Genomic DNA, 109,753 nt, shown 5'->3' on the forward strand with positions numbered 1-109,753 from the left:
GGCACGGTAGGACAGGTGGTCGAGTCCAAGCGGCCAGGATTTGCCAAAGGCGATCTCGTGCAAGGACTCTTCGGATGGGAGGACTACACGGTTAGCGGCGGCGAAGGGCTGATGGGTCTGCAAAAACTGCCGGCCGGCACCGACCCGATACTGGCGCTGTCGCTGCTCGGAACCACGGGACTGACGGCATACTTCGGCACGCTCGCGGTAGGTGCGGTCAAGTCGGGCGAGACGTTCGTCGTCTCGGGGGCGGCGGGCGCGACCGGATCGGTGGCCGGAATGATCGCCAAGATCAAAGGATGCCGCGTAGTTGGCATCGCGGGCGGACACGAGAAATGCAACTGGCTGTTGAAAGAGGCAGGCTTCGACGCCGCGATTGACTATAAGAATGAGGATGTCGGCGCCGCGCTGGCCAAGCATTGTCCGAAGGGCATCAACGTGTACTTCGACAACGTCGGCGGCGAGATCCTCGACTATGCGCTCGCGCGACTGACGTTCGGGTCGCGGGTCGTGCTGTGCGGAGCGATCTCGCAGTACAACAACCTTGGCGAGAGGAATCCGGTCGGGCCCAAGAATTATTTCAACCTGATCTTGAACGGCGCGCGGATGGAAGGATTCCTCGTGTTTCATTTCCTCCAGCGCTATCCAGAGGCGATTGCCGAGATGTCGAAGTGGTATGCCGAGGGCAAACTCAAGAACCAGATCGACTTGCAGCAAGGACTCGAGAAGGCGCCGAAGACGATCATCCGGCTATTCACTGGCGCCAATTTCGGCAAGCAGTTGCTGAAGCTGGGTGATCCTCAATAGCTCGGAGCAAGGACAATCGTCATCCTGAGCGCAGCGAAGGATCTCGAAATCAGCTACCGGGCGGCACGCATACACCATGGTTGGGGGTGCGTCGGCAGGCATCCAGAAAGATCCGGGATTCTTCGCTGCGCTCAGAATGACACAGGCTGCGCCCAGAATGACGGAAAGGGAAAGAAGGAGACCGCTCTACTTCTGGGCCGAGTCTGGAGGCTGAGGCTTCAGAAAGCTTCCTGATTCCTGGGTCTGCAGGTCGGGGCGGAAGCCGTTGCGAGCCAGGTCGGGGCGGACCACCTCGATTGGGTCGCGGGTGTCGTCGACGTAGCCGAGCGCGTAGGCGCCTAGCCGGTAGCCCATCAATCTAAGCAGGTCGACCGGGAGCGTGCGCGCGATTTCCAGCGGCACTGATAGGTATTGATTTTCTTCCTGGCGGAGCCACGAGACGTTGTAGGTGATGTTGATTCCGGTGCGGATAGCTTTCGAGCGGTTCGCGCCGCCGCCGTGATAGATGCTGCCGGTGTAGAAGAGGACAGAACCTTTGGTCATCTCGGCCGGCTCGGTGTCGGCTTCGGTGAAGCGTAGCTTGTCGTCGAAGCGATTGCTGCCGGGAATCACGCGCGTCGCGCCGTTTTCCTCGGCGAAGTCCGTCATCGCCCAGATCGTGTTGCACTGGACCTCGTAGCCGCGCGGGAACGGGAAGAAATCGAACGCCCATTGGTCGCGATGGATGGTCTGGGCCGGCTCGCCGGGGCCGATCGAGATTATCTGCGTGAGATGGAGTTGAAAGCTGGTCGCGTGTCCGAGCATCTTGCCGACCGCGCCGAGCACCACGGGATTCATCACGAGCTCGCGCGATTTCGGCGAGCGCGCGATCAGTCCGCCGGTCCTGCGCGTGCGGCGGCCGCTGAACTCGTCGGCGCCAAGCGGAGTTTTTTCAGTAAACGGCCGCAGCTCTTGCGCGACCTCGTCCATGAGTTCGGGTCGTACGACGCGATCGACAACGACGCATCCGTCCTCGTTAAGGGCCGCGCAAATCTCGTCGGCCGAAGCCGATACAGGTAGATGTATGATTCCCATTTCTTTCTTCTTTTTTTCAGTATTAAGAACGCGCTCCGTTGTCGCGCGCGGATTCCGCGTGAAACTTTATCTCGCATCATTCGCTAGATCGATGCAATGCGATAGGTTCTGAACGTCGAATGGAGGACCGCCCCAATGGCTGATCTACTCGTCGAAAAAACCAATCATATCGCAATTTTGAAGCTCAACCGCCCCGACCGGATGAACGCGATCAGCGTCGAGATGCTCAACGAACTCGGCGAAGCGCTGAAGGATTTCGACAACGATCCGAAGATTCGCGCGATCATTCTTACCGGCGAGGGACGCGGCTTTTGCAGCGGTCTCGATCTCAAGGACATCGCCGCCGGCAAAGGCATCGGGGCGGGACTGGCTGCCCCGGGCGCATCGCATGTCAGCACGCGCGAGCTGCCGACCGTGACGCTGAATCGAATCGACCTGCCCGTCATCTGCGCGATCAACGGTCCCGCTGCGGGCTACGGATTCGACCTCGCACTCGGATGCGACATGAGGCTGATCAGCGATCGCGCCAAGCTGATGCCCGCGTCCGCCAAGCGCGGCATCGTGCCCGAGAGCGGCGGCACCTGGTATCTGCCGCGGCTGGTGGGATGGGCGCGCGCGTGCGAAATCGGATTCATCGCCGACGATATCGCGCCCGCGCGTGCGGTGGAGCTCGGGCTCGCGAACAAGGTCGTGCCGCACGAAGAACTGATGGAAGAGGCGACGCGATGGGCCTCGAAGATAGCAGCCAACGCGCCGCTGGCGATTCGCGCGATGAAGCGGCTGTTCCGCCATGGGCTGAGCGAGAACTTCGAATCGCATACGCATCATGTGCTGATGCAGCTGCTGGTGCTGTTCCGCTCCGGCGATTTCAAGGAAGGCCTCGAGGCATTCATGGCCAAGCGCGACCCGAATTTCAGCGGGCGGTGATGTAACATCATCGCGGTAGGCCAGCCGGAGGAGGCGCTAAAACGGCACCAGCAAGGAGCGCTGCGCGATTTTCGGAAACCGGAACCGGCTTAACTGGCGCGAAGCTGTCCGGAGGCCAGAAGCCAAGTCCTGCCGCTCGCGTTGCTCGCTTCGTCAGGATGACAAAACTGCGCGCCACGGTTCAGTCAGGATAGCAGAGTTGGAAGACGCGGTTCCCTGATCAGTCGTCGCGGCGCGGGCCGGGTTGCATGAATGCGATCGCGACGCCGTCTAGCGGATCGACGATTCGTGCGATCTGGCCGCCTTGAATCGCCACCTTGGGCTCGGTCGCTTGCAGGCCGTTTGCACGCGACGTCGCGACAGCCTGCGCGATGTCCGAGCACATCAGCGCGAGGCCCCAGCACCCGGGACGTCCACGCGTCGCCGGTCCGACAATTTCGAGGACAGTCTGCTCGAGCTTGAAGAACGCCTGCCGAGCACCGTTGCCGACTTCACGGATTCGCTTGCATGGAACGCCGACCGCTTCGTTAGCGGTGATCGCATCGCTCAGCACCGGAGTCATCACGACGATATGCTCGAGATAGTCGACCGTGTTCAGGTTGGTCCCGCAAAGCCGGGCGAGCGACTGTCGGCGCGACTCGATGTCGAGATTGATGGGCACAGCAGCAGTGACGACGCCCGGCAATCCCGAGGTGAGCATCTCGGCCTTCACCGAGGGCTGCTCCAGACCGGGAAGCTGGATTGATTCGATAGATTTCGCGGAGCCCGGCTCACGCTCTTCCGAGATCAACACGCCCCTTACGCCCCAGACCCATCCAATGATGCCGCTGCCGCTGTCGTTCCCGGTCGCATCGCGCAGATGTCGAGCGAGAGGCGATTCGGATTTGGCGGATCGCGCGGAGCAGAGATCGATTTCAACCGCGCCCGCGGCCAGACGCGCGATGCGGATACCGTCGCCGTCGAACTCATCGGTCGCGATCGAGAACCCGGCACGTCGCCAATTTTCGCGCGACGCCGCCAGATCACGCACGGCGACAACGACTCTTTCGACGCAAATTATGCCCACGACCTGAACCCTTGGAGCGAGGCTATCGTCACTTAGTGCATGATGCCAACGTCACAAATTACGGTCGGCGAAGTCTGCGGGGTACTTTTAATGCGTCATTCTAATGACGATAATCGACGTTCAAACGTCTATACTCGCGTTGTGACAAGTTGTAGCATTCTATGACAATAGTGGACTCATTCGAAAGGGGAACTCGATGACCATATCCTGGCAGGCGTTTCAGAATGAAGCGATCGATGCTTTGCGCGCGCTGGTGCGGCTCGATACCACCAATCCGCCCGGCAACGAACGGATCGCGGCGGACTACATGGCGGAAGCGCTGGGAGCGCACGGCGTCGAGTCCGTGATCCGCGAAAGCGCTCCGACCCGCGCCAACCTCATCGCGCGCTTCAAGGGTACCGATTCGGCGGCGGGCGCGCTGCTGCTCTCGTCGCATACCGACGTGGTTCCGGTAGAGAGATCGGGATGGACTCGCGAGCCCTTCAGTGGCGAGACGGCCGACGGCTGCCTGTGGGGACGCGGCTCAATCGACATGAAATCCAAATGCGCGATGGACCTCGTGATGATGACCGCGATGAAGCGCGCGGGTGTGAAGCCGAATCGCGACGTGATACTCGCGGCGGTTGCGGACGAGGAAGCCGGATCGGATTTCGGCGCGAAGTTTCTGGTCGAGCGGCATCCCGAGCTGGTTCGCGCGGGCTACGTACTCAACGAAGTCGGCGGCTTCACGGTTCATCTGAGGAACGAGCGCTTCTACCCAATCCAGGTGGCGGAGAAGGGCTTCGTCACTATCAAGATGAAGGTCACCGCGCCGCCGGGGCATGGATCGATGCCGCGCTCAGACACCGCGATCTCGCGAATGTCCGAATTGATCACGCGAATCGTGCGGACGCCGATGCGCAAGAACGTTTCGCCGTTCATGCGTCAGACGCTTGAGGACATGGGAGTGCCGGTTGAATCGCCGGGGCCGCTGTTTGCGCCGATGCTTTCCAACACGGTATCGCCGACGATTCTGCGCGCCGGTTATAAGGACAACGTGATTCCCGGCGAGGCGACGATCGTGCTCGATGGGCGCACGCTGCCAGGCGAGGATCCCGAAAGCTTCATGGCCGAGCTGCGGCAAATCGTCGGGCCCGAGCCGACCTTCGAGCTGCTCAAGACTGCGCCGCCGGCCGAGACCAGTCCCGACACTCCGCTGTTCGAGTTGATCAAGAAGACCGTCGAGGCTGCCGATCCCGGCTCACTCGCGATACCCTGGATGATTCCGGGCGCGACCGACAGCAAGTTCTACTCGAAGCTCGGCGCCGCGTGCTACGGATTCTCGCCGGTCAAGCTCGATCCGCACATGCCGTTCGGCTCGCTCTATCACGGCAACGACGAGCGCCTGCCAATCGAGGGGTTCTACTGGGGATTGAAGGTGTACGCCGAAGTAGTGCTGAAATTTTTAGGCATCAAGTTCGAGGATGTGTTCGCGTAACGTTACTTCGCGGAGCTGGTCTTCAGGGTTCCGGCCTGCGGGGTGAACGTCATCAGCAGGCGCGGCGGGCCCTCCAGCGGCACGATCGCAAAGTGTGCGACCGGCTGCATGTTCAAGGTCACCGTCGTCCCCGACTTGGTGCTCGAGATGCTGCAATCCTTGAAGATCGATTTGTCGAACACCAGATGAGTCTGCAGCGCGACGTCGGGGGTGACGTCCTTGAGCATCACGGTCGCGGTCGAACCGTCGGATTTGTTCTCGAGATTTTTGTCGAAGCTGACAGGCCCGCTGAGCTCGAGAATCACCGACAGCGGCGGATCGTTCGATGACAACCGGATCGTCTTGAGCGTCGCGGGACCGGCCGTCGGCGGCTCGCTCAACGACAACGGTGGGGTATCAGCGCCCGCATTCATCTGATGAAGCGTCGGCTCCGGTGCGGGCGCTTGCGCTGGAGCGTCACCGCTCGCAGCCATCTGATTCGATGCCGGCTCGCCCGACGGAGCCGCATCGGCCATTCCCGTCATCGCACGCGCCTGCGCATCTGCCGCGCCCGCTATACTGCCTGTGGGCTTCGGCAGAATGGGGGCAGGCGCCCGCATCATGTCCGGTGCGCCGGACTTTCGGCTCGGCAGATCGGGCTGCGATGGATCAGGTGCATTCGCGACGGCTGGAACATCCTGCGATGACGCCTTCACCGCCGCGCCGGGCGGCGTCGAGGCGTCGAGCACCGGCAGTCCGTCGGCGCCGTAGCCCGAGCCTCCACCTGACGACGCTACATCGGTGCCGCCGCGCATGTCGGAGCGCTGGCGCACGACGACTCTGTCCGCATTCGAATCGTCCGGATTCCCACCGTAGCCCGTCTCGGCCAGCACCAGTGGCAGCGGATCTTCTTCAGTGTCGATCGGTTCGTGCAGCTTGGTCAGCTCCGCCTGCGCTCTCTTCGAGTAGTTGGAATCCGGGAAATGCTTCTTCACGGCGGCGAACGCCTGCGCCGCGGAGTATCGCTTGCCTTCCTTCTCGAGCGAAATTCCCAGCTCGAACAGCGCGTCGGGCGCGACCGGAGTCTCGGGATATTTCTGCAGCAGCTCGGCGAAGCGCGACTCGGCCGCGCGGAAGTTCGCGCGCTTGTAATAGTAGGTGCCGACGACCATCTGGTTGCGCGCGAGCATCTCGCGGCACACCACCACCTTGTCATGCGCCAGCTCGGCGAAGTCGCCTTCGGGAAAGCGCTGTTCCAATTCCTGGAAACGCTTGAGCGCCGCCACGGTCTTGCCCTGATCCTGGTCCTCGCGCCCGATCTGATCGTAGTAACTGAGCCCGATGTAGTAGCTGACCAGCTCGAGATTCTTGCTGGTCGGATGCATCCGCTCGAAATCGTCGAGTGAGCCGATCGCCTCGGCGTACTCCTTCTGCTGGTAGTAGGCGAGGCCGATTTTCATCTCGGCATCTTCGGCATACGGGCTGAACGGATACTTATCGATCACCTCCTGATAATTTTCGATCGCCGCCTTGTATTCTTTTGTCGCAAAATCAAGTTGGGCCTGCGCGTAATAGTCCTCGCCAGAGGGTTTCTTGCGCAGACTACAGGCGGTTGCCGGCAGCAGCACCAAAGCCACCAATATCAACAGCAGGCGTTTCATCGGAGAGTCGCGAAAAGGTTAGACAAGGCTCTTCGGCATTGCAATCCGGGCGCGATCGCCGATTCGGGGCCTGGGTCCATACAAGATGGCGGATTCAGCTATTTTTGGACTCACCCGGCCTCCGGAAAGAGGCTGAAAATACCGGCTTCCCGGCAGCAACATACTTGCGCGCGAACCCGGTCCGCTCGGCGCCCGGCGCAGCCTCGACTGCGCGGATGAATCCGGCCGCTGTCATCATCGGAAAAATTTCGCCGGCATAATCACGCACGTCAGTCGCAACGTAGGCAATCGCCCCCGGCTCGACTGTGCGAAAGAGGCTCGCGGCGAGAGTCGGCGTGAACAGTCGATGCTTGATGTGGCGTTCCTTCGGCCACGGATCGGGATAGTAGATATGGAATGCGCTGACGCTCGCGTCCGGCAGCATCAGGTTGACGAGAGTGCGCGCGTCCATCCGCACGACGCGGAGATTGTCGAGTCCCGCGCGGCCGCATCGCACGGCCAGCACGCGCGTGATGGTCGCGGAGAGTTCGACCGCAATAAAATTGCGATCGGGAAACTCCGCAGCGCGCTCGATAATAAATTCACCCTTGCCCGCCCCGATCTCGATTTCGATCGGCGCGCGCCGCCCAAACATCGCGGGAGGATCGATCGTGAAGACGTCGCCCTCAGGCGCGAACAACACGCGCTCGCCAATCTCGCGCGCCTTGGGATTCCCCCAGACGCGCGCCGCTTTTCGAAGTCTCGCCATGAATGGATGACGATACCGGGCCGCGCCCTACTCCGCCATCCGCGGCAGCCCTTCCGTCATTCTGAGCGAAAGTTGCTGTAGCGAAGAATCTCGACGGACGCTCTTGCGTACGGCGCTGTTGGACGCGCGGACGCGCGAGATCCTTCGCTACGCTCAGGATGACGGACGGGTGGCGGCGATGGCTGCGAGCCGAATGGGATTTGTGAGGATGCATGCAACCTAACCCCTAACCCCTTCCCGAGCGGGAAGGGGAACCGGAATTAAAAATCGTGACGGGAGTAGAAGAGGATTATTCAGTCGGGGCGTTTCAAAAACGCGCGCACTCGCTCTACCAGCGGCTTCAAATCGGTATTGTCGACCAGCGCGCTTGCCATCCTGACTGGGTCGCCGAAGAAGAAGCGCTCGTAGAGAACCTGGCGTCCGCCGAAGGCGCTGCATGCGACGTCCCACGCTAATCGATAGAGCGCGACGCGCTCCTTCGCAGGGGCGTCTGCGGCGCCGAAGTAGCGCTCGATATCAGGCAGCTCCGCGGGATTTGCGAAGTCGGCTGCGGACGGCGTCGCCATCAGCGAGCTCGAACTGTTGAGCTGGATAATTTCGACCAGGCGCGGATACAGCCGCGGGAAAAGATTGCGCGCGGTGTCCAGTGGCGCTCGCGCCGGCGTGAACACCCCCCACTTGTCCGGCGCGGCGTCAGCCTCGGCGGCGCGCAGGCACGCGCGCATCGTCTCGGTCGTCATGATCATCTCGGCGAGGCGATCGCGCACGTGCGGCAGGCTCATCGCGTCGCTGGCCTCTGCGATTCGCGCCGCCAATCCCAAAACGAATTCGCTCTTCGCGACGTTTTTCACCGCGACCTGATGCATCATGTGGACAACGGCGCCGGTCCCCGCATACAGCGCGTTGCATCGCGCGACGTCGCCGCAGAGGAACACCCGCTCCCACGGCACCAGCACGTTGTCGAACACGACCACCGCGTCCATCTCGTCGAAGCGCGATGCGAGCGGATGGTCGAAGCGCGGACGGCCGAGGTCGTAAGTATCGCGGCAAAGAAATTTGAGGCCCTTGGCGTTGCAATTGATCGCGAACGACAGCGCGAACGGCTCCGCCGCGGGCTCGGCCTTCAGCACCGTCGAAGGAAATACGAGCAGCTCTTCAGACAGCGGCGCGAGCGTCGCGAGCATCCGGCAGCCGCTAACGACGATGCCCTCATTCGTCTGCTCGACCAGCTTGAGCGCGAGGTCGGCGTCAGTATGTCCCGCCCATCCCGCAGCACGGCTCGCGCGCGGATTGACAAGAGTATGCGTCGCGCACCAATCGTGATGCCGCGCCTGTTCATAGTAATTCCAAATGTTTTCGCCAAAGCGCGGATCACTTTCACTGAAATAGGAGCGCGCGGCCGCCATCGCCGCGAGACTCACATTAAGATAATCCGGCGTGCGCCCGAGCATCCCGCACCCGTAGTCCGCCCACGTCTTCATCATGCGTGTGCGCTTGCGCAGGTCGTCGGCGGTTTTCGGGATGATGAACGACATGCCTGCGCGACCGCCGTCCTCAGTACGGAAGGTCATCGTCTCGGGATGCTCCATCTGCATGTCGTAGAGCGACGCGACCGATCGCGCGCAGTTAGCGAACGCCGGATGAGCGGTGACGTCACCGGCGCGAGCGCCAGCGATCCAGATTTCCGCGCCCAGCTTTTTCAGCGACGACAGGTAATTGTTGCCCGAGCGCGCGCCCATTTCAGATGACCTCGTTGAGCAGCGGCAAGCGCTTGCGGATTCGTTCGGCGGCGTCAGGCGGCGCCATGTACGGCGGGCGCGCCGGGCCCATCTCGATGCCGGTCGCGACCGACGCCGTCACCTTCGTCGTGCCAAGATGGCCGAGCGTTTCTTCGCCGCCGCGCGGGAAGCATCGATTGAGCCGGCGCTGAATTTCCTCGGCGCGCTGGTATTCGCCGGCCTTGTAGGCCTTGAGCAGCGCAACCGCGGCGGGCACCGCGAAAATATTGATAAAGCCGCCGGCCGCGCCGAGCATCAGCCCTGCCAGCATCGCGCGAAAGGTATTATAGATGTCCGCGCGGCCGCCGACCTCGTCGTACAACGCCTCGAGATGCTGCAAATCCGTCAGCACTTCCTTGAACGCCACAACGCCGGGAATCGTCGCGAGCTTGCCCGCGAACTTCGGCGTGATGTTGAACTTGCTGAGCGCGGGATTGTGGTAGATGACGACCGGCAGGTCGCCGGCCTCGGCAATCATGCGGTAATGGCGCTCGACTTCGGCCTCGCCGCATCGCCAGTAGTACGGCGGAATCACCTGCTGCGCGTCGTAGCCGAGGCGCGCCGCGATTTTTGCATAGCGCAGAGTCTCGAGCGTGGTCGCTCCCGAAGTCATCGCAACGGCAGAGAGATTTGCGCGATTGCTGGTCTCCTCGATCACAATTTCCAAAACTCGCGTGCGCTCGGCTTCATCCATATGGAGAAACTCGCCGATACTCGGCGCAGCAACCACGCCATCCGCGCCCGCGGCAATCGCCCACTGAACTTCGCGCCGCAGCGCATCTTCGTTGAGCCGGTAATCGTCGGTAAACGGCGTCACCAGCATCGCCAAAATTCCCTGGGCAAGTTTCAAAACGCACCTCCGGCCAAACCGCGCTAGGCGGCTTCGCGCTCGGCTCCACTGAACGACGGTTGAAAGAAAAAGATCGCCTGGCCGGTTCCGATTGCGGCCTCGTATTTTCCGAACTGCTCGCCGCGCCAGGTCCACGAGTCACCGCCCATCGCGCCCGCCATCGTGATGTAATGCGAGAAGCGGCCCTCGGGCGAGCAATGCGCCCGGTAGTCGTCGGCGGCGGCCAGCACAGCGTCATGCCGCCCCGTTTTGAACCATTCCATGATTCGTTCGTCGTAGAGGCGGTTGGCGGTTGACGCGATGTCCTCGGGCGACGCCGACGCGCGATCGAGAATATGATCGTAATCCCAGAACTTGTGCGACATCCCGCCTGACGCCACGATCACGACCCGGCGATTCGATTTCCAGATAGCCTGTCCGATCGCCATGCCATAAGCCAAATCATTTTTGACCGACGCCGTCTGGCATACGCTCGCCGAAAGCACGCGGCGACGCGCCTCGTGATTGAAATAGTGCATCACATTGAGCGTCGGATAGTGAATTGGCAAGTTACTATGTGCCGACGCGATCGCGCGAATCCCCCGCTCCCGCGCCTCCATTTCGACCGCGCGTGCGAGTTCACAGTCGCCGCGATAGTCGTATTCGAGGCCATGCAGCATCTCCGGCAGCTCTTCCGATGTATACACACCGGACAGCCGCTCGTGAGCATTGAGTACGTATTCCAAAGTAGAGAACCAGTGAGTATCGATTAGTAAGAAGGTGTCGAAGTCGAGATGACGCAGGCGCTCGCGCTCGAGCTTCGGCATCGCGTCGTAGAAGGTCGTCACGTTGCGGCCCATGTATGCGCGGCGCGCAATCGGATCGGTGATCATCAGGCGCGGCACATGCGTGGTGAATACGGTCGCGACGACCTTACCCATCGTGATCCTCCTCGCCGTATGCGACGCACACCAGTTTCGGCTCGGTCCAGAATTCCATGCTGAAGCGGCCTCCCTGCCTGCCAAGCCCGCTCATCTTCGCACCTCCAAAGGGGACGCGCAGATCGCGCAGAAAAAAACTGTTGACCCAAACCATCCCGGTCTTGATTTTTTCAGCGACCCGCAGCGCGCGATCGACGTTCGAGGTCCACACATAAGCCGCAAGTCCAAAGCGGGTCGCATTGGCGCTCGCGATTGCCTGTTCCTCATCGTCGAAGCGCTCGACCGTCAGCACCGGCCCGAAGATTTCCTCGGACACGGCGCGCGACTTCGCATCGACCCCGTCGAGCAGTGTCGGCAGATAGTAGAATCCGCGCGCAGGTTCGGCGGGATTTTTTCCGCCGGCCAGAATCTTTGCGCCGTTAGCCACCGCATCGGCAACGAACGAATGCACGCGCTCGCGATGTGCGCCCGAAATCAGCGGGCCGTACTCGGTGCCGTCAACGAGCGGGTCTCCAATCTTGAGGCGTGGTACCTCCGCGGCGAGCAGATCGAGAAATTCGGCGGAGATTTTCCTGTCCACCAGCAATCGCGATCCCGCGACGCACGACTGTCCCTGGCTGCGGTAAATTGATCGCGCGACGCCCGCCGCGGTGCGCTTCAGATTCGCGTCAGCAAAAACGAGATTCGGCGACTTACCGCCGAGCTCAAGTGTGACGCGCTTGAGCGACTCCGCCGCCGACGCCATCACGCGCCGACCAGTCGCGACGCCGCCGGTAAATGCGATCGCGTCGACGCCGGGATGCGAGACGAGCGCTGCGCCCGCGTCGCCGAGTCCCGGCACGACGTTCAGCACGCCCGGCGGCAGGCCAGCTTCGTTGGCGATCTCGCCGAGCGCGATCGACGTCAGCGGCGCCAGCTCCGACGGCTTGAGCACGCATGTGTTTCCGGCAGCGAGGCACGGCCCGAGGTTCCAGGTCGCGAGCATCAGGGGAGAGTTCCACGGAATCACGATCGCGCCGACGCCCACGGGAGGCCGTTGCGTGACGCTCATCAGTTTCAAATCGCGGCCGAGAAATTTCGCGTCGCTATCCGCGGCCTCGTGCGTCCATGTTTGCGCGACCGCCGCAAAGAATCGAATGTTGCGCGCGGCCCGCGCCACATCATGATTAACGCACTCTGACACTGGCTTGCCGACGTCACGCGCCTCGAGCATCCCGAGATCGCGCGCACGTTTCTCGATGCCCGCGGCCATCTTGTCGAGGATGCCGGCGCGCGCATCGGCGCTCATCCGCGGCCACGGGCCACGATCCGCAGCCTCGCGCGCCGCGATGACTGCGCGATCCACGTCGTCGGCGCTCGCACTCGCGACCTGTGCCAGTTCGCGTTCGGTGGCCGGCTCGACGTCGGGGAAACGCGCCGACCTGGCCGAGTCGAGGTAGCGGCCTGCTATGAACAATCTGGTTTCCATGTCGCTGTTAAAAGAAGTTTCGCGGATTCGCTGAAACATAGCAAAACCGCGCGCAAGTGGTATCTCGGCGTCGCCTTCCTTGACGACTCATCGCAACGGACCTAACCTGACTGATCTAACGTCCGCACAGACTGTAATCGTGGCTGCATTACCAACTATCATTCCGATCTTTCCGCTGCCGAACCTCGTGTTGTTCCCGGGGTTGAGCGTGCCGCTGCATATATTCGAGCCGCGCTATCGCGAGATGATCGCCGACGTCGCCAACGCGCACGCGATTGTTGGGATGACGCTGCTCAAGGGCGACTGGGAAGCCGACAACCGCGCCTTCCCCGATATTTTCGAGGTCGGATGCGCCGGCAAAATCGGTGGCCTGATGAAGCTGGCCGACGGCCGCTACAACCTAGTGCTCGAAGGTCTCGGCGAGTTCCGGATAATTCGTGAGATTCGCGATCGTTCGTATCGGCAGGCCGAAGTGAATTGGTGCCCGGTGCGGCCCGACGCGCTCGATTGCGACGCCGAGACGATGGATGCGCTGCGCGAGATGCTCTTCGGCTACCTGGGAGATGCCGCGCTCGAAGCCTGGCGCACAATAGTCGAACAGCGCGGGTTACGCGGCGCCGAGCTGATCAACTTTCTGTGCTTCCATCTCGACGTCACGCCGCTCGAAAAGCAGACCCTGCTCGAGGCGCTGGCTGACCGCGTCGACTGCCTGCTGGATGTGCTGACCTTCAAACTTGAGGAGCGCAAGCACGGTCCGGCCGGAACCAGCGGCGGCCCCGATACCGTTCAGTAGAGAGAAAGGTTCGGCCGAGCAGCCGATCTATGGCACCAGCGCGACACTTTGCAGGCGGTTAGTGGCCAAATCGTAACGCGTGTCGCAAATGAGCCATCTCGCGCACAAGCAGCACAGTTTCGCATAATGCGGAACGATTTGCGAAAAGTTAGCTGATCTTCTGGATTTTCCAATATCTAACCAGCCTAGTAATGGTTCATGACCGCTTAACATACTAGCTAAATTGTATTAGGGCAGTTGCCGATAAATTCGGCATGATCATTGCGTACCTGTGTTCTCGAACGACAAATAGTCGGAACCTAGCAATCGATCGCCTGACCTCGATAACTCGGGCGCAGGGACGGTCGCGGTGAGGACAAAGTACGATGGAATGGGAAAACAGCGCTCTGGGGAATCTCTTTGTGCCGGACGTTCTAACGCCCGAGCAGTTTTATGACAGCCGACGTGACGATAGCACGATTCGTCCTGTCAAAAAGCTGATGATGGCGATCCTGGAGGACGCGCTTCGTTGCTTCCAGAATAACGCCGATGCCAAGGGCGGACCGCGCAAGCGGCTGTTCAACGAAGCCGAGCAATGGCTGATTGGCGAAGGCGGAGAGGGACCGTTCTCGTTCGAGACAGTCTGCGAAACGCTCGGAATCGAGCCGCAATTTCTGCGTCGTGGACTGCGCGACTGGCGGACTCAGCAGCTTGCGGGCGTGTCGACGCGACGGCTGGCGAGGCGCTCGCCAGTAGTCCGCAGCGGACGAATCAGCGCTCCTGCGCGTCGCGATGGAAAACGCACAGCGACGGCGGTCGCGCGCTAGGCTCTCTCCGGCGCGACTCGCGCCGTGCTTAACTCTGCATAATCGAACAACGGCGCGGAATCTCTGACGAGATGCCGCGCCGTTTAATTTTTCTCAGGCCAGCGCGCCGAGGATTCTACCCTCCGCGCGTACTGGCCCTAAGCCCTCACACGTATTATTGGGGGGCTGGAGCGGGAGCGCCGCCGCCAGCCGGAGCGGTCGGACCTTTCGCTGCCATCGCTCCGCCGGGAGGAGGAGGCACGTAGCCCTTGGGCTGCGCCTGAACCCACTGCTCGCATGCAGGAATATCCTCTGCTTCGACCGACTCCTGCTGCATGATCTGCTGATCAGACCAGCCGTGCTTCTTCTCCCAGTGCACGCCAGGACATTTAACGGCGAGGTTGAAATTTCTAGCAGTTGTCGCCGCTGCGCCTGTCGGAGGCGCTGCCGTGGCACCGCCGCCGCCGCCGCTGTTGCCGCCGCTGGTACTTTCAGTCGAGCAACCGGCGATCAACAATGCCAGCCCTGTTGCCAGCACTAATCCTATGGTCCGTTTCATGGCATCCTCCTTCAATCTAGAAAACCCCTCCCACTGCCCAGCTAACATGCCTAGCCGCCGTTCGTTTAAGCAGGGCCAAAATACACCGTTGGGGAAAATTAGCAAACCCCCCGTAATTCATTTATAACGCCTGGAACACAGTTTGTTCACCCCTCTCGGAGCGCCGCGCGCGGCCTTCAAAACAGGCAAGTTCCAGGTGCGCGAGGGTTTCAAAAGTGGCCGCCATCACGTGGAATATCGGTCTTTCTTCGCCGCCAAAAACCTGTCGCGCAATTTCGAACGCTGTCTGCGGCGCTTTGCGCGTCAAATCGAGCATTTCCGCCTCTCGATACCGGTGATGCTCTATCAACTGATTCGCGCGATGACGATGGTCGTGATAGACGCCGCCATGTGCCGGCAAAACCAGCTCGACGTCGAACTTCTGCACCTTCAGCTGCGATGCGATGAAGTCGCCGAGCGGGTTGGTGCCCGCCGCATCCGGATAAATTCCGACGTGTGGCGTAATTTTGGGCAACAGGTGATCGCCGACAATCATCACCTTCTCTTTGCGTAAATAGATCACATTGTGACCCGGTGAATGCCCCGGCGTCCAGATCACCTCGAGCTCGCGATCGCCGATTTTGATTACGTCGTGATCGTCGATGTACTTGTCGGGCTGTGTGACTGGGCCGTACATCGAAGTTCCCATCCACGCCGGACGCATCCCGATCGGCGAGAATTGCTCGATCGGAAATCCGTGCTTGGCAAAAAACGCGCGCGACTCGGGACGATCGTTTGGACTTATCCTGCCGAACTCGATCATCCTGCCTGCGCGCTCGGCTTCGAGGCGATGGATATGCGTCGTGGCATGACTGCGCCGGCGAATCTCGCCTGACGCGCCGAAGTGATCGATATGATGATGCGTTGCGACCAGCGCATCGAGGTCCTCAATCTTGATGTCGAGTTCTGCGAAGGCTTCCTCGAGCGCCTTGATGCTCTCAGGGGAGTTCATCCCGGTGTCGACCAGCGTCCACGCGCCGTGACAGTCGATCAGATAAACGTTGATGATCGTCGGCCGCATCGGCAGCGGCAGAAATATTTCGTAGATACCCGGATGGACCTCAACTATTTTCGCCATTTATTACTCTCAGCGGCTGGTTTCGCATGACTTGGAAGTCCTTGCGCTCCGTCGCTTCTTTCGTGACCGCAACCGGTCACTCGTGCAGCTCGTCTTTCACCTGGAAGGTCACCTTGATTCTCACTTTCCATCGTACGACTTTGTTCGCCTCGACCAACGCGTCGATGCTCTCGACATGGGCGGTGTGGATACCTTTGATCGTGACGCCGGCCCGAGAGATTGCCAATTGTACGGCGTCTTCAACTGAGTTGGCCGAAATGCCCGTGAGGTCGATCGTTTTTTCAACCATGACACTCAACCGCTCCTGAAGGGGTGTCATTGGCGCGCGATTATTTGACGCTTCTACTGGCGCGGCGCTACGCTCACCCCTGCACACTGGTTAGCGCACGGCGTGATCTGAAACAAGGTGACCTCGCGTAAATCGGCTCTGCGACAGCCTGAATAGAAGCGTTCGATCAGTCATCGCATCGGGAGAGTCTGTAATTGTCAGTCAAAATCGAGTCGCCCGCCGGCGAAGAAGCGCTCACCGAGTTCGTACTTTTTCAGCATCGGGTTTACGAATACCGCAGTGCGCGATGGGCCGCGATGGTCGCGGTGCAGTTGCCAATCCTGATGGGCGAGGGACCGTTCGCCACCGGGCGCAAGATTCGGGCGTTCGCGGCACGGGTCGACGGCAACATCGTCGCGCGTGCCGTCGCGATTATCGACAGCCACTACCAACGTCATTGGAACGAGCAGCTCGGGCATATCGTGATGTTCGAGGCGATGCCCGGTACACGCGACGCCGTCAATCAAATGATGGACGCGGCGGCTGAGTGGATGAAGTCCAACGGCGCGACTGCAGCTCGCGCGGGTTACGGCCTGCTCGAATTTCCGTTCGTCATCGACGACTACGAAACTCTGCCGCCGGATATCGCGCGCCAGAATCCTGCTTACTATCACGCGCTGCTCAAGGACGCAGGCTTCGAAACCGAGCGCGGATGGGTCGACTATAAGATTGAAGTGACGCCGGAACTGATCGCGCGCTACGAAAGCGCACTCGAAGCGAGCCGCCGCGCAGGTTTCCAAATCGTTCCGCTGAAGGACCTGCCCGCAGCGCAGCGCGTCAGCGATTTCGAGCATACGTGGAACACTGCCTTCGCGCGTCATTGGGGTGCGACGCCGTTCACCACCGAGGAACTCACGTTCCTGTTCGACTTCTTCGCAATGTCCGGTGCGCTCGATACTTCGGTGCTCGCGTATCACGACGGCCGCCCGGTCGGCGCCCTGATGGTCACGCCTCCGAATTCCGAAGGCGCGATTCTGAAGCCGGGCCGAAAGCTCGAAGACAATGAGCGGCTGAATTTTTTGGGCATCGGGGTACTCGAAGAAGCGCGCGGCCGCGGCGTGAACCTGGCGATGGCGTCGTACTCGTATCTCCACATGATCCGCAGCGGATCGAAATATCTGAGCTACACGCTGGTGCTCGACGACAACTGGCCGTCACGCCGCACCGCAGAAAAGTTGGGCGCCAAAGTCTGCGCGAACTACGTCACGTATCGCCGCAACTTTTAGGAGCTTTAATCTCGGTTGCCCAAACGGGCCGCGATGCTGTAAGAACCAAAATAGTCGCTCGCCAACGCCCGTCTTCGAAGGAGGGATCTTTCGATGGCCGATATAGACCTTCACATCAAAGGTGGAACCGTTGTGGACGGCACCCGCGTGCCGCGATACCGCGCCGATGTCTTCATCAAGGACGGCAAGATCGCGCAAGTCGGCGGCCGTGCTCCTGGCTTCGCGAAGAAGACCATCGACGCCGGCGGCATGATCATCGCTCCCGGCTTCGTGGATTTGCACACGCACTACGACGCGCAGATTCGATGGGACCCCTACTGCACCATCTCGGGATGGCATGGCGTCACGTCGGTGGTGCTCGGCAATTGCGGGTTCGGATTCGTGCCGGTCAAGCCGGATTTTCGCGAGCGATCGATGCTCACGATGACGCGCACCGAGGCGATTCCGTACGAGTCGATGAAGGTCGGGATGAAGTGGGACTGGGAAACGATTCCGCAGTATCTCGACTCGCTCGATCGCACGGCGAAGGGCGTCAACGTAATCCAGTACCTGCCGACCTCGTCGATAATGACGTACGTGATGGGACTCGAGGCCGCCAAGACCCGGCCCGCGACGGAGGACGAACGCACCGAGATGCGCCGCATCTTCGCCGAAGGAATGGAGGCCGGCCTCGGCGGCTTCTCCGTGCAGCGGCTGGGGCCCAATTCGACACAGGCCGACTTCGACGGATCGCCGATGGTCACCGACACGATGTGCGACGAGGACATCCTGAACCTCGCGCGCGTGCTGCGCGAACGCGAAGAGGGCTTTGTCGAGATCACTCAGGCGACCGGGCATATCAAGGACGATCTCGCGTTCCTCGAACGCCTTGCCGCCGAGGCTAATCGTCCGATCCTGCACAACGTGATCGCGCCCGCGCGCCGCGATCCGACGGTTCATCAGAAAAGCATGGCGTGGCTCAAGCGATGCCGCGAGAAGGGACTGCCGATCTTCGGTCAGGCATTCACCCTCCGCACCGGCTTCGCGTTCACGCTGGAGCATTGGAATCTCTACGACGCGAGCCCGGCATGGCGCAGCGTCACTACCGGCACCAACGCGGAAAAAATCTCGAAGATGAAGCAGCCAGCGCTGCGCGAGGCGATCAAGCGCGAGCACGACGAGGCAAATCGAAAGCTCGAGGCAATCCAGGCCGGCGTCGGCGGACCGATTCGTCATCTTATTGTGACGTGGGCGGGCGACAAGCCTGAGCTCGAGAAGTACGTCGGCAAAGCGCTCGGTCAAATCGCGGCCGAGGAAAAGAAGCATGAGATCGACGTGATGCTCGATCTCTCCGTCGCCGGCGACCTCAAGGTCGAGTTCCTAGGTCCCAATCGCGGCTTCAACCCCGAGTACTACGCCGAGATGATCAACGACTCGCCCTACACGATTCCCGGCGTGTCGGACGGCGGCGCGCATACCAAGTTTTTCACCGGCGGCGCGTACACGACCGATTTTCTCGGATGGCTGGTTCGCGACGAACAACGCATCACGCTCGAAGAAGCGCACTACCGGCTGTCCGCCCTGCCCGCGCATGCGGCCGGCTTCCGCGACCGCGGCACGCTGCGCGAAGGCCTGGCGGCGGATGTCGTCGTTTACGATCTCGATCGGCTCGGGGTCGAGCCAGATTGGATCGGCGATGTCGCCCACGATTTTCCCGGCGGCGAATGGCGGCGCGTGCAGCATGCGCGTGGCTACCGCGCGATCGTCGTCAACGGCGAGATGACGTGGGACGACGGTCGATGCACGGGAGCGACACCCGGTAAACTGCTGCGCGGCGGCCGCGGATAAATTCCGCGATGGCGATCCAAATCTACAGCATGACCTCGGTGCCCGACGCGGTCGCGACCGCCGAGGCAGGCGCCGATCTGATTGGCCTGGTCATCGCAGAGCCCGGCGTCGTAGCCGAAGCGATCGGCACCGACCTGGCGCGCAAAATTCTGTCCGCGGTTCGCCCGCGCTCGCGCGGTGTAGCGCTGTCGCTGTCGGACGATCGCGACGAGATTTGCGCGATGGTCGATGCGGTGCGGCCGGACGTGCTGCACGTGGTCGCGCGTGAGATCGAGCCCGAGGACTGCGCATGGATTCGCGAGCGCATCGCGCCTGTCATGCTCCTGCGCGCGATCGCCGTTCGCGCCGGTGAAACGCTGACCGAAGCCGACGCGCATCAGGACTGCCTCGACTACCTGATGCTGGATTCAGGCGCGAAAGGCCCCCCGTATGCCGGCGCGACCGGCGAGACTCACGATTGGTCGGTGAGCCGCACGGTGGTCGAGCGCTCGCGAATCCCGGTGATCCTCGCGGGGGGACTCTCGGCTGACAACGTCGCCGACGCAATCGCCGCGGTCAAGCCGTGGGGCGTGGATTCGTTCACTCATACCGATGTCCCCGGGCATCGCGGGAAGAAGGATCCGGCGCGTGTGCGAGCATTCGTCGCCGCCGCCCAGCGCGCCTTTACGCAAACCTGAATCGGAGGACGCGATGAATCGCAAGCAGCTCGTGCTTTCAGCCGCCCTGATCGTTTTGCTGGCTATGGACGCGTACTCGGTTTATCTCTACGGCTACGTCGGTTTCTTTCGCATGATGTTCGCGAACTTCGCCAGCTTCAATGCGCTGGTTGATCTCCTGGTTGCGTTGATTCTCATCGTGATTTGGATCGGCGAGGACGCGCGCGAGCGCAATGTTTCCGCGCTGCCATACATCGTCCTCACGATCGCGGGCGGCAGCGTTGGCCCGCTGCTCTATCTGATCCGCCGCTTCGCAGACCGAACCGATTCCGCTGCTGTCGTGGCGCCGCAAGCGGTTCGCGGCTAACCGCTCTGACCCGCGAGCAGGGCAGCAGCTTCCTTCTCGACGCGCGTGCCCTTGAAAAAATTCGGGTTCGCCTCACCCCAGAAGCGCACCGGGTTGGCGAACATGAAATCGCGGAAATCGTCCTGCGTGATCAGCTCGTCCTCAACCAACTCATACGCCTCCGGCACGACGTCCTTCATGTCCGGCACGTCGAAATGCCCGATATCCGAGCCGAACAGTACATTCAGCTTCGCGCCATATGGATTCGCCTTGCGATTGAACGCGTAGGCATTGGTGGGGTCGTCGGCTTCGCAGCCAAAGTAAAAGTTGTTGACGAACAACTCGCGGATATCTTCCGCCCGCTTGATCTTGCACGCGGCGTAATCGTCGAGCTCGCGAATTCCACCGGTGGCGCCACTTTGATCGCGTTCGAGAATCGTCTCGACGCTGCCCGCCTTCTGCTCCATCTTGCCCTCGATCCACTTCCCGCCGTACTCGCGGATGAGCTGCGTGAGCATCTCGCGATTCAGGTTGGCCGGATTGGTTTCCTCGAGCGCCTCGCGATTGCGCTTCTTCCAATGACCGATCAGATCGCAGTAAAGCCCGCAGGCCCAACCGACGCCGCCTTCGAGGAAGCCCATCTTGAGTTGCGGAAAGCGGAGCGTGACGCCGCCGAGGAAAATCGCCTTGCAGACCGCTTCGCTTGCGGCGGCGAAGTGGCCGATGTGGTTGTAGACAAAATTGGTCGGCGAATTGCGCAAGCCGACGCCGCGCGATCCCGAATGGAACGTGGGCGAGATTCCCAGCTCGACGCATTTCGCCCACACCGGATCGTAGTTGTACTCGCTGTCGAGCCCGAGCATGTCGAACCAGGTCGCGAATCGCGCCGCGTCCGGCGACTTCGCGGCGACGGCGGGAATCTGCCGCCGCACCATGCTCGCCATCATCACGACTTTCAGCCCGAGTTCTTTCACCACGTATTCGAGTTCGGCGCACGCCTCTTCGGGCGTGTGCATCGGGATCACGGCCGCGGGCGTCATCCGGTCGTAAAACTCGCCGAAAAATTCCGCGATGAACCGGTTGAACGCGCGGCAGGTCGCGCGCCGCGTCTCGTCAATCGGATGAAACGGAATGCCGAGGCCGGCGGTCGGATACAGCACGGTGAAATCCATTCCGAATTCGTCGAGCCGTTCGTAAAGCAATCGCGGCAAAATCTCGGTCGCGCGATCGCGCGTGTTCTTCGTCGGCAGCGCCCAGAACGCTTCCTGCGCGCGGCGCTTGAGCTTGCGGTCATCTTCCGAGGAGGTCAGTTGCTTCGATACGCGGCCGTTGAAAGAGCGAAATCCTTCGACCGCGCGGCTGCCGCCGAATTTTTCCAACTGCTCGACGATGATCGGCCCGAACTCGAGCCAATGCCCGTCGGCGTCGATCACCGGATGCTTAAGACTCGCGCGAATCCGCTGCGCTTCTGACTGGCTGCTACTGGACATCGCTTCGCCTCCAACTTTATTTTCGAAGCTTAGTATCGAACCCACGCCGCCGCCAAGCACGACGGATTGCCTCTAGGCTGCTGGGCGCCGACGATCTAGAATTCATGCCTTTCCGGTTCGCGCGAATGTGCGTTCTGCTCGGCATCGTTTTCTGCGAGGGTAAATTGATCCCGATTCGCTACAACTTGCGGAGCCTGATGGTTCGACGCGTCACTGCCGCGATGACGGCGTCAGTGGTTGCGCTGGTCGTGATGCTGCTCTTCATTCTGTCGGGATTTGTCGCCGGCCTGCGCGCGACCGTGATGCAGAACGCGCTGCCCAACAACTGGATCGTGCTCAGCCGCGGCACCACCGACGAAGGCGGCAGTTTCATCACGCACGAGCAGTACGAGATCATCAAGAGCCGTCCGCAAATCGCGACGACTGCCGATGGCCCGGCGCTGATATCGCCGGAGATGATCACCGGCTTCAACGCAAACCCCGACGCTCCCCCGTCGCAATCGCTATTCACGTTCCTTCGCGGCGTCTATCCAGTCGCGTACCAGGTGCATCGCGGGATGCGATTGGTCAGCGGACGCTGGCCGAACGGCGGCGCCTCCGAAATGGTCGTGGGTCGCAAGCTGGCCGCGCGTTTTCCCAACCTCGCAGTCGGCAGCGATTTCAAATTCGGACCGCGCACTTTCAAAATCGTCGGCGTCTTTTCCGATCAGGACAGCGCGCACGAGTCCGAAGTGATGACCGATCTCGGCATCCTGAGCCAGGACGTCCACGTCGCCAACGGCTTCAACGTGCTGCACGTAGTACTCAAGCCTGGCACGCACGACGACTTCGCCAGGTCGCTGACGACAGACTCGAGGCTAAGGGTCGATACGATGTCGGAGCAGGAGTTTTACGCGAAACAGACGGCGTTCGTCGATCAGTTGCGCGCGCTCGGACTGATCGTCGCGCTGATTCTCGCAATCGGATCGGTATTCGGCGCGATGAACACGATGTATTCCGCGGTCGCCCGGCGCACCAGCGAAATCGGCGTGCTGCGAGTGCTGGGTTTCAGCCGATCCAACGTGCTCGTCAGCTTCGTGATCGAGAGCATCATCCTCGCGATCGCCGGCGGAATTCTCGGCGAGATTCTCGGGGTGCTGGTCGCGTATTCGACCGGCCTCAGCAGCCAGCTCATGAACGTCGGCGAGTTCATCTTCAGGTTTAGGCTGACGGTGGGCGCGTTCGTGTCGGGGATGGTCGCGGCAATCTTAATCGGCGCGCTCGGCGGATTCATGCCCGCGTGGCGCGCGTCGCGCATCCGCCTGGTCGAATCGCTGCGGTCGGTCTGAACGGGGACCTTATGTTCAATTGGATCAAATTGGTCGAGCGCAACATGCGCCGGAATTTGCGTCGCACGATTCTGACGATTCTCACCATCGCGCTGGCGACCTTCATCTACACCGTATTGGTCTCGGTGCCGGCCTCGATGGATCGCGTGGTCAAGGACGCGTCGGGCACACTGCGCCTCATAATCAACAACAAGACCGCGCCGTGGGAGGATCTGCCGGCACGCTACTGCGACGACATCAACAAGATGCCCGGCGTCGCCGCGTGCGTCGCAATCACAGGATGGCCCTCGACGTGGCGCGACGTGAGCGATCCAGTTTTCGCGGTCGGCGCCGGCCCCGAGATAAGCAGCGTGTTTCCCGACTATGCGCTGACCGAAGAACAGCGCCGGGGGAGCTTGAGAGAAAAGCGCTCCGCCATCGTCGGCGAAATTCTCATGCGCAAATATGGCTGGAAGATTGGCGACACCATCACGCTGCGGAGCGCCGACTCAGACCACATGGAGATGACCTTCGTCATCACCGGCGAGATGGCGTCCAAGCGCTATCCCAACACTTTTCTCATGCGGCGCGACTACCTGATGGCGGCGCGCAAGGCGCACGGCCTTCCCGATGAAGACATCGCGTGGAACATAATCGTGCGCGCCACCAGCAACGACACGATGGCCACGCTCGCCAAACAGATCGATGAGCATTTCGCCAACTCCGACGCTGAAACGCGGACCATGACGGAAAGCGACGCGCTGTCGTCCGGCCTCTCCGCCATCGGCAACATCCGCGCAATAGTCTTCGCGCTATGCCTGGTAGTGCTGCTGACGGTCCTGCTGATTGCAGCCAACTCCACGGTCATGATGGTTCGCGAGCAAATCAGCGACGTAGCTGTGATGCGCGCTCTAGGATTCAGCCGTAGCGCGGTAGCATTCCTGCTATTCGGTGAATGCGCCGCGATAGGACTCCTGGGTGGCATCATAGGTGCTCTTCCCGCCCTGTGGATGTTCTCCGGCGGCATAACACTAGGCGCGGCGCTAGGCGGTAACGGCGCCTTATGGGTAACACCGGCGCAAACTCTGAACGCACTGATCGCCGCACTCGTAGTAAGTCTTATAAGTGGGATAGTTCCAATCCTTGAGGCAGTCCGAATCTCACCAGCCTTGGCCTTCCGTAAAGTAGTCTAGCGAGGCTGGACTATACTTAAGAAACGGGAACTCGCTCTCCGCGGCAGCGGTCTCGGCTGGACGCCTAAGTCAGAGAGTCAGATGGGGACGCAGACCTTTCGATTCTGCATTGATCGGCGGCGCTATCTTTACCACGATCGCTTTCTCGATCGGCAACGCGCTGATACTCGCAGTGCGAATCCCTGCCGAAGAGCGCGCGATGGGCGGCCGTTATGCCGACGCGCTGGGCTCACGCCGCCGCTTCTTTCCTGGTCTGCCACACGGCTAAGATAGCCGGGTGTTCTTCGCACCGTTCCTCTTCTTTTACGCGATCATCTTCTTTCTCGTCCTTGCGTTCTTCTTCGTCCTGCTCGAAATCCACGTCATCAACTACGCGTTCGTGACGCTGGGCCTGCCGCCTGAGTTGGCCTTCATGGCGCTGCTCGTGAGTCTGATTGGCAGTTACATCAACATTCCCATCACGCGCGTCGCCAACAGCCAGCCGCATCACGCCGAAGTGGTCCGCAGTTTCGGCATTCGCTACCGGGTGCCGACTCGCTACGCCACCGATTCGACCATCGTCGCGGTGAATGTCGGCGGCGCGATCGTCCCCGTACTCATCTCGCTGTATCTCCTGATGCAGATACCTTCGATAATCGTGCCTGCACTGATCGGAATCGCGATCGTTACCGCTGTCGTCCATCGTTTCGCGATACCGGTGCCCGGTCTGGGAATCGCGACCCCGATGCTGATACCGCCTATCGTCGCCGCGCTATGCGGCTACTTTCTCGGCTCGTCGCAGCACCATCGCGACGCGGTCGCGTTCATCAGCGGCGTGGTCGGCACGCTCATCGGCGCCGACTTGCTCAACCTGCGCAAGTTGCGCGATTTGGGCGCGCCGGTCGCATCGATCGGCGGGGCAGGCACTTTCGACGGAATATTCCTTACGGGAATCGTCGCCGTTCTACTGGCGTAATCTCATCTGTCCGATTCTTCGAACGCTGTCGCGGCGATCGCGGAGAAGTCGATTAAATTATCTGCGATCGCGATCTTCGCGAATCATCGTTTGATCACTTTCCCTCTCCAGAGGTTGGAAGCGACGCATCACGCGGGCTTGAACTTCACCAGCGTGTGGTCGGGCGTTACGTCGTCGAAGAAAACCTGCACCGGCATCTCGACGCGCACCTGATCTGGCGGCGCGACGATGTTCGTTGTCATGCGCGGGCCTTCGGCCAGCTCGACAATTGCCAGCACATAAGGCGCGTCAGCGAACGCGCGGCTCGACGCTCGCCGCACGACGGTATAGCTGTAGACTTTGCCGCGGCCGCTGACGCGCTCCCACGTAAGCTTGTCCGCGAAACATTTAGGGCATCGATCACGCGGATAGTAGACGTACTCGCGGCATGCGCCGCATCGCTGAATCGTCAATTCGTGGCGGCGCGCCGCTTCCCAGAAAGGACGGCTGGTCGGCGATGGCTTCGGAAGCGGTTTGTAGTATTCGCTCATGATCTACGCTCCAGCACGAGACTTGCCTGCTCGCTCATGATTCCGCCGTTGCCGTTGACGTAGCCGAGCGCAGCATTTTTGACCTGCCGTTCACCGCCGCGCCCCATCAACTGACGAATCGCTTCGGTCACGTGACTCATTCCGCCGGCGAGCCCCGGCTGTCCGAACGACAACTGCCCGCCATGCGTGTTGCACGGAAAATCGCCCGCGTAGGTCAGGTCATGCTCCGCGACGAACGGCCCGCCCTGCCCTTTCTTGCAGAAGCCCGCATCCTCGAGTGTGACGATCACCGTGATGGTGTAGCAGTCGTACGGACAGACGAGGTCCATGTCCTTCGGCTGCAAGCCCGCCATCTTGAACGCGTTCTCTGCGGCCGGCTTGATCGGCGACGTCGTGATCGATGGCGCGTAGGTGATCGTCGAATGGTTGGCCGCCTCGCCCGCGCCCAGCAGCCATATCGGTGGATTCTTCGAGCGCTTCGCCACCTCGGGCGACGCGACAATTATCGCAGCGCCTCCGCTCACCGGACTCACGATTTCATACAGATGAAGAGGATCGACGATCATCCGCGAGTTCAGCACATCGTCAATCGTAAGCGGCTTGTCGTTGAACGTCGCGAGCGGATTCTTGAGCGCGTTGGTTCTCTGATCGACCGCGACCTTCGCCATCTGACGCGCGGTAGTGCCGTACTCATGCATATGGCGATGAGCGATCATTGCGTAGCCGCAGTTGGCGCCGATATTTCCGTAGGGCGCCTCGAATTCGCGCTGCACCGACACGACCGGCGGGCGCTGGTCGCCGGCCTTGTTCAAATCCGCGACGATGCAGAGCACCGCGCCGCACATCCCGGCGTCGATCGCAGCCGCCGCTCGCCAGATCATCCCGGCCGGACTCGCGCCGCCGATATCGACCTGGTTCAGCATCCGCAGGTTGAGCCCGAGCACTTCGGCCGCACTCGCCGGATAAATCATTCCCGGATCCGAGAACGGCACGCCGACCAGGAATCCGTCGATGTCTTTTTTCTCCAGCCCCGCGTCCGCGATCGCCTCGGCCGCGACTCGCGCCATCAATCCGAGTGCGGTCAGGTCGCCGGGTTCCTTGACCGGTTTGAGTTCGCCAATTCCAATCGCCGCGGCTTTTCCCTTGAGGCTCATCGCATTGACTCCCGCGTTTACGTTTTCTCGATTACGCTTACCACAAATCGCGGCCCGCGAGTCTGCCGCCCGGCAGTTCATTTCGTCGAAAAATTCTTATACGGTGGTTCGTTCGAGGTGCTTTCAACCAAATGGCATTTATCATCTGTGACGACCACAACCTTGACGTCGAAGCCGACGGAATCGACAACCCCGTCGCGAAGCAGTTGATGCTCACCGACGCCAAGCCGGACGCGACCCCGCTCGAAAAAGAGATCATGGAGTTCGGCAGGATCCATCGCAACTGCAACATCCGGATTCTCGCCGGCTAAGTTCGAATGGCGAGCACCGCGGCCCGCCCCACTTGAATTTGACCCCCCGACGCGATCGCCGGCTCGATGCGGCGATCGTTGCATTCACACGCCCACGCGCATTTTCCGCCGTCGATGTTGACCAGCCGCGCAACCGGCAGATACACTGCCCAAGCGGGGTGGAGCAGTCTGGTAGCTCGCCGGGCTCATAACCCGGAGGTCGAAGGTTCAAATCCTTCCCCCGCAACCGTTAGGCCCCTACTCCCTACTTCAAAATTTGCTTGCCCCATGTGTCCAGGTACGTAAGCTGTTCGACTGGACGCCTTATCAGCGGGCCGTGACCGCGGCCGACCGGGTAGCCGATGGGAATCGCGGCGGCGGTGTACCAGGAATCGGGAATCGACAGTAGCTTGCGCACTTCCGGTTCGCATTCGCATAGCAGAGTCGTCAGCACGCAGCCGAGTCCTTCGGCGCGGCATGCAAGCAACAGGTTCTCGACCGCCGTATAAACCGAACCGCCGCCGACCACTGAGACGCGATCCTGCTTCGAATCCGTGATCGCCATGTTCTTCGGATTGAAGCAGAACGTCGCTATGACCGGCGTTTCGCCGAAATGCGCGCCCAGGTAATCGCCGGCCGCCAGCGTACGTTCGGCTCGCGCCCGCACTTCCGCTGGAGCGCTCGCGGGGATCGCGCCGCGGTACTGCTTCGAGTATGCGATCCATCGCTGGTTGTAGAGCTTGCCGAGCGGCTCTTTGAGCGCGCGATCTTTTACGACGACTATCCGCCATGGCTGGACGTTGCCTCCGGTCGGCGCCCAGGTCGCCGCTTCGAGCACGCGATGCAGCACGTCGTCCGGTATCGGATCGGGCCGCAGCCGCCTGACGGCGCGCAGCGTACGCATCGTTTCGTAGATTCCCATTTCCGCCATCGCTGATTTCTCCTTTGGTGAGAGCGTGGGTTCATCCCGATCGCGACACTCCGATCGCCGCGAAGGCGAACAGGGCGACGTCCATCGACGCGTGCGCGATGATCGACGCTTCCAGCCCGCGGCGCAAGTAGAGGCGTCCGAACACGACACCCTCCCACGTCTGCGGCATCACCAACGCGCCGAGCAGAAGTTTCGGTGTGCTATGGAACATCGTCCCGGCCAGTGGAGCCAGGTGAATCAATCCGAACAGGTAACCCTGCACTATGGTCACAACCCACAGCGCGCGGCGTCCCGGATGACCTCGCGAGTCGCGCGACATCAGCCGCAGCATCCATCCGAGGATCGCGTAGAGCACAAATCGAAACTGGATTTCTTCGCTGACTGCCGCCGCGATTGCGACCGATGCTCCTACGAACGCGATGCGGCCGGGCGCCACCGTCATCATCGGCGTATTCGGCAACTTGAGGCCGGCACCGCCACGCTGAATCAACACCAGCGGCACGATCACGAGTACCAGCACGCTCGCGCCGGCGAGGGCAGCCAGGAATGCGTAGCCAATCGAGACGCGTAGCAGGCTGCGAATCGAGAAGTGCAATCTCTCGCCCGCGATCTTTGCCGCGAGCAGTGGCGCACCGGGCAATCCGAGCTCGGCGCTGAGTCGAAGAGATAACGGTATCAGCGCCGCCATCACGACAGTGACGCCGAGGAACGGCAGCGCGCGCGCCAGGTCCGATCGGTCGATGGATTTGAGCGCAAAGGCGAGCGGATACTCGATCACAGCGCCTGCGATCGCCAGCACTGCGAGCAGCGACGCCTCGCGACGCCTCGCCGTTCGAGCCGGCGCAGTCGGAATCGCGGGCGCGTCCGAGGTAACTGCCTCCAGCTCGCTCACTTTATCGTCGGGATGAATTCGGGGACGTCCTTCGACGGCTTCATCTTCCACTTGGGCTTGCGCTTCTCGACGAATGCGCTGACGCCCTCGTACGCGTCGGGCTGCTTGCCCGCCCACACGAACGCGCGCGTATCTTCTTTCTGCGCTTTCTCAGCCTCCGGTTCGGCGAGCAGCGCGTAAATCATCCGCTTGGTAATCGCGACCGACACCGGCGCGGTGTTCTGCGCGATGTCGAGCGCCATCTCGCGCACCTTCGGCATGAACTCCGCATCGGGCCACACGTGACTCACGATTCCGAACTCGAGCGCCTCGCGCGCGGTGATGATCCGTCCGGTCATCAGCAGTTCGTTGGCCTTCGCCACTCCGATCATTCGTGGGACGGTCCACAGGCTGAGCGCTTCCGGCACAACGCCGCGACGCACGAACACGAATCCGATTCGGGCGCTCTCGGCCGCGACCCGGATGTCCCATTGCATCGGCAGCGTGATTCCCATTCCGACCGCCGGCCCGTTGATCGCAGCGATGATCGGCTTGCGGACGTTCCACGGCCGAATCGCGAGCGCCGGACGTTCGCGACGCTCCGCACGCGCGTCGGCATCGAAAGTATTGCCGCCGCTCGACAGGTCAGCGCCCGCGCTGAACGCGCGGCCTGCACCGGTGACGACGATCACGCGCACGTCGTCATCTTTGTCGTACTCGGCGAACGACGCGTAGAGGTCCGCGGCCATCGTGCCCGAGAATGCGTTCAGTTTTTCGGGACGGTTCAACGTGACGGTCGCGACGCCGTCTTTGACTTCCTTCAGAATATGTTCGTTAGCCATGTGAGCTGCTCCTTGTTGGAAGGGTGAATCACTTTATTGAATGTGAAACGTGGTGCATGCTCTTCTCGATACTGGGTGCAGGGGTCACCCTTGCCGCGGGCGCGGGGCGCGCAGCCCCGCATAAAATTCCTACTGCTTCTTCGGGTCCACGTTCAACGCTTCCGCGAACGCCATCATCTGAACGATCTGTTCGCGCATCTGCTCGGGATTGTTGCCTGCCGCTTTGTCGAGGTCGCCGATCTCTTCGGGGACGTACCAATGCAGCTTGTCGGAGTTGTAAGCCTCCCAGACAATCCTGGCGACTTCTATCGGCTGAATCAGCCGGAACATTCCTTCTTTCGGTGCGCGCTCTGCCGTGCCGGGCGGCAATATCGCGGTGTCGATCAGGCCCGGCAGGGTATCTGCCGCGCGCACGCCGTAGCGGCGGAACTCGATCGAGAGCGCCTCAGTCAAACCCTTCACCGCGTGTTTGGTGGCGGAGTAAACCGCGATTCCGGGCATCCCGTAGGTCGCGGATGAGGACGAGGTGGTGAAGCAGAGCGAGCTGGGCGTCGCTTTCAGCAGGCCGATTGCGGAATGAATCCCGTTGAGCACGCCGATAAAGTTCACGCGCACGACGCGCAGGATGTCCTCGAACGGCTGCTCGTCGAAGAAACCGCCGACGCCGATGCCGGCATTGTTGTACAGGATGTCCATCTTGCCGCCGGTGGCGGCGCCGAACTCGGCGAGCGCTTTCTCGTAGTCGGCTTTATCGGTGACGTCGAGCTTTCGCACGACGCAATTGTCCGCGCCCAATTCCTTTTCGAGTGCGCGGAGTCCGTCGACGTTCACGTCGTAGCCGCCGATGAACCATCCCTTCTCGCGGAAGAGGCGCGCGGTCTCGCGGCCCATCCCGGATGCGGCGCCGGTGATAAAGATCGATTTGCGGCCGTTGGCAGTTCCCATAGAATTCTCCCGTGTCGTTACTTCGGGATCGAACATAGTCGAATCGTGAGGCGGCTGGCGAATGGAATGCTTCGTCTACGTTCTCGGTAGTTGCGGCCCTGACGGGTATCGGACGTACGTCGGATGGACCAACGATCTCGAGCGCCGGATCGCGCGGCATAATGCGGGCACGGGGGCGCGGTCGACGCGCGGCCGCGTTTGGTTTTTGCTGTATGCGGAGCGGCATGACTCGCGCGAAGAAGCGATGAGCCGGGAGTGGCATTTGAAAAGGAATCGGGGGTTCCGGAAGAGTCTAATGTCAGGAGCCTAACGTACCAGTTTCGTTTTAATATGATAGACGTATAACTATCGCATGATTGACATACGTCAATCGTGTGTTAGTATATTTTTTGCGCTCGATAAGAGCCCGAGAGGTATTTATGGAGTCGGAAACGCAAATGACGGCCACCGTGGTTCATCTCAATGGAAAGGTCGATCAAGTCGTCAAGGTTCTGAAACTCCTAGATCTGGTAAACCCCGGTAGTACGAGTGTCTTCACGAACGCGACGGCACCTATACCGTCGCCAGTATGGGACGCCAAGAGCGTCGAGGCATTTAGGAAGGATCTGGTCGCTCACAATCATCAAGACGTAGTCGATGCTGTGAAGAGCCACCCGGGGATCTTGGGGACAGATCTAGTAAAGGCGCTCAAGGTCCAGGATCTGAAAGCGCTCGCTGGGAAGCTCGCCGCCATCACCAAACTCGCGCGAAAACATGGTCCGAAGGGTTCGCTGGCGATCTCTTCGGAGTGGGTCGGCAAGGACTATTCTTACTCGATCACTCCGGAACTCCTGCCCCTGCTGATGTGACGCCTGTACTTGGGTCGGCCGTCGCGGTGCGAGCTTACGGCTTCCTCTTCGACGGCCGACCTTCCAGGCCTTTGTGGCTCGAAGCGCCGCCCTTACAACTATCGACTACGAATGCGCCCGTTTGGCCCATTTGACCGCCCGTAGATTCAGCTCATTGTCGTTCTGAACTCGTCCGAAGAACTCGTTACGCCTACTTGCTTCCAAGCGCCGTAGAGCGCAAACAATTTCGCTTTGCTCCAACGATCCTCTAGCATGGCTGTACGAGGACTCCAGCCTCAACAAATCTGTGTTCGTACCCCAGTCAGCAATGACCCTTATGCTGGTGGAGCGAAGAGACGGGTCTGTCGCAACATCAAAGGAAAGTTTGCGCGCAATTGCCAGTAAGCGATCCGAAGGACGTTGCTGCAAATCACCTACCCACTCCATGATCTGATAGATTTGGTAAACATATACCGCATCCGATTCTAGGTAGCTCGCAAGAGAATCGGAGACCTCAGAGAGACTCGCTACCTCTCTGACATATCTCAGAATGTCTTCGGTATCTTCGGGATGCCGTCCGAGCAGTTCCAAACAATATTTAAGGGCAAATTGACTCTTTGCGGCTCCGAGGCGATGAATTAGAAAATGGAAAAGAGTCGCTCTGAATATATCGTCCCGTCCTTCCAGAAAATAGGCTTCTAATGTGCTCTGGATAATGCTGAGAGGGATCTCTTCAGCGCTTTTGCCAAGAACGCTCTGTGCTTCGGCAGATGTGACGTACTCCGCTCCGATCAGCTCCGTTATGTTTTTTACGAAACTTTGGCGCACGCCCTCGATGATCGGGATAGTTCCATCGATCTTCCGCCGCGCTTGGTTAGCAATAAGAATCTGCGACTTTACCGAATTGAGGACGAGACCTCGAAGCCTCAGTTGACGAGTTAGATCTGTTAATGCGCGTATGGCTTCGACTCGGCTACGGCAGAATATTCTGAAATCGTCGACGAATCTAAGATGTCGATAGCCCAAGTCGCGCAGAGTTACGTCAACTGGATGCAAATAGAGCTTGGCTAGGATATCCGCTGCGCTGTGACCTTGCGGTATCGACCTGCTACGAATGTGCGCCCATCGATTTAGGCAGGCGCTCAATTGATCAATCGCACTAGAGTCAGCACCAGTCGATTTTAAGTCGGAAATCAGTGTCGGAATATCTATGTTTTCGTAGAACCCGGCGACATCAGCAAACACAACATGAGTTACTTCAGGAGGCAATGATTTCAGGCTTTCATCGCGGAAGCTCCTCCAGCACTCAAATCGGCTCTTCAACCAATTCGGTTTAAAGGGATCGGAAGAGAGTTGGTAAGAGAAATCCGGCGTACCATCCGAAGTGAACAGAGAAAAGAAGTCTGCGGGGTCGGTTTGCAACGCCAATGTGCTACCGATCGCAGGTAGGCAGCGGCCTACGCATGCAGCGAACGCTACACGATCAAGGGCCGTCAAGTGACCACCAGGTCGAACGGTGATCGGACTCTTTGGCACGTCACATAAGATTAGGGGCTGAGGCCGATAAGCCCCATTGGCCAGGGCGGTGCCCAAACTGTCGAGTCACGACTTCGAGTCGAGTTCGATCAGCGTGATTTCGTAAGGATGCTTAAGGAAGACTCGATCCTGATCGATTTTGACGCGCTTCCAAGCGAGTTCGAGTTCGGTAGAAGATAGCTTCACTAGTTTCCTCTCGCCCTAACCAGAAGAAACTACCACACCCCAATCAATGAAAGTAACCAAGGCGACTGAATTAAGGCTGCGACTAAAGGCAAAGACCGACTGTTACTTCTTATAGTCGATAGGCTGCGCACAGGCTGAGCCGGCGGCGTTGTAGGCGTAGACCATTTCGCCGCCTAGGTCTGCGCCGGCTGCGATTAGGGCCATCAGTGCTATCAGGCCGCCCAGGAATAAGATGCGGGCTCGCGTTGGCATTGGTCGCGATGCTAGTGCCCAAGCTGTTAGCAAGCCGGTTAGGATCGAGGCGGCTACCATCAGGTGTTTGTGGTGAGTTAGTAGTTCATTGCGGACTGACTCTGCAATCATCAGGCCGGGTGCCGCGTAGAAGCCGCTGGTCAGGGCTGCGGCTGCGCTTATGGTGGCTAGTATCAGCATCCAGAGGGCGGTCCATTGGAGCTTTTCGCTAGCGGTTATCCACGCTAGGAAATACATCAGCGACGCGCCGTAGATGAAGGCGATGGGGAAGTGCACCAACAGGGGATGGTAGTTCTGTAGCTGCGATGCGCCTGGCAGGATGCGGGCTAGCACAGGCTTGACTGCGGCTACTTCACGGATTCTACTACTAAGTATTCTGTGCCGTTCTTGTTGTATTCCTTGCCGGTCACTGTGACCTCATCTTCCATTCGCGAGATCACGCTTTGCGGAAGCGGGGACGCATCCTTGTTGGGTAGCAGGATGTAGGACTTCTCAGTGCCTTTTTCGATTAGGGTCACTGGAATTCCCGCGGATGCGCACTTGATCGCGCACTGCTTATGGCCGGGGCCCTTCGCGCCCATCGTGCCGTAGCAGTAGGCGTCTTCGAGATTGCCGGTGACGGATGTCTCGCTGGTGTCGGCGGCGATAGCCATGCCCGCGAGTCCTACTACCGCGACGAGTCCCAGACCTAGTTTTGTCAGACGATTCATCGTTTGCTCCTGGAGATTCGGGTCTGACGGAATAAATTCCGTCCTACAGCGATCAGTGAGAGGCGGCGTGGAGCATGCAGTGGGCACCCATGCCGTGGCTGCCACCGCTGCAACATGATGCGCTCGGGCAGCATGACTGCTTCTTCACGCAGCATTCGGGGGTGTCTGAGGCGCGGGTGCCGCTGGCCGACGAGAGCGCATAAGGGGCGGCCATCACAGTCGCGAGGATTGCCATCAGTGCGAATTTTTTCATGACGAAGTTCCTCCGTGCTGAAGTTTAACGTCGATAAGAGCGTGCTTCGACGGTCGAGCCGACGTCGCCGCCGCCGAGCAGATCGCGCCATCCTTTGCGGCGTGAGCCGGGCAGTTTCGCGCCCATCTTCTGCAGATGTAGCTCGAGAATCTGCTTGAGCTCTTCGTTGAGCCGATCGATTTCCATTTCCTCGGGCATCCGGGGGCGCGGCTGCCCTTCGGTGATTCCACCGCGGCGGCGTCCGTAGAGCTGCTGCAACCGCAATTCCGCCTTCGCGAACATCGCCTTGTACTTGTAGTCGAGGCGGCTAAGCGCGTCGGTCATCGCGGCCAACGCCATGAACCGGCGGCGCATCCGCCACCATTCGAACATCGTCAGTGTCATCGCGCCGAACATGATGAGCGCGCCGATTCCGAGGCTGATGGCGGTCGCCTTCCACCATGGCAATACCTTGACGCTGCTCTGCAAGTCCTGGTTATCGCCGGTCAGCTGCTGCACCTGGCCCTGGAGCGTTTTGATCTGATCCGCGGCGGCGTCGGATTTCTGTTCGGCCGCCTGCTGCTGCGCGCTCAGCGTCTCGACCTGATTTTTGAGGTTCGAAACCTCAGTGGTGAACGGATGCGGAACCTTGAGGACCTCGTCAACCTGGAGCTCGTCGTCGACATGCATCCGGTTGGCGCGCGCGAGCTCCTCGGGCGTGATCCCGAACATCGATGCGATTGCGCCAATAGTGTCGCCGGGGCGAATCGTGTAGGGAATCATGTTCGCCGGCTTGACGGGCTTCGGCGCGGATGCGTCGGCGGGCTGATCGGTGTCGCTCGGCGGACGCACGACGCGCGAGGACGGCGATGACGGAGGGATGGTGCTCTCGTTGAAGTCTTGCGCGAACGCAAGTCCGCATCCAGCAACGATAAACGTCACCGCGAGGGCAAGTTTTGAAAAAGCCGACCTATACCGTCGCACGCTCATGAGGGACCCTTTGCCTGCGAACCGATTCCTAGTATCCATCAGATTCAGCCTACCGTCTAGGTTGTAGCAGATACGCTAAGGACGTGTGGGAGGATGCAAAGCGGCGTAGGCAGCACCGACCACGCCGCCGCGGGGGCCGAGGGCGGCACGCACAATCCGGGACTGCGAGGCGATCGCGGTGAAGGCTCGCGCGCGGACCTGGACAGTCATGGTTTTGCGCATATACGGGAGGGCGCCAGCGACGCCGCCGCCGAGCACGACCAACTCGGGGTTGAAGGTATTGAGAAACGACGCGATGGCGATTCCGAGATAGTGGCCGGCGGTGGCGAAGGCCTCGAGCGCGAGCTGGTCGCCGCGGCGAGCCTGGGCCGAGAGACCTCGCACCGAGAAATTTCCTTCAGAATCCACAATTTGCGGCGGTAGCGGAGACCCGGGCGTTACGCCGAGGCGTGCCTCGACCAGGCCGCGCAGGCCGGACATCGAGGCGTAGGCCTCGAGGCATCCGTGCGAGCCGCAATCGCATGGGGGGCCGTCGGGATTGACAGTCACGTGACCGAGTTCGCCGGCCATCCCGCTGCGACCGTATACGAGCTTGCCGCCGACGATGAGTCCGCCGCCGACACCGGTGCCGAGAGTCAGCAGCACGACGTCGCGACGTCCACGCGCGGCGCCGCGCCAATATTCGCCGAGCGCCCATGCGTTGGCGTCGTTGTCGAGGACCACCTTGCGGCCGATCAGCGCTTCGAGCCTGGTGCGCAGCGGATACGATCGCCATGCGGCGACGTGCGGCGCTTGCATCACGGTGCCGGTGTGCACATCCAGCGGACCTGGCACGGCGACACCGATCGCGCGCGGCGAGCCGAGTCCGCGGCGTCGCGCGGTGTCGAGCAGGTGAAGAGTTTGCGCTGCGATATTCTCAGCGACGTCGCCGGCCTTGCGCGACGCGAGTGAGGGGCCATGCTCGATCAGCAGGACGTCGCCGGCGACGGATACGGCTGCGCACCGGATATTGGTGCCACCCATATCCAAGCCAACCGCCCATGCGCGCGTCATTTGGCGTGTTCGCCGGGGAACTTAATGAACGCGAGATATTCGCGATTTCCTGCCGCGCCTTCAATCGGCGATTCAAGCGTGCCGATCACATCGAGGCCAATTTTCTGCGCGAACTCGACGATGCCCGCGACCGCTTCGCGCCGCAGCTTTTCGTCCTTGACGACGCCGCCCTTGCCGACCTTGCCCTTGCCAACTTCGAACTGCGGCTTGATCAGCGCGACAATCTCGGCGCGCGGCGCGACCAGCGCGAGCACTGCGGGAATCACCAGGCGCAGAGAGATGAAGCTGGTGTCGATAGTCACGAGCTCGGGCGCGTGCGGCAAGTCGGTCGGCGCGGCGAGGCGGATGTTCATGCGGTCGAGCACGGTGACGCGAGGATCCTCGCGGAGCTTGAGGGCGAGCTGGCCGTAGCCGACGTCCATTGCGATGACGGCCTTGGCGCCGCGGCGCAGGAGCACGTCGGTGAAGCCGCCGGTCGAGGCGCCGACGTCCATCGCGAGCTTATTTTCTACCGAGATGCCGAAGTGCTCGAGCGCGGCGATCAGCTTGTACGCTCCGCGGGAAGCGAACTGCGGCGCGCCCGCCATCAGATCGATCGGCGTTTCGGAATCGACCTTGAGATCGGCTTTGTAGGCCGGGCGCGAGTTGACGCGAACGCGTCCCGCCATGATGAGGCGCTGGGCGATTTCGCGGCTGTCCGCGAGACCGCGGCGCGCCATTTCGGCGTCGAGCCGGAAGCGGGCCAGCGGCGCGGACGCGCGCCGGGTGCGGGTTTTGGCCTTGGGCTTCGCGCCGGAACCGTTGTTAGAAGGGTGTTTCGTCGTCGTCCTTTGCGCCGGCGGAGTTTTCGTTTTCGTTTTCAGTCTCAGACGATGGTTCAAAGGGCGCCGTGCGCAGTTCGCCGCCGGCGCTCCGCGTTAGCAGTTCGACCTTGCGCTCGACCTCGTCGAGTTTCCCATTGAGCGCCTTCACCAGCATCACGCCGCGTTCGAAGGCTCCGATCGATTCGTCGAGGGTGAGCTCGCCCGAATCGATCTGACTGACAATCGTCTCGAGTTCCTTGAGCTCATCCTCAAATTTTTTCGGCTTCGTACTCATCGTCTACAGAGAACGGCCGGTTGCGCGCGCGCTGAGCCGGCCCTTCGCCAGCCTGATATCGAGCTCGTCGTCGAACTTCACCGTCGCGGCGTCGAGCACCGCGCGCGAATTTGTTTTGTTGATCACGACAGAGTAACCGCGGTCCAGAACTTTGAGCGGCGACAACGCGTCGAGACGTCCAGCTTTCGCGCCGAGTAACCGTCGTTTGGCTTCCAGAGCGGACGCGACACCATGAACAAGATTATTGCGGAGCCTGGCGGTGCGAAGGCGCAGGTCGCGCACGGCGGCGTCGGGACTGCGTAGACGCAAGCGCAACTCGCGGACGCTGCGACGACCTTCCGCGATTCGCAACGAGACCGCGTCGGCGAGCTCGGCGTCGAGGGTGGCGACGCGATCGCGCGCGTCGGCGACAATGCTGCCGGGATGGCGGATGCGATCCGCCAGGTCGTCCACCGATTCTCGCTGGCCCAACAGTTCGCGATCCATCACGCTCGCGAGCGACGCGCCGAGAGCTTCGACGCGCTCCTTCAACTCGACCAGGCTAGGCACGACTATCTGCGCGGCGGCTGTGGGAGTGGGCGCGCGCAGATCGGCGACGAAATCGGCGATAGTGTAATCGACTTCGTGGCCGACGGCGGAAATTACCGGAATCAGCGATCGGAAAATCGCGCGTGCGACTACTTCCTCGTTGAAGGCCCACAAATCTTCGAGCGATCCGCCACCGCGCCCGACGATCAACACCTCGGCGCGGCCGTCGCGATTGAGGTCGGCGATCGCGTCGGCGATTTCCTGCGCGGAGCCATCGCCCTGCACTCTCGCGGGCCTGAAAATCACCTGCACGCTCGGGAAGCGATCGAACAAGATGCGCAGCATGTCGCGGAGTCCTGCGCCGCCGCGCGCCGTCACAATTCCAATGCGTCGCGGCAGATAAGGCATCGCGCGTTTGCGCGCACGATCGAACAGGCCTTCGGCTTCGAGCCGCCGCTTTAACTGCTCGAATGCGACCTGCAATGCGCCGACGCCTCGCGGCTCCATCTCCTCGGCATAGAGTTGCAGCGCGCCGCGCTGTTCGAAGACCTGCACGCGGCCGCGAACGATCACTTCCATTCCGTCGACGACCTTAAAGCGCATCCGCTGAAACGCCGATTTGAACATCACGACGTTGATCGAACTGCGCGAGTCTTTGAGAGTGAAATAAAAATGATTGGACGGCGCCAGTCGGGCGTTCGAGATCTCGCCGACGACCCAGCCCTCGCCGAGCCCGGCGTCGAGCGTGTCGCGCACCATCCGCACCAGGTCCGATACCGTGATCAGACCCGTGCGATGGCCGCGCAAGGAGAGATTGAGCTGGCCCGCCATTAGTCGATTAGCTTATCAGAACGGGTTGGCGCGCAACTATATGGTGGATTAGACAGGCTTTTCGACGCATCCGGCCTAGATAGTGGGAATAGGAACTCATTGTAGTGAAACCCGCGGTGGGTTTCACTCCTTCGGCGTGAACTCGCTGGCGTGCAGCTTGAACCCGGAACCACACGTGGCACAGGCTTCAGCCTGTGATTCTTTCCTGGATTGGCATGGACCAGAAAATCACAGGCTAAAGCCTGTGCCACTAAGTTTGAAATTTAGATGAGCTTTTCGACGATTGTGCGGGACAGGGGTTCGCGGTGGCGCATACGTCCGAGATAAGAGGCTTTGAGGGTTTGTTGGAGTGAGTCGGCGTCGAGTGATGGGGTTGGGTCGCAATCGCAGAGGATGTAGCCGGCGATTTTTAGTCCGCGGGTCTCGCAGCGTTGGATCGTTAGCGTGGCTGCGGCGGCGTATCCGGGGCGGTTTCCCACTATCACGATTACTTCGAGGTCGAGGGTTGCGGCCAGGTCGGCGAAATCGATCAGGTCTGAGCTTTCGACTATCACGACGTCGTTTTGCATGACGATTTTGTTGAAGCATTCGGCGATGTGCGCGAGGTCGGGCGCGTCGGCAGCTGAGGGCGTTGAGTCGCGGCGATAGGGGCAGATCAAATCCATCGGCATAGTGGAACCAACGGCAAGTGCCAGTGCTTGCGCATCCTGAGAATCGAGGGTGTCGACCGGCTTCATCACGCCGACGCGCAGACCGCGGGCGCGCATCGCGAATCCCAACGCGCATGCGATTGTAGTTTTACCGACGCGCGGGCCGGTGCCGGTGATGAGGAATCGTCGTCCCATGGAGTGATCAGCCTCGATGTTGAAGCTACCATCAAGCCGGGGTTCGCGATCCACGATCGAGGGAGGAATCAATGACTAACGACCACGCGCCAGTCGTCGAGAAATGGGAACGGCAGCGGATTCGGCACGTTCATCGGCATAAGCCTGTCATCAACATCAACCAGGTTGATGCCGAGAAGCTGACTACCGGGCAACGAATTGCGGATCGGCTAGCGACCGTGATGGGCAGTTGGCCGTTCATCATCGTGCAGTCGATCATCCTGGCGATTTGGATCTCTCTGAACGTCGTCGGCTACATGAATCATTGGGATCCTTATCCGTTCATCCTGCTCAACCTCGCGCTGAGTTTTCAGGCCGCATACGCCGCGCCGATCATCATGATGTCGCAGAATCGGCAGGCCGCGAAGGACCGGCTGATGGCTGAGCAGGATTACGAAGTAAATTGCAAGGCTGAGGACGAGCTGAAATCGATCATGTCGCATCTCGAGCAGCAGGACGAAGTGATGCTCGACATCCTGCGCCGGATGGAGGGGCAGCATCAGGTGATCATGGGTAAGTTCGGCTTGATCGCGCCCGACGCCAAAGCGCCAGCATAAAAAAGCGCCGGACATCATCGTGATGCCCGGCGCGTTGCGCACTCTCTTTGTTGCTACCTGCTAGTCGCCTTTTGACTTGCTGGCCTCGGCGGCTGAGGCGGATTGGAGTTCGCCCTTGGCCAGTTGGAGCTTGAACGTGTTCCAGTGCTTCAGGATGTCGATCGCGCGATCGAGCTGGACGTCCTTTTCCTCTTTGGCCTTGGCGCCCTTGGCCGCAGGGCCGCCCTTGTTGCTCTTCTCAGGGGCTGCTCCAGGAGCCGTACTTTCGCTGCCCGGCGCGGCAGTCTTGTCGCCCTTCTTCTGACCGTTCTGGAAGTGATGCGGCAGATCGGCCTCGTGGATTTCCGGGTTCTCGTCGAACTCGCCGCCCTCCTGGGTTATCGACGCCAGCGTTTCCTTGGGCGGGGCCACATCGACGTCCGGCGTGATACCCACGGCCTGGATCGAGCGGCCCGCGGGAGTGTAGTAGCGCGCGGTGGTCAGGCGCAGCGCTGAATGATCGTCGAGCGGCAGAATGGTCTGCACCGAGCCTTTGCCGAAGGTCTGGGTGCCGAGAATTACCGCGCGCTTCTGATCCTGCAACGCGCCCGCGACGATTTCACTGGCGCTGGCGCTGCCGCCGTTGACCAGCACTACCATTGGATAGTCGACCCAATCTTTTTTCTTGTGCGAGAAATACTTCTGCTGCTGATTCTCCTCGCGTCCCTGGGTATAGACGATCAGGCCGCCGTCGAGGAAATCGTCGGAGACTTTCACGGCTTGGTTCAGCAATCCGCCCGGGTTGTCGCGCAGATCGAAGACCACTCCTTTGACCTTGCCATGGTTCTTCGATTCGAAGTCGTCGATCGCCTTCTCGACGCCGTCGCCGGTGTTCTCCTGGAAGGTGGTTACGCGGATGTAGCCGTAGCCCTCAGGAAGCATTTTCGCTTTGACCGACTGAATCCTGATGACGTCGCGCGCGAGGCTGACGGTGAAGAGCTCGGGAACGCCGTTGCGATGCAGGGTCAGCTTGATCTTGCTGCCCTTGGGTCCGCGCATCCGCTTGACGGCGTCGGTGAGAGACATGTCCTTGGTGAAGTCGTCGTCAATCTTGATGATCTGGTCGCCGGCCTTGATTCCCGCATGATATGCGGGCGTGTCCTCGATCGGCGCCACGACGGTGAGCGCGCCGTTCTTGATTGTTATCTCGATGCCGAGACCGCCGAAACTGCCGCGCGTCTCGACCTCGAGGTCGCGGTAGAGGTCGGGCGTCAGGTACGCGCTATGCGGATCGAGCGACGCCAGCATCCCGCTGATTGCGCCGTCGATCAGCTTTTTGGTCGTGACCGGTTCAACGTAGTTCTTCTGCACGATTGCGAGCACGCTCGCGAAGGTGTCGAGCTCCTGGTAGGTGTCATTCGAGAGCGCCTGGGCTCGGCGAACGGCGACCTCTTGCAGGAGGAGGAAGCACGCGACCAACGAGACCGCCAACGTGATGGACCATCGATGTCTTTTAATCATTCGACATTAACCACTGTCGGAACCCTTTAATTTGAGTTGTTCATTTAAGCAGATGCCGCGTGTTGATGCATACGCCCGCGGCATCCTTTCGTTACGTTGTACGGTCCGTAATTACCCCTGTTTCGAGTCGAGCAATTGCTGCAGTGCGTCCCTGACGTCGGGCCGCGACCAATCGAACGCGCCCATATGGTGCGCGACAATCTGTCCCTTGCGATCGATTATGAAGGTTTCGGGCACTCCGCTGACGTCGTAAGTCTCGCCGATTTTGTTCTCGGGATCCAGCAGGATGGTGAAGTGGTAGCCGTTCTTGGCGACGTACGGCGCCACTGCCGCGCGGCCCTTGACGTCCTGGCTTACGGCCAGCATCACGAAGTCCTTGTTGCTCTTGAAGGAGTCGTACAGGGTCTGCATCGAGGGCATTTCCTCGCGGCAGGGCTCGCACCATGTCGCCCATACGTTCAGAAAAACAACTTTGCCTCGCAGAGACTCGAGCGAAACCGTGGTCCCATCGAGCTTCTCGAGCTGGAAATTCGCCGCCTGGCTGCCCGCCGCCACCGGAGCCTCGGAGCCGCTGCCGATTCCCGAAGAAGTCGCGATGCGTGCGCCGCGATGTCCGCTGAGCACGACCAGCGCGAGGCCCGTCGCCACGACGATACCCGCGACCAGGTAGAGGACTCTGTCTCTGATCTGCATTGCGTTCAGGCGCGAGCCGCTCCGACAGCCTCACGACTTACCTTCTCGCCCTGATCCTTTACTGCAGGATTTTTTTCCCTGGTCAGAATTAACGCAACTCCGCCGATGACCATCATAGCGAAGGCGATCAGTTGCGCCTCGCTGAACATGTAAAAGACTCGCGGATTGACTCGCCAGAACTCGACGACAAAGCGGGCGGCTCCCCCCAGCAGCAGGTACCAGTAGAAGATGCGCCCGGCCGGATGAGACGTCTTGCGCATCGACCACAATATTATAAACACGCCGACATACAGAATGGTTTCGTAAACCGGCGCTGGATGCACGCGGACGTTGAGGCAGTCCGCCACGCTGGAGCAGGCCGGCACCAACTGATAGTGGTCGCCCAGTTTCAGTACCGTGTCCGGAGTCCAACCAACTATTGCCTTGGGATACGACATCGCCCACGGCACAGTGGACGGCAGGCCCCAGTCGCCATCGCCGGAGAGCTGGCATCCGATTCTGCCTATTGCCTGTCCGATTGCGAGTGCAGGTCCGCACATGTCGGCGGTCACCGCGAAGCTGATTCGATACCAGCGCGAGACCAGGTATGCGCCGAGCAGTCCGCCGATCATGCCACCGTAAAACACGAATCCCGAACCCGAAAAGATCATCGACTTGGGATCGGCAAGGTAGGTCGGCAGGTCGTCCAGGATGGCGTAAACGCGCGATCCGATCAGTCCCGCCACGGCGGCTGCGATCACAATCGACGACGAATATTCGGGGTCGAGTCCACGCCGGATGCATTCGAGGCGGATAACGTAGTCGGCCGCCAGGAATCCCAGCGCCATCATCAGCCCGTAGCTGTAAACAGTCAGCGGGCCCAGGTGGAACAAGACAGGAATCATTGTTGGTCAAATTATAGTACGCGAACGCCCGCGCTGACCACAAAGGGTTTTCGGTTTTTCAAGGGTAAGGCTGGTACGAGCTTGGGGGTCTCTATTATATGACGCAAGTATGCGGGCAGTTGTTCAACGCGTCAGCCGAGGCGAAGTGCGAATCGAGGGGCGAGTGGCAGGCAGGATAGGGCGCGGATTGGTCGTGCTGCTGGGAGTTGCGGGAGGCGACGGCGAGGCGGATGCGGCGTTCCTGGTAGATAGAATCGTCGGGATGCGGGTATTTGCCGATGACGCGGGCAAGATGAATCTGTCGATTGCGCAGGTCGACGGCGCGATGCTGGTGGTGTCGCAATTCACGCTGCTGGCAGATACCAATTCAGGCCGGCGGCCGTCGTTCACAAAAGCCGCTGCGCCGGACGAGGCGCGCCGTCTCTACGAGCATTTTCTCTCGCTCGCGAGGACTCGCGATGTTAAAGTTGAAACGGGTGAGTTCGGCGCCACGATGGAAGTGGATCTCGTCAACGACGGGCCGGTAACGATTATCCTCGATAGCCGTGAGAAATAGAAAATAATGCCGCGAGCGGGCTTCTATACTGTCGAATCGGGGAAAATCTCGTTTCGGCGCGACGGCAACTGGTACAGCGACGACGAGCGGATCGACAATCCGCGAATCGCGCTGCTGTTCAGCCAGAGTATTAAGCGCAATCCAGACGGCAGCTACTACCTTCAAGTCGCCGAAGAACGCGCGTCGATCACGGTCGAGGACACGCCGTACGTCGTCAAGGCGCTAGAGGACGATGAGCTGGGCGGATTCGTGATGGTGCTGAACGACGACACTCGCGAACCGCTCGATCCCGCGGCGCTCGAAGTCGGCGCCGGCAATGTGCTGTATGCGCGGGTGAAGGGCGGCAAAGATCGCGCGCGATTTCTGCGCTCGGCCTACTACCATCTGAGCGATCGCTTCGAGTCCGACGACTCCGGCCGCTTCTACGTGAACCTACGGGGTCATCGATATCCGATCGGCGGTGCGCCTGCCGCAAACTCCTGATGAATCTAGCCGAGCCGAATCTGCATATCGTCCTGGTTCGTCCCGAGATTCCGCAGAACACCGGATCGATCGCGCGGCTGGCCGCGGCAATCAGAGCGCGGCTGCACCTGGTAGGTCCGCTGGGATTCTCGCTCGAGGATCGCTATCTCAAACGCGCGGGGCTGGATTACTGGCCGCTGGTGGATTTGTGCACGTACGAAGGATGGGGCGAATTCACGAGTCTCCATCCTGATTCCCCGCACGCGAAATCGAAGTTCTTCTCGACGCACGGTCCCACTTCATATCTCAACGCGCAGTACAAGCGTGGCGACTTCCTGTTCTTCGGCGGCGAGACCAAAGGCCTCGGCAAGGAATTCCTGTCGGAGAGAACGGACCGAGCGTATCGGATTCCAATTTTCGAGGCAGGCGTGCGCAGCCTGAATCTCTCGAATGCCGTTTCGATTGTCGTGTATGAAGCACTGCGCCAGACGGGCGCGCTCAGTTCTTCTTGACGCCGCAACTGCCGCAGCCGGTGCTGCATCCGCCCTTCTCGCCCTCAGCAGGCGGCGGGCCGAAATAGTAACCCGCCTGCTCGAGTTCGCCGGGCGAGACCCATTTGAGATTTTCAGCAATCGGAGTATCGCAATGCACGCAGATGCGGCGTTCGGTACCGTTGTTGTCGTCGAGAGCGACGTAGGTCAGCACCGATTTGCCGCAGGGCGAGCAGTCCGCCATCGGAAATGAAGAATCTCTAACTGAGAGCAGAGGGGTGGACATCGAAAGTCACACTACACGATTGCGCAGGTGAAATTCGATGCCCGTTTGAATCAGCCGCGATGGTGTCCGCCACCATGTCCTGAGTGGGCATAGGAAGCGTGTCCGCCACCGCCATGACCGCCACCGCCATGCGCAAATCCACCACCATGACCGCCATCCCATCCGCCGCCGTGACCGCCGCCCCATCCACCGCCATGACCGCCCCATCCGCCAGCATAGTCGTGACCCCATCCACCTCCATGACCCCATCCGCCGTAGCCGCGAGCCCAACCATCATGATCCCATCCGTGACCCCAACCGTAGTCGCCGAAGCCCCACGGGTGGCCCCATCCGTATCCGTACGCGGGTGCATATGAATAGGCAGGATATCCGCCGCCGTAGCCATATCCACCTGGATAGTCCACGTCGTAGCAGCCCTGAGTCGAAACCAGACAAACGAGGAGCGACAGAGCTGCTAGTCCTGTGAGTAATTTTCGTTTCATTGCTCTGTACCTCTACCTATTTAGACGCGAAAATGAGGGGTCGGATACAAGGGCGAATAATTGTCGAATGACACGAAAAAAGCTTGAGAAATTAAATGGTTGGACTGCCTGGACACGCCATAATAGTCGGCTGAAATCCCCCTGGACCGAGGTCCGATTCTTACCTCTCCCAGAGGACGCGCCTGGCCCGGGTGAGGGCGTATGAATCGAGCTCGATGCCGGCGCCCTCACCCGCCGCTCGCAGACTCACGTCGACCTCTCACGGGGGTAGAGGTAAGAAAGACTATTGCCGCCTATAAGGCTCGCCGAGAGCGCTTGGAGCTGCTGCCTGGCCTCCGAATCCTGCCAATACGAGTAGAGTCAGCGCATAGGGCAGCGCGAGGAATAGCTGGTACGGAACGACGGTGCCCAGCGCTTGCAAGCCGAATTGTAGAGCCATCGCGGCGCCGAATAGGAGCGATGCGGCGGCGAGGCCCCATGAATTCCAGCGTCCTACTATCACTACCGACAGTGCGACGAAGCCGCGGCCGGCCGAGATGTTCTCGACGAAGGTGTTGGCATACGCGAGCGTCAGGAACGCGCCGGCCAGTCCGGTCAGCGCGCCCGATACGAGCAGCGCCTGCCAACGGATTGCGATAACGCCGAGGCCGAGCGCGTCGGCCGCTTCGGGACGCTCGCCGCATGCGCGCAGCCGGAGTCCGTAGCGCGTGCGCGCGATCACGTACCAGAGCGCGGGCACGAGAATGAACGTGAGATATACCAGCGCGTTGTGATCGAAGAGCACCGGGCCGAGCAGCGGAATTCGCGCGAGCGGTCCGAGCGGTATTTTCGCCATCGGCGCTACCATGAACGCCTTGCCGGTCACGCCGAACAGCTTGCGATAGAAAACTCCGGTCAAACCGAGTGCAAGGATGCTGATTGCGGTCCCGGTGACGACCTGGTTGACGGCGAGATTCACGACCAGGACTGCAAAGATCGCGTTGATCGCGACGCCCGCCACGATTGCGCCAGCCAGGCCGAGCGCGGTGCTGCCGCTGAAAAACGCGATGGTGAGCGCGGCGAACGCGCCCGAGAGCATCGCCCCTTCGATACCGATATTGACGACGCCGCTTTCCTCGACAATCAACTCGCCGAGCGCGGCCAGCAGGATGGGCGTCGCCATCGTGATCACGGAGACGAGGAACGCTTCAAGCATCGGGCATCTCCGCGACCGGAGGCACTGCGGAAGCGTCGTCGCCGGACGCGCCGAAAATATTCTCGCGGAGCCCGCTCCACGCAGGCGTGTCGAAGGCGAGGATGATCAAAATCACGAGCGCCTGGATGACCTGCACCAACTCGGGCGAGATCCCCTGCGTCCGCTGCATCGCCTGCGAGCCGTTGTCGAGCGCGCCGAACAGGAGAGCGGCGGGTACGATCGCGAGGGGATTCAGGCGCGCGACCAAGGCGACCGCGATCGCCTCGAAGCCCCAGCCGGGCGAGAGCTTCTCGTACAATCGATGCGAGATCGCGGATACCTGCACCGCGCCGCCCAGCCCGGCGAGCGCGCCCGACAACGCCATCACCCAGACGGTGAGCGCGGGGATTCGCACACCGAAAAACGTCGCGGCGCGTCGGTTGCGGCCCATCGCGCGCAACTCGAATCCGGCGCTGGTGTTGAACAGCAGCATGTAGCACGCGCCGGCGAGCACGACTGCCAGCAGCATCCCGAGGTTGAGTCGGCTCGGCGTGAAGTAGAATTCGAGCTCGGCGGCGGACGCGATCGGCGAGCTGGTCGGATATGCGCGCGACGGTTCCATCAGGGGCCCGTGCACCATCCAACTGAGCATCTGCACGGCGACGAAGTTCAGCATGATGGTGCTGATCACTTCGTTGACGTCGCGTCGGGCGCGGAGCCATCCGGCGATGCCGCCCCATACCGCGCCGCCCACCGCGCCTGCGGTGAGAATGATTGCGACGGCGATCGAATGCGGAAAATCGGCGAGATGCGTCCCGATTGCGCCGGCAGCGATCGCGCCGATCGTGAGCTGTCCGTCGGCGCCGATATTCCACAGCGCTCCCGAGAATGCGATCGAGACGGCGAGCCCGGTGAAGATCAGCGGCGTGGACTTCACAATCGTATCGACGCAGGCGTACCAGGTACCGAATGCGCCTTCGCCCAGCGCCGCAAACACGCTGAATGGATTTGCGCCGAGCGCGGCCAGCACGATCGCGATCAATGCGAACGCGAGCGCCAGCGCCGCGAATGGTTTCGCAATCGAGGACAGCATCAGTCGCGCGCCCCGGACATCAGCAGGCCCAGCCGCTCGGGATCGCGCTCGTCGGGGCTCGTCTCGCGGATTTTTCCGCGGCTGATAATCAGAAGCCGCCCGCAGATAGCGAGTAATTCGTCTAGGTCGCTCGAAATCAGCAGCACGGCGCCGCCGGCCGCGGCGAAGTCGAGAATCCTGCGATGCACTTCGGCAGTCGCGGCGAGGTCGAGGCCGCGGCAGATATTGTGCGCGACTATTACCAGCGGTTGCGACGCGATCGCGCGCGCCACCTCGAGCCGCTGGCGATTCCCGCCCGAAAGCGCGCCGGCAATCGTCTCGGGGCCTGGCGCGCGAATCCGAAACCGCACGATCAGCTCGCGCGAGAGATCGATCGCGCGCGAAGTGTTCAGCCATCCGTGCGACGTCACCTGCTCCCGGAGCGGACGCGCGAGAATCAGGTTCTCCCACAGCCGCATGTCGAGGATGAGCCCGTCGAGGTCGCGATTCTGCGGTATCACCGCCATCGCGCCGCGTGAAATTATTTTCCCCTCGCTCGGCTTGCGCACCCCGGCGAGTAACTCGACCAACTCGGTCTGTCCGTTGCCGTCGACGCCGGCAATTCCCACGATCTCGCTGGCGGCGACGTGAAAAGATATGCCGTCAAGAATACGTCGGCCGGTGCGATCAGCCAGCGACAGATTTTCCATCTGCAATACCGGCTCGCCCGGCTGCAATCGCCCCGCGGCCGCATCGGGTTGGGTTACGATTTCGCCAATCATCAATCCGGCCAGCTTTTCTTCACTGGTCTCGGTTGCAGTGGTGCGTGCGACGACGCGGCCGCGGCGCAGGACGGTGATTCGATCGGCAACCGCGATCGCCTCGGCCAGCTTGTGCGTTATCAAGACGACGATTCGGCCTTCGCCGCGGAGGTTACGCAGCAGGTCGAGGAACGCGTGGAGCTCCGAGGGCGCGAGGACGCTGGTCGGCTCGTCTAAAATCAGCACGCGCGGATTGAAGCTGAGCGCTCGCAGCACTTCGAGCCGGACGCGCTCGGCGACCGAACGATTCTCGACGGTAGTGCCGGGAGGCGGCAGCTCGAAACCGAGTTTCGTGGCGAGCGCTCGCGCCCGCGTCGCGACCGCCTCGAGGTCCAGCAATTCGCTGCCGGTGTCGAAGCCGCCGAGCGCGAGATTTTCCTCCCACGTCATCCGCTCGAACAGCATCGGGCTCTGATGCACCGCCGCGATTCCCGCCTCCAGCGCAACGCGCGGAGAGCCTGCCTGCAGGGGCTGGTCGTCGAGCAGGACCTCGCCACGGTCGGGCGCGAGCGAGCCCGCCAGCACATTCATCAGCGTGGTTTTGCCCGCGCCGTTCTCGCCGACCAGCGCGTGAATTTCGCCGGGACGCGCCTCGAAATCGACGCCGTCGAGCGCGAGCGTGCGGCCGAAGCGCTTGGTTATGGCGATAGCGCGCAGCACCTAGGCGGCGCTTGTGTCGTAATGCGCGCGCACGTATTCGAGCGCGGCTTCGCGGGTTTCGAGCGCGCCGTCGAGCTGATGGTCCTCGACGTCCTTCAAAATTTCCTTGAAGCGAGGCCCCGGCGTGAACCCCAACTGCTTCAGGTCCTCGCCGCCAATCAAACGCGGCGGCCGAATCTCGGCCGCGGTCATCGTCGTCATCGCATGACGGCAAAAATGCCAGTAGCCGAGGTAGGAGCTCGACGCCATCGCGTCCATGAACGCCACGTCCATCAGCTCGTCGAATCCGTCTTCCGCGAGCATTCGTTTGAGCGTCGCAGGGCGCATCCGCGGCGCCATGCAGAGCTTCAGATGATTCTTCACCAGGTACGCGACCCGCTCCTGGACTGCGCGCGAGCGTTTCAGCCGTGCGAGCATGTTCGCAGCGATCACGGCGCCCTCGTCGGTGTGCCCATAGAATGTGACCTTGTCGCCGACGATCGCGCGGCACTGCGGTTTGGCGATGTCGTGCAGCAGGATGCCGAACGCGACAGTCTCGGTGCAGTTCGCGGGCAGCATCGCGACGCCGATCCGCGTATGCGTGTAGACGTCGCCCTCGGGATGGAAATTCTCGGGCTGATCGCATCCGCGCATGCGGACGACCTCGGGCAGCAGAATTTGCATCAGCCCGCTGTCCATCATCAGGTCCATCGCGCGCGCGGCGGCGCCCTCGGTCATCATCATCACGATTTCTTCGCCGATTCGCTCAGCCGCGATATCACGAATCGTCGGTGCGGCGCGTTTCATCGCAGCCCAGGTCGCGGGATCGATCGTGAAGTTCATGCGCGCGGCGAAGCGGGCAGCGCGCAGGATGCGCAGATGGTCCTCCTCGAAACGGTCGTACGGATTTCCGATCGCGCGGATAATTCCGGCGCGCAGATCGCGCATCCCGCCGACCAGATCGATCAGTTGGTCGGCGATCGGATCGTAAAACATTCCGTTGATAGTGAAGTCGCGGCGAATCGCATCTTCCTCGATTGCGCCAAAGCGTACCGACGAAGGACGGCGTCCGTCGGTGTATTCGGCGTCAGCGCGAAAGGTCGCGACTTCGATCGGCTTGCCGTCGGTGAGCACTACGCCGATCACGCCGAACTTCTCTCCGACCGCGACGGTGCGGTCGAACATTCGAAGCACAACTTCGGGGCGCGCGTCGGTGGCGATGTCGTAATCCTTGGGCTCGATGCCGAGGATTCGATCGCGCACACATCCGCCGGCGAAAACGGCGCGAAAGCCGGAATCGACCAGACGGCGAACGATATACAGCGCCTCTTTCTCTCTGTCGCTCATGCGCGATGCGACTCTCCAGCCGGACATTTTATAGCGGTGCGATTGCGGGGTGCTATATGGAGAAAGGAAATGGTTAGCGGCCGCCGCTGCCTCTATTGTGTCATTCTGAGCGGAGCGAAGAATCCCGGATCTTTTGCGGTGCTGGCAACTGCAGCCTCAATCATGGCGATATCGAACTGCGCACCCGAGCGGCAGCAACACCGCACCTGAAACATCGCTTGATGCGTGATTGGGGATGCGTCGGCCGGCGTCGAGAAAGATCCGGGATTCTTCGCTGCGCTCAGAATGACAAAGTGAGAATGACAGCAGGCGAGGTATCTTGAGTTTCGGTCCATCAGGCGCGATAAGTGGATCAAATGTTCAACGGCAACAGAGTAGTCGACGCCGACGGGCATGTGATGGAGCCGAACGAGCTCTATGACGAATACCTCGAGAGCAAGTTCAAGCCCGAGTTAGATGACCTGAAGAAGATCGCGGCGACGCGGGCGTCGAAGTATTTTTTCGGATACTTCCATCAGCTGAACACGGGACGTCCGCTCGGCGTCGCGGCTCTCGACAAGCCGCTCATGCGGACCGGGCGCAAGCCGCATGGCGAGAAGCCCGACATGCGCGGCGGCTTCGATCCCCACGTGCGCATCAAAGATATGGAGCGGGAGGGAATCGACGTCGCGGTGCTGTTCGCGACGGTAGTGTCGAGTTTCTGCGCGCTGCCGAGCGTCGATTTCGAAGTCGCGATGATTCGCGCGTACCATCGATGGCTCGCCGACTACTGCGCGGCGTATCCCGCGCGCCTGAAGGGCGTTGCGATTGCCCCGATGCGCCAGCCGGATCGAGCGGCTGAGGAAATCCGGCGCGTCGCGAATGAGCCGTGGTGCGTCGGCATCTACCTGTCGGCGCATATGGAGGACAAGCTGCTCGACCATCCCGCGTTCCATCCGATTTGGAAGGCGTGCGTCGATACGGATTTGCCCGCGTGCTTCCACGGCGGCACGGCGCGCCCGCCGTACGGGATGGGCACCTTCGAGATGGGTAACAATCTGTTCATCCAGCACTCAGCGACCAATCCGTTCGAGGTGATGCGCGGGATCGCGTCGCTCGTCGGCGGCGGCGTGCTCGACATTTTTCCGAAACTGCGCATCGCGTTTCTTGAGGCGGGCGTGGGATGGCTGCCGTTCTGGATGGAGCGGCTCGACGAGCATTACGAGCTGATGCCTGAGTACGTGCCGTTTCTGAAGCGCAAGCCGTCGGAGGTGATTCGCAGCGAGAATTTTTTCATCTCATGCGATCCTGACGAAGAGACGCTGCCGTATGTGGTGGAAACCGTTGGCGCAGAGCATATTCTGTATGCGTCGGACTATCCGCATTTTGATGGGAGGTTCCCGCATACGGTGAGTTTGACGGCTGGTCGCAAGGAGTTTGCGCCGGGTGTGGCGAAGAAGATTTTGGATGAGAATCCGCGGCGGCTGTACACGCGGCTGAAATGAGGATCGGGAAAATTGCCGCGGGCTTGATCGCGATTGCGGTCGTCGCTTGCTTCGTGCGGAATGCGAGGGCGCTGACGCTGGAGCAGGAGCAGGCGGCGCAGGATTTGCGGGACGCCGAGGCGGTCAGCAAGCGGCATCGGGCGGAGCTGATGAAGATACCGCACGTCACGGTCGTCACCGGCGAACTCGATAGTCAGAACGAGGCCGCGATTTTAGTCGAGGTGGATGATCAGAAGAATATCGACTCGGTGATGCGGCAAGTGCCCTCCAAGCTCGAAGGCTTCCCGGTCGAAATTGACGAGGGTGTCCCCGAAAGCGAGCAGGTCTTGAACTACTCGCACAAGGGTTTTGGGCCGCCGCCAACGATCGACCAGCAAGGCTACTACCATCACGCATGGTCGAACCCGTCCGCGCCCGCGACGAACTCGAACGCTCAGCCGTGAACCTAACTTGACTGCAATTCCGAGGACTCCCTATAGTTTAGTTTCGGAGTCAGGCAAATCTGCGATGATCGCAGAAAACCCCCTTCAGACAATGGATTTGGTGCTGGTTTAGAGATGCAGCGAAGCGAACAAATGACCTTCTGGGAAAAGATCTACGTCCCTGAAATCCTGCGAGGTCTCGCGATCACCAATTACCATTTCGTGCGCAACCTCATGCTGCACACGGCGCATCTGTTCGGGATGAAGAAGGACGTCAACGCGACGTCGACGACGCAGTATCCCGAAGAGCGCAAACACTATCCCGACAACTTTCGCGGCAGCCATCGGTTGACGCTGCGCGAGGACTCTTCAGTGCGATGCACCGCGTGTTTTCTGTGCGCGACCGCGTGTCCAGCGCAGTGCATATATATTGAGGCGGGCGAGTCGCCCGATCCCCACGTCGAGAAATTTCCGGTGCGCTACGAAATCGACACCCTCCGATGCATCTACTGCGGCCTGTGCGTCGAGGCGTGCCCGTGCGATGCGATTCGGATGGACACCTACGTGCATCCGCGCATCTGGGGTTTCGACCGCAAGGATTTCGTCGAGCAGAAGGAACTGCTGATGCATCGATCGCGGGTACTCGCCGAGAAGGGCCGCGAAGGCAACATGAACGAGATGCTCGAGTGGTACCGCGAGCAGGATGCCAGGGTTTACGATCCGCAGCGGCCCGAGATGAAGAATTTCACCAACCGCGAAGCGCCCAAGCATTACGCGGAGGCGCCGGACCATATCGACGACCTCACTGCAATCGACCGGCATCCTGTCCGCAGCGGCAAATAGCAAGATGACGCGAGTGACTATTGGCCTGACCCTGGCGGGCCTGATTGTTTTGTTTATCGCCTACGCGAAGGGCGTCGGCGTGATTCACGGCGGCGACGTGCTCAGTCATATGTACTGGGCGACCGGAGCGCTGACCTTGGTTGCGCTCGCCAACTTTATCGCGGTGGCGCACCTGGCGCGTGCCGAGCGGATGATCCAGGAATTGCGCGCGCTATGCGAAAAGAACGGCATCGAGTACGGCGACGATTGAGCTATACTTTTAGATCCAAGGCCGTGCGCTTGACGGCCGCGAGGTGACGTTATGACCCAGATTGAAGCCGCCCGCAAAAACATAATTACCCGGCAGATGACCGAAGTTGCCGAGGACGAAGGTTTCTCGCCCGAAGAAATTCGCGCGCTGGTCGCGACCGGCGAGGTCGTGATCCCGCACAACATTCATCACGATTTCAGGGCTATTGGAATCGGCAAAGGCCTTCGCACCAAGGTCAACGCCAACATCGGCGCGTCGAACTTCCATCAGCTGGTCGAGGAAGAAGTCGAGAAACTCTATACCGCGGTCCGCTACGGCGCCGACTCGGTGATGGACCTTTCGACCGGCACCGACCTCGACAAAATCCGCGTCGAGCTGCTGTCGCGCTGCTCGGTGATTCTTGGAACCGTGCCCATTTACCAGCTCGGCTCCGAGCGCTCGATCATGGAGATGGAGGCCGAGTACTTTCTCGACGTTATCGAGCGGCAGGCGCGCCAGGGCGTCGACTACATGACGCTCCATTGCGGGGTCACGCGCGAGAGCGTGCGGCTGCTGCGCGGACATCAGCGAATCGAGGGAATAGTGTCGCGCGGCGGCGCGATGCTGGCGTCGTGGATCGAGCGAACCGGTAACGAAAACCCGCTCTACGAGCATTTCGACGAAGTTTGCGCGGTGCTCCGAGAGCATGACGTGACTATTTCAATCGGCGACGGGCTGCGGCCGGGCGCCACCGGCGACGCTACCGATCGCGGGCAAATCGGCGAGCTGCTGCTGATGGGCGAATTGGCCGATCGCGCTCGCGCGATGGGCGTGCAGGTGATGATTGAAGGTCCGGGACATGTGCCGCTCGATCAAATCGCGGCCAACGTGAAGCTCGAGAAACGAGTCTGCGGAGGCGCGCCGTTTTACGTTCTCGGGCCGCTGACCTGCGACGTCGCGCCGGGCTACGACCACATAACAGGTGCGATTGGCGGCGCGATGGCGTCGGCGGCCGGCACCGATTTTCTGTGCTACGTGACGCCGGCCGAGCATCTGCGGCTGCCCGATATCGACGACGTGCGTGAGGGTGTGATCGCGACGCGCATCGCTGCTCACTCGGGCGACCTGGTGAAGGGCGTGCGCGCGGCGAAAGTCTGGAACGACCAGATGTCGCGATACCGCAAGGCGCTCAACTGGGAAGGCATGTACGCTATGGCGATGGACCCGGACAAGGCGCGCCGTTACAAGGAAGAGAGCGAGGCGGCTGGCTCCAACGTCTGCACGATGTGCGGGTCGCTGTGCTCGATCAATATCGACAACGCGGCGATCAAATTCACCAAGCGGCGATCGATTGCCGAGGCGGAAGCGCATGCCGTCGGCTGATGCGAACGGCAATCTCGACCTTTCGACGGCGCTCGAACTCGCGCGACCTGATGCTCGCGGTGAGATGCGCCGGCTCAAGGATTTTCACGGCCACAACGTCGTCGTCTATTTCTATCCGAAGGACGACACGCCCGGCTGCACGGTCGAAGGCAAGGAATTTCGCGACAGTATCGAACAATTCGAGGCGCTGGATTGCGTCGTCATCGGCGTGAGCACCGACTCGGCCGAGCGTCATCGCGCGTTCGCGGAAAAGCATGCGCTGCCGTTCATCCTGCTGGCGGATGAAGATGGAAAGCTCGCCGCCGCGTTTGGCGTGCTCAATGGCAAGTACGCCGCGCGATCGACCTTCGTGCTCGACAGCGAGCTTCGCGTGCGCCGCGCTTTTCACGAGGTGACGCCGCGCGGACATGCCGCACAGGTGCTCGCCTTCATGCGCACGCTGGTCGAATCGCATCGAATGATTGGCGGATAGTGGCCCGCCCCCCCCGCGTAGCGTGACTCGCGCGGGTGGTTATAGTTGTATATTGAAACTGATTCCGCCGACGAATGACGGGAAAATCTATGGCGAAAACCTCGAAGAATATTCTCGACGAAGCGCGCTCGACGATTAAGCAAATTGGAATCGACGAAGCGCGCACAATGATCGACAAGCCCGGCACCGTGCTGGTCGATGTGCGCGAGAGCGACGAATGGCGGCAGGGGCATATCCCGCAGGCGGTCGCGATTCCGCGCGGATTCCTCGAGCTTCGAATCGAAGAGAAAGTTCCCGACCACAAGACTCCGGTGATTCTCCAGTGCGCGTCGGGCACGCGATCGCTGCTGGCGGCGCGAACGCTGCGCGAACTCGGTTACGAGAACGTCTACAACATGACCGGCGGTTTCAGCGCGTGGAAAGATCGCGGCCTGCCGTGGATCGCGGATCGTGCATTCACCGCTGACGAGTTGACCCGCTACTCGCGGCATTTCGTGATTCCCGAAGTCGGCGAGAAGGGACAGGCGAAGCTGCTCGACGCCAAGGTGCTTTTACTCGGCACCGGCGCGCTCGGATCGCCGTCTGCGCTGTATCTCGCGGCGGCGGGAGTCGGAACGATTGGCCTGGTTGATTTCGACGTGGTCGACATGTCGAATCTCCAGCGGCAGATCATCCATACGACCGATCGCGTCGGGATGCCGAAGACCGAGTCGGCGCAGAAGGCAATCAACGCGCTCAATCCCGGCGTCAAGGTGATTCGTCACGACGTGCGGCTCACGTCCGAGAACGCGATGGACATCGTCAAGGACTACGACGTCGTCGTGAACTGCGGCGACAATTTCCCGACTCGATATCTGATCAACGACGCGTGCGTGTTCTCGAAGAAGCCGCTGGTGGACGGTGCGATCTTCCGCTTCGAAGGCAACACCACAGTTTTCTATCCGGCCAAGGGCGGCCCGTGCTAGCGATGCCTGTATCCCGAGCCGGCACCGCCGGACATGGCGCCGTCATGCGCGGAGGCCGGAGTGCTCGGCGCGATCCCGGGGCTGATCGGATCGATCGAGGCGCTCGAGGCGATCAAATTGATCATCGGCGCCGGATCACCATTGATCGGCAAGATGGTGTACTTCGACACGCTGTCGGACAAGGACTTCGTGCGGATTTTGAAGATCCGCAAAGATCCGAAATGCCCCGTCTGCAGCGAGCATCCTACGCAAACCACGCTGATCGACTACGAAGCGTTCTGCGGTTTCGGCGCGCCCACCAACGGCACCGCGCATGCCGAACCAACAGCAGGTGCGAGTGCGGCGGCGTCGGCGCGGTAGCGGTTCGGCTGTCTCAATAGTCGAATATCTGGTTTGATTGCGGCGGGAGCTCATGAGGAGATCCCGCCGCATTTTTTAGCAGGCACTTTCATCATGAGAGGAACTTTCGATGGCGCTGGGACCGTTTTACGTTGCGGATAAATTGAAAGGTGGTGACGGGATGAGAGGAATCGCGCTGTTCATGCGCCATGGCGAGACCGCGTGGAATCGCGAAGGCCGCGTGATGGGCCGAAATCCGATCGAACTCGATGCCGATGGCCGCGCGCAGGTGGAAGCCTCGGTTCCCTTCGCGCGGCTGATCAAGCCGGAGTTGATCGTCACGAGTCCGCTGGCGCGCGCGCGGCAATCGGCGGAGATAATCGCGGCCGGTGTCGGCGGCGTCCCAATCGCCGAAGATCCGCAACTATCGGAAGTCCAATACGGGCGATGGGAAGGGATGGTGTACGACGATTTGCTCGAGGACGAGGAGTACCTGAACTATCGCGACCATCCGCTGGACGAGCCGACGCCCGGCGGCGAAACCATCGCGCAGGTGCAATCGCGCGGGGTCGAAGCAGTCCGTCGCGCGATCGGCGACAATAGTGGCCGGCGCATCCTGTTCGTCTCGCACGGCGATATCATCCGCACCGTCTTGTGCCATTTCATGCGGCTGGAGCTCGCGCACTTCCGGCGAATCCGCGTGGACAACGCGGCGTTCTCCGGTTTCCAGCTGATTGGGGATTTCGCTGAAATTAAGTTCCTGAACCTGTTGCCTGATCCGGATCGCGCGTTCGTCTCGCCGTTTGAATCGAAGAAAACCGCCTCGCGCTGAAGCGGCAGCCTGACCGAATCGATCTAAGGAACGCCGGCGAACGACGAGCCCGACGCACCGACATCGATCCCCTTGCGGACGCGAACTTCTGCACCGGATTTGCCGGGAACGTCTACCCGCAAACTGCGGTATCCGCCGGCTGCCGGATCGGGCGCGAGGAATCCAATTGTGTATTGTTCGCGCAGCTCGAGACTGATGTTCTCGCATGCGCGACGCAGCGCCTCACCGTCGCCAGCCTGGCGGATGATGTAGGTTTTAGCGCCGGTCTCGGTCGAGAGAGTGTGCAGAGTCTCGGAATCGACGTGTTCCATGTCGTCGCCGCCGAGCACGAAGGGGCCGATCGAGACGGAAACTCCGCCGCTACTGCCGTTCGGATCGCCGATTCCGATCGAATACACCAGCACGCCCATTCGCCGCGCCTGTGCGACGACGTCGTTGACGGTCGACGCGCTGGTATTGTCCATTCCGTCGGTGACGACGAGCAGCGCTTTCTTGTCGTAGCGCCCGCGCTGCACCATCTGCAAGCCTTCCATGATCACGTCGAACAACGCGGTCTGGCCGTACGCGTGCAGCAGCGCGAGCCGGCGCATCACGAGATCGTGATTGGTCGTGAACGGCTGGAGCAGGAACGGATGGCTGGAAAATGCGAACAGAAATACGTCGTCCTTGTCATTCAGATCGTGCAGGAATTCGGAGATCGCGGCGCGCGCCTGGGGAATTTTCGGGGTCATGCTGCCGGAGGTGTCCACCAGGATGCCAACTGAAACGGGAGTGTTGAGATCCTGGCGAAAGAATTCTATCGGGCGCTGTTGCCCGTCCATGTAAAGTTTGAAATCGCCCTTCTGTAGACCGGTGACGTAGGTGCCGCTCGGTTCGGTCACAGTCACATTGACCTGTTCGTAACCAGGCTGCTGGCGCAATTCGCGTGTCGGGACCTCGAGCGACTGCCCAGTCTGCGGCATCTGGGGCGGAATGTTCATCGTCTCGCCGCCTTGCTTCGCCGGCATCGATGGCAGCTCGAGGGTCGAAGTTTCCTTGCCCTGGCTTTGCGGGATGACCATCTGCGGCGGACTCGATGGTGCCGGCGGCGGATTTGCCAGACCCTGCTGCAGCTGCGCCGCAGCGGGATCGACTCCGCCGAGCATGATCGCCAGCGCGAGCAACATAACGGTGAATGCAGGTATCAGCTTGCGACGTATGGCTGGGAGAATTGTAGTCGTCATTGCAATGCGAGCGCCCGGCTGCAGTGGCGCGAGTTCGGATCTAATGATCCTATTTGCCCGAGCATTGAGCAAGCCGGACTTTTTTCCGGCCCCTTGATCCGCCAAGCTCTTACAGTTTGACGAATTCGCCGAAGCAAAGTTTCAGCACGCCAGCCATGAATATCGAGCAAAACCTTAGCAAATGTTAATCTTGCTGAACGATCGTTTAGCGCCGCAGGTTCGCTTTCTTGTTTCGCGTTCGGATTTCGTCGTAATTTGATTGACCGCCGTGGCTCCTCAGCGCCACTCCAGACACGCCCGGTTAAGGAGAAATGATGAAGTTCGGAATTTTCATGGCCCCATTTCATCGCGTCGGCGAAAACCCGACGCTCTGCTTCGAGCGCGACATGCAGCTGATCGAATGGCTCGACCAGCTCGGCTACGAAGAGGCGTTCATCGGCGAGCATCATTCGTCGGGATGGGAAATAATCTCGTCGCCCGAAATCTTCATGGCGGTCGCCGCGACACGCACCCGGCATATCATGCTCGGCTCCGGCGTGGTGAGCATCCCGTATCATCACCCGCTACACGTCGCGAACCGCTTCGCCCTGCTCGATCATCTGACGCGCGGGCGGGTGATGCTCGGATGCGGACCCGGCGCGCTGGCGGCCGACGCGCACATGCAGGGGATAGATTCGACCACGCAGCGCAAGCGGATGGTCGAGGGCGTCACCGCTATTCTTCGGCTGTTCAATGAGCAGGGCAAAATTTCGATCGACGGTTCGTACTTCAAGCTGGTCGATGCGCATCTGCAGGTGAAGCCGTTCCAGCTGCCGCACATGCCGATTTTCGTCGCGAGCACAATCTCGCCGTCGGGGATGGTCGCGGCGGGACAGCTCGGATGCGGCGTGCTGTCGGTAGCGTCGTACGCGCCGGGCGGGCTTGACGATCTGATGAAGCGATGGGCGATGGCGGAAGAGTCGGCGGCTGAGCATGGCAAGACGATTGATCGCAAAAACTGGCGGATGGTTTTCCCGATTCATCTGGCGGAGACGCGCGAAGAGGCGATGAACGATATTCGCGACGGCGCCAACTCATGGATTCGCGAGTACTTCATCGACACGCTCGGCACGCGCGTACAGTTCGAGGAATATCCGAATCAGCCGGTCGAGGAGATGAATATCGATCGGATGAACGGGCGCGGCGGGATTATTGTTGGAACGCCGGACGACGCGATCGCGCGAATCAAGGAACTGCAGCAGGCGACCGGCGGCTTCGGCGGCATCCTGGGGCTCGCGCACGAGTGGACCACGCGCGAGAAGACGCTGCGCTCGTGCGAGCTGTTCGCGCGATACGTCGCGCCGCAGTTCCAGGGCCAGGTGGCCGAGGGCGTGAAATACTCGAACGAATGGGCGCGCGAGAATCGCGACCTGATGTTCGGCAAGGCGGTCGCGGGAATTTTGACCGCAGTGCAGGACTACGCGCAGCACAAGGCCGAAAAGGGCGAGCCGGTGCCCGAGATGATCACGCAGCCAGGTACCCGCATCCGGCCGTAGAGCATGAATGACGAAGTTCCGTTTGCGGTTCGGCGTGGCGCGTTGATCGAACGCGCGGTGGCGATTCTCTCCCAACTTGCGCGGGCAGTATTCGCGCGTTACGGTCTGGAGTTTCCACCGCGCGTCGAAGGCGAGAGGGTCGCGTTCTATCAGCACGAGTGGCCGATGTGAAAGGAGGTCGCCATGGCTGACGAGAGTGGCCTGAGGAACCTGCGCGTTGCGGTGATCCTGGTTGGCGTAATCTTTGTTTTCGGGATTTATCCACTCATGATCATCTGGCCGTCAGGCTGGACATGGCATACCGGGCACTCGGACTACCCGCTGATGATCGTCGGCGTTTATGCCACGCTCGGCGTGTTCCTTCTGATGGCGTCGCGCGATCCGCTCGCAAACCTCAGTCTCATCTGGTTCACGGTCTGGTCGAGCATCGTCCATGCCGGGATCATGTTGGTTCAGTCTTTCGAGATGCCTGAACATCATGGTCACTTGCTCGGCGACGTACCCGCCTTGATATTCGTCGGGGTGTTGCTAGGGGTCCTGACTCCGCGCGGCACATTGGCGGAGCGGCGGGTTGGATAGTCCGACTCTTCGATGCTAGTCACAATGCTAACCGCATCGAGAGGAGCATCGTGATGGACGCTCATGCCGAGATAACACGCGCGATTGATAATTACCGCGATAAGGTGGTGGCGCTCAGCCATGAGATTCATGAGCATCCCGAGCTCAAGTTTCAGGAGGTTTTCGCTGCCGGCATCCTGACCAAAGCGGCGACAGAGTTGGGGCTCGAGGTTGAGCGCGAAGTTGGCGGGCTCAAGACTGCGTTTCGCAGCGAGTTCGGCGGCAAGGGGCCGACGATTGCGATTCTCGCCGAGTACGACGCGCTGCCGAACGGGCATTCGTGCGGACATAACCTGATTGCGGGGGCAGCGCTCAGCGCGGTCGCTGGTTTGAAGAGTCTCGCGAGCCTTCCGGGGCGGATCGTTTTTCTCGGCACGCCGGCTGAGGAAGGCGGCGGTGGAAAGATAATTCTGATCGAAAACGGAGCGCTGCGGGGCGTCGATGCGGCCATGATGGCGCATCCGACCGACGCGGAATTCTGCACCATGCCGGCGCTCGCCACGCAGCATCTCAAGCTGACGTTTCATGGGCACAGCGCGCACGCGGCGCTGGCGCCGTGGGACGGATCGAGCGCGCTGGCGGCGGTGATCCAGACATTTCAGAGCGTCGACGCGATGCGGCTGCATCTGCGCGACGGATCGCGAATCCACGGCATCATCACCGACGGCGGGCAGGCGGTGAATATCATCCCGGAGCGGACCGAGTGCCTGTTCCTGGCGCGCGCCAAGTCCAGCAAGTACGCGAAGGAGATCGGCGCGAGGGTGATCAGATGCGCCGAAGCTGCCGCGATGGCGACCGGGACGCGCGTCGAGCACGTGGTCGAGGGCGGCTACAAGAATCTGATCAACAATCTCAGCATCGCGCATCGTTACGCGGCGCATACCGAGGCGCTGGGTGTGAAATGCCACGAGGCGCCGGAGAACACGCCGACCGGCAGCACTGACATGGGCGACGTCAGTCACGTGATGCCCGCGATACATCCGTCGTTCGCGATCGCGCGCCACGGCGAAGGCAACTGCCACGAAGATGCGTTCGTCGCGCATGCGGACTCGAAGCGCGGCTACGACGCGATGATTCGAGTGGCGAAAGCGATGGCGATGACGGCGTACGATCTGCTCGCGGACCCGGACCTGTTAGCGTCGGCGAAAAAGGAGTTCGAGGCGCGGAGGGAGAGCTGAGTCCGGCAAGTTTTCTGCTCCGATCTAGCCTGCGCCTGGTCTTGAACGAGCACTCCTCTGTTGTTGCAAAGCGGGCCGTTTAGCATAGTGTCCCTTCGAAGTCCTACCCGGAGGTGTCGCCATGTTGAGTCGCGAACCTACCCGAGTCGTACGCGATTGGGCCTGTGACAGTCGTCGGTGGTCCAACTATAAGCCGCGCGAGGGCGACGTAGTGATAGCGACGGCGCCGAAGGTCGGGACCACCTGGATGCAGCAGATCGTCAATCTGCTGATTTTCCAGTCGGCGCAGCCGCGCAGGTTGGGGGAATTGTCGCCCTGGATTGACTGCCGGTTCAGACAGCCGATCGACGAGGTGCTGTCTACTATCGAGGCGCAGACTCATCGGCGGTTTCTGAAGGCTCATCTGCCGCTGGACGCGTTGCCAATCTTTGACGAGGTGAGATACATCCACGTCGCGCGTGACGGTCGCGATGCGTGCATGTCGTTTCTGAATCACAACAACAGCTTCGTGCCAGCGGCTTACGAAGTTTTCGATAAGATCGGGCTGGCGGACGAAACTATAATGCGGCCGTATCCTCGACTGCCGAGGACCGAGCGTGAATTTTTTCTTTATTGGATCGATAGCAAGGATGACTTGCCCACGAGGATGTCGGCCGGCTTCTTCAGCATCGAGCGCTCGTTCTGGGCCGAACGGCGGCGAAGCAACCTGCTGATGGTCCACTACAACGATTTGAAAGCTGATCTTTCCGGCGAGATGAAACGGATCGCGGACTTTCTCGGCGTCACAACACCGGACGACCTATTGCCGCAGCTGGTCGAAGCGGCGTCATTCGAGGCGATGAAGCGCGACGGGGGAACGATCCTGGCCGGGAGCGAGCGGCAATTCAGGGGCGGTCATGAGACCTTTCTTTATCGCGGTACCAACAGCCGTTGGCGCGGGGTCCTGACGGACGCTGACCTCGATCTTTATGAACGCAAAATCAAGGCGGAGCTGTCGCCGTCTTTGATTCGCTGGCTTAGCGAAGGAAGATTAGGCGCGGGTGATCCACGGTCGTCCCCCGATTAGACTTTCGGCCAGCCGATAGCGGGCGTTCAAAGCTTGGTGAAGCCGTCGGCGCTCCATTGTTCGGAGCCTACTCCGTTGTGGACGAAGAACAGGCCGTCGGGGTCGTACTTTTTTTTGATTTCAGCGAGGCGAGCGTGGTTGCTTCCCCAGTACGCTTGCTGGAATCCATTCTCGAAGTAGTTGCTCTCGCTCACGTACGCTCCCGGGTTCGGCACAATCGCGCGGAGTTGATCCACGCATTGATGAACGCGCTCCCTGGCTTTCCTGCCATCTGCAACCGACGGCTCGTGTCCGGGAATTCCCGGATATGCGGGTTTCTGGGCGTCGCCCGCGATCACCAGCGCGAATGCCGTCAGCACGGCGGGATTGGTCGAGGTGTCCGTCGCCGCGGCAATGGCGTCGGGTGGCGCTCCTCCAAGTCCCTTATTGAAGTGCAGTTCGAAGCCCGTGTGGCGGGAGGCGGCGAACAGAGCGTCGGCGAGACGCTGCTGCGAGTCGGGCTCGAGCAGCGACGCGGGCATCCAGAGCGACTCGAAACCCCAGATGAACCAGGCGACCTGGCCGGCGTCGCCCTTCCACCACGCGTTATTGGGTGGCGCGCCAGGGCGAGTGTCGAAGTCGAAGAGAGGCTGCGGCAGCACGTGCACGAGGACATCGTCAAGCGTTCCGTGGACGACGCCGTCTCGAGGAAAAGCGATTTCCGGCCAATGCTCCTTCCACCATTGCACGTCCCACCAATGTCGCGCCGGTATGCTTCCGATATTCACCCGCCCTTTGAGCGAATAGTCGTTGGGCGAACGCGCGACCCAGTCGAGAAACGGCTGCCAGACTTTCCTCGCTTGGTCCTGGTCCAGTCCATACGAGGTCATGCTGATCTCGAGAGTGTTGTCGGGCTTCACGTGAGCCTGTTCGCCCCAATGATCGTTGAAGAGATGATCGTGGTAGAAGCTGACGAACTCGCGGATCAGGCGCCGATAGGCATCATCGGACTCCGCTTTGACTGTGAAGTTGGCGGCCCCGAAGTACTCGGGGAGATCGTGCACCCGCAGCGTCATCTTGCTCACCACGCCGAAGCTGCCGCCTCCGCCGCCTTTCAGCGCCCAGAACAGGTCGGGGTTAGTGCACGCATTCGCAATGCGAATCTGGCCGTCGGCAGTGATTACTTCGGCTTCGAGCAAACCTCCCGCGGCAGTGCCGTAGTGCTTCGAGTAACTTCCGAAGCCACCGCTTTGAACCAGACCCCCAAGGCATACCGTCGTGCATCCTCCCCCTTGAACGTACTTCCCAGCCTTGGTCGTAACCGCTTGGTACGCCTGCATCCCGATCGTTCCGGCGCCGACCGTCACAGCCGGTTGCGGCTGCATCGCATGCTCGCATCCCTGCGGAACGAATTGGTCATGCATCTCGATATCGTGCATGTGCCGGGTCCAAATCAGGAGCGAATCAGGCGCGTTGGAGGTTCCCTGGTAGCTGTGGCCCCCGCCCTTGACCACCAGGCGCAAATCATTTTCGCGGGCAAAATTCACCGCCGCGGCAATGTCATTGGCATTCCTCGCCGCAACTGCGTAGACGCTTGGTTTGGTAGCCCACGCGTCGACCCATCCCAAGGTCTCCGTGAGGCCGGGCTGATCGCCGATGTAGTAGGGATTTCTAATGTTCTCGTCGAGAATCTTGTTAAGGGGAAAGTCGACAGGAATCAAATTTCCGCCGACCGCCTCGTTGAGTTGCTTCCATGCCGACTGCGATGGCCATGTGGCATCGGAGGGACGGCGCCGGCGGAAGTTCGTAGTCGCGGCGAACAGGCGGCGCGGCAAAATCGGCAGCAGCGCCGCCGATCCGATTGCTCTGAGAAATGATCTTCGGTTCATTGGTTCACGGATCTTGGTGTGAAGTCGTCGACAGCAGCGGCGTCAGAATCGGGCTCATCGACGCTTCCCAGCCGCTCTATATTTCTCTCATGCTTCGAGCGGTCGATGTCGTAAAACATCAGGACCGCGATCGAAATCGCGCTGAACGTCGTGACTATCGGAACGAAGACCATGCCTAGGTGACGCAGGATCGCCGGGTCTACCTGGCCTGGGGTCGCATGCTGCGGAAAGCTGACCCATTCGAGCATCAGTGCGGAAAGGAAAGTGCCAACTCCCGTGACGCATTTCGCGATGAGGCCGTTGGCGGCAAACAGCAAACCTTCCGATCTTTGTCCAGTCGACACGGCAGCATCTTCGACCACGTCGGACATCATCGAACTTACGATGATGAATCCAGAAAGCCCAAGGGTCGCGGCGATGAACTGGAAGACGATCACGATTGCGACCAATGCCTCGGTGCCGTTGGGCGGCAAGATACCCAGCAGGCGCATTGCGATCGGTGCGACCGACGCAAACAGTGAGGCGAAAAAGACGCCGATCATCGTCCATTTCTTTCCGAACCGCTTCGAGATTGCCGGCGCGAGGCCAACCCCGGCAAAGGCGGCGAGCAGCGCGGCGATAGCTAGATACGACATTTGCGCCGGCGTGAGCTCAAAGAAATACGCACCGATATAAAAGTCGAGCCCCTGCCGCAGGCCGGTCGAAATGGCGCCGACGATTCCCGCAATCGTCAGCGCGAGAAACGATCGATTCGTCAGCGTGCCGCTGAGCTCTCGAAACTTCTCGCGCCATGTGGATACCACTCTCGGCGAATGGACCAGGGTCCCAATGAAGCGATGAGTGCCCAGGCATGAGATTATGATCGACAAGAAGATAGCTATGCTCGCGGCCACCGCGGTTTCGCGGTAGCCCACCGCGCTCAACAAGCCGAGGGGATGAGCGGCGTCTTTCCGCAGGAAGACCTGGAGAGCGAGGATGGACATTCCGGCTCCGCCGAGAGTTCCGAAAAAGAAACGCGAACTCATCAGGCTGGTGCGCTGGTCATAGTCGAGTGTGAGTTCCGGTCCCAGCGCGGAGCTGGGGATCTCATACAGGCTCAGCAGCACTCGCACCGTCATCAGCATGACGCCCATGTAGATGAGCAGATGGACCTTCGACCATCCGAGCGGGGGATCGAACAGCAAGTAGAATGCAATCGCAGCAGGAATCGCGGAGGCGTACATGAACGGATGGCGCCGGCCCCATCGCGAGCGCGTGTGATCCGACCATTCTCCGATCAACGGATCGCAGATCGCATCGAAGATCAGCGTTACCGCCATTGCCCCGCCGACCCACGCCGCCGGCAACCCCACTACCTGGTTATAGAACAGCAGGAGGGCGGAAGTGAGGACGGTCAGATGAATGCCAAATGCGATCGATCCGACGCCGTACCAGATGTTGGTCGCCAGCGTGAGCGGCGGACGGTCTGAGGTTGATTGATTCATCAAAAACCTGCGCTTAGTTCACCTGGAATTCTGTCCGCGCAAAAAACATTCCGCGCCGCCATCTACAAACAGGACTTGTCCCGTCATCAACGAATTTTCGGGACTCACGCACCAGGCAAGTGCGGCGGCCATTTGATCAGGGCGACCAGGAAAGGCACCGCGCATCGGCACTATCCGGCCCGCCTGCGCTCTCCGGTCGGGATCGGACAGAATATAAGCCGCAGCAGGCGTATCGATGAAGCCGGGCGCAACCACGTTCAGCGGGATTCCGGCGCCGGCCCAATCCGGTTTGCTCGCGACTCTTCGGCACCAACAGTTCAACGCATACTTGGCATTGCCATAAAGATCCAACGCTCCCTTCCCCGCGGCGATCGCGTCTTTCGCGGCGGCGATGGCGGCAGGTTCGTCCATATTCAGACAAGCTTCGAGGATTCGTGGATCGGGCGGGCTCATCGAGGCGATCGACGACACCATCACGGCACGAGGCGCAGGACTGGTCTCGAGGAGTGGTCGCAGGCCTTCGAGCGTCGCCACCGCGCCGAAGAAATTCACCGAGAGCATCGTCTCTGCCGGGCCGCCGCCGGCATTGGCAACGATCGCGTCGACTTTGCCGCCGGACAGGCGCGTAACGGCGTCGACCAACTGCGCACGACCCGCGAGAGTCGCCAGATCAGCAATGACATCCGCATCATGAAGATCACAACCAACGACTCGGCCTCCACGTTCCTGGAAGTAACGCGCGGTTGCGGCACCGATTCCGGACGCAGCCCCTGTGACCACATAGGTTCGATCCATGGCTAATACTCCGTTGCCTTCGAGGCCTGCCGGTCTTGCCGCCGTTCATTTAAAACGGATATTCTAAAACAAATGGTCTAGTCAAGAGGAGCGATCGAAAGTAATGGCGTCGGATCGATCAAAACTCGAACTGGTCTCGTCACCGGCGGTTGGCGTCCGCGGGTACCGGATACGTGACGTCGCCAAAGCCAGGGAACGCCGCCGCGAAATTTTGATGGGCGCGGCGCGCGCGTTCGCGCATGGCGGTTACGATGCGACCAACATGGACCAAATAGCGCGCGAGTGCGGATTGGCCAAGGGCCACATCTACCATTACTTCCGCAGCAAGGAGGAAATCTTCACCGAGATCCGAATCGACGCGGTCAACCGATTGATTGAAAGACTGACGGCGATCACGACTGCAGCGGCCAAAGATCCGGAACTAGCGTTGCGCAAGGCGATCGCGTCAGTGATCGCCAGAAACTTCGATGAAGGGCTGGAAAGTTACGAGCGCGAACTGGCGGACCCGGTGTCGCTCAGCGCGGAGAATCGCAAGCGCATTCGAGCGTTGGGCAGGCGTTACGAGCAGATGTTCGCAAGTATCGTGCGTCGGGGAATCGACCGGGGGATTTTCATCGCGGGCGATCCGAAGCTTATGACGTTTGTGATCTTGCGTGCCGCATTTACGGTCGCGAACTGGTACCGCGCGGGCGGCAAATGGAGGCCTCGATGGATTGTCGAGCAGGTGACTGATCAGTTGGTTAGAAGCGTGCGTCGCAGTGGTTGATTGACAACCTAACTATCAAAAGAAAATCAGTGGCAGCCGCAGCCGCCGCCGCAGCATCCGCCGCCGGTGAAACTGCCGCCGTTCGACGTACCGGAATTTGCGATCGCCGATGCGGCTGCGGCGGTGCTATCGCCGTTGCTGCGGGACGCGAAGGTCGACATTTCGCGGGTCAGCTTCGAGCCTTTGCAATGCGGGCATTGCGCGCCGGCGTCGCCGGGGCGGACGAACGCCTCGAAGGAGCGGTCGCAGTGGGAGCATCGGTATTCGTAGATCGGCATGTTGTTCCTTCTACTCATCGAGCGGCTGCGCGTATTCGACCAGGACGCCGCGGGTGGCCTTGGGATGCAGGAAGCAGATCATGCCGGCCAGGCCGTGGCGCGGTTTCTGATCGATCAGCTGGATTCCTTTGGCGCGCGCTGCGTCGAGCTCGCGGGCGACGTCGTCGGTCTCGAAGCATACGTGATGCAGTCCACCGCCGCGGCGCGCGAGAAATTTGCCGACTGCATTGTTGGGGTCGAGCGGCTCGAGCAGTTCGATCTCACTCTCTCCTGCCTTGAGCAGCGCGGCGCGGACGCCCTGCTCTTCAATCGTCGCGCTTTTGGTGAAATGCAGCCCGAGCGTGTCGCGCCAGAATCTCAAGCCGGCGTCGAGGTTCGGCACCACGACGCCGACATGATGAATCTTTTTCAGCATCGGCGCGCTATTGATGATGATCGAGGCACAGCGATCGTTGCAGCTTGTCCCATCGGACCTTCATATCGTCAGATCCGAGAGTAGGATGCTCGGCGCGCGTTTGCGCCAGCTTGCTGCATGCGCCCTGCACGTTGCCCTGCTTCTCGTAAACCACGGCAAGTTGGTACTTCGCTTCGTACCACAGAGGATCGGACTCGGCGGCGGTGTTCTCGACCGCGGTCCATCGCTCGTTTGCATCCTTCCAGTCGCCCTTCTCTTCCGCTCTGCGAGCCAGACCTGCGTTCGCGTCGGGCGAGCCAGGGTCGGCCTTCACCACTGCCTGGAAGACCTTCTCCGCCTCCTCGTCCTTGCCGCTGACCTGAAGCGCCTGGGCATAGATCGACAGCGTACCAGTCAGATTCTTGACCGGAATCTTGCCCGACGATGCCATATCCCAGAAGGGCCGGTACGCAGTTGCGGCCAATTGCGCGTTGGCTTTGTATGCTTTCTGGTCGTTGTTGTCCTTGGCCGCCTGCGCGGTCTTCCAGAACTCGATTCCAAGTCCCTTGACGAAGTCTTGTTTGGATGTGTCGCTCGTGCTGCGCTCGGCTATCGCGGCAACATCGCGCTGAACTTCGTCGTATCTGCCCAGATGATCGAGCGCAGTGATGCGCCAATCGATCACGTCCTGGAACTTCGTGCTCATCATCGGATAATTCTGTTCGTAGCCGACCAGCAGAGGCGCGACCTGCGCGTAATCGACATGGTCCTGATCTTCTTCGAGGATCGAGGCGAGCATGTAGGTCGCTTCGCCGCGAATCTCGCGCACCGCCTTCTTGGCGGCGGGAGTTTTAGCCGTTGCCTCGGCGTCGTGTCCCATCTTGATTGATTCGTTCAGGTCCGCGAGCGCCAGCTTTCTGAGCTGATCGGTATCGATCTTGGGCGCCGTTTTGTTGTCCTTGGCAGCAGCACCCGCGCCCACGAGGATCTTGTAGTAGCATTCCGCGGCCTTGAACTTGGCGGTGAAGGTAAACTCGGGGTCGCCCTTGACCTTCGAATACATATCGGCGGCTCCAAGGAGATCGCCCTGCTGCTGTTTGCGCTCGGCCAGGGCCACCTGCAGCTCGGCGGCATGTTCTCCGCCGGGAGCTTTCTGCAGGTAATCGTTCGCGTCCTTCATCCACTTAGCTTCGAGCGCCGTATCCTTCTGGCCGCTCTTCTCCCATCGGTCGTGATCGAGGCTGTACTCCAAAAAGATGGCCTGGGCCGCGTCGCCGCCGCCTTGACGTGCAATCTTGTTGAGCATGTCCTGGACCAAATCGAAGCGCTTCTCGCGCTGATAGATATCGGCGGCGAACCGGCAAGCCTTGGGATATTTTCCGCTGTCGCAGGCCTCCGAATAATACTTGGCGGCGCCGGCCTCGTCTTTGCGCGAGAGCAGAACCGCGGCGAGTAGCCACTTCTCAAAAGGATCGCTCGAGCCGCCGAATTCCTCGACGGCGTTGTTCGGGAACTTGGACGCCGCAGCCACATCGATCGCCCAACCTTCCTTGTCGTTCTCCTTCGGCTTCATGACGTCCATGATCTGCTTGTGATACGCGGCCTTCTTGGCGGGGTCGCTGGTCGCTCGCTCAGCACTAAAAAGGGCTTGCAGCTGAAGCATCTGATTGCCGCCCTTATTGCCGCCTGCCGTGTTTGAGCCGCAATACTTGGTCGCTTCTTCAGCCTTGCCCATCTTGCCGAAAGTCGTGCAGAGGCCCTGCTCGGCGGCCGCGTACTGCGAAGTGCCGGTGCCGTCTTCCTGGATTTTTTTGAAGTCGGCGATCGCGTTGGCGTATTCTTTCGGATCGAACTTGCCCAATTCGCGCTCGCAATATGCGCGGCCGAGAGTGTTCTCGCGGATCAGGTTGGGATCGGGCATCGCGAGCATGCTGGCGGTGAAGCCGTCGATCGACTCGTTCAGCAATTTTTTCGATTGCTCAGCGCTATCGTCGAACAGAGTCGTCGCCGCGGTGAACCGCAGCCAGGCCAAGGGATAAGCGGCGCGCAACGCGAACTGCTCGGGCTTGTCGTAGTCGCATTGCCCACCGTTGTCGATCGTGTTGATGCAATCGTCCTTCTTCTTGGACCAAGCCGTTTGCATCCGATCGAGCATCCCCTCGAGCTGATGAAATATGGGTATCATCGCGCCCTTGTCGACCTTGCCGCTCGAGGTGAGCTTGGCGAAGCTGGCCTCAGCGCTGTCAAGGCGGCTGATCACCTGGTCGGCGGACGACTCGTTGCTCTCGGCGGAGGACATCTGGCCGGAGATGCTTGAAAGCTCGCCCTCGAGCTGCGCGGTGCTCTGTGCGGAGGCGAGACCGGCAGTGAAAGCAAGCGCGAAAAACGCGGTAAACATCACCGTCAGGCGATGCAAAAAAAGCGGACGGTTCATTTGTCTAATCCCCAAAATGCTGTTGTCTAATCCCCAAAATGCTGTTCCCCGGGGAATTGTGGCCTTAACTAAGGACAATGCGGCGATAACGTCAAGCGAGTTCAAATACTTGCGCAACCTCCGGGACGCTGGCAAGCGAGCAAATTCGAGCAGTACGACCTGCAATCGACGGAGCCGCAGCATGGTTCTCGCGATCGATAAGCACCGCGACCAAGCCGAGCGTCGCGGCCGGCGCAAAGTCGAGATGCTCCGAGTCGCCGACGTGCATCGCTTCGCGCACTGTTACACCGGCGCGCGCAAGTGCGGTGTCATAGAGCTCGCGCCGCGGCTTGGCGAAGCCGGCCTCTGATGAAATTGTAATCGAATCGAAGAAACGGGTCAGGTCGAGTCCGTCGAGAATTCGATACAGGCGATAGTCGAAGTTGGAGATCACACCCAGTTTGAGTCCGTCATCTTTTAGACGTTGTAACATCGGCGCAGCTTCAAGGTCGGCCAGCCAATGGTCGGGATTGGCGAAATACGAAAAAAGCGCGTCGAAGTAGGCGTCGAAATCAGGAAATTTTCCAAGTGGCGCGAAGGTCTCGCTGACGCGATCGCGCCACCAATGCCGCTCGAGGCGCCGAAGCTCATCGGGCCGAAGCCCGTGGCCGAAGGCAAGGCCGGGAGCTTCACCGAAAGCACGGCGAAAACTGGCGGCGACGGCGTCCTCAGGGGCGTCGAGGCCGAACTCCCGCGCGAGACGGGCGTAGCTGCGTCCAATAGGCTCGCGCGACTCGAACAGAGTGCCGGCGGCGTCGAAGAATGCGGCGCGGATCAAGAAATGGGAACCGTCACGGAGTTTCGTCTTTCACAGGCGGAGGCGGCGGAGCTTCGGCCCCGGGATCGCGGCGGGCCCACCAGAAGATGTCGCATAGCGCGCCGCACGCGGCGAGATAAATTTTCGGGGGCGCGACAATAGGGTCGATCTTTTTCTCGGGGTCCGACGGCATCGAATTGATAATAGCGCTTTGAGGCGTTCTGGAAACAGAATTTCGCATCCTGCTCGATGCTGAGCAACCTAACCCCGTCCATAGTGGGAGGGTGGACCGGAAAAAAAGGGTCACTCACTGCAGGCCGTCCCAGATTTGGATCAGGACACCGAAGGCTGATTGCGGCGAGATGAAATACTGGCGCTCGCCGCGCCAGTTGCGCTTTTCGTCCACCACGCGGACGCCGTCGCGCTTGAGCTTTTCACGGGTCTCGTCGAAATCCTTTAGGTCGATCGACACGTGATGCATCCCCTCGCCGTAGCGCGCGATAAACTTGCCGACGAAGTCGTTGTCGACCTTGCGCGCCGGGCTCTGAATGAATTCGAGCTTGAATCCCGCGACCTCGAGATGGCCGAGGTCGAAGTTGCCCTCGGAATTGCTGGTATGAATCTCGTGGCTGATTTTCGTGCCGGGAAAATAGCGAGTGAAGAAATTGTAGGCCGCGGCGATGTCCTTGACCGCGAGCGAGACGTGATCGAAATACGCGAGGCCGTCGGGCGCCGGCTTGGGATGTTTCTCTTCCCAATTCGGCGTGTGCCAGAACTGAATCAACGCGCCGAAGGCCGAGCGCGGTGAAATGAACGCGGTCGCGGATCCTGAGTCGTACTTCTGCTCGTCGACCACGCGCACTCCACCGGCTTTCAGATTCGCAACGAGCCGGTCGAGACCGTCGGTCTCGATCGACAAATGATGCATCCCCTCGCCATGCCGCTCGATAAACCTGGTGACGAAGCCGGGTTTGCCGGGCGGGTCCTCGATCAGCTCGACCACGAAACCGCCGAGATGAAAATCCTGCCAGTAGAATGATCCGCTGACCTGCTCGTCGAGCGATTTGGCGCCGCGCAGCTTGATCGGAAAGTACTTCGAGAAAAATTCGTAGGCGCGGTCGATGGACTTCACCGCGATCGAAACGTGATCGAACTTCAAACGAACATCGTCAGTCGCAGCCATGCTAAAGCGAATCTCCTTCGGAAAAAATGTGCGCCCTACTTCGCGGCGCGTCCGGGCCGGAAGCGCCACAGTAGCCGGAACGAGTTGCGCAGCACCAGCGGCCATCCGTTGGCAATTTTTTCAGCGTACATTCGAACGGATTGGTCGACTCGAGAAACTATCGGCACGTCAAAGAAATTCGAGCCTCGCGTCCAGCCTATCGCCACCGTCAATCGTGCGTACGACTATATAGCCGCCGCCCTTGAACGGGCCTGCGTTGAAAATCTGCGTCGGACCGATTTTGTCGACGCCGGCGGATTCGTGGATGTGCCCCGAAATGCATACGTCGGGTTTCACTTCTTCGATGAATTGGCGCGCGGCGGTGCTGCCGACCGGCTTGCCGCTCATGATTCGATCGCATTTGGTGTCGAACGGCGGCGGATGACAAATCATCAGGAGCGGGCGCACGTCGCGCACGGATTCGTAGGCGGCGCGCAGCGTCGCGTAGATTTCGTCCTCGGTGAACTCGGTCGGCGTGCCGAACGGCGAGATGTTCGACCCGCCGCATCCGAAGATGCCGACTCCGCCGACGACGCGGCCCTTGCCGTGCAGCGCGATTCCGTCTGCTTCGAGAAATGGAATCACTTCGCGCTGGTCGAGGTTGCCGGGGAGCGCGAGCACGGCGGGACATGCGCGGCGAACGTCGGTGATAACTTTGCGCGCGTCGTCGACGCCGCCGAAGTTGGTGAGATCGCCGGATAGAATCACCAGATCGCAATCGCGCATCACCTCGCCCATCCGGTCGAGATTGCGAGTCGCCATGTGCACGTCGCCGAAGGAGATGATTTTCATGAGCCCACGTTATTGTAATGAAACCCGCGATGGGTTTCATACTTCCTTCGGCAGGGGTAACCCCTGCACTTTAGAAATAAGAAAAGATGCGGGACTTCGTCATAAAATCACCTTCCTGCCGCCGATGAAAAGCTGTGATGATACCCTCACGCGCACCATTTCCACTTAAGCTCGCGCCGCGTTAGGTTGTCTCTATGCCCACCGTAAGTGCCCGCGTCGAAGCATGGAAGTCCGCGTGGGAAAGCCGCGACCCCGCGCGCGTCGTCGCCCTCTACACTCGCGACGCAACTCATCAGAGCGCGCTCATCGCGAAAATTTATCCGCAGTTGGGCCGGCTCTCGCTCCAGGGCCATCACGAAATCGGCGTGTACGCGCGCCGCGGCCTCGAGCGCTACACCGAACTGATGTTCGAAATCCTCAGCGTCACGGAATCCGGCGATCGCGCGGCGATCGAATACCGGCGCCATTCGAATCTCGACGCCGCAAATCCTCCGCATGTGCTCGAACTGATCGAATGGCGCGACGCTCTCATCAGCAGCGTTCGCGTTTTTCATTTTGACGCATAGCCGCAGGATGAAACTATCGACCCGACTGCTCGGCAAGTCCTACCGCTTCCGCTCCGTCAAGGAATTGCTCGCGCGTGCCAACGAAGCGCGCTCGGGCGACGAACTGGCGGGAATCGCCGCACGCTCCGAACAGGAACGTATAGCAGCCAAGACCGTGCTCGCCGATCTCACGTTGAACGACCTGCGCGAGAATCCGGTGGTCGCGTACGATCGCGACGAGGTGACCCGCGTCATCGACGACGCGCTCGACCGCGACGCATTCGCCGCCGTGCGCAGCAAGACCGTCGGCGAGTTTCGCGAATGGCTGCTCGACGACGACACCACCGGCGACACTATTCTCACCGCCGGCCGGGGCATCACCGCGGAGATCGCTGCCGCGGTCGCCAAGCTGTGCACCAATCTGGATCTGATCGCGATCGCGTCGAAGATTCGCGTCGTCACTCACGCGCGCACCACGCTCGGACTCGCGGGCCGGCTCTCGACCCGCCTGCAACCCAACCATCCGCGCGACAATCTCACCGGAATCGCCGCCGCAACTTATGAAGGCCTCGCCTACGCGACCGGCGACGCGCTCATCGGAATCAACCCGTGCATCGATGATCCCGACAACCTCCGCCGTCTGCTCGAACTCACCGCCGACATCATCGATCGCACCGGCGTGCCGACGCAGAACTGCGTGCTCGGCCATATCACCACCCAGATGCGCGCACTCGAAGCCGGCGCCCCGATGGACATCATGTTCCAGAGCCTGGCGGGCAGCGAGAAGGGCAACGCCGGTTTCGGCATCACGGTTGCGATGCTCGACGACGGCTACGCGATGATTCGGGAGACCGGCCGTCTGCGCTCAGCCAACCTGATGTACTTCGAAACCGGGCAGGGCTCGGAGTTGTCCGCCGGCGCGCACGAGGGCGCCGACCAGGTCACGCTCGAGGCACGATGCTACGGGCTCGCGCGTCGCTACTCGCCGCTGCTCGTCAACACCGTGGTCGGATTCATCGGCCCCGAATATCTTTACGACGCAAAACAGATCACCCGCGCCGGCCTCGAGGATCACCTGATGGGCAAGTTGCTCGGCGTCCCGCACGGGGCCGACGCCTGTTACACCAATCACGCTCGCGCCGATCAGAACGACTGCGAGAATCTCGCCGTCCTGCTCGCTGCCGCAGGATGCAACTACTTCATGGCGGTGCCGATGGGCGATGACGTGATGCTCTCCTATCAATCCACCAGCTATCACGACGCCGCCGCCCTGCGGCAGGTCCTGAATCTCCGTCCCGCGCCCGAATTCGAAGATTGGTGCGAGCGTCGAGGGATTATCCGCGACGGCCGCCTGACCGAGCGCGCCGGCGACGCCCGAATCGTGATGTGATGGACCAGCCTTGAGAAAACCCGAACCCGGCGCGAGCTCCGACTTCGACACGATGCGCAAATCGACCCCCGCGCGCCTCGGTCTCGGCCGCGCGGGCCCGCGCTACACCACGGCCGCGATGCTAGCGCTGCGCGCCGATCATGCGCGCGCCGTCGACGCCGTCATGATTGAAGTTGCACCCGATTGGCCGCGCCGCAACAACCTGCTTGAAGTTCACTCGCAAGCGCTCACGCGCGAGGACTACATCCGCTACCCCGAACTCGGCCGCCGCCTCACCGACGCCGACGCAACGCGCATCGCGCGCCTCAAGCCTCCTCCAATCCGGTCCCCCTTCCCTCGAGGGAAGGGGTTAGGGGTTAGGTTCCCAAACATCCTGCTATGCATAGGCGATGGCCTCTCATCCGCTGCCGTCGAGAAAAACGCAGCACCGTTGCTGCGAGCACTGACCAAGTTGCTCACATCGCGATACCGCCTGCTGAAGCCCATCTTCATTCGCAACGCGCGCGTCAGAATCGAGGACCATCTCGGCGAAATCCTGCGCCCCGATATCGTATGCATGGTCGTCGGCGCGCGCCCCGGCCTAGTCACCGCCGAGAGCCTGAGCACCTACGTGATCTATCGACCTTCACTCAAATCGATCGAACCCGACCGCACCGTAATTTCAAACATTCACCGCGGCGGTATTCCAATCCCTGAAGCCGCCCACAAAATCGCAACGCTGATCGCCGACGCAATTCGATTCAAAGCATCAGGCGCCTTACTCGCAGAGAAAAACACGCGCCCCGTGGAATAGCGTCTTATGTTGCTCAACAAATACCCAAGACGAGCGATGCACGATCAATCCCGGCGGGCGAAAGTCGCCAGACACCTCGCGTGGAACCGTCGAGAAGTCCTTTGTTGATCAATCTTTGGCGCTCCCACTGCACTCGATTATGCCAGTGCACTCCCGCATGCCCATCGGGACGAGAGCGCTTCTGGTCTGCCTGCGTGAGTCCGAAAAGTTCTGCTAGCGGCTCGTAAACAGTGCGAGATCGAACAGCGAAGCCTGATCCCCCATTCAGGTAGATGAAGCAGAGCAGTGGTTCGTCCATATCTTGATAATCTGGGTAACGCATTTTTTTCGGCTCCTTGCGGGTTCCCCGCCAGTTCGGATCTAGTGCTTTGGGTGTGTCAAATCTCTTTCTTTCCCAGTCGCGATCGCGTTCGCACCGGTTCCACGTCCAGCTTCAATTGGTCCGCAGAGTGTCCCATCGCCACGACGAGGCGTCTGCAGATTTCGACTATGAGTCTTGAGTTCAGGTTCGTTTCGACGAACAGCGTGCTTCGCTCGATCTTCGTTGGAGATCGTAGCTCCGTTTGATCGGTCGAGAAGTAGGGATAGCGTCCAGAGATTTGACGTGCCTTCGTATCAAAGTCATTCGGATGAAGGGCTTGGAGTCGATGGATTACCGCCATCAGCAAATCTTTATAATTTGAAACTCTCAAGTGCTCGCCCACAAATTCTGCGTCTCGAATTCGGTGCCCGGTGACATCGAATTCTGCGCGGGTGATCGGGGCGCTCCCGTTCGAGCTTGGGGGATCCAAACGTGAAGAGGATTCAGACGCGCCAGTCGGGCCTGCACCGAGCATTGCGAGCCATCGATCGTGCATCTCATCCATTTGACCCATGATGGGTCCAAGAACTCCGAGAGCCGCACCGTCCGCCGTCTCGCTGGCGGACTTGATTCTATCCAATACTGTCTTTTGCAAACGTCCCAGGTCTTTCATGATGTTCTCCCTATATCGGTGTCTATATATATCTATTCGTTAAGACCGTTAGAGTCAAGGCGCGACACGACAACCAGCTGAGTCTGCTGGTGCTGATTGAGCCCCGCCCGGGTTGCCACGTAAAGACGCCGAGGGTTAGGCTTCGCTTATCGGTGTGAGAAATTCGATGTCAGATCGTGAATCAGTGCTCGCCGCCAACCGCGCCTTCTACGACGCCTTCGAAAGCCTCGATGCCGAAAAGATGGAAGCCGTCTGGCTCAAGGACCCGCGCATCATCTGCATCCATCCCGGCCATCGCAAACTCTCCGGATGGGGTCCGATCATGGCGAGTTGGGAGGGCATCCTCGACAACGTGTTCGAGATGAAGTTCGACCTCGGCGAGATCGAAGTGATGATCAGCGGCGACCTCGCAATCGTCGTGGTCGAGGAAAACCTGACCCAGCGCGGCTACGACGGCACTCAGCGATCGAGCGTGCTCGCCACCAACGTCTTCGAGCGCGTCGGCAATGGATGGTTCATGGTGATGCATCATGGCTCGCCGGTGATCGCGCCGGCCGACGACGAGCCGCCGCTTCAATAATGCAAGGGGAAAGAATCGAAGATGCTCAAACGCGTTGACCGGGTTCAGATAGCAGTCGCGAACCGCAATGCGGCCGAGGAGGTCGTCGAGGAAGTCTTCGGTGGCGAGCTCGTCCGTCGCGACGAGGCCGCGCCGCTCGCCGCCAGGCGATCCACGATGCAAGCGGGATCGAGTCTCATCGAACTTCTCGAACCCGACGGCGCAGGCGCGGTCCAGGACTTCGTCTCGAAATGGGGCAGCGGACTTTTCGGCGCAGGATTTTCGGTCGACGATACTGACGCGGCCGCGCACCATCTTACGAAGAGCGGCGTCAACTTCGATCAATCCGCGGGACAGCTCTATCTCGACTCCGGCGCGACGTTCGGGATGCGTACCGTTATCTCGCAGCATCACGAACGCGCTCCGGTCGGCGCGATCAAGTGGGTTTACGAAGTCACCAACGTCGTCGCCGATTGGAAGGCGGCATCCGAACGCTACGCGCGCATCTTCGATCTCGACGCCACGAAGTTCAGCCCTATCGAGAGCAAGCAGTTCGGCTATACCGGCACGCTCACGCTGTTCGATCCTCCCGCGCGCCTGGACAGAATCGAAATCGCGCAAATCATCGATCCCAACCTCGCGATGGGCCGCTTCCATCAACGCCGCGGCGACTCGCTCTACATGTTTTTCGTCGAGACCGACGACGTCGGCGCCCTGGAGCAGCGCCTGCAAGCGCGCAGCTCCCGCTTCGCCGCCCACACTCGCGACGAAGCCGGCCTCGCCGAACTCTTCATCCACCCATCAGCATTCCTGGGCGTACTGATCGGCGTAAGCCGCACCGAACACGCCTGGACCTGGTCCGGCGACCCCGCCCGCGCCAAACGCGAGGCCCAGGCGCGCGCGCTGAAGCAAGGAACTTGATCGAAATGAAACCCGCCGTGGGTTTCAAACTTCCTTGGGCAGGGGTAACCCCTGCACTTTAGTGAGGGGAAGAGAAAAGATGCGGGACTTCGTCCCTGTTAGAACTTGTAGGGGCGGAAGGTGGAGCTGCTGAATCTTTACCTCGCCCGTTTTACGGGAGAGGCGGCCGGCCGCATCGCGGCCGGTAGGTGAGGGTTCCGCGACTCAAGATGCAAGCTTGCAACGTGCAACTCTCTGCGAGCGCCAGCTCGTGCTCGTTGATTGCTGCCTACTTCGCGTCGTGCATCGCTTTCACGAGGATCGCCGCAAGCTCTGGCCGTGTGAATTCTGGCGGGGGCGCTTCGCCTGCGCGCAGCATCTCGCGGACTTTCGTGCCTGATAGTATCACGCGGTCTGCATCTGAATGCGGGCAGGTTTTGTACGACGCCATCGAGTTGCACCGCTTGCAGTAGAAAGTGTTCTCGAACATCAGCGGCGTGATCCCGAGTTCCTCCGGCTTGAACCGCTCGAAGATCTTCTGCGCGTCGTAGCTGCCGTAGTAATTGCCGACGCCGGCGTGATCGCGCCCGACGATAAAATGCGTACAGCCATAGTTGCGCCGCGCGATCGCATGCAGTATCGCCTCGCGCGGGCCGCCGTAGCGCATGTGCGCCGGGAACACGCCGATCATCGCGCGGTCCTTCGGGTAGTACGCGTCGAGCAGCACCTTGTAAGTCTCCATCCTGACTGCGGCGGGCACGTCGTCGCCCTTGGTCTCGCCGACCAGCGGATGAATCATCAGTCCGTCGCAGATTTCGAGCGCCGCTTTCTGAATATACTCGTGCGCGCGATGGGTCGGGTTGCGAGTCTGGAAGGCGACGATCTTTTTCCATCCACGCTCGCGAAACGCCGCGCGCGTCTGCCGCGGCTCGCGCGGAAACTCAAGGAACGTGCGCCCCGGTATTTCCTCGATCAACGTGACCTTGCCCGCGAGGCAGTACGGCGGCATCGAGGTGACGTTCTTGGCTCCCGGATGCGCGTCCTCCGAAGTGCCGAAGACGTTCTGCGCTTCGTTCTTCCGATCGACCTTGTAAATTTCCGCGAGCTTGAGAATCGCCAGCCGCTCGCCGTCTTCAGTCGCGAGCGCGATCTCACTTCCCGTCTTTAACGACTTCGCGGTCGCCTCGTCGACGCCGAGCGTTATTGGAATCGACCACGGCACTCCCGACGCAAGCCGCATCTCGTCGCGCGCGCGGGTGTAGTCCGCCTCGCCCATGAAGCCGGTCAGCGGAGAGAACGCGCCCGACGCGAGCATCTCAAGGTCCGCGATGTCGCGAGCATTGAGCGTGACCTTCGCGAGTTTCGCCGCATGCGTCGCCAGTGCCGCGCGCTCGGAGGCCGGCGCTTTCAGATCGACCAGCTCGCCACCGCCGTGCGCCGAAATTGCGTCGTCGCGCACACTCATCGCCGTGCTCCCTTGTTGATGTAGTTGAGCTCCTCGAGCCGCCCGAGCAACTTGCCGAGACTCTGATCGACGGTCTCGGTGCTGCTATCGACGATCAGTTCCGGCTTCAGCGGTTCCTCGTAAGGGTCCGACACTCCGGTGAAAGATTTGATTTCGCCCGCGAGCGCCTTCTTGTAGAGCCCCTTCACGTCGCGCTCGACCAGTTTGTCGATCGTGCATCGAACGTAGACTTCGAAGAACCGATCGTGATTGCGCCGGACTTCGTCGCGCACCTCGCGGTAGGGCGAAATCGCCGCGGAGATCGAGATCACGCCGTTGCGCGCCAGCAGATGGCACACGTAGCCGATGCGCCGGATGTTGATGTCGCGATCCTCCTTGGAAAAGCCGAGGCCCTTGGAGAGATTGGTGCGGACTTCGTCGCCGTCGAGGATTTCGACGCGATGCCCGCGTTTGCGCAATTCCGCGGCGACGAGGTTCGCCAACGTCGACTTTCCCGCTCCGGACAGGCCCGTAAACCACAAGGTAAACCCTTGATCCATCGGCTAAAACTGATGCTCCCTTAAGAATAGATTACTTACTGAGCCCTACAAGTTACTTAATCTTATGGAAGGAAACAAGGCTAGCCCGTTTGAGGGTCACTAGCTCTTTGTACTCGGAAGATTCAGGTGAATCGCGAGAGCAGCCGGAGAGGCGGATATTTCGGTGGCGCCGGCCGCGAGCAATCGATCTCGAGCGCTATCGGTCGGCGCGATTCCGTAGAATCGCACGCTGCAATTTTGCGCGGCGTGGACGTCGGCTTCGCTGTCGCCGACGAATGCGGCATCGGATCGATCGACGGAAAATGATTCGAGCGCGCGAACTAACATGTCGGGCGCTGGCTTGAGTCCGAGCAGAGTGTCGCGACCGATGATCGCATCGATTGAAGTGACGCCGTTTCGGTCGAACCATCGTTGAACTGTTTTCGAAGAATTTGACGTCACGATCGCGATGCTGGCGCCGCTCGCCTTTAGTGCCGCGAGTATTTCGATTGCCCCTTCAAGCGGTTGCGCGCGATCGATTCCGGCCAGCTCGATCTCTTCGATTATTTCCGAAGCGTGCCGAAGCGCTTCGGCCATGTGCGGCGGACTGAACTCTGCGAGTGCCAGATTGCGGTACGCGTCGTAGAGCGGGAGATTGCCGCGCGGGATTCGTGCAAACAATTCATCGGGCGCTCCGACCGATCGCAGGTAGGGCTCGAGAATGAGCCGCCCGCCGGCCCAATCGACCTCGGGCTCGAGCCGCGCGATCGTGTTGTCGAAATCGAACATCCAGAGTTTGTACATCACGAATTGACGCGAACCCTGGTCTCATAACCGTCGAATTCGATGGTTGTCCGCGTTGGATTTTCCGCGTAGCCGGCTATCAGCTTGAATGCCTCAGTAGTTGCGAGCATCGAGATGAAACCCGCGGCTTCTGCGCGCGTGCCGAATTCTGCGTCGACGGTTCGCTGGACGTGCGCATCGGGGATGATGGTGATTTTTCCGGGCGCATCGAGTCGCCCGATCACTGCCGCGTGCACATCGCGATTACTAGCGATCTCGTCAGCAGCTTTTCGCGCTGAGTCGCTTCCGATGATTATGAGAGCCAAGTCGATGCGCCCTTTTGATTCATCGGCGATGGTGACGGACACGTCGGCGTTCAATTCACTTTTTTCTGTGAATACAGTTCGATCACCAGATAGCTTCAGGCAAATCGTTCCGACTCCTGCGCCAATCAGATAGGCGAGCGGCGCTTCGATATCGCGCGCATCGCCGACAAGCAGTATCCGCGCGGCGAGCAAACGTTCCTGACCGCGGCCGCCGATGTGCGGCACGATTATCTGGCGGCTATAGCGATCGATTTGCGCGTCGGTGAGACTCATCGCGCACGCGCGACCTACTCGATCACGTTCTTTTCGATTGGCTCGACCGTGACGCCGGTGCTGCGCAGCCACGTCAGCGCGCGCTCGATCTGATCGGAGTTGCCTTCGAACTCGACCGCGACCAGGCCCATCTCCTCGGACACGCTGGCGCCGCGAATATTGAAAACGAGATCGAACTTCTTCACCAGCTGGTAAAGGATCGGCTCCTTGATCAGCGTGCGCGGATAGCTCAGGTAGTAGCGTTCGTGGATACGTTCCATTTTGCGGTTACTTCTTCTGCCACTTGACGATAACTTGTTGCAGGCGCTCGGGACGCCATTCCTGCCATCCGATCCACAAATTCGTCGACAGGTATTTGTCGCCGAAGTCTGCGAACACGGTGACTATTGTGCCCTCGCGAATCGTTCGCGCCAGCTTGAGCGCCGCGATCATCGCAGCTCCCGACGATTGCCCGACCAGGATGCCCTCGGTCTGCCCGAGCGCGTAGACCATTTCGTACGCCTCTTCGGTGCCGACCTGGATTTTGTCGTCGAGCTCTTTTTCGTGATAGATGCCCGGCACGATCGAGCTCGCCATGTGCTTGAGGCCTTCGAGTCCATGCATCGCGTCGTCGGGTTCGACCGCGATCACCTTGATCGCGCGATTCTTCGACTTCAGAAATCTGCCGGTGCCCATGATGGTGCCGCCGGTGCCAATCGCGGCGGCGAAGTGGGTCACCTGTCCGCGCGTCTGACGCCAGATTTCCGGGCCGGTGGTCTCGAAATGCGCCAGCGAGTTGGCCTCGTTGTTATACTGATCGGGCTTGAAGTAGCGCTCGGGATTCTGCGCGATCAGCTTGCGGCACATCACGATCGCGCCGTCGGACCCTTCCATCGGATCCGAAAAATGAATCTTCGCGCCGTATGCCTCGACGATTTTCTTGCGCTCGCGGCTGACATTCGACGGCATCACCAGCTCGACCGGATAGCCGAGCGTCGCCCCGAGCATCGCCAGCGCGATTCCGGTGTTGCCCGAAGTCGAATCGAGAATCACCTTGCCGGGCTTCAACTTGCCGTCGGCGATTCCGACTTCGAGCATTTTCTTCGCCGGCCGATCCTTGACCGAGCCACCGGGGTTGAAGCCCTCGAGCTTGGCGAAGATTCGCACGCCCGCCGGAATCAGTCCCGCAGTCAGGCGAGAGACCTCGAGCAAAGGAGTATTGCCGACCAGATCGAGCACGCTATTCGCGCGCCCGACCGGCACGATCTCATCGAGCGCAACGACGCGCTCGTGCACGTCGGCCGATGCGCCGCGGTTAACGTCCGCCGGCAATCGCGGGAACGATTGAGATGTCGTCGCCATCCTTTACCTTGGAGTTGATCGCATCGAGGAAGCGAATGTCGTCGCCATTCAAATAAATATTGACGAAGCGGCGGATGTCGCCTTTTTCATCGAGCAGTCGCTCGCGCATCCCCGGATGACGCCGTTCGAGATCTTCGATTACCGCCTTGATCGACGCGCCGTCGGCCGGAACTTCATCGACCCCCGCGGTAAACCTGCGAAGTGGGGTTGGGACTCTGACTCGTACTGCCATGTTCGGGGACTAGCCTCCTGATTGAATTCCTACACTTATGCTCGCCGCAAAACCCAAACAAGGCTAGGCGGCGCTGTTGGCTGTTCGTTTTCCGTTGGTTAGCCGGTCGAAGAGCGCATCGAAATCTTTCAGGCGCGCGTCGATTATCGACGGCTGATCGATCGCGCTCGCAACCGCTTCGAGCGTCTTGTAGCCGTTGCCTGTAATCGACACGACCACGGTTTCGTCGGGCTTGATGCGCCCCTGCTTGACCAGCTTGAGTGCGACCGCGAGCGTGGTGCCACCGGCCGGTTCCGCGAAGATTCCCTCGGTGCGTGCGAGCAGCTTGATCGCGTCGATGATCTCCGGGTCGGTGGCGACGTCGCCCCATCCGCCGGAATCGCGCACCGCCTTGAGCACGTAAAAGCCGTCGGCAGGATTTCCGATCGCGATCGACTTCGCGATCGTGTCGGGCTTCACCGGCGTTATCAGGTCGGTACCCTTGTGCAGCGCGTGGATCACGGGCGCGGAGCCTGCGGCTTGCGCGGAATGAATCTTGAATTCGCCGGTCTTGATCAGCCCGACTTCCCTCATCTCCTTAAATGCTTTGGCGATCTTCGGCAGGATCGTGCCGCCGGCGGTCGGCACCACAATGTGATCCGGCAAGCGCCAGCCGAGCTGCTCCGCTACTTCGAAGCCAAAGGTCTTTGCGCCCTCAGTATAGAAAGGACGCAGGTTGATATTGACGAAGGCCCAGCCGTACTTGTCCGCGATCTCGCTGCACAGCCGGTTGACGTCGTCGTAGTTGCCGCGAATCGTGATTACCTTCGCGCCGTAGATCGTCGAGCCGACTACTTTTCCCGCCTCCACCCCTTCGGGCATGAAGATGTAGCATTGCAGTCCCGCGCGCGCCGCGTGTGCCGCGACGGCGGTAGCCAGGTTCCCGGTGGACGCGCACGACACGGTAGTGAAGCCGAACTCGCGCGCCTTGGTGATAGACACCGAGACGACGCGGTCCTTGTACGACAGCGTTGGATGGTTGACGGTGTCGTCCTTTATATAGAGATGCTTCAGGCCGAGCTCCGCGCCGAGCCGCTTGCAATGCAGCAGCGGGGTGAAGCCGGAGTTGGGGCCGACGACCTCGTTTTCGTTGAAATCGACCGGCAACAATTCGCGATAGCGCCACAGATTGTGCGGCCGCTTCTCGATAATCGAGCGCGAGATCGCCGCGCGAATCCGCGCGTAGTCGTAGGTGACTTCGAGCGGCCCGAAGCAGGTCTCGCAGACATGGAGCGGACTTATCGGATACTCCTGGCCGCACTCGCGACATTTCAGATTGGTGATGTAGCTCATCGTTTCCTCGATTCTTATTTACCTGCCCTGCGCCTGCGATTCGCTCTCCTGTTTCCATGCGCCGCAACCGCATCCGGGGCGCGGACTAACCGACGTAATACGCACCCGGCTCGGGCCGGACGCGTCGTATGTAAGAATTTTTCCTGAGAGCGAGAACGTCTGCGCGCGCGAGGCGCGCATCGCCTCCGTCGCCTGCATCTCGCCGATCGCGCCCGCAACCGGACCGACGATTCCCGCCTCGCGGCAGCTCTGGATTTCGTCTTCATCGGGCGGCGTCTCGAACACGCATCGGATGCACGCAGTCTCGCCGGGAATCACCGTCATCGCCTGCCCGTTCATCCCGACTACGCCGCCGTAAACGAATGGCGTCCGGGCGACGATGCACATGTCGTTGATCAAAAATTTCGCAACGGGACTGTCGGTCGCGTCAATCACAAAATCGTGCGCGCCGACGAGTCGCGCCGCATTGGACTCATCGAGCGCAACGGCATGCCGCTCAACTTTGACATCAGGGAATCGCTCGAACAGCCATCGCGCGGCAGCTTCAACTTTCGAAATACCAATATCGCGATCGCGATAGATGACCTGGCGCGCGAGATTAGACAGCTCGACCGGGTCAGGATCGACGAGCGTCATTCGCTGTGCACCCGCTCGCGCGAGCGCCCAGGATGCGGGGACCCCAAGTCCACCCATTCCGACGATCAGTATTCGATCCTTAGCCACCTACTCGCGCATCTCCCGCCAGTCGAGAGTGCATCGCGGTCGGTGGTTACGAGCTGTTGGTGAAAAATCCTGCGGAGACGATAGGACGAGGGCTTGATACTCTCGCCTTATCTTCCAGGAGACTCTCGCGCGGAGAACCCCTGCAGGAGTTAGCACCAGCACCCATCACGGGCCGGTTGCTGCGGCATCAGCGGGCCATGTCCCTCCGCCGCTCTCGATAAGGCTGCAATCTTTGCAGTCAGGCTAACCGTAATATGCGAGAGCAGGCGTTGTCAATCGACAAACCTCTCGGTCAGCCATCCACAGCTGGCACGTAATCGAATATGGTCAACAGCAACGACGCTACCTGCTCGCGAGCATTCTTGGAAAACCTGATATCCGCGAAAAGTGCGCATATCGGGGCCACAAACTCTGACAATCGATGGTTTGAAGTTTTAGCGGGCATCAACCTAAGATGGCCTCGGGGATCGAGTGAAAAGAAAAACTCGCTCGCTTGGGGAAAGCATCGATGGCGGTTATCGCGATTAGTCAGCAGATTGGCAGCAGGGGTATCGAGCTCGGTGAGCTCACCGCGCGCGAGCTGGGGTATCGTTTCCAGACCGGCGAGCAATTGATCGCCGAGACGGCCAAGCGTTTCAACGTCGACGCCGATCAGATGAAATGGTTCGACGTGCACAGCCCGCATTTTTGGGAGCGGAAGACCGACACTGGCCGTTTCGCCGCATACTATCGGGCCGTCTTCCTGCAAGAAGCTGCACAGGATCGGATCGTCGTGGCGGGCCGCGGTTCGTCGCACTTTCTTCCCGAGGGCGGATGCGGCATCAGGGTGCGCACGATGGCTCCAGTGGCCACTCGCATCAAGCAGGTTGCGAAAGAAGAAAAGCTCGCTCCAGCTGCGGCCGACAAACGCGTTCGTGACTTCGACGCGGAAGTTAAAGCACGCATTCAAACTCTCTTCGGCCAGGATATTGAAGACCCCGCGATTTACGATCTCGTAATCAATACCTCGCGGCTCTCGCTCGCGTCACATGCCAACACTCTCGCGGCGCTCGCGACTCATATCGACAGCGAGCGCAATCCGGAGCGAACCAGGTGCATGGCCGACGCGGCGATCGCGGCGCAGGTGCACGCGGCATTGGTCGCGCATCCGAAAATTGGCGACACGCAGATGTCGGTGAATTGCTCGGCGGGATGCGTGCGCGTGAGCGGTCCCGGTCTGGTGCCACCGTGGGACAATCTCGTCATCGGAGTCGCGCAGAGTGTCGCCGGCGTCGCATCGGTCGAAGTCGGGGCTGAAGATGATCCCGTGACGCTGACTACAAGCTGACCACCGCCGAATGCGCGCACTCATCATCTTCTTCGCCACCGGAATATATTCCGGCTACGCTCCGATCGCGCCGGGGACTGCAGGCTCTGTCGTCGGGCTCGTCGTGGTGTGGCTCGTGTTCGGGCCGCTGTGGGCTTATTCGCCGGCGCTATGCCTGCTGATATTCGCGATCGCATTCGCGATTGCGTGCTGGATTTCCGATCGTGCCGAGAAGATTTTCGATAATCACGACGACTCGCGCATCGTGATCGACGAAGTCCTCGGGATGGCGGCGACCATGTTCGGCAATCCGATCACGTTCGGCTGGATGATGGTCGGATTTCTGCTCTTCCGAATTGCCGACGTGGTCAAGCCGTGGCCCGCGAGCTGGATCGATCGCCGGATGCGCAACGGCGCGGGCGTGATGCTCGACGATTTGGCAGCCGCGATCTATGCGAATATTGTGCTGCACGTGCTCGTGCGCATTCTCTGAAGATGCACGCCCGCAAGGAGTTCCCGATGATTCAAAACGCTGTGATTCTTTCCACCGGCGATGAAATCACCACCGGCAAGGTCGTCGATACCAACGCCAACTACCTCTCCGACAAGCTCGCGGAAATTGGAATCGATCTGGTTGCGGTGATTACGGTCGGCGACGTTCTCGATCGCCTGGAATGGGCATGGCGCACCGCGATCGAGAAAGGCGACGTCGTGATTTCGACCGGCGGCATCGGGCCGACGGCCGACGACCTGACTACCGAAACGATCGCGCGCGTCGCGGGCGTGAAGTTGCGCCGCGACGAGGCCGCCGTCGATCACATGAAGAGGTTGTTCGCCTCGATCGGCCGCCCGATGCCCGAGAACAATCTCAAGCAGGCGGACTTTCCCGAAGGCGCGACCATCATTCAGAATCCTCTCGGCACCGCGCCAGGCTTCAGGATGCCGGTGACGATCGGCGGTCACACTGCGCATCTGATCGTGCTGCCGGGCGTGCCGCGCGAGATGAAGCCGATGATGGAAAACACGGTGATACCGTGGATCGCGGCAAATCGCGGCACCGACCAGGTTTACGCGGTCAAGATTTTCCAGACCTTCGGCATGAGCGAGTCGGCGCTCGACGAAGCGGTCGCGGGATTGATCAAGCCGGCGGAAGCAAAGGTCTCGTTCCGCGCCAGCTTCCCGCAGATTTCGCTGAAGATCAGAGTCGAAGGAAAGCCCGGCGAAGTCGATCGCAAGCTCGAGGAGCTGGCGCATCGCGTGCGCGAGAAAATCTCGCAATTCATCTACGCCGAAGGCGACACCTCGATGGAGGAAACGGTCGGCCGTCTTCTCATCGAAAAAAAGCTTACAGTGGCAGTCGCGGAATCATGCACCGGCGGACTGATCGGACATCGCATCACCAACATTCCGGGCTGCTCGCAATATTTCGTTGGCGACCTCGTCACCTATTCCAACGACGTGAAGTCCGGCGTGCTCGGCGTTTCGGAAGACACGCTGAAAGCGCACGGCGCAGTCAGCGAGGAATGTGTGCGCGAGATGGCGGCCGGCGTTCGCAAGCGCACGGGCGCGAGCGTATCGGTCGCGACGTCGGGAATCGCGGGCCCTGATGGCGGTACTCCGGACAAGCCGGTCGGCACGGTATGCATCGCGCTGTCAGCCGACGATCAAAACTTCACGCGTCGATACCAGTTCCGCGGCACTCGCGATTGGATCAAACTGATAACGTCGCAAGTCGCGCTCGACTGGCTGCGGCGATACGCGCTGGGCCTGCCGATCGCGGACTCGGCGATATTCCGCCGCTAGGCGTCACCGGACGCGCGCGTAGTTGATCTGGTCGCTGCCGTTGCCTGCCAGCACCAGCTTCCCATTCGTGGCGGCGCATTGGACCGCACTGGCTGACGATGCGTCGCTGCACAACACGATGTTGGTGTCGCCGGTGAAGCAGGTATCGTTGACGGTCGCGTTGCCTTGAGCGAGTTGCACGCGACCGGCGCAAAGATCGGTCGTCTCCTTTATATCGACGGAGCCAAACACGCTGTTTGCAAAGACGTCGTGCGACTGTTTCGACCCTGCAGCGGATTCTCCTGGCCGGCCCGGCGGCTCGGGATGCGGCCCACGACCGCATCCAGAGCCAAGCAGCGCGAATAGTGAGAGTGCCGCAACGATTGTCGTTCCTGTTTTCATAGTTCCCAATCTTGGTGATTGATCAATCAAATTCAGCACTCGCCCGCTTAACGGTGACGCCTCCGAACGCCGCGTACGCAAGAATGTCCAACGGTAGAGGAGCGTCCTCGTCGTCATTTGTCGTAGCGCTCGACTCCGAACTGTTCGCAGCTGTTGGCCGCCTGCGCAGATCGATATTGCGCCCGCCGAACACACTAAAGCCGCCACACACCACCTCTTCGTCGGGACGCACTCTCACTTTTGCTCCGCCGAATATGGCGACGACGGTAACGGCAAGCTCAGGCGGCGCGGAGGTGAGGTCCAGGTCAAGTCCGCCGAAAAGAGCAAGGCCAAAAAACGACTCTCCACGATGGAGCATGCTCCCGTCGATCTTGTTTCCGGAAAAGATGGCTAGACTCACCATGACAGCATCAGTTCGCGTGCTTGATGTCGCCGTTGGCGGCGGCGTTGGCCGCTGCGGTGAAGATATCCATCGGCGCCAGCGGCGGACGGCGCTTGCGCTTCAGGTCCGCGAGCTCGGCCTGGGCCTTGGCCTCGGCGTTGCGCACGCGGATTGCCTCGAGCTTGTCGCCGAGCTCGGAGCCTGCGATTTCGTGATTGACGCCTGCCTGCGCGAGCACCCGCTGAATCGACTCGCGCACTTCTTCGAGCGCGCGGACGTCGTCATCGTACGAGATCTCTTCGAGCGCGCGCTGGATTCGCACCCGGGCCTGCGCGTTCCGCATTCGTGCGATCATCCGAACTTTCTCGACCTTGAGCTTTTCGATCTCGCCCTTGAACGAGATCAGATTCTTCTTCGCGTCCTCGGCTTCCGTCGTCAGCTCGCCGAGCTCTTCGCGCAGGCGAGTGCAATCGCCGTCGAGGATATGCTTGCGCTGAATCAGAATCAGCGCGCATTGATCCTCGTTCATGTCGGCGGCCTGCCCCGCTTCCTCGTCGACTTCCTTCATTTCGGCGAGCTTTTCGCGCAGCTCGCGTTCGAGCTTGTTGCGCATATAGATGACGCCGGCCGCCGCAGTCTTGAGCTGATGATAGCGGCGCACGCGATCCGAGATCGCGGATTCGTAGACCGCCTCGGGGTCGCGCGCCTCGCGCGCTTTAATCCAGCGGCTGAACTTGCCTCCGATCAATTTGAAAAACCTTGATAACACTTTCGTTCTCCTTTTCAGCCGCGAGCGCGTTCCGCTTGCGCAGCCGAGTGTTGCTGAATTTTCAGACCCATCGCCGGATCCGGTACGTGTAGTCGCGATACTCCTGGCCGAAGCGCCGCTCCATCGTTTCTTCTTCGCGCGGAATGACGATTCGATCGATCACCGCAAAGAAAACCGCCGGCGCGAGCAGCATCACGATCGATCCGAAGAAAATCGCCAGTCCGAATAACGTCGTCGCGAGACCGAGATACATCGGATTTCGCGTCCAGGTGTATGGCGCCAGCGCGACGAAGGCGGTCGGCTCGCCGTATGGATTCCTTGTGGTTTCGCGCGCGCTAAAAATCGCGGCAGCGAAACACATCACGCCCACCCCGGCCGCAACGAACAGCAAGCCGATAAACTGCTCCCATCCCACCGCGCGCTCCTCGGGCAGCATGAAGTGCAGCGCGAGCGTGACCAGCAGAAGCGTGCCCACCAGCAGTGGCGGATGAATCTTCGTGGTCGTGAGCGTGGTGCTGGAGGCCTGAGGTTCTGTGGTGTTCATTTGTTATCACTTCCCGTTTCGGTGAAATCAGTTTGCGTCGCTCTTGGGCGCGAGACCGAGATCCGCGAGCGTGATCCCGAGTTCGCGCATCTTTTGTTGAAAGCTCTGCCGATACATCCCGGTTCGTTCCGCCGCGCGCGAAATGTTGCCGCCGGTCGCCCGCAGCGCGCGCACGAAAAAGTCTCGCTCCCAATCGCCGACGAACTTTTCTTTAGCCTCGCGAAATGTCATCGCCGATTCGCCATTGTCGCTGCCCGCCGAGACGTGATTCGACGCGTTCGAGGACGGCGCGCTCGCATGATCGCCCTCGGGCTCCGATCCGGCGAAAAGATCTTCCGCAGTAATATTGGCGCCCGATGACAGGATCACTGCCTGCTCGATTGCCGCTTTGAGCGAACGCGCGTTGCCTTTCCACGGCGCCTCGACGCATGCGCGCATCGCTTCCGGAGTGAGCTGCTTCTCCGGTGCGGAGAAACGTTGGCGTGCTTCCGCGATAAAATGCTGCACCATCAGCGGAACGTCTTCGCGACGCTCGCGCACAGGAGGGACGCGAATCTCGACGACTTTCAGGCGGTAGTAGAGGTCCTCGCGAAACTTGCCCTGCTCGATCATCGCCTCGAGGTCCTGGTTGGTTGCCGCGATTATCCGCACGTCCACGTTCAGCGGTTGATTCCCGCCGATACGCTCGAACACCTGCTCCTGCAGCACGCGCAGCAATTTGGCCTGGGTCTCGAGCGCCATGTCGCCGATCTCGTCCAGGAACAACGTGCCGCCGTTGGCCGCTTCGAATTTGCCCTCGCGGCGCGCGACGGCGCCGGTAAACGCGCCCTTCTCATGGCCGAACAGCTCGCTCTCGACCAGCTCGCGCGAGAACGCCGCGCAATTCACAGCGATGAACGGCTTGCGCGCACGCGGACTCCGAAAATGTATTGCGCGAGCGACCAGCTCCTTGCCGGTGCCCGACTCGCCGCGAATCAAAACGGTGACGTCGGTCGGCGCAACCTTGTCGATCGTCTCGAACACGCGCATCATCGCGCGCGACCGCCCGACCATATTTTCGAAAACTCCGGTCTCGAGGCGTACCTGCTCGAGCAGCTGGTTATGCTCGCGTTTGAGCAGTTGCGTCTCCATCACCTTGCGGACTTTCATGCGCAGCTCGTCGTTGTCGAACGGCTTGGGCAGATAATCCTCTGCGCCGGCCTTCATCGCTTCGACGGCAATTCGCTGCGTGCCGAAGGCGGTAATCATCAGCACGGCGCATGCGGGATCGAGCTCGCGGACGTGCTTGAGCAATTCGAGCCCGCTCATTCCCTTCATGCTGAGGTCGGTGATGATCACGTGGAACAGTCCCGCCTTGACCTTCTCGAGCGCTTCCTCGCCCGACTCCGCGGTCTCGACTTCGTAGCCCTCCTTGGTGAAGAGTCCTTTGAGCGCAATGACGATTCCGCGCTCGTCGTCAACTACCAGCAATCGGCCTTTCAATTTCGTAGCCTCGAGGTCTGCACGGACGGTGCGCCCGCTGCGAGCGGCATTATCGGCGTGGTAGCCGCACCGCTATTGTTGTTTCGTGCGTTGCTTTGCGGAGCCTGTTCTGCGGCCGCTTCTCCTACGATTTCCGGCGACTCAGCCGACGACTGGACTACGTCATCGCTGTCGCGCACCGAGTCGCTCAGCGGGATCGCGAGCACAAACTCGGTGCCCTGCCCCACTTTGCTGTGCACCTCGATCGTGCCGCGATGCGAGTCGATCACTTTTTTCGCGACGCCCAGGCCGAGCCCGGTGCCGTTGGTCTTCGAGGTGTAGAACGGATTGAAAATTTTCGCGATCTTGTCGTCGGCAATTCCGCAGCCGTTGTCGCGAATCCTGACCGCCGCCATCCCGGCGCCGTTGTTCTGAATCGCGAACTCGAGCCGCCGCTCGCCGGTCGTCGATTCCATCGCATCGATCGCGTTGTCGATGATGTTCGAGAAAACCTGCCGCAGCTTGTCGGCGTCGGCGCGCACGGTCGGGCCGCTCAGGTATGCGCGCGAGACAGCGACCGAGTTCGCCTCGAGCTTGCTGCGCATCTGCGTCAGCGCACCGTCGAGCACCCACGCGAGATTGACGTTCTCGAATTTGTAGTCCTCTTCCTTCGCGTATTTCAGCAGATGCGACACGCTGCGCTCGACCCGTGCGAGTTCATCGAGCGCGACCTTCGCGTACTCGACGTTCTCGTGCGAGGTGGGATCTTCGCCCATCTGCTGGACCAGGCTTTTCGCCGCGGCGATTGGATTTCGAATTTCATGGGCGAAGGTGGCAGTCAGCTCATCGAGCGACGCCTGCTTCTCAGTGCGTAGCTGCTCCTTCTCTTGTAGAACTTCGCGCTGAACCTCGCGTTCGATCGTGGGCTGAAATACCCGCTGATGGACCCATCGCCAGCCGTACACCGCCGCAAAGTGGCTCGCGATTCCGAATCCCCAGCCGAGGGCAGGCCACTGGACCCACAGGACTCCCGGCGTCGTGATCATGTTGATCATGAACAGAAAGCCGATGATGATGCCGTACCACATCAGGTGTACGAAGAATCCTGCCTCGGCCTCAGCGCGTTTGCGCGCGCGCTCATAGATCTGGCGCTCGTTGTCGTTCTTGAATTGCGGTGGTGGCGGCTCGTTCTCCGCGGGATCGGCGCTGACGCCGCTGTACTTCTGCGTCTGCTTGTCGAAGCGCTGCTTCAACTTACGCTCGAATCGCTCAGCCTTGGCCTCGAACTTGCGCGCCATCTTGGAATCGATATCGCGCCTTATCCTCGCGTTCAGATCGCTGGCGAAGCGCTCGGCGGACGCCGTGGTCGACGCCTTCGCGTCCTCGGCCCACTTGGACCAATCGCGTGACGCGCGCCTGCCGTATCGCGACCAGTCGTGCTTCGACCAATCGTACTTCGACCAGTCGGCGTACTTCATCCAGCGCATCCGATTTCGTTTTCGATGTTGCACGACCGCGTAAATGATTAGTGCTATTAAAAAGATGCCGAACATCCTGCCTCACCTGGGGCCGGAAATGCCGGTCCGTGTAATTGACCTATCGAGTCGCCGGAACTAAAACAATCGCCGTTCATTTCGTAGTCCTGACCTCTAAGTGCAAAGCGGATGCCGACGAGGGACTGGCGAAAAGCCCAGCATCCGCGCGGACTTCACAGAAAATGCGTGCATCGCTGGCGTCCTGGTGCAGTCGCGGCATTGCAGCCCGCGCACTGCATCCAGCTCAAGCCTCGCGCTTCCTTGACTTCGACCGCGATCGGAATATTTTCATATGGCGAGTTGGCTGGGGTTACTCGCGATTGAGGATTCGATGACTCAGTACTGGCCATTTTCGGGACTGGTGCGGCAGAACACGCTGCGCGAGCGGCTGATCGTCTCGATGGACCTGCGCGATCGGGCCGACGCGCTCAAGCTGGTGGACCGCCTCGCACGAGTGGTCGGGATGTTCAAAGTCGGGCGCGCGCTGTTCATCGGCGGCGGCCCGGACTTTATCCGCGAGATACGCCGGCGCGGCGCCGAAGTCTTTCTCGACCTAAAATTCCACGACAGTCCGCAAAAGGTGCTGCGCGCCGCGGTGGAGGCGACGCGCCTCGGCGTCAAGATGTTTGACATCCATCCGTACGGCTCGAACGGCGGGTCGACCGATATGATGACGCGGACGCGCGCCGAGGTCGCCCGCATTTGCAGGACCGAGGGGCTGCGCAGGCCGAGTATCCTGGCGGTCGCGACGCTGGCCGATACGAAGTCGCAAAATTCGTTCTCGCGCCTTCCGGGCTCATCCGACCGCGTCACCGAAATCGCGCGCTTCGCCGCCGACGCGTCGCTCGACGGCGTCGTCACCTGGCCGCATGAAGTTACCCGCGTGCGCAACACTTGCGGACGCCGCTTCATCATTGTGACCTCGGGCGTGCAGCTTCGCGAGCCGGGCAACACGACCTCGAATACGCTCACCGCCGCCGACGCGATCCGCGCAGGCGCCGACTATGTCGTCATCGGCAGTCCTATCTGGCGCGCCGCCGAGCCGCTGCACGCCGTGCGCGAGATTACTGACGACATCGAGCGCGGATTGCGCAACAGTCCCCGCCGCACGTTTGAAATTCTCAACCCCCGTCCCGTATAGTCGCGCTTCAATCTGTTCGCGATTGTCATTCTGATTAGGCCGAACTACGAATGCGCGAGATGCGTGCGCCCGGAGCCTATGCTTGCTCGAAATCCTGATTAACCTGTTGGCGCTGTCGATCAGCGCGGGCTTCATCGGCGCAATCTCAGGCCTCGGCGGCGGTGTCTTCATCGTGCCTGCGCTGGTCGTGCTCGCGCACATGCCGATGAAGGTCGCCGTTGGCGCGAGCCTTATTTCCGTGGTCGCGACCAGCGCCGGCGCCAGCGTCGCATTCGTGCGCGACGGATGGACCAACCTGAAAGTCGCGATGGTCCTCGAATGCGCGACCGTCACCGGCGCTGTTATCGGCGCCTATCTCGCAGGCGTCGTGCCGACCGTAGTGCTCGAATTACTCTTCGCCGCGATGATGCTCCAGTCCGCATACTTCACGCTTACCAAGCGCGGCGACGACATTCTGACCAAGGGCGACGCACTCGCCGAGCGGCTCGAACTCGCAGGCGAGGTGCCCGACCTGAGCGGCACGCCGATCCATTATGAAGTCGTGAAAGTGCCGCAGGGCGGCGCGCTCATGGTGGTCGCGGGTCTCATGTCGGGGCTGCTCGGGATCGGATCGGGCGCGCTCAAGGTGATGGCGATGGACTACGTCATGCACCTGCCGCTCAAAGTTTCGAGCGCGACCAGTAACTTCATGATCGGCGTCACCGCCGGCGCCGGCGCACTGGTATTTCTCTCGCGCGGCGACGTCGCCACCACTATTGCTGCGCCGGTGGCGATTGGAGTCACGGCGGGCGCGCTGGTCGGCAGCCGCGTGTTGCCGCACGTCAAGGTTGAATATCTCAGGGTCGTTTTCGTGATAATTCTTCTGCTGATCGCGGCCGAGATGGGATGGCGCGCGCTGTCGGGAATCTAACAGATGCCGAAACAGGATGAAGATCGAATACTGAGAGAGTGGACGCCGATTCTGCTGCGGTCGATTCTAATCGCCGCGATGATCCTGCTCGTGACCGGACTGATATTGGATTACACCTTCGCGCCCGACTACTTCGTCGAGCGCTACCACGCGGTGCAGCAGGGCCGTCTCATCGGCAAGGAAAAGTTCGGCCTCATGTTCGACCGGATTCGAGAAGGCAATCCGCACGCGGTCTTGACGCTCGGGCTGTTCACGCTGACCCTGGTCCCGCTAGCGCGCGTCGCGTTCTGCTTCATCCTATTCATCAAGGAACGCGACTACACTTATGTTGCGCTGACGGCCTACGTACTCGCGGGACTGATCGTCGGCGTGCTGGTAGGGAGTGTCGGCTAGAGATCGATTAGTATTTTTCTTTTTTTTCGAACGGAGGATCGCGCGATGGATATCAAGGGAAAAGTTGGCGTCATCACCGGCGGCTCATCGGGAATCGGGCGTGCGACGTCAGAGCGACTCGCGAAAGAAGGCGCCGCGATCGTGGTCGCCGATCTCGACGAAACGGGCGGCGCTGAGACCGTCAAACGAATCGAGAGCGCTGGCGGCCGTGCCGTCTTCGTGAAAGCGGACGTTACCAGGCTCGAGGACGCGCGCCGGATGCTCGATACCGCGGTCTCGAAATACGGCCGCCTCGACATCCTGCACAACAACGCCGGCATCGGCGTCGGCGCACCCGGCTTTCCCGACGCTCCGCCGGAGCGATGGCACCTGGTGATCGAAATTGACCTTCAAGCCGTGATCCTCGGCACCGGCCTCGCGGCGCCGCTGATGCAAAAGAACGGCGGCGGCGCGATCATCAACACCGCCTCGATGGCCGGCCTGTATCCCCATCGCCAGGACGCAGTTTACGGCGCAGCGAAGGGCGGAGTCGTGAACTTCACGCACTCGCTAGCATCGTGGGAAGCGGAACGAAAAATCCGCGTTAACTGCATCTGCCCCGGCATCGTCGATACCCCGCTGGTCCGCCGAGGCCTGGAGCTGGCGAAGCAACACGGCATCAAGAGCTGGATGCCCTCAAAAATAATCCAGCCCGAAGAAATCGCCGACGCAGTAGTAAGTCTGGTCCGCGACGATTCGCTCTTCGGCTGCTCCCTGGAGGTCCGCCCCACCGGCCGCCAAATAGTCGATCCGCGTCCCGCACCGGGGTCGCGCAAGTAGCAACTTTTGGGCGGCGCGATTTTCTATCAGAGACCGATCAGCCGTGACTCGCAACGCGCACATGGTCCGCTTTTTGATGATCGTGTTGCTTTGCGGGTGCCGATTCTTTCCTGAATCGCAATTCGAGTTGGCGCCTGATTCGCGACTGCCAAAGTGGTTTACCCTTCCAAAGAATCTATCGCGCGAAGATGTCACCGTTCAGATGAGCTATTACATCGAACCGTGCAAAATCACCGGAAACAAAAGTGGCCTTGGGTGTGCGACCTTCGAGCTTTTGGACATACGTAAGACATGCAAGGCAAAAAGCAGGCGGTCATTATACAGCCAGATGGGATTCGATACTTTGGACTTCTGGACGCACACGGTCAAAATCCGACCATGATCTGGGACATCGTTTGGCCCCGAAAGCTAGCCGCTGTGAATGCAGATATAAGAGATCAGGTGAACGTGCAGAGCAATCCGTCGTATGTAGTAGTAGAGGCGGATGGGAATATCGAGGTGATAGAACACAAAGACCCCGGAGACGTATTCTACGTAAATGATGATCCTTCGATAAGGCTCAAGCTTGGTCTGGCGGTAAACCAACACCCAGACTCCACATCGCACCACTAAGTCTTTTCGGTCTCCGCTGGAAGAGCGAGGTTCCGCGCTCAGGCTGCAGAGGACGTTCTGTGAACTGGGATTCGTGCAAGTTCGGCGCGGAGTTCACGCTCGGCGCGCCAGAGATCGCACGCTTGCTGCATTCGCAGCCAAATTCCCGGTCCGTTGCCGCAGAAGCGGCCGAGCCGCGCGGCCATCTCGGGCGTAATCGATACCTTCTCGGCCATAATCCGGTGAAGCGTCTGCCGCGTCACGCCAAGCTGCCGGGCAGCCTCACTAACTGAGAACCCGAGCGCAGGAAGAACGTCCTCGCGCAAAATAGCGCCCGGATGCGTCGGCCTTCGCTCCATTCCAACTTTCACTGCTCGCTCGGTGATCATAATCGCCTCAATCAGTCATGCCCTCATCTCAATGGTACTGCTCCAGGTCAACCTGCCACGCGTCGCCATCGCGCCACTCGAAAGTAATGCACCAAGGACCGTTGACGTGAAGAGAATAGCGCTGCGGCTTGCCCCTGAGAGGATGGAAGTCGAAGCCGGGAATGTTGAGATCACGCAACAACGCGGCCTGCTTTAGCGCATCCAGTCTCCGAAGCGCCCTCTTCTGGAGGTCCGCCGCCACTCTTCGGCTTCGACCTTGGCGAAACAGTTCTTCAAGCCCATTGTGCCGGAAGCCCCGTATCACTGGAAAAGCGTAACACGTCCGGTTACAGGTGTAAAATCGTCGTGCTACAGAGCGTCCGTCAAGTGTTACCTCACCGCGCCGGCGGCTGCTGCGGATTCTGCCTGAAACGCCTTCGAGCTTGCGCTCAGCTTCGGCATTACGTATTTGCCGATTAGGTCGATTGTTTGCATTACCGCACCGCGAACGGCCCGGGCCGGCCGCTAATCGCTCCGATTCACCTCACCAGATGAATTCAGCCGAGTCGGCGGTGTGCATCCGGGGCTATTGGACAGCTTAAACACCCTCGATCGCGATCAGGTTGCCGCGGGCCGCGGCTTTGCGCACGTCGATCAAGGGTCGATATTCCTCGGAGTTGTACCAATTCTTGAGTTCTTGCATGGAGGGGAACTCGATGATGATTAGTTCCTTGGGGGTCCAGGAGCCCTCAAGCACCTCGCGTGCGCCGTTAGCCACGAGCAGACGGCCGCCATGCTTGACCACCGTCGGCCCCGCAGCGCGGCGGTACTCGGCGATTTTTTCCGAATCGCTTATTTCCAAATCGACAATCAGATATGCAGCCATGGTCCATCACCTCTGCTTTGGCAAGTGCGCGTTTTGGCACCGTAATCAACCCGCGATATGCTCGCAAGAGGCGTACTTAATATATTTCTCTTCTTGAACATCTCACCGCGCGCCGGCCGCTGCTGCGGATTCCTCCTGGTATGCCTTCGAGCTTGCGCTTAGTTTCGGCATCACGTGCTTGCCGATCAGGTCGATGGTTTGCATCACCTTTTCGTGCGGGATTGCGCCGACTTGCACCAGCATCAGGATCAAATCTACTCCTGCGGATTCGTAAATCTTTGCGACCTTCAGGCAGTCTTCCGGGTCGCCGACCATTACGGCGCCTGCTTCGATTCTTTTGTCGAGATCGGCGAGCGAGAGGCGGTAGTCGCCGATTGCGACCGCCTGCTCCGCCATCTTCTTGTAGTACTCGTAGCCCTTCACTTCCTGCTTGGCGAACGGCGTGAACAGCTCGGCGGCTTTGCGGGTGGTGAAATCGATCGCGTCCTTCGCGATCAGCTTCGCTTCCTCGCGCGTCGGCGCGCATACGCATACCGTAGCCGCGGCTGTTCGATCGTTCACGAATGCTCCCACCGGCTCGCAGGTGCTTATGGCTTTCTTGTAAATCGCGATCAGTTTGTCGAGCATTCCCGGCTCTGAGATTCCGAAGCCGAGTGCGCCGATTCCTTTCTGACCCGCGATTTCCCAGGTCGAGGGCTGCGTCGCCGCCACCCACATCGGAGGATGCGGTTTTTGAATCGGTTTCGGAATCACCTCGCGCTCCGGCATCTTGAAGAACTTGCCGTCGTGGCTGAACGTCTCGTTCATCCACATTTTCGGGATCGCGGCGACCGCCTCTTCCCACATCGCGCGCGAATCTTCCGGATTGACCTGGAAGCCGCCGAGTTCCTGCTCGGTGATCGATCGGCCCGATCCGAATTCCACGCGCCCGTTCGACATGATGTCGAGCACCGCGATTCGTTCTGCCACGCGCACCGGATGGTTGAACGGAATCGGCAGCAGGCAGATGCCGTGACCGAGCCGAATCCGGCTCGTCACCTGGCTGAGCGCGCCGTACCAGACTTCGGGCGCCGACGAGTACGACCATTCGCTGAGAAAATGATGCTCGACCGTCCAGACTGAGTGGTAGCCGAGGCGGTCCGCAAGTTTCACCTGCTCGGTCGCCTGATGGTAGATGTCGTACATGAACCCTGGGTAGTGAGGGCGGCTCCGCTGAATCTCATACTGCAACGCAAATTCCATCAGTTCTCTCTTTAGCTAGAAAAATCACAGGCTAAAGCCTGTGCCACCTCTGAATCTCTACCGGCCATCAATTATCGGAAATCACCGGCTGAAGCCGGGCCACTTCAGGTTGTGCAGCTGTGATTCCACCAGGCGTTTTCCACGAATGAATCTCGTCGAGGGCGTGGCGACCGATAAGCTCGATCGACTTCATGATTCGATCGTGCGGGATGCCGCCGTATTGCAGAAAAAATAAAACCTGGTCGGCGCCGAGTTCGCGGTAGCGGTTCGCAACGCGCACGGCCTCGTCAACCGCACCGACGGCTATCAGGTCGCCGTCCTTCAGGAAGTCGTAGTAGTCGGTCGTGAACTTTGCGGGATCGAACTTCGACGCGGTCTTCAGATATTTGTACGATTCGTCAGTCTGGCTCGCGGCCGCCACGCTCGACACCAGCTCGAACCCCTTGCGCACGTACCACAGCACCGATTCGCGCGCGAGACGCTCGGCCTCGTACGGATCGTCGCCGACCAGACCCATGATGTTCATCGAGACCTGGTTGTTAACAGTCTGCCCGACCGGCCGCGCGTTCTTGATCCCTTCTCGATAAATGTTGATGCGCTCCGCCACCTGCGCCAACTCGACGCCGAGTGTGAAGCACAGCACGCCAAGCCCGCGCTCGGCGGCCAGCCCGAATGTGGTCGGATTGGTGGCAGCTACCCACATCGGTGGATGCGGTTTCTGAATCGGCTTGGGAATCACTGATACCGGCGGATCGACCGTCCAGTACTTGCCGTGCATCATGAACGGATCCTCGCGCCACATTCGCGGGATAGCCTCGACCGCCTCGGCCCATCGCGGCCGCGTCTCTTCGGGACGCACACCGAAGCCGAGCAGTTCGTCCATCGTGGTCGCTCGGCCAGTGCCGAATTCGACGCGCCCGTTGGACATGATATCGAGCATCGCGATCCGCTCCGCCACATGGATCGGATGGTTGAAGGGCAGCACCACGACGCCGTGCCCGACGCGAATCCGCTTGGTGCGCTGGGTGATGCAGGCGAGGAAAACCTCGGGCGCCGAGCAGTACGAAAATTCGTTGAGGAAATGATGCTCGACAGTCCAGACCGAGTCGAAGCCGAGACGATCGGCGAGCTCGATCTGCTCCATCGTCTCCCAGAACACGCGGTATTCGTGATCAGCGGCGTGCGGCTTGATCGACTCGATCTCGTAAATGAGCCCCGCCTTCATTTTGCGACGCTCCATTGACGCATGAACTCGCGCGCCTGGCGTCGCAGCGAGCGGCGCAAGTCGAAACGCGGTCCGTGCAGATACCAGAGCATCGCGCGGCCGAGATAGCTCGAGAAGATTTGCGTCGCAGCCCAAGTCGGATCGAGCTCCGGGTCAAAAATTCCCAACCGCTGCCCACGTTCGACCAGGTCGCGGAAACTCGCGATGCCATCGAGGTTTGCCTTGCGCATCGAGCGCAGGACGCGCGGCCCAATTTTGTGCGACTCGAGCGCGATGATCAGCAGCAGCCGGCTGACCCACGGATTTTTCTCATTGAGCTCTGCGATCGTGTCGAACAGCCGTCCGAACTCGGCGCGGAACTCGACCGCGTTGGTCGCGTGCGCGGATTTTTCAAATATCAGGTCCCATTCGCCGAGCACCTTGGCGACGACCGCGATGAAGAATTCTTCTTTATCGGCGAAATGCCAATACAGCGCGCCCTTGGTGACTCCTGCTGCGCGTGCGATTCGCGCCAACGACGTGCCCCGATATCCGTACGACGCGAACAGATCCATCGCCGCGTCGATCAGCACCTGATCGAGCGATCCGCGCCGACGCGCGGGCTGCGGCGCCGGCACCGCATTTTTGCGAGCTGGTGAAATCATCTGAACGATCGGTATGGTGAGACAGTGCGGGTGCCGCGGTCAAGCGCGCAAGCGTACTCGACCAGCGGTCACCTGAACTACGCGGATACTTAGTCGCCCGACTACGCTACGACGGGGATTGCCCCGTGCTAGCGAGATGGCGTGTCGCGATCAGATGTGATCAGATGATCGCGAGTGTCAGTTCTGGCTGGAAGGCCCGCCGTCGGGTCCTTTCATGTTCCGCTCGAGGCACCAGCGGTCGATAACCTCGGCATTGAACCGCCAGTCGGTACCGATCCTGAAGCCCGGCAGCTCTCCGCGACGGAGCAGCTTGTAGATAGTTGAAGGATGCACACGGAGGTATTCGGACAATTCCTTGACCGTCATCACGCGCGGCAAGCTATACTTTGCTTCATTAGCCATGATATCTCCCGGTAACGTAAGCCCCGTCACCCGCCTACTGCCTGGATTTGATGCCCTTTTTCGCATCGTTCAAATGTTTCATCCGCCCCTTACGCCCACCATGAGTCTCTTAGAATGTCTCAAAATCATCGCCGGGGGTCAAGAACAGCCTAAGGGGATTTGCGATACTTTTCGCCGCTTCTTTCTCTTTTATTTCGTTCGGAATCACTGTTTTTAGCAGCGTACCCGATACCAAAATGCCTATCAAAGCTCCAAACTGCGACTCCACATCTTGAAGAGATCTTAAGTATGCGAAGCCGTCATCTAATCTCAATAGTCCTGTTAGCTACTTTATGTGCTTACGTCCGTCCGGCGCAAGCTCAATTTGTATTGACCAGCCCAGCCATCGCACCCGCAGGCCCGATTGCTCCTGACTATGCGTGTACCGGTTCCGACAGATCCCCCGCACTGGCGTGGAGCAACGCACCCCAAGCGACGAAATCGTTTGCGCTGGTCGTTCAAGATCCCGACGCACCCGGTGGCACATTTATTCACTGGGTAGCGTACAATATTCCGGCTCAAACGACGTCGCTGCCCGCTGGCGTGCCAAAAAACGCGGAAATTAATGGCGGCGGAAAAAATGGAATCAACAGCTTCGGCAAGGTCGGCTACAACGGCCCGTGTCCGCCGCCAGGCAAAATCCATCACTATCATTTTCTACTCTACGCACTGGACTCGAAGTTGAATCCCGGCGACAACCCCGATTGGGCCGCGGTCGAGGCCGCGATGAAAGGTCACGTGCTCGCGACGGCAGAATTGGTCGGCACATTCGAACGATGAGGTGAAAGCGGTCTACGATGAAGACGGTACTCAAAATTCTGGGCGGAGTGGTTGTTCTCGCGGTCGTCGCGATCGTCGGATGGCACTACTATCAATTGCATCGCGCGCGGCAGGCCGGCCTGCTCACCGAGAACATCACGCATGACGGCGATATCTGGAAGGCGGATTTCACCGCGCGCATCCCGGCTCCGGAGCAGACCGTCTTCGATGCGATTAAAAATGTCGAGACGACTCATAGCGATCAGGTCAAGGCGGTGCGCGTCGTATCTCAAACCGGGAACAAGAAGACCGTCGACATGGATATTGACGGGCCCGGCGGGCAATTGATCACCACCGAGCTCGCATTCGAGTACATGCCCGACGAAAAAAAGATCGTCTACAACACCGTCAACAATCCGATGTTCGATACCCAGGCCGTCTACCAGCTCAGCGATGAAGGCGCGAGCACGTTTATCGACTATCATCAGAATACTCATATGCTGCAGTCGCTTCCCGTGCCCGACGGCGTCATCAAGCAGGTGATTCGCGGTATCTTTGTCGCGCAGCTCGAGACCTTGAAGAAGCAGCTCAACATCAAAACCGCCGACGAGTCAGGCGACGACGACGAACCCTGAGCGCCGATTGTTGTCGCAGCTCGAGTCTCACGATGAACGAAATCGACGCGCAACTTGCCCTTGGCGTCGAGCTGTTCAACCGCGGCGAATTTTTCGAAGCCCACGAAGCGATGGAAGATGCGATGAACCTGCTCGATGACGACACCGCCGATTGGGATTTCTATCTCGGTCTGCTGCGCGCGTCGGTCGCGAATCACAAGCTCGGCGACGGCGAGCTCGCGAGTGCTCGATTGCATCTGCGCGCCGCGCTGAAATTCCTCGCGCCCTATCCCGACCGCCATCGCGGCATCAAGCTGCGCGAGTTTCGCAGCGCGCTGACGGCGGAACTGGCGCGCCTCGATTCTCAGCCATCAACGGTCACGCCGCCGCGCATCGAGCTCGCCGCCTGATGATTCCGTTCACCACAGAATTCGTCGCGTCGGCATTCACGCTCGACGGATGCCCGCGATGGAAACGCGCGGAAGTCGCACTCGCAGGCCGCTCGAACGTCGGCAAGAGCTCGTTGCTCAACGCGCTCGCCGGCGTCAAAGGCCTCGCGCGCACGAGCAAAACTCCCGGGCGAACGCGAGCGCTCAACTTTTTTTCAGTGAACGACACGCTCGCGCTATGCGACCTGCCCGGTTTCGGCTACGCGAAAATGAGCCACGAAGATGCCGCGAAAATCGCCTCGATGATGCAGGAGTACATCCATGACCGCACCAACCTCGCCGCGATTTCGATTCTGATCGATTGGCGCCGCGGCCCGCAGCAAGACGAACTCGATCTTGCCGCGATGGCCACAGAACGCGGCCTCGAAGTGATTCCCGTCGCAACCAAGTGCGACAAGCTGCGCCGTTCGGAGCGCGCTTCCGCACTCAAACGCTTCGATTCGATGGGCGAGCCGCCAATCTTTTGTTCAGCAACTTCCGGCGAGGGAATCGACGACCTGCGCCGCCGAATCCTCGCCGTCGATCGCGCTGACGCCGCGAAACGCGCGGAAGCACGATGACTCCCGAAGTCTCGACAACCTTCGACGAATGGCTGATGTGGGTCTTCGATCATCCGGTTGCAGAAGAAACCTCGGACGAGTGGTGGTGGCAGGAACCTGACTCAGACGAGGGAGGCAGATGGTTGGACCGGCCGCCGATGCAGGCGTTGACCTTCGTCACAAGATTGTTCGAAGACCCATTGGCGTATCTCTCGTGCTATAGCGATGCACAGATCGATCAGGGTCTTTGGTTCATTGTCGGCACCACCAATTCGAAGCACTTCGAGTGGATTGTTGACGGACGGGTCGACCTCGGGCTCCGAAAGCGCTGTATCCGATCGATTGAGACTCTTTCCAGCGCATTGTTCGCACCAAGGTGTTCAGACGAGATAATCCACGGCACGAAACCGCTCGACTCCATCTGCTACATGCTGTGGGATCTCGCGATGCATGGTGCTTACTCAAACGTCCGGGATCCTGAAATCGACAGGGAAGCCGTCAAAACGCTCGCGCGTATAATCGAAATACCGAGCTTCGCGTGTCAGCAATCGGCTCTGCATGGGCTCGGACATTTGGTGTACGACGCGCACCTAGGCTGCGACGTTATCCAAAAGTATCTGGAGGACCATCCAGACCTGCGCAGCGACATTCGCAAATACGCGGAGCAGGCACTCCAGGGCAAGGTCCAGTAGCGATGGTTGCGCAAGTCTCGGTGATCATCCCGACGTACAACCGACGCGCGATGCTCCGCGAGGCCATCGAATCCGTGCTCGCGCAATCGGTGCGGGAGTTCGAGTTGATCCTCATTGACGATGGATCGACTGATGGAACCGCGGAAGAGTTGACTCGGTTCGGCAGCGCGATCCGAGCCGAGCGCATCGATCACCGCGGTCCTGCGGCGGCGCGAAATCGTGGCGTCGCGCTGGCGCGCGCGCCGTTGATTGCATTTCTCGATTCCGATGATCTCTGGGAGCCGACCAAGCTCGAACGGCAGCTCGCGTTCATGCGCGAGAATCCGGGCTGCGCGATTTCGCAAACCGATGAAATCTGGATCCGCAACGGGCGCCGCGTGAATCCTGGCATGCGGCATCGCAAGCGCGCTGGCGACATTTTCATCGACTCGCTCCGCACCTGCCTCATCAGTATGTCCTGCACGATGATGCGCACCGATCTATTCCGCTCGCTCGGCGGCTTCGACGAAATCATGTTGGCCGCTGAAGACTACGATCTGTGGTTGCGAATTTTAATCGACCATGAAGCCGGACTGCTCGACGAGCCGTTGGTGACGCGCCGCGGTGGCCATCGCGATCAAACCTCCGCGACGACTCCCGCCATCGATCGCTTTCGCATTCTTGCGCTTACGAAATTGCTTATCGACGATCGGCTCTCTCCAATGCGCCGAGCTGCGGTGGTCGAAGTGCTCGCCGAGAAATGCCGCATCTACGCCGGCGGCCTCGCGCGACGAGGCAGAATCGATCAGGCTCGTTTCTACGAACATATCGCTGACCAGGCGCCAAACTGGCAGCCTGCCAAGATTGGTTGCGTTGTCATATCAATCAGATCGGCGCTTCACGAAATTCCACATGAATGCTGACGAGACCGACGCGCAGATTCGCGAGCTCGCGGCCGAGCGACGGCTCCCGCAGAGCCATCTCGATCGATGGCTCGCGATGGATCCTACGTCGCGCGACGCGATGCTCGACATCGCGCGCACTTTGCGGCTTCGCACCGGTCAGTTGGTGACCCTGCTCGACACGCTTGACGAGATCGCGGTGCGCGAGCACGTCACGGTCGCAACTATTCTCGAGCGGCAAGAAGTTCGGCGCGTTGCGAGCGGCTCGGGCTCGGCGCCGTCGCGCGCGAGCGCGCTGCTCGAGGCATTGCGAACGCTACGGTACCCTCTCCTAAAAAAAACACAGGACGATCTGTACGCAGAGGTCTCGGCGCTGAAGCTTCCGCGTGGAATTTCGATAGACTTGCCCAAAGACCTTGGCTCTGATGAGCTCACTGTTTCGATTCGGGCACGGAGCGGCGCCGACTTGGCGCATCTGCTCGACTCGCTTGATCGCTCACGCTCCGGACTGACGCGGATTATTGAAATGCTCGGCGGCAAGAAGTGAAAATGAAGTTCGACCTCGATGCGGTGTTTGTCGAAGACGGATGCGCCAACTCAGCACTGGCGACTCGCATCCTCTCTGCGATTCCGCGCAACGTGCCTGTGACGCATGTCGCCGATGCGCGCGAGGCGTCCCGGCCCGCATCCGGTGTGCGCGATCCGTTCGGCGCGGGCAAGCGCCGGCTCGTCATTTCGCGCCGCAAAACTCCTTTCCTGATGCCGTGTCCTGCCGGCTCTTCGAAGTTCGCGTGTTGCGGATATCTCGTGCTCACGCTCGCCTCGAACTGCCCGATGGATTGCTCGTACTGCTTCCTGCAGGAATATCTCGCCGACAATCCCGCGTTTCAGGTCTATGCGAACTACACCGAATCGTTCGATGAGCTCGACCGACTCTGCGCCAACGCACGCGGGCGGAGCTTTCGCGTCGGCACCGGTGAGCTGGCGGACTCGTTGGCATTCGATTCGCTCACCGGTATTAGCCGCGACCTGATCGAATTTTTTGCCGAGCGCGAAAATCTCACGCTCGAGCTCAAGACCAAGACCGACGAAATCGAAAATCTTCTCGACGTCGATCCGCGCGGACGCGTGCTGGTCTCGTGGACGTTGTCGCCCGATGCCGTCTATCGCAGCTCGGAGCATCTGACTGCGTCGCCGTCGGTGCGAATCGCGGCCGCGCGCGCAGTGCTCGACGCCGGCTACCGCGTCGCGTTCCACTTCGATCCGCTGATCGCATATCCCGATGCCGAGCGCGACTGCATTCTGCTGATCGACGAGCTGCTCGACGTTATCCCGCCCAAACAAATCTCGTTCATCAGCATGGGCGGTCTCCGGATGACTCCGCGATTGCGCAGCGCCGCACGCAGCCGGTTTCCGAACGATCCGATGCTCTGCGGTGAGGACGTGCTCGCGTCAGACGGCCGCTTCCGGACCTTCACGCCGTTGCGCTTGAGTCTTTTTCGCACGCTTGCCGATCGTTTCAAAAAAGCCGGCGCCGAAATTCCTGCCTACCTGTGCATGGAACCGGCCAGCGTTCACGAACACGTCTTTGGCGCGGTGCCTGCGCGACCGGCTACAATCGGCGAGCGCCTCGCGCGCGCTTAAGACCGGAAGATGCCGACACGCAAAAAATCTCTCGCACGCCCGAGTTCGATCGCGACATCGAACGGAAATCTGCGTGGCGCGCGCGCTGCGATCGACCGGCCCATCGGCGTGTTCGATTCCGGCATCGGCGGACTCACCGTGCTGAAAGCGCTGACCGCGGCGTTGCCGACCGAGGACTTCATCTACCTCGGAGACACCGCGCGCCTTCCCTATGGCACCAAGTCGAACGAGGTCATCGTCCGTTACTCGAAGGAGAACACCGGCTTTTTACTGGCCAAGGGAATCAAAATGCTGGTGGTCGCCTGCAACACCTCGAGCGCGGTCGCACTCGATGCAATCGCATCTGAAACGATGGTGCCTGTCATCGGCGTGATCGAGCCGGGCGCGCGCGCGGCGGCCAAGGCCTCGCGTATCGGCAAGATTGGCGTGATCGGCACCGAAGCGACGATTGCGTCGGGCGCATACACGCGTGCGATTCAGCGGCTCAGCCCGCGCGCGGAAATCTACACGCGCGCATGCCCGCTGCTGGTGCCGCTGGCCGAGGAAGGATGGACCGACAACGCGGTCGCTGAGCTGACCGTCGCGCACTATCTCGAAAGTCTGAAGCAGAGCGGCATCGATACGTTGCTGCTCGGCTGCACGCACTATCCGCTGCTGCGCGAAATGTTCGCGCGAATTCTCGGGCCGCGCGTGAAGATCGTCGACTCCGCGACTGCGACCGCCGCCGACGTGCGCGATCGGCTGCGGACGCTCAAGCTCGCGCGCCGCGGC

Annotated in this window: 127 protein-coding genes, 1 tRNA gene, 1 pseudogene and 1 riboswitch (1 of these 130 cut by a window edge); of the genes and pseudogenes, 56 read left to right on the forward strand and 73 right to left on the reverse strand. The window is 60.6% G+C overall.

Annotated features, from left to right (window positions below; all coding sequences use genetic code 11):
* Positions 1–807: NADP-dependent oxidoreductase (locus WB650_RS06290; RefSeq protein WP_423959850.1), on the forward strand; the 807-nt coding region annotated here is incomplete at its 5' end.
* 186 nt (positions 808–993) lie between these two features.
* On the opposite strand, the gene WB650_RS06295 is transcribed toward WB650_RS06290, so the two are convergent.
* Positions 994–1,881 carry a phytanoyl-CoA dioxygenase family protein gene (locus tag WB650_RS06295; RefSeq protein ID WP_422300853.1) on the reverse strand — a complete coding sequence of 296 codons (888 nt, stop codon included), beginning with the start codon at positions 1,879–1,881 and terminating at the stop codon, positions 994–996.
* Between the two features lie 135 nt (positions 1,882–2,016).
* Here WB650_RS06295 and WB650_RS06300 point away from each other — a divergent pair, with 135 nt between their 5' ends.
* Positions 2,017–2,808 carry an enoyl-CoA hydratase/isomerase family protein gene (locus tag WB650_RS06300; RefSeq protein WP_423959851.1) on the forward strand — a complete coding sequence of 264 codons (792 nt, stop codon included), beginning with the start codon at positions 2,017–2,019 and terminating at the stop codon, positions 2,806–2,808.
* Between the two features lie 220 nt (positions 2,809–3,028).
* Here the strand turns inward: WB650_RS06300 and WB650_RS06305 are convergent, their stop codons facing one another.
* On the reverse strand, positions 3,029–3,874 hold the full coding sequence (locus WB650_RS06305; protein WP_422303123.1) for a VOC family protein: 846 nt from the start codon (positions 3,872–3,874) through the stop codon (positions 3,029–3,031).
* A 196-nt stretch (positions 3,875–4,070) separates the two neighbouring features.
* On the opposite strand from WB650_RS06305, the gene WB650_RS06310 reads away from it, so the two are divergent.
* Positions 4,071–5,351, forward strand: a complete 1,281-nt coding sequence (locus WB650_RS06310) for a M20/M25/M40 family metallo-hydrolase (protein ID WP_422303122.1) — start codon at positions 4,071–4,073, stop codon at positions 5,349–5,351.
* A 2-nt stretch (positions 5,352–5,353) separates the two neighbouring features.
* Here WB650_RS06310 and WB650_RS06315 read toward each other — a convergent pair whose 3' ends face one another.
* The 6 genes from WB650_RS06315 to WB650_RS06340 form a co-directional block, all read right to left on the reverse strand.
* Complete coding sequence (locus tag WB650_RS06315) at positions 5,354–6,991, reverse strand: outer membrane protein assembly factor BamD (RefSeq protein ID WP_423959854.1); 1,638 nt, start codon at positions 6,989–6,991, stop codon at positions 5,354–5,356.
* A gap of 94 nt (positions 6,992–7,085) precedes the next feature.
* On the reverse strand, positions 7,086–7,739 hold the full coding sequence (gene trmB, locus WB650_RS06320) for a tRNA (guanine(46)-N(7))-methyltransferase TrmB (protein ID WP_423959856.1): 654 nt from the start codon (positions 7,737–7,739) through the stop codon (positions 7,086–7,088).
* A 293-nt stretch (positions 7,740–8,032) separates the two neighbouring features.
* Positions 8,033–9,478, reverse strand: a complete 1,446-nt coding sequence (gene hpaB / locus WB650_RS06325; RefSeq protein ID WP_422304386.1) for a 4-hydroxyphenylacetate 3-monooxygenase, oxygenase component — start codon at positions 9,476–9,478, stop codon at positions 8,033–8,035.
* A 1-nt stretch (position 9,479) separates the two neighbouring features.
* Positions 9,480–10,367, reverse strand: coding sequence for a dihydrodipicolinate synthase family protein (locus tag WB650_RS06330; protein WP_423959858.1), 888 nt, complete (start codon positions 10,365–10,367; stop codon positions 9,480–9,482).
* 23 nt (positions 10,368–10,390) lie between these two features.
* Entirely contained in the window at positions 10,391–11,287 is an 897-nt protein-coding gene (locus WB650_RS06335; protein WP_422304384.1) for a hypothetical protein, read from the reverse strand.
* Positions 11,280–12,755: an aldehyde dehydrogenase gene (locus WB650_RS06340; RefSeq protein WP_422304383.1), complete on the reverse strand. Its 1,476-nt coding sequence runs from the start codon at positions 12,753–12,755 to the stop codon at positions 11,280–11,282. Before WB650_RS06340 ends, WB650_RS06335 begins: the two co-directional genes overlap by 8 nt.
* A 139-nt stretch (positions 12,756–12,894) precedes the next feature.
* On the opposite strand from WB650_RS06340, the gene WB650_RS06345 reads away from it, so the two are divergent.
* Both WB650_RS06345 and WB650_RS06350 read left to right on the forward strand, forming a co-directional pair.
* Complete coding sequence (locus tag WB650_RS06345) at positions 12,895–13,548, forward strand: LON peptidase substrate-binding domain-containing protein (protein WP_422304382.1); 654 nt, start codon at positions 12,895–12,897, stop codon at positions 13,546–13,548.
* Positions 13,549–13,913: 365 nt separating this feature from the next.
* Complete coding sequence (locus WB650_RS06350) at positions 13,914–14,354, forward strand: hypothetical protein (protein ID WP_422304381.1); 441 nt, start codon at positions 13,914–13,916, stop codon at positions 14,352–14,354.
* A gap of 154 nt (positions 14,355–14,508) precedes the next feature.
* Here WB650_RS06350 and WB650_RS06355 read toward each other — a convergent pair whose 3' ends face one another.
* The 3 genes from WB650_RS06355 to WB650_RS06365 all read right to left on the reverse strand — a co-directional run bounded on the left by WB650_RS06355 (position 14,509) and on the right by WB650_RS06365 (position 16,298).
* Positions 14,509–14,892, reverse strand: coding sequence for a hypothetical protein (locus WB650_RS06355; protein ID WP_422304380.1), 384 nt, complete (start codon positions 14,890–14,892; stop codon positions 14,509–14,511).
* Between the two features lie 121 nt (positions 14,893–15,013).
* Positions 15,014–16,009 carry an MBL fold metallo-hydrolase gene (locus tag WB650_RS06360; RefSeq protein ID WP_422304379.1) on the reverse strand — a complete coding sequence of 332 codons (996 nt, stop codon included), beginning with the start codon at positions 16,007–16,009 and terminating at the stop codon, positions 15,014–15,016.
* A 76-nt stretch (positions 16,010–16,085) separates the two neighbouring features.
* Positions 16,086–16,298 (reverse strand): dodecin family protein, encoded by a 213-nt coding sequence (locus WB650_RS06365; protein ID WP_422292137.1) that lies wholly within the window; start codon positions 16,296–16,298, stop codon positions 16,086–16,088.
* A 194-nt stretch (positions 16,299–16,492) separates the two neighbouring features.
* Between WB650_RS06365 and WB650_RS06370 the strand changes: the two genes are divergently transcribed.
* The 4 genes from WB650_RS06370 (at position 16,493) to WB650_RS06385 (ending at position 20,413) form a co-directional block, all read left to right on the forward strand.
* Entirely contained in the window at positions 16,493–17,563 is a 1,071-nt protein-coding gene (locus WB650_RS06370) for a GNAT family N-acetyltransferase (protein ID WP_422304378.1), read from the forward strand.
* A gap of 93 nt (positions 17,564–17,656) precedes the next feature.
* On the forward strand, positions 17,657–19,390 hold the full coding sequence (locus WB650_RS06375; RefSeq protein WP_422304377.1) for an N-acyl-D-amino-acid deacylase family protein: 1,734 nt from the start codon (positions 17,657–17,659) through the stop codon (positions 19,388–19,390).
* 8 nt (positions 19,391–19,398) lie between these two features.
* The gene (locus WB650_RS06380) at positions 19,399–20,067 is read left to right on the forward strand and encodes a phosphoribosylanthranilate isomerase (RefSeq protein ID WP_422304376.1); all 669 of its coding nucleotides are present in this window, start codon (positions 19,399–19,401) and stop codon (positions 20,065–20,067) included.
* Positions 20,068–20,080: 13 nt separating this feature from the next.
* On the forward strand, positions 20,081–20,413 hold the full coding sequence (locus WB650_RS06385) for a DUF2834 domain-containing protein (protein WP_422304375.1): 333 nt from the start codon (positions 20,081–20,083) through the stop codon (positions 20,411–20,413).
* On the opposite strand, the gene WB650_RS06390 is transcribed toward WB650_RS06385, so the two are convergent.
* Positions 20,410–21,882 (reverse strand): amidohydrolase family protein, encoded by a 1,473-nt coding sequence (locus WB650_RS06390; RefSeq protein WP_423959862.1) that lies wholly within the window; start codon positions 21,880–21,882, stop codon positions 20,410–20,412. The genes WB650_RS06385 and WB650_RS06390 overlap by 4 nt on opposite strands.
* A 104-nt stretch (positions 21,883–21,986) precedes the next feature.
* Between WB650_RS06390 and WB650_RS06395 the strand changes: the two genes are divergently transcribed.
* The 4 genes from WB650_RS06395 (at position 21,987) to WB650_RS06410 (ending at position 25,337) form a co-directional block, all read left to right on the forward strand.
* Complete coding sequence (locus WB650_RS06395) at positions 21,987–23,210, forward strand: ABC transporter permease (protein ID WP_422304373.1); 1,224 nt, start codon at positions 21,987–21,989, stop codon at positions 23,208–23,210.
* Between the two features lie 11 nt (positions 23,211–23,221).
* On the forward strand, positions 23,222–24,382 hold the full coding sequence (locus tag WB650_RS06400; RefSeq protein ID WP_422304372.1) for an ABC transporter permease: 1,161 nt from the start codon (positions 23,222–23,224) through the stop codon (positions 24,380–24,382).
* Between the two features lie 109 nt (positions 24,383–24,491).
* On the forward strand, positions 24,492–24,650 hold the full coding sequence (locus WB650_RS06405; RefSeq protein WP_422304371.1) for a hypothetical protein: 159 nt from the start codon (positions 24,492–24,494) through the stop codon (positions 24,648–24,650).
* A 9-nt stretch (positions 24,651–24,659) separates the two neighbouring features.
* The gene (locus WB650_RS06410; RefSeq protein WP_422304370.1) at positions 24,660–25,337 is read left to right on the forward strand and encodes a DUF1614 domain-containing protein; all 678 of its coding nucleotides are present in this window, start codon (positions 24,660–24,662) and stop codon (positions 25,335–25,337) included.
* Between the two features lie 128 nt (positions 25,338–25,465).
* Here WB650_RS06410 and WB650_RS06415 read toward each other — a convergent pair whose 3' ends face one another.
* Both WB650_RS06415 and WB650_RS06420 read right to left on the reverse strand, forming a co-directional pair.
* A complete protein-coding gene (locus WB650_RS06415) occupies positions 25,466–25,867 on the reverse strand; it encodes a Zn-ribbon domain-containing OB-fold protein (protein ID WP_422304369.1) in 402 nt (133 codons plus the stop codon).
* Positions 25,864–27,021, reverse strand: coding sequence for a thiolase family protein (locus WB650_RS06420; RefSeq protein WP_422304368.1), 1,158 nt, complete (start codon positions 27,019–27,021; stop codon positions 25,864–25,866). The genes WB650_RS06415 and WB650_RS06420 overlap by 4 nt, the downstream gene beginning before the upstream one ends.
* A gap of 131 nt (positions 27,022–27,152) precedes the next feature.
* On the opposite strand from WB650_RS06420, the gene WB650_RS06425 reads away from it, so the two are divergent.
* Positions 27,153–27,332: a hypothetical protein gene (locus WB650_RS06425; protein ID WP_422298233.1), complete on the forward strand. Its 180-nt coding sequence runs from the start codon at positions 27,153–27,155 to the stop codon at positions 27,330–27,332.
* A gap of 152 nt (positions 27,333–27,484) precedes the next feature.
* Positions 27,485–27,558 (forward strand) — tRNA-Met (locus WB650_RS06430).
* 18 nt (positions 27,559–27,576) lie between these two features.
* Here the strand turns inward: WB650_RS06430 and WB650_RS06435 are convergent.
* The 4 genes from WB650_RS06435 to WB650_RS06450 form a co-directional block, all read right to left on the reverse strand.
* Entirely contained in the window at positions 27,577–28,242 is a 666-nt protein-coding gene (locus WB650_RS06435) for a nitroreductase family protein (RefSeq protein ID WP_422304367.1), read from the reverse strand.
* Positions 28,243–28,273: 31 nt separating this feature from the next.
* Positions 28,274–29,185: a CPBP family glutamic-type intramembrane protease gene (locus WB650_RS06440; protein ID WP_422304366.1), complete on the reverse strand. Its 912-nt coding sequence runs from the start codon at positions 29,183–29,185 to the stop codon at positions 28,274–28,276.
* A complete protein-coding gene (locus WB650_RS06445) occupies positions 29,131–29,955 on the reverse strand; it encodes an enoyl-CoA hydratase-related protein (RefSeq protein WP_422304365.1) in 825 nt (274 codons plus the stop codon). Before WB650_RS06445 ends, WB650_RS06440 begins: the two co-directional genes overlap by 55 nt.
* Before the next feature lie 129 nt (positions 29,956–30,084).
* Entirely contained in the window at positions 30,085–30,900 is an 816-nt protein-coding gene (locus WB650_RS06450; RefSeq protein WP_422304364.1) for an SDR family oxidoreductase, read from the reverse strand.
* Positions 30,901–30,961: 61 nt separating this feature from the next.
* Here WB650_RS06450 and WB650_RS06455 point away from each other — a divergent pair, with 61 nt between their 5' ends.
* Entirely contained in the window at positions 30,962–31,210 is a 249-nt protein-coding gene (locus WB650_RS06455) for a GIY-YIG nuclease family protein (protein ID WP_422304363.1), read from the forward strand.
* Positions 31,211–31,337: 127 nt separating this feature from the next.
* Positions 31,338–31,748 carry a hypothetical protein gene (locus WB650_RS06460; RefSeq protein WP_423959867.1) on the forward strand — a complete coding sequence of 137 codons (411 nt, stop codon included), beginning with the start codon at positions 31,338–31,340 and terminating at the stop codon, positions 31,746–31,748.
* 105 nt (positions 31,749–31,853) lie between these two features.
* On the opposite strand, the gene WB650_RS06465 is transcribed toward WB650_RS06460, so the two are convergent.
* The 10 genes from WB650_RS06465 to bioD all read right to left on the reverse strand — a co-directional run bounded on the left by WB650_RS06465 (position 31,854) and on the right by bioD (position 39,988).
* Positions 31,854–33,155 carry an RNA-directed DNA polymerase gene (locus WB650_RS06465; RefSeq protein WP_423959869.1) on the reverse strand — a complete coding sequence of 434 codons (1,302 nt, stop codon included), beginning with the start codon at positions 33,153–33,155 and terminating at the stop codon, positions 31,854–31,856.
* Between the two features lie 396 nt (positions 33,156–33,551).
* Positions 33,552–34,034: a DUF2231 domain-containing protein gene (locus tag WB650_RS06470; protein WP_422303290.1), complete on the reverse strand. Its 483-nt coding sequence runs from the start codon at positions 34,032–34,034 to the stop codon at positions 33,552–33,554.
* A gap of 14 nt (positions 34,035–34,048) precedes the next feature.
* Positions 34,049–34,411 carry a hypothetical protein gene (locus tag WB650_RS06475; protein WP_422303289.1) on the reverse strand — a complete coding sequence of 121 codons (363 nt, stop codon included), beginning with the start codon at positions 34,409–34,411 and terminating at the stop codon, positions 34,049–34,051.
* Positions 34,412–34,463: 52 nt separating this feature from the next.
* Complete coding sequence (locus WB650_RS06480; RefSeq protein WP_422303288.1) at positions 34,464–34,664, reverse strand: hypothetical protein; 201 nt, start codon at positions 34,662–34,664, stop codon at positions 34,464–34,466.
* Positions 34,665–34,688: 24 nt separating this feature from the next.
* Positions 34,689–35,633, reverse strand: coding sequence for a LysM peptidoglycan-binding domain-containing protein (locus WB650_RS06485; protein ID WP_423959871.1), 945 nt, complete (start codon positions 35,631–35,633; stop codon positions 34,689–34,691).
* 75 nt (positions 35,634–35,708) lie between these two features.
* Positions 35,709–36,686, reverse strand: a complete 978-nt coding sequence (locus tag WB650_RS06490; RefSeq protein ID WP_423959873.1) for an ROK family protein — start codon at positions 36,684–36,686, stop codon at positions 35,709–35,711.
* Positions 36,683–37,432: a TlyA family RNA methyltransferase gene (locus tag WB650_RS06495; protein ID WP_422303292.1), complete on the reverse strand. Its 750-nt coding sequence runs from the start codon at positions 37,430–37,432 to the stop codon at positions 36,683–36,685. The genes WB650_RS06490 and WB650_RS06495 overlap by 4 nt, the downstream gene beginning before the upstream one ends.
* A 58-nt stretch (positions 37,433–37,490) precedes the next feature.
* Positions 37,491–37,784 (reverse strand): exodeoxyribonuclease VII small subunit, encoded by a 294-nt coding sequence (locus WB650_RS06500; RefSeq protein ID WP_422303285.1) that lies wholly within the window; start codon positions 37,782–37,784, stop codon positions 37,491–37,493.
* 3 nt (positions 37,785–37,787) lie between these two features.
* Entirely contained in the window at positions 37,788–39,143 is a 1,356-nt protein-coding gene (xseA, locus tag WB650_RS06505; protein WP_423959876.1) for an exodeoxyribonuclease VII large subunit, read from the reverse strand.
* Between the two features lie 263 nt (positions 39,144–39,406).
* The gene (gene bioD, locus WB650_RS06510; RefSeq protein WP_423959878.1) at positions 39,407–39,988 is read right to left on the reverse strand and encodes an ATP-dependent dethiobiotin synthetase BioD; all 582 of its coding nucleotides are present in this window, start codon (positions 39,986–39,988) and stop codon (positions 39,407–39,409) included.
* A 71-nt stretch (positions 39,989–40,059) separates the two neighbouring features.
* Between bioD and WB650_RS06515 the strand changes: the two genes are divergently transcribed.
* Positions 40,060–40,584, forward strand: coding sequence for a DUF1003 domain-containing protein (locus tag WB650_RS06515; RefSeq protein WP_423959880.1), 525 nt, complete (start codon positions 40,060–40,062; stop codon positions 40,582–40,584).
* 60 nt (positions 40,585–40,644) lie between these two features.
* Here WB650_RS06515 and WB650_RS06520 read toward each other — a convergent pair whose 3' ends face one another.
* From WB650_RS06520 to WB650_RS06530, 3 genes are all read right to left on the reverse strand, one after another.
* Positions 40,645–42,084, reverse strand: coding sequence for a S41 family peptidase (locus WB650_RS06520; RefSeq protein WP_423959881.1), 1,440 nt, complete (start codon positions 42,082–42,084; stop codon positions 40,645–40,647).
* A 111-nt stretch (positions 42,085–42,195) separates the two neighbouring features.
* Positions 42,196–42,777 carry a TlpA family protein disulfide reductase gene (locus tag WB650_RS06525; protein ID WP_422301808.1) on the reverse strand — a complete coding sequence of 194 codons (582 nt, stop codon included), beginning with the start codon at positions 42,775–42,777 and terminating at the stop codon, positions 42,196–42,198.
* 5 nt (positions 42,778–42,782) lie between these two features.
* Positions 42,783–43,661, reverse strand: a complete 879-nt coding sequence (locus WB650_RS06530) for a prolipoprotein diacylglyceryl transferase (RefSeq protein WP_423959883.1) — start codon at positions 43,659–43,661, stop codon at positions 42,783–42,785.
* Positions 43,662–43,770: 109 nt separating this feature from the next.
* Here WB650_RS06530 and dtd point away from each other — a divergent pair, with 109 nt between their 5' ends.
* Genes dtd through WB650_RS06545 form a run of 3 tightly spaced genes read left to right on the forward strand, consistent with a single transcriptional unit; the run spans position 43,771 to position 45,191 of the window.
* The gene (dtd, locus tag WB650_RS06535) at positions 43,771–44,217 is read left to right on the forward strand and encodes a D-aminoacyl-tRNA deacylase (protein WP_422305420.1); all 447 of its coding nucleotides are present in this window, start codon (positions 43,771–43,773) and stop codon (positions 44,215–44,217) included.
* 6 nt (positions 44,218–44,223) lie between these two features.
* Complete coding sequence (locus WB650_RS06540) at positions 44,224–44,700, forward strand: DUF1285 domain-containing protein (RefSeq protein ID WP_422305418.1); 477 nt, start codon at positions 44,224–44,226, stop codon at positions 44,698–44,700.
* Positions 44,700–45,191 (forward strand): tRNA (cytidine(34)-2'-O)-methyltransferase, encoded by a 492-nt coding sequence (locus tag WB650_RS06545; protein ID WP_423959885.1) that lies wholly within the window; start codon positions 44,700–44,702, stop codon positions 45,189–45,191. The genes WB650_RS06540 and WB650_RS06545 overlap by 1 nt, the downstream gene beginning before the upstream one ends.
* On the opposite strand, the gene WB650_RS06550 is transcribed toward WB650_RS06545, so the two are convergent.
* From WB650_RS06550 to WB650_RS06575, 6 genes are all read right to left on the reverse strand, one after another.
* Complete coding sequence (locus WB650_RS06550) at positions 45,178–45,414, reverse strand: hypothetical protein (protein ID WP_422305415.1); 237 nt, start codon at positions 45,412–45,414, stop codon at positions 45,178–45,180. The two genes, WB650_RS06545 and WB650_RS06550, sit on opposite strands and share 14 nt — an antisense overlap.
* A 92-nt stretch (positions 45,415–45,506) precedes the next feature.
* Positions 45,507–45,938, reverse strand: coding sequence for a hypothetical protein (locus tag WB650_RS06555; RefSeq protein WP_423959887.1), 432 nt, complete (start codon positions 45,936–45,938; stop codon positions 45,507–45,509).
* Between the two features lie 283 nt (positions 45,939–46,221).
* Complete coding sequence (locus tag WB650_RS06560) at positions 46,222–47,133, reverse strand: ABC transporter permease (protein ID WP_422305413.1); 912 nt, start codon at positions 47,131–47,133, stop codon at positions 46,222–46,224.
* Positions 47,126–48,205, reverse strand: coding sequence for an ABC transporter permease (locus WB650_RS06565; RefSeq protein WP_422305411.1), 1,080 nt, complete (start codon positions 48,203–48,205; stop codon positions 47,126–47,128). Before WB650_RS06565 ends, WB650_RS06560 begins: the two co-directional genes overlap by 8 nt.
* Entirely contained in the window at positions 48,205–49,665 is a 1,461-nt protein-coding gene (locus WB650_RS06570; RefSeq protein WP_422305409.1) for an ABC transporter ATP-binding protein, read from the reverse strand. The genes WB650_RS06565 and WB650_RS06570 overlap by 1 nt, the downstream gene beginning before the upstream one ends.
* Entirely contained in the window at positions 49,666–50,991 is a 1,326-nt protein-coding gene (locus WB650_RS06575; RefSeq protein WP_422305407.1) for a CCA tRNA nucleotidyltransferase, read from the reverse strand.
* A 356-nt stretch (positions 50,992–51,347) separates the two neighbouring features.
* Between WB650_RS06575 and WB650_RS06580 the strand changes: the two genes are divergently transcribed.
* From WB650_RS06580 to WB650_RS06615, 8 genes and pseudogenes are all read left to right on the forward strand, one after another.
* Positions 51,348–52,475 (forward strand): amidohydrolase family protein, encoded by a 1,128-nt coding sequence (locus tag WB650_RS06580; protein ID WP_422305405.1) that lies wholly within the window; start codon positions 51,348–51,350, stop codon positions 52,473–52,475.
* Positions 52,472–52,918: a hypothetical protein gene (locus tag WB650_RS06585; RefSeq protein WP_422305403.1), complete on the forward strand. Its 447-nt coding sequence runs from the start codon at positions 52,472–52,474 to the stop codon at positions 52,916–52,918. The genes WB650_RS06580 and WB650_RS06585 overlap by 4 nt, the downstream gene beginning before the upstream one ends.
* 114 nt (positions 52,919–53,032) lie before the next feature.
* A complete protein-coding gene (locus WB650_RS06590; protein ID WP_422305401.1) occupies positions 53,033–53,740 on the forward strand; it encodes a NuoI/complex I 23 kDa subunit family protein in 708 nt (235 codons plus the stop codon).
* A gap of 4 nt (positions 53,741–53,744) precedes the next feature.
* Complete coding sequence (locus tag WB650_RS06595; protein WP_422292601.1) at positions 53,745–53,990, forward strand: hypothetical protein; 246 nt, start codon at positions 53,745–53,747, stop codon at positions 53,988–53,990.
* A gap of 51 nt (positions 53,991–54,041) precedes the next feature.
* Entirely contained in the window at positions 54,042–55,352 is a 1,311-nt protein-coding gene (thiC, locus tag WB650_RS06600; RefSeq protein WP_422305399.1) for a phosphomethylpyrimidine synthase ThiC, read from the forward strand.
* On the forward strand, positions 55,339–55,824 hold the full coding sequence (locus WB650_RS06605) for a peroxiredoxin (RefSeq protein WP_422305397.1): 486 nt from the start codon (positions 55,339–55,341) through the stop codon (positions 55,822–55,824). The genes thiC and WB650_RS06605 overlap by 14 nt, the downstream gene beginning before the upstream one ends.
* 89 nt (positions 55,825–55,913) lie before the next feature.
* Positions 55,914–57,149, forward strand: a pseudogene (moeB, locus tag WB650_RS06610) (molybdopterin-synthase adenylyltransferase MoeB).
* A 109-nt stretch (positions 57,150–57,258) separates the two neighbouring features.
* The gene (locus WB650_RS06615) at positions 57,259–57,960 is read left to right on the forward strand and encodes a histidine phosphatase family protein (RefSeq protein ID WP_422305393.1); all 702 of its coding nucleotides are present in this window, start codon (positions 57,259–57,261) and stop codon (positions 57,958–57,960) included.
* Positions 57,961–57,983: 23 nt separating this feature from the next.
* On the opposite strand, the gene WB650_RS06620 is transcribed toward WB650_RS06615, so the two are convergent.
* Positions 57,984–59,183: a VWA domain-containing protein gene (locus WB650_RS06620; RefSeq protein ID WP_422305391.1), complete on the reverse strand. Its 1,200-nt coding sequence runs from the start codon at positions 59,181–59,183 to the stop codon at positions 57,984–57,986.
* Between the two features lie 314 nt (positions 59,184–59,497).
* Between WB650_RS06620 and WB650_RS06625 the strand changes: the two genes are divergently transcribed.
* The 5 genes from WB650_RS06625 to WB650_RS06645 all read left to right on the forward strand — a co-directional run bounded on the left by WB650_RS06625 (position 59,498) and on the right by WB650_RS06645 (position 63,580).
* A complete protein-coding gene (locus WB650_RS06625) occupies positions 59,498–60,718 on the forward strand; it encodes an LLM class flavin-dependent oxidoreductase (RefSeq protein WP_422305389.1) in 1,221 nt (406 codons plus the stop codon).
* Between the two features lie 3 nt (positions 60,719–60,721).
* Positions 60,722–60,889, forward strand: a complete 168-nt coding sequence (locus tag WB650_RS06630; protein ID WP_422305387.1) for a hypothetical protein — start codon at positions 60,722–60,724, stop codon at positions 60,887–60,889.
* Positions 60,890–60,901: 12 nt separating this feature from the next.
* Positions 60,902–61,297, forward strand: coding sequence for a DUF6632 domain-containing protein (locus WB650_RS06635; RefSeq protein WP_423959891.1), 396 nt, complete (start codon positions 60,902–60,904; stop codon positions 61,295–61,297).
* A gap of 53 nt (positions 61,298–61,350) precedes the next feature.
* Positions 61,351–62,514 (forward strand): M20 family metallopeptidase, encoded by a 1,164-nt coding sequence (locus tag WB650_RS06640; protein ID WP_422305382.1) that lies wholly within the window; start codon positions 61,351–61,353, stop codon positions 62,512–62,514.
* A gap of 121 nt (positions 62,515–62,635) precedes the next feature.
* Positions 62,636–63,580, forward strand: coding sequence for a sulfotransferase domain-containing protein (locus WB650_RS06645; RefSeq protein ID WP_423959893.1), 945 nt, complete (start codon positions 62,636–62,638; stop codon positions 63,578–63,580).
* 26 nt (positions 63,581–63,606) lie between these two features.
* On the opposite strand, the gene WB650_RS06650 is transcribed toward WB650_RS06645, so the two are convergent.
* The 3 genes from WB650_RS06650 to WB650_RS06660 are packed head-to-tail and all read right to left on the reverse strand — an operon-like array spanning position 63,607 to position 67,727.
* Positions 63,607–65,448 (reverse strand): FAD-dependent oxidoreductase, encoded by a 1,842-nt coding sequence (locus tag WB650_RS06650; protein ID WP_422305378.1) that lies wholly within the window; start codon positions 65,446–65,448, stop codon positions 63,607–63,609.
* Positions 65,445–66,932, reverse strand: a complete 1,488-nt coding sequence (locus tag WB650_RS06655; RefSeq protein ID WP_422305376.1) for an MFS transporter — start codon at positions 66,930–66,932, stop codon at positions 65,445–65,447. Before WB650_RS06655 ends, WB650_RS06650 begins: the two co-directional genes overlap by 4 nt.
* Before the next feature lie 18 nt (positions 66,933–66,950).
* Positions 66,951–67,727 carry an SDR family oxidoreductase gene (locus tag WB650_RS06660; protein ID WP_422305374.1) on the reverse strand — a complete coding sequence of 259 codons (777 nt, stop codon included), beginning with the start codon at positions 67,725–67,727 and terminating at the stop codon, positions 66,951–66,953.
* Between the two features lie 103 nt (positions 67,728–67,830).
* On the opposite strand from WB650_RS06660, the gene WB650_RS06665 reads away from it, so the two are divergent.
* A complete protein-coding gene (locus tag WB650_RS06665; protein ID WP_423959896.1) occupies positions 67,831–68,493 on the forward strand; it encodes a TetR/AcrR family transcriptional regulator in 663 nt (220 codons plus the stop codon).
* Between the two features lie 26 nt (positions 68,494–68,519).
* On the opposite strand, the gene WB650_RS06670 is transcribed toward WB650_RS06665, so the two are convergent.
* The 7 genes from WB650_RS06670 to WB650_RS06700 all read right to left on the reverse strand — a co-directional run bounded on the left by WB650_RS06670 (position 68,520) and on the right by WB650_RS06700 (position 74,409).
* On the reverse strand, positions 68,520–68,771 hold the full coding sequence (locus WB650_RS06670; protein WP_422303060.1) for an FmdB family zinc ribbon protein: 252 nt from the start codon (positions 68,769–68,771) through the stop codon (positions 68,520–68,522).
* Positions 68,772–68,781: 10 nt separating this feature from the next.
* Positions 68,782–69,186: a methylmalonyl-CoA epimerase gene (gene mce, locus WB650_RS06675; protein ID WP_422303059.1), complete on the reverse strand. Its 405-nt coding sequence runs from the start codon at positions 69,184–69,186 to the stop codon at positions 68,782–68,784.
* 7 nt (positions 69,187–69,193) lie between these two features.
* Positions 69,194–71,599 carry a tetratricopeptide repeat protein gene (locus WB650_RS06680; protein WP_422303058.1) on the reverse strand — a complete coding sequence of 802 codons (2,406 nt, stop codon included), beginning with the start codon at positions 71,597–71,599 and terminating at the stop codon, positions 69,194–69,196.
* Between the two features lie 91 nt (positions 71,600–71,690).
* Positions 71,691–72,416 (reverse strand): HAD-IA family hydrolase, encoded by a 726-nt coding sequence (locus tag WB650_RS06685; protein ID WP_422303057.1) that lies wholly within the window; start codon positions 72,414–72,416, stop codon positions 71,691–71,693.
* Positions 72,417–72,429: 13 nt separating this feature from the next.
* Entirely contained in the window at positions 72,430–72,588 is a 159-nt protein-coding gene (locus tag WB650_RS06690; RefSeq protein ID WP_422303056.1) for a hypothetical protein, read from the reverse strand.
* A gap of 114 nt (positions 72,589–72,702) precedes the next feature.
* Entirely contained in the window at positions 72,703–73,578 is an 876-nt protein-coding gene (locus tag WB650_RS06695; protein WP_422303055.1) for a VOC family protein, read from the reverse strand.
* A gap of 168 nt (positions 73,579–73,746) precedes the next feature.
* A complete protein-coding gene (locus WB650_RS06700; RefSeq protein WP_422303054.1) occupies positions 73,747–74,409 on the reverse strand; it encodes a metallophosphoesterase in 663 nt (220 codons plus the stop codon).
* Between the two features lie 194 nt (positions 74,410–74,603).
* Between WB650_RS06700 and WB650_RS06705 the strand changes: the two genes are divergently transcribed.
* Genes WB650_RS06705 through eutC form a run of 3 tightly spaced genes read left to right on the forward strand, consistent with a single transcriptional unit; the run spans position 74,604 to position 77,137 of the window.
* Positions 74,604–74,975 carry a nuclear transport factor 2 family protein gene (locus WB650_RS06705; RefSeq protein ID WP_422303053.1) on the forward strand — a complete coding sequence of 124 codons (372 nt, stop codon included), beginning with the start codon at positions 74,604–74,606 and terminating at the stop codon, positions 74,973–74,975.
* Between the two features lie 7 nt (positions 74,976–74,982).
* Entirely contained in the window at positions 74,983–76,344 is a 1,362-nt protein-coding gene (locus tag WB650_RS06710) for an ethanolamine ammonia-lyase subunit EutB (protein WP_422303052.1), read from the forward strand.
* Positions 76,345–76,354: 10 nt separating this feature from the next.
* Positions 76,355–77,137 carry an ethanolamine ammonia-lyase subunit EutC gene (gene eutC, locus WB650_RS06715; RefSeq protein WP_423959899.1) on the forward strand — a complete coding sequence of 261 codons (783 nt, stop codon included), beginning with the start codon at positions 76,355–76,357 and terminating at the stop codon, positions 77,135–77,137.
* Between the two features lie 13 nt (positions 77,138–77,150).
* Here eutC and WB650_RS06720 read toward each other — a convergent pair whose 3' ends face one another.
* Together WB650_RS06720 and WB650_RS06725 are read right to left on the reverse strand one after the other, a co-directional pair.
* Positions 77,151–77,459 (reverse strand): winged helix-turn-helix domain-containing protein, encoded by a 309-nt coding sequence (locus tag WB650_RS06720; RefSeq protein ID WP_423959901.1) that lies wholly within the window; start codon positions 77,457–77,459, stop codon positions 77,151–77,153.
* Between the two features lie 55 nt (positions 77,460–77,514).
* Positions 77,515–78,111, reverse strand: a complete 597-nt coding sequence (locus WB650_RS06725; protein WP_423959903.1) for a hypothetical protein — start codon at positions 78,109–78,111, stop codon at positions 77,515–77,517.
* 166 nt (positions 78,112–78,277) lie between these two features.
* Here WB650_RS06725 and WB650_RS06730 point away from each other — a divergent pair, with 166 nt between their 5' ends.
* Positions 78,278–78,691 carry a YybH family protein gene (locus WB650_RS06730; protein WP_423959905.1) on the forward strand — a complete coding sequence of 138 codons (414 nt, stop codon included), beginning with the start codon at positions 78,278–78,280 and terminating at the stop codon, positions 78,689–78,691.
* A 21-nt stretch (positions 78,692–78,712) separates the two neighbouring features.
* Positions 78,713–79,591, forward strand: a complete 879-nt coding sequence (locus WB650_RS06735) for a VOC family protein (RefSeq protein ID WP_423959907.1) — start codon at positions 78,713–78,715, stop codon at positions 79,589–79,591.
* A 268-nt stretch (positions 79,592–79,859) separates the two neighbouring features.
* Here WB650_RS06735 and sat read toward each other — a convergent pair whose 3' ends face one another.
* The 9 genes from sat to WB650_RS06780 form a co-directional block, all read right to left on the reverse strand.
* On the reverse strand, positions 79,860–81,035 hold the full coding sequence (sat, locus tag WB650_RS06740) for a sulfate adenylyltransferase (protein ID WP_423959908.1): 1,176 nt from the start codon (positions 81,033–81,035) through the stop codon (positions 79,860–79,862).
* On the reverse strand, positions 81,032–81,574 hold the full coding sequence (gene cysC / locus WB650_RS06745; protein ID WP_422302833.1) for an adenylyl-sulfate kinase: 543 nt from the start codon (positions 81,572–81,574) through the stop codon (positions 81,032–81,034). Before cysC ends, sat begins: the two co-directional genes overlap by 4 nt.
* Before the next feature lie 99 nt (positions 81,575–81,673).
* Positions 81,674–82,357, reverse strand: a complete 684-nt coding sequence (locus WB650_RS06750) for an HAD family hydrolase (RefSeq protein WP_422301691.1) — start codon at positions 82,355–82,357, stop codon at positions 81,674–81,676.
* A complete protein-coding gene (locus WB650_RS06755; RefSeq protein WP_422301689.1) occupies positions 82,357–82,935 on the reverse strand; it encodes a hypothetical protein in 579 nt (192 codons plus the stop codon). The genes WB650_RS06750 and WB650_RS06755 overlap by 1 nt, the downstream gene beginning before the upstream one ends.
* Positions 82,936–82,949: 14 nt before the next feature.
* Entirely contained in the window at positions 82,950–83,195 is a 246-nt protein-coding gene (locus WB650_RS06760) for an NIL domain-containing protein (RefSeq protein ID WP_422301687.1), read from the reverse strand.
* A 7-nt stretch (positions 83,196–83,202) separates the two neighbouring features.
* Positions 83,203–84,276 carry a PLP-dependent cysteine synthase family protein gene (locus WB650_RS06765; RefSeq protein ID WP_423959911.1) on the reverse strand — a complete coding sequence of 358 codons (1,074 nt, stop codon included), beginning with the start codon at positions 84,274–84,276 and terminating at the stop codon, positions 83,203–83,205.
* Positions 84,230–84,508 (reverse strand): MoaD/ThiS family protein, encoded by a 279-nt coding sequence (locus WB650_RS06770; RefSeq protein WP_331585008.1) that lies wholly within the window; start codon positions 84,506–84,508, stop codon positions 84,230–84,232. Before WB650_RS06770 ends, WB650_RS06765 begins: the two co-directional genes overlap by 47 nt.
* Before the next feature lie 63 nt (positions 84,509–84,571).
* Positions 84,572–85,840: a threonine synthase gene (locus WB650_RS06775; RefSeq protein ID WP_422300921.1), complete on the reverse strand. Its 1,269-nt coding sequence runs from the start codon at positions 85,838–85,840 to the stop codon at positions 84,572–84,574.
* Between the two features lie 18 nt (positions 85,841–85,858).
* Positions 85,859–86,563 carry a HesA/MoeB/ThiF family protein gene (locus WB650_RS06780; protein ID WP_422300922.1) on the reverse strand — a complete coding sequence of 235 codons (705 nt, stop codon included), beginning with the start codon at positions 86,561–86,563 and terminating at the stop codon, positions 85,859–85,861.
* Between the two features lie 104 nt (positions 86,564–86,667).
* Positions 86,668–86,787, reverse strand: a riboswitch (SAM riboswitch).
* A 284-nt stretch (positions 86,788–87,071) separates the two neighbouring features.
* Here WB650_RS06780 and WB650_RS06785 point away from each other — a divergent pair.
* Genes WB650_RS06785 through WB650_RS06795 form a run of 3 tightly spaced genes read left to right on the forward strand, consistent with a single transcriptional unit; the run spans position 87,072 to position 89,672 of the window.
* Entirely contained in the window at positions 87,072–87,890 is an 819-nt protein-coding gene (locus WB650_RS06785; RefSeq protein WP_422300923.1) for an AAA family ATPase, read from the forward strand.
* Between the two features lie 10 nt (positions 87,891–87,900).
* Positions 87,901–88,362 (forward strand): phosphatidylglycerophosphatase A, encoded by a 462-nt coding sequence (locus tag WB650_RS06790; protein WP_422300924.1) that lies wholly within the window; start codon positions 87,901–87,903, stop codon positions 88,360–88,362.
* 26 nt (positions 88,363–88,388) lie between these two features.
* On the forward strand, positions 88,389–89,672 hold the full coding sequence (locus WB650_RS06795) for a competence/damage-inducible protein A (protein ID WP_423959914.1): 1,284 nt from the start codon (positions 88,389–88,391) through the stop codon (positions 89,670–89,672).
* Positions 89,673–89,675: 3 nt separating this feature from the next.
* Here WB650_RS06795 and WB650_RS06800 read toward each other — a convergent pair whose 3' ends face one another.
* The 6 genes from WB650_RS06800 to WB650_RS06825 form a co-directional block, all read right to left on the reverse strand.
* Positions 89,676–90,053 carry a hypothetical protein gene (locus WB650_RS06800; RefSeq protein WP_422300926.1) on the reverse strand — a complete coding sequence of 126 codons (378 nt, stop codon included), beginning with the start codon at positions 90,051–90,053 and terminating at the stop codon, positions 89,676–89,678.
* Positions 90,054–90,075: 22 nt separating this feature from the next.
* Positions 90,076–90,411: a hypothetical protein gene (locus WB650_RS06805; RefSeq protein WP_423959916.1), complete on the reverse strand. Its 336-nt coding sequence runs from the start codon at positions 90,409–90,411 to the stop codon at positions 90,076–90,078.
* Positions 90,412–90,463: 52 nt separating this feature from the next.
* Positions 90,464–91,204 carry a PspA/IM30 family protein gene (locus WB650_RS06810; protein ID WP_422293518.1) on the reverse strand — a complete coding sequence of 247 codons (741 nt, stop codon included), beginning with the start codon at positions 91,202–91,204 and terminating at the stop codon, positions 90,464–90,466.
* Positions 91,205–91,265: 61 nt separating this feature from the next.
* Positions 91,266–91,748, reverse strand: coding sequence for a methyltransferase family protein (locus WB650_RS06815; RefSeq protein WP_422300928.1), 483 nt, complete (start codon positions 91,746–91,748; stop codon positions 91,266–91,268).
* Between the two features lie 27 nt (positions 91,749–91,775).
* Positions 91,776–93,230 carry a sigma-54-dependent transcriptional regulator gene (locus WB650_RS06820; RefSeq protein ID WP_422300929.1) on the reverse strand — a complete coding sequence of 485 codons (1,455 nt, stop codon included), beginning with the start codon at positions 93,228–93,230 and terminating at the stop codon, positions 91,776–91,778.
* Positions 93,227–94,687 (reverse strand): ATP-binding protein, encoded by a 1,461-nt coding sequence (locus WB650_RS06825; protein WP_422300930.1) that lies wholly within the window; start codon positions 94,685–94,687, stop codon positions 93,227–93,229. Before WB650_RS06825 ends, WB650_RS06820 begins: the two co-directional genes overlap by 4 nt.
* A 349-nt stretch (positions 94,688–95,036) precedes the next feature.
* Between WB650_RS06825 and pyrF the strand changes: the two genes are divergently transcribed.
* The 4 genes from pyrF (at position 95,037) to WB650_RS06845 (ending at position 98,007) form a co-directional block, all read left to right on the forward strand.
* Complete coding sequence (gene pyrF, locus WB650_RS06830) at positions 95,037–95,885, forward strand: orotidine-5'-phosphate decarboxylase (protein WP_422300931.1); 849 nt, start codon at positions 95,037–95,039, stop codon at positions 95,883–95,885.
* A gap of 82 nt (positions 95,886–95,967) precedes the next feature.
* A complete protein-coding gene (locus WB650_RS06835) occupies positions 95,968–96,795 on the forward strand; it encodes a sulfite exporter TauE/SafE family protein (RefSeq protein ID WP_422300932.1) in 828 nt (275 codons plus the stop codon).
* Positions 96,796–96,798: 3 nt separating this feature from the next.
* Positions 96,799–97,188: a DUF1634 domain-containing protein gene (locus tag WB650_RS06840; RefSeq protein ID WP_422300933.1), complete on the forward strand. Its 390-nt coding sequence runs from the start codon at positions 96,799–96,801 to the stop codon at positions 97,186–97,188.
* Positions 97,189–97,233: 45 nt separating this feature from the next.
* Positions 97,234–98,007, forward strand: a complete 774-nt coding sequence (locus tag WB650_RS06845) for an SDR family NAD(P)-dependent oxidoreductase (protein ID WP_422300934.1) — start codon at positions 97,234–97,236, stop codon at positions 98,005–98,007.
* 408 nt (positions 98,008–98,415) lie between these two features.
* Here the strand turns inward: WB650_RS06845 and WB650_RS06850 are convergent, their stop codons facing one another.
* From WB650_RS06850 to WB650_RS06885, 8 genes are all read right to left on the reverse strand, one after another.
* Complete coding sequence (locus WB650_RS06850) at positions 98,416–98,613, reverse strand: hypothetical protein (protein ID WP_422300935.1); 198 nt, start codon at positions 98,611–98,613, stop codon at positions 98,416–98,418.
* Positions 98,614–98,657: 44 nt separating this feature from the next.
* Positions 98,658–98,987, reverse strand: coding sequence for a HigA family addiction module antitoxin (locus WB650_RS06855; protein WP_422300936.1), 330 nt, complete (start codon positions 98,985–98,987; stop codon positions 98,658–98,660).
* Positions 98,988–99,015: 28 nt separating this feature from the next.
* The gene (locus tag WB650_RS06860) at positions 99,016–99,291 is read right to left on the reverse strand and encodes a type II toxin-antitoxin system RelE/ParE family toxin (RefSeq protein ID WP_422300937.1); all 276 of its coding nucleotides are present in this window, start codon (positions 99,289–99,291) and stop codon (positions 99,016–99,018) included.
* Between the two features lie 273 nt (positions 99,292–99,564).
* Positions 99,565–99,852, reverse strand: a complete 288-nt coding sequence (locus WB650_RS06865) for a DUF1330 domain-containing protein (RefSeq protein ID WP_422300938.1) — start codon at positions 99,850–99,852, stop codon at positions 99,565–99,567.
* A gap of 102 nt (positions 99,853–99,954) precedes the next feature.
* Positions 99,955–101,094, reverse strand: coding sequence for an LLM class flavin-dependent oxidoreductase (locus WB650_RS06870; RefSeq protein ID WP_422300939.1), 1,140 nt, complete (start codon positions 101,092–101,094; stop codon positions 99,955–99,957).
* A gap of 67 nt (positions 101,095–101,161) precedes the next feature.
* A complete protein-coding gene (locus tag WB650_RS06875) occupies positions 101,162–102,334 on the reverse strand; it encodes an LLM class flavin-dependent oxidoreductase (RefSeq protein WP_422300940.1) in 1,173 nt (390 codons plus the stop codon).
* The gene (locus WB650_RS06880) at positions 102,316–102,963 is read right to left on the reverse strand and encodes a TetR/AcrR family transcriptional regulator (RefSeq protein WP_422300941.1); all 648 of its coding nucleotides are present in this window, start codon (positions 102,961–102,963) and stop codon (positions 102,316–102,318) included. Before WB650_RS06880 ends, WB650_RS06875 begins: the two co-directional genes overlap by 19 nt.
* 177 nt (positions 102,964–103,140) lie before the next feature.
* Entirely contained in the window at positions 103,141–103,365 is a 225-nt protein-coding gene (locus WB650_RS06885) for a helix-turn-helix domain-containing protein (RefSeq protein WP_331584666.1), read from the reverse strand.
* A gap of 369 nt (positions 103,366–103,734) precedes the next feature.
* Here WB650_RS06885 and WB650_RS06890 point away from each other — a divergent pair, with 369 nt between their 5' ends.
* The 9 genes in view from WB650_RS06890 to murI are tightly spaced (at most 32 nt apart) and all read left to right on the forward strand, a layout consistent with a single transcriptional unit that may run on beyond the window.
* Positions 103,735–104,184, forward strand: a complete 450-nt coding sequence (locus tag WB650_RS06890) for a YbhB/YbcL family Raf kinase inhibitor-like protein (protein ID WP_423959921.1) — start codon at positions 103,735–103,737, stop codon at positions 104,182–104,184.
* Positions 104,185–104,201: 17 nt separating this feature from the next.
* Positions 104,202–104,798, forward strand: coding sequence for an SRPBCC family protein (locus WB650_RS06895; protein ID WP_422300943.1), 597 nt, complete (start codon positions 104,202–104,204; stop codon positions 104,796–104,798).
* Between the two features lie 32 nt (positions 104,799–104,830).
* A complete protein-coding gene (locus WB650_RS06900; RefSeq protein WP_422300944.1) occupies positions 104,831–105,187 on the forward strand; it encodes a DUF309 domain-containing protein in 357 nt (118 codons plus the stop codon).
* Positions 105,187–105,786 carry a ribosome biogenesis GTP-binding protein YihA/YsxC gene (yihA, locus tag WB650_RS06905; RefSeq protein ID WP_422300945.1) on the forward strand — a complete coding sequence of 200 codons (600 nt, stop codon included), beginning with the start codon at positions 105,187–105,189 and terminating at the stop codon, positions 105,784–105,786. The genes WB650_RS06900 and yihA overlap by 1 nt, the downstream gene beginning before the upstream one ends.
* Positions 105,783–106,457, forward strand: a complete 675-nt coding sequence (locus tag WB650_RS06910; RefSeq protein ID WP_422300946.1) for a hypothetical protein — start codon at positions 105,783–105,785, stop codon at positions 106,455–106,457. Before yihA ends, WB650_RS06910 begins: the two co-directional genes overlap by 4 nt.
* A 2-nt stretch (positions 106,458–106,459) precedes the next feature.
* Entirely contained in the window at positions 106,460–107,359 is a 900-nt protein-coding gene (locus tag WB650_RS06915; protein WP_422300947.1) for a glycosyltransferase family 2 protein, read from the forward strand.
* Positions 107,349–107,885 (forward strand): hypothetical protein, encoded by a 537-nt coding sequence (locus WB650_RS06920; protein ID WP_422300948.1) that lies wholly within the window; start codon positions 107,349–107,351, stop codon positions 107,883–107,885. Before WB650_RS06915 ends, WB650_RS06920 begins: the two co-directional genes overlap by 11 nt.
* Before the next feature lie 2 nt (positions 107,886–107,887).
* The gene (locus tag WB650_RS06925) at positions 107,888–108,982 is read left to right on the forward strand and encodes an SPL family radical SAM protein (RefSeq protein ID WP_422300949.1); all 1,095 of its coding nucleotides are present in this window, start codon (positions 107,888–107,890) and stop codon (positions 108,980–108,982) included.
* Between the two features lie 9 nt (positions 108,983–108,991).
* On the forward strand, positions 108,992–109,753 hold the 5' portion of the coding sequence (murI, locus tag WB650_RS06930) for a glutamate racemase (protein WP_422300950.1). It continues 111 nt past the right edge of the window; only the first 762 of its 873 coding nucleotides appear in the window; its start codon is at positions 108,992–108,994; its stop codon lies beyond the right edge, outside the window.

The sequence above is a fragment of the Binatus sp. (SeqCode) genome (assembly GCF_049584895.1).
In the GTDB taxonomy this organism is placed as follows: domain Bacteria; phylum Desulfobacterota; class Binatia; order Binatales; family Binataceae; genus Binatus.

Bases quoted from the DNA above. Each gene is read 5' to 3' on its own strand.
- WB650_RS06295 (WP_422300853.1), bottom strand. From the start codon at position 1,881: ATGGGAATCATACATCTACCTGTATCGGCTTCGGCCGACGAGATTTGC.
- WB650_RS06300 (WP_423959851.1), top strand. From the start codon at position 2,017: ATGGCTGATCTACTCGTCGAAAAAACCAATCATATCGCAATTTTGAAG.
- WB650_RS06310 (WP_422303122.1), top strand. From the start codon at position 4,071: ATGACCATATCCTGGCAGGCGTTTCAGAATGAAGCGATCGATGCTTTG.
- WB650_RS06315 (WP_423959854.1), bottom strand. From the start codon at position 6,991: ATGAAACGCCTGCTGTTGATATTGGTGGCTTTGGTGCTGCTGCCGGCA.
- trmB (WP_423959856.1), bottom strand. From the start codon at position 7,739: ATGGCGAGACTTCGAAAAGCGGCGCGCGTCTGGGGGAATCCCAAGGCG.
- hpaB (WP_422304386.1), bottom strand. From the start codon at position 9,478: ATGGGCGCGCGCTCGGGCAACAATTACCTGTCGTCGCTGAAAAAGCTG.
- WB650_RS06335 (WP_422304384.1), bottom strand. From the start codon at position 11,287: ATGGGTAAGGTCGTCGCGACCGTATTCACCACGCATGTGCCGCGCCTG.
- WB650_RS06340 (WP_422304383.1), bottom strand. From the start codon at position 12,755: ATGGAAACCAGATTGTTCATAGCAGGCCGCTACCTCGACTCGGCCAGG.
- WB650_RS06350 (WP_422304381.1), top strand. From the start codon at position 13,914: ATGGAATGGGAAAACAGCGCTCTGGGGAATCTCTTTGTGCCGGACGTT.
- WB650_RS06355 (WP_422304380.1), bottom strand. From the start codon at position 14,892: ATGAAACGGACCATAGGATTAGTGCTGGCAACAGGGCTGGCATTGTTG.
- WB650_RS06360 (WP_422304379.1), bottom strand. From the start codon at position 16,009: ATGGCGAAAATAGTTGAGGTCCATCCGGGTATCTACGAAATATTTCTG.
- WB650_RS06365 (WP_422292137.1), bottom strand. From the start codon at position 16,298: ATGGTTGAAAAAACGATCGACCTCACGGGCATTTCGGCCAACTCAGTT.
- WB650_RS06375 (WP_422304377.1), top strand. From the start codon at position 17,657: ATGGCCGATATAGACCTTCACATCAAAGGTGGAACCGTTGTGGACGGC.
- WB650_RS06380 (WP_422304376.1), top strand. From the start codon at position 19,399: ATGGCGATCCAAATCTACAGCATGACCTCGGTGCCCGACGCGGTCGCG.
- WB650_RS06385 (WP_422304375.1), top strand. From the start codon at position 20,081: ATGAATCGCAAGCAGCTCGTGCTTTCAGCCGCCCTGATCGTTTTGCTG.
- WB650_RS06390 (WP_423959862.1), bottom strand. From the start codon at position 21,882: ATGTCCAGTAGCAGCCAGTCAGAAGCGCAGCGGATTCGCGCGAGTCTT.
- WB650_RS06395 (WP_422304373.1), top strand. From the start codon at position 21,987: ATGCCTTTCCGGTTCGCGCGAATGTGCGTTCTGCTCGGCATCGTTTTC.
- WB650_RS06400 (WP_422304372.1), top strand. From the start codon at position 23,222: ATGTTCAATTGGATCAAATTGGTCGAGCGCAACATGCGCCGGAATTTG.
- WB650_RS06415 (WP_422304369.1), bottom strand. From the start codon at position 25,867: ATGAGCGAATACTACAAACCGCTTCCGAAGCCATCGCCGACCAGCCGT.
- WB650_RS06420 (WP_422304368.1), bottom strand. From the start codon at position 27,021: ATGAGCCTCAAGGGAAAAGCCGCGGCGATTGGAATTGGCGAACTCAAA.
- WB650_RS06425 (WP_422298233.1), top strand. From the start codon at position 27,153: ATGGCATTTATCATCTGTGACGACCACAACCTTGACGTCGAAGCCGAC.
- WB650_RS06435 (WP_422304367.1), bottom strand. From the start codon at position 28,242: ATGGCGGAAATGGGAATCTACGAAACGATGCGTACGCTGCGCGCCGTC.
- WB650_RS06445 (WP_422304365.1), bottom strand. From the start codon at position 29,955: ATGGCTAACGAACATATTCTGAAGGAAGTCAAAGACGGCGTCGCGACC.
- WB650_RS06450 (WP_422304364.1), bottom strand. From the start codon at position 30,900: ATGGGAACTGCCAACGGCCGCAAATCGATCTTTATCACCGGCGCCGCA.
- WB650_RS06455 (WP_422304363.1), top strand. From the start codon at position 30,962: ATGGAATGCTTCGTCTACGTTCTCGGTAGTTGCGGCCCTGACGGGTAT.
- WB650_RS06460 (WP_423959867.1), top strand. From the start codon at position 31,338: ATGACGGCCACCGTGGTTCATCTCAATGGAAAGGTCGATCAAGTCGTC.
- WB650_RS06475 (WP_422303289.1), bottom strand. From the start codon at position 34,411: ATGAATCGTCTGACAAAACTAGGTCTGGGACTCGTCGCGGTAGTAGGA.
- WB650_RS06480 (WP_422303288.1), bottom strand. From the start codon at position 34,664: ATGAAAAAATTCGCACTGATGGCAATCCTCGCGACTGTGATGGCCGCC.
- WB650_RS06485 (WP_423959871.1), bottom strand. From the start codon at position 35,633: ATGAGCGTGCGACGGTATAGGTCGGCTTTTTCAAAACTTGCCCTCGCG.
- WB650_RS06490 (WP_423959873.1), bottom strand. From the start codon at position 36,686: ATGACGCGCGCATGGGCGGTTGGCTTGGATATGGGTGGCACCAATATC.
- WB650_RS06500 (WP_422303285.1), bottom strand. From the start codon at position 37,784: ATGAGTACGAAGCCGAAAAAATTTGAGGATGAGCTCAAGGAACTCGAG.
- xseA (WP_423959876.1), bottom strand. From the start codon at position 39,143: ATGGCGGGCCAGCTCAATCTCTCCTTGCGCGGCCATCGCACGGGTCTG.
- bioD (WP_423959878.1), bottom strand. From the start codon at position 39,988: ATGGGACGACGATTCCTCATCACCGGCACCGGCCCGCGCGTCGGTAAA.
- WB650_RS06515 (WP_423959880.1), top strand. From the start codon at position 40,060: ATGACTAACGACCACGCGCCAGTCGTCGAGAAATGGGAACGGCAGCGG.
- WB650_RS06520 (WP_423959881.1), bottom strand. From the start codon at position 42,084: ATGATTAAAAGACATCGATGGTCCATCACGTTGGCGGTCTCGTTGGTC.
- WB650_RS06525 (WP_422301808.1), bottom strand. From the start codon at position 42,777: ATGCAGATCAGAGACAGAGTCCTCTACCTGGTCGCGGGTATCGTCGTG.
- WB650_RS06530 (WP_423959883.1), bottom strand. From the start codon at position 43,661: ATGATTCCTGTCTTGTTCCACCTGGGCCCGCTGACTGTTTACAGCTAC.
- dtd (WP_422305420.1), top strand. From the start codon at position 43,771: ATGCGGGCAGTTGTTCAACGCGTCAGCCGAGGCGAAGTGCGAATCGAG.
- WB650_RS06540 (WP_422305418.1), top strand. From the start codon at position 44,224: ATGCCGCGAGCGGGCTTCTATACTGTCGAATCGGGGAAAATCTCGTTT.
- WB650_RS06545 (WP_423959885.1), top strand. From the start codon at position 44,700: ATGAATCTAGCCGAGCCGAATCTGCATATCGTCCTGGTTCGTCCCGAG.
- WB650_RS06550 (WP_422305415.1), bottom strand. From the start codon at position 45,414: ATGGCGGACTGCTCGCCCTGCGGCAAATCGGTGCTGACCTACGTCGCT.
- WB650_RS06555 (WP_423959887.1), bottom strand. From the start codon at position 45,938: ATGAAACGAAAATTACTCACAGGACTAGCAGCTCTGTCGCTCCTCGTT.
- WB650_RS06560 (WP_422305413.1), bottom strand. From the start codon at position 47,133: ATGCTTGAAGCGTTCCTCGTCTCCGTGATCACGATGGCGACGCCCATC.
- WB650_RS06565 (WP_422305411.1), bottom strand. From the start codon at position 48,205: ATGCTGTCCTCGATTGCGAAACCATTCGCGGCGCTGGCGCTCGCGTTC.
- WB650_RS06575 (WP_422305407.1), bottom strand. From the start codon at position 50,991: ATGAGCGACAGAGAGAAAGAGGCGCTGTATATCGTTCGCCGTCTGGTC.
- WB650_RS06580 (WP_422305405.1), top strand. From the start codon at position 51,348: ATGTTCAACGGCAACAGAGTAGTCGACGCCGACGGGCATGTGATGGAG.
- WB650_RS06585 (WP_422305403.1), top strand. From the start codon at position 52,472: ATGAGGATCGGGAAAATTGCCGCGGGCTTGATCGCGATTGCGGTCGTC.
- WB650_RS06590 (WP_422305401.1), top strand. From the start codon at position 53,033: ATGCAGCGAAGCGAACAAATGACCTTCTGGGAAAAGATCTACGTCCCT.
- WB650_RS06595 (WP_422292601.1), top strand. From the start codon at position 53,745: ATGACGCGAGTGACTATTGGCCTGACCCTGGCGGGCCTGATTGTTTTG.
- thiC (WP_422305399.1), top strand. From the start codon at position 54,042: ATGACCCAGATTGAAGCCGCCCGCAAAAACATAATTACCCGGCAGATG.
- WB650_RS06605 (WP_422305397.1), top strand. From the start codon at position 55,339: ATGCCGTCGGCTGATGCGAACGGCAATCTCGACCTTTCGACGGCGCTC.
- WB650_RS06615 (WP_422305393.1), top strand. From the start codon at position 57,259: ATGGCGCTGGGACCGTTTTACGTTGCGGATAAATTGAAAGGTGGTGAC.
- WB650_RS06620 (WP_422305391.1), bottom strand. From the start codon at position 59,183: ATGACGACTACAATTCTCCCAGCCATACGTCGCAAGCTGATACCTGCA.
- WB650_RS06625 (WP_422305389.1), top strand. From the start codon at position 59,498: ATGAAGTTCGGAATTTTCATGGCCCCATTTCATCGCGTCGGCGAAAAC.
- WB650_RS06630 (WP_422305387.1), top strand. From the start codon at position 60,722: ATGAATGACGAAGTTCCGTTTGCGGTTCGGCGTGGCGCGTTGATCGAA.
- WB650_RS06635 (WP_423959891.1), top strand. From the start codon at position 60,902: ATGGCTGACGAGAGTGGCCTGAGGAACCTGCGCGTTGCGGTGATCCTG.
- WB650_RS06640 (WP_422305382.1), top strand. From the start codon at position 61,351: ATGGACGCTCATGCCGAGATAACACGCGCGATTGATAATTACCGCGAT.
- WB650_RS06645 (WP_423959893.1), top strand. From the start codon at position 62,636: ATGTTGAGTCGCGAACCTACCCGAGTCGTACGCGATTGGGCCTGTGAC.
- WB650_RS06650 (WP_422305378.1), bottom strand. From the start codon at position 65,448: ATGAACCGAAGATCATTTCTCAGAGCAATCGGATCGGCGGCGCTGCTG.
- WB650_RS06655 (WP_422305376.1), bottom strand. From the start codon at position 66,932: ATGAATCAATCAACCTCAGACCGTCCGCCGCTCACGCTGGCGACCAAC.
- WB650_RS06660 (WP_422305374.1), bottom strand. From the start codon at position 67,727: ATGGATCGAACCTATGTGGTCACAGGGGCTGCGTCCGGAATCGGTGCC.
- WB650_RS06665 (WP_423959896.1), top strand. From the start codon at position 67,831: ATGGCGTCGGATCGATCAAAACTCGAACTGGTCTCGTCACCGGCGGTT.
- WB650_RS06670 (WP_422303060.1), bottom strand. From the start codon at position 68,771: ATGCCGATCTACGAATACCGATGCTCCCACTGCGACCGCTCCTTCGAG.
- mce (WP_422303059.1), bottom strand. From the start codon at position 69,186: ATGCTGAAAAAGATTCATCATGTCGGCGTCGTGGTGCCGAACCTCGAC.
- WB650_RS06680 (WP_422303058.1), bottom strand. From the start codon at position 71,599: ATGAACCGTCCGCTTTTTTTGCATCGCCTGACGGTGATGTTTACCGCG.
- WB650_RS06690 (WP_422303056.1), bottom strand. From the start codon at position 72,588: ATGCCGTCGGACCCCGAGAAAAAGATCGACCCTATTGTCGCGCCCCCG.
- WB650_RS06695 (WP_422303055.1), bottom strand. From the start codon at position 73,578: ATGGCTGCGACTGACGATGTTCGTTTGAAGTTCGATCACGTTTCGATC.
- WB650_RS06700 (WP_422303054.1), bottom strand. From the start codon at position 74,409: ATGAAAATCATCTCCTTCGGCGACGTGCACATGGCGACTCGCAATCTC.
- WB650_RS06705 (WP_422303053.1), top strand. From the start codon at position 74,604: ATGCCCACCGTAAGTGCCCGCGTCGAAGCATGGAAGTCCGCGTGGGAA.
- WB650_RS06710 (WP_422303052.1), top strand. From the start codon at position 74,983: ATGAAACTATCGACCCGACTGCTCGGCAAGTCCTACCGCTTCCGCTCC.
- WB650_RS06720 (WP_423959901.1), bottom strand. From the start codon at position 77,459: ATGCGTTACCCAGATTATCAAGATATGGACGAACCACTGCTCTGCTTC.
- WB650_RS06725 (WP_423959903.1), bottom strand. From the start codon at position 78,111: ATGAAAGACCTGGGACGTTTGCAAAAGACAGTATTGGATAGAATCAAG.
- WB650_RS06730 (WP_423959905.1), top strand. From the start codon at position 78,278: ATGTCAGATCGTGAATCAGTGCTCGCCGCCAACCGCGCCTTCTACGAC.
- WB650_RS06735 (WP_423959907.1), top strand. From the start codon at position 78,713: ATGCTCAAACGCGTTGACCGGGTTCAGATAGCAGTCGCGAACCGCAAT.
- sat (WP_423959908.1), bottom strand. From the start codon at position 81,035: ATGAGTGTGCGCGACGACGCAATTTCGGCGCACGGCGGTGGCGAGCTG.
- cysC (WP_422302833.1), bottom strand. From the start codon at position 81,574: ATGGATCAAGGGTTTACCTTGTGGTTTACGGGCCTGTCCGGAGCGGGA.
- WB650_RS06750 (WP_422301691.1), bottom strand. From the start codon at position 82,357: ATGTACAAACTCTGGATGTTCGATTTCGACAACACGATCGCGCGGCTC.
- WB650_RS06755 (WP_422301689.1), bottom strand. From the start codon at position 82,935: ATGAGTCTCACCGACGCGCAAATCGATCGCTATAGCCGCCAGATAATC.
- WB650_RS06760 (WP_422301687.1), bottom strand. From the start codon at position 83,195: ATGGAACGTATCCACGAACGCTACTACCTGAGCTATCCGCGCACGCTG.
- WB650_RS06765 (WP_423959911.1), bottom strand. From the start codon at position 84,276: ATGGCGACGACATCTCAATCGTTCCCGCGATTGCCGGCGGACGTTAAC.
- WB650_RS06770 (WP_331585008.1), bottom strand. From the start codon at position 84,508: ATGGCAGTACGAGTCAGAGTCCCAACCCCACTTCGCAGGTTTACCGCG.
- WB650_RS06775 (WP_422300921.1), bottom strand. From the start codon at position 85,840: ATGAGCTACATCACCAATCTGAAATGTCGCGAGTGCGGCCAGGAGTAT.
- WB650_RS06785 (WP_422300923.1), top strand. From the start codon at position 87,072: ATGGCGGTTATCGCGATTAGTCAGCAGATTGGCAGCAGGGGTATCGAG.
- WB650_RS06790 (WP_422300924.1), top strand. From the start codon at position 87,901: ATGCGCGCACTCATCATCTTCTTCGCCACCGGAATATATTCCGGCTAC.
- WB650_RS06795 (WP_423959914.1), top strand. From the start codon at position 88,389: ATGATTCAAAACGCTGTGATTCTTTCCACCGGCGATGAAATCACCACC.
- WB650_RS06800 (WP_422300926.1), bottom strand. From the start codon at position 90,053: ATGAAAACAGGAACGACAATCGTTGCGGCACTCTCACTATTCGCGCTG.
- WB650_RS06805 (WP_423959916.1), bottom strand. From the start codon at position 90,411: ATGCTCCATCGTGGAGAGTCGTTTTTTGGCCTTGCTCTTTTCGGCGGA.
- WB650_RS06815 (WP_422300928.1), bottom strand. From the start codon at position 91,748: ATGAACACCACAGAACCTCAGGCCTCCAGCACCACGCTCACGACCACG.
- WB650_RS06825 (WP_422300930.1), bottom strand. From the start codon at position 94,687: ATGAAGTACGCCGACTGGTCGAAGTACGATTGGTCGAAGCACGACTGG.
- pyrF (WP_422300931.1), top strand. From the start codon at position 95,037: ATGGCGAGTTGGCTGGGGTTACTCGCGATTGAGGATTCGATGACTCAG.
- WB650_RS06840 (WP_422300933.1), top strand. From the start codon at position 96,799: ATGCCGAAACAGGATGAAGATCGAATACTGAGAGAGTGGACGCCGATT.
- WB650_RS06845 (WP_422300934.1), top strand. From the start codon at position 97,234: ATGGATATCAAGGGAAAAGTTGGCGTCATCACCGGCGGCTCATCGGGA.
- WB650_RS06855 (WP_422300936.1), bottom strand. From the start codon at position 98,987: ATGATCACCGAGCGAGCAGTGAAAGTTGGAATGGAGCGAAGGCCGACG.
- WB650_RS06865 (WP_422300938.1), bottom strand. From the start codon at position 99,852: ATGGCTGCATATCTGATTGTCGATTTGGAAATAAGCGATTCGGAAAAA.
- WB650_RS06870 (WP_422300939.1), bottom strand. From the start codon at position 101,094: ATGGAATTTGCGTTGCAGTATGAGATTCAGCGGAGCCGCCCTCACTAC.
- WB650_RS06875 (WP_422300940.1), bottom strand. From the start codon at position 102,334: ATGGAGCGTCGCAAAATGAAGGCGGGGCTCATTTACGAGATCGAGTCG.
- WB650_RS06880 (WP_422300941.1), bottom strand. From the start codon at position 102,963: ATGATTTCACCAGCTCGCAAAAATGCGGTGCCGGCGCCGCAGCCCGCG.
- WB650_RS06885 (WP_331584666.1), bottom strand. From the start codon at position 103,365: ATGGCTAATGAAGCAAAGTATAGCTTGCCGCGCGTGATGACGGTCAAG.
- WB650_RS06895 (WP_422300943.1), top strand. From the start codon at position 104,202: ATGAAGACGGTACTCAAAATTCTGGGCGGAGTGGTTGTTCTCGCGGTC.
- WB650_RS06900 (WP_422300944.1), top strand. From the start codon at position 104,831: ATGAACGAAATCGACGCGCAACTTGCCCTTGGCGTCGAGCTGTTCAAC.
- yihA (WP_422300945.1), top strand. From the start codon at position 105,187: ATGATTCCGTTCACCACAGAATTCGTCGCGTCGGCATTCACGCTCGAC.
- WB650_RS06910 (WP_422300946.1), top strand. From the start codon at position 105,783: ATGACTCCCGAAGTCTCGACAACCTTCGACGAATGGCTGATGTGGGTC.
- WB650_RS06915 (WP_422300947.1), top strand. From the start codon at position 106,460: ATGGTTGCGCAAGTCTCGGTGATCATCCCGACGTACAACCGACGCGCG.
- WB650_RS06920 (WP_422300948.1), top strand. From the start codon at position 107,349: ATGAATGCTGACGAGACCGACGCGCAGATTCGCGAGCTCGCGGCCGAG.
- WB650_RS06925 (WP_422300949.1), top strand. From the start codon at position 107,888: ATGAAGTTCGACCTCGATGCGGTGTTTGTCGAAGACGGATGCGCCAAC.